The following is a 113,907-nucleotide window of genomic DNA, read 5'->3' on the forward strand; positions in this document are numbered from 1 at the left end:
GATCACGAGCTACAAGCGCGGCGCCTCCGATTTCAGCGCGCAGATCGCCAAGATGAAATCCGATGGCTGCGACCTCGTCCTGCTCGGCACCGTGCTCCGCGAGACCATAGGAGCGATGAGCGAAGCCAAGAAGCTCGGCTGGGATGTCACCTTCCTCGGCGCGACCCCCACCAACGTGATGGAGGTTCCTGCGCTGGGCAAGGACGCGGTCGAGGGCCTCTATGCCGCCAGCGGCTTCGAGATTCCCTATGAGGACACCGCCAAGGGCAAGGTGAAGGATTGGCTCGTCAACTATAAGAAGATGTTCAGCGCCGACGCCAACACGCAGGCCATCATCGGCTACAATGCGATGATGACGTTTGCGTTCTACGCGAACAGGGCCGGCAAGGATCTCACCGGTCAGAAGATGCTGGATGCGCTCGAATCGGGCGAGAAATTCCTCGACATCTTCAACTCGCCCCCGACCAAGTTCTCCAAGACCGACCATCTCGCCAACACCATCACCCAGGTCCAGCAGGTCAAGGGCGGCCGCTGGGTGCTGGTGAAGGACAATCTGATGTTTTGATGAGATGGCGCATTCACCCTCCCCTGGAGGGGGAGGGTCGATCGCGCGCAGCGCGAGCGGGGTGGGGTGATCTCTCAACACGGGCAGCACTCGATGTGGAGGGACCGCCACCCCACCCCGTCTCACATCTCGCTGCGCTCAATGTGAGCCGACCCTCCCCTTCCAGGGGAGGGTAAGAGCTCACGATCCCCCGCTCGCGTTGCCCGAATTCACCGGGGCCAGCTCGTCCTCCCGGCATCGCCAGCCGTCGGCGGCTTTCACGAAGGCGAAAGTTCGCTGAATCCTCAGGCGGCGCGTGACGTTGAAGGCTTCTGCGGAGCGCTCCTTGTTGCCGGCTCCCGGCTGCGGACGACCCGTCCTCGCGTCCCAGCAGGTGCCGGTGCAGGTGGAGGCGACCTTGCTGCACATGGTGAAGGGCATCAGCACGGCCATCTCGATCTCGCCCGTGACCTGCGCCTCCTGCTCGGTCACCTGGCTGTCGAGCGCATAGACGCGGTTGATGCGCAGGAAGTTGCCGCAGGAATTGGCCGCATGGATTCGCGCGGCGCAGAAATCGACGGCGTCGGTGTCGGGCGAGCGGGCCGCGACCTGCCGGCCGAACACTTTTCGGGGATCGCCCTTCGCCGCGCGGATTTCATCAGTCTTGCGCTTCAAATGGTCGGCGAGGCAGTCCTCCGCGGATTCCAGCTCTTGCAGCGGCACGTTCTCCTTGCCGACCAGATTGCATTTGCGGTCGCGCTCTCGCGTCCATCTTCCGTATTCGGCGAAGGCAAAGCGTGCCGCGGTCGGGTCTAATTTACCGATCAGGCCGAGCACCTGGCCGTTGAGCTCGGTTTCGGCAAGCGCCAGCGACGGGTCCGCGCAGATCAGCGCGCCCGCTGCGGTGTTGGCCGCGAGGCAGTCGAAATCAGGATCGCGCACGATGGCGGCGCGCTCCTCGGTGACCTTGAGCAGGCATCCCTTGATCCGGTCGAATTCGTCGGCGCGGATCGCGGTCTGGCCGACGATGCCGCAGCTGAGATTGCGCTGGCGGATCCAGATCGCATTCTCCTCGATTCCAGGCAGGCGATCGGGCAGGCGGGCGAGCCGCGCCTCGATCGCCGTGCTCAGCTTCTCGGCGGCGGCGGCAAGCTCGGCATCACCGCAGAATAATTGGTTGCCGGGGTCGCGAATCTGCTGGCAGTTGTTCTTGGCAAACAGCGGCAGCCTGTCGGCGATCGAGCGGTCGGACTGCGCCGACGCGGGCGCCGCCGGCAATGCCAGCAGCGCAAGCACAGACAGCACGATGAATCGCATTCCAATCGCCCCCGCATGGAAGGCGCCATGCTAGCGTCTGGGATCGCGCGGCGAAATGGGTTTGTGGTGGGGATCCGGGCTACAAGCAATCAACGCGCCTCGGCGACCGCCATCGAGACCTGCACCGGTTCGTCGACATACTTCATCACCGCCGACTGGTAGAGCACGAACAGCGGCTGATAGCTCCGGGTCGCGTCATCCCTGACCATCGCCATGCGGCGGTTGTCGAGCATCAGCCACTGGCCGTCGAGCTTTGCTGCGGCAATCGCGTGCTCCTCGCCGGCCCTGGCGTCGCGCACCACGACGATGCGGAGGTCTTCAGCGGCAACGCCGGCCAGCCGCAGCGCGGCCAGCTTGGCGATGGCATAGTCCTCGCAATCGCCGGCGCCGCGGGCGAAGGTCGCAAGCGGCGAGCTCCAGACGTCGTCGGTGCCATCATTGGCGGCGTGGATGGCGAGGTTGATGGCGCGGTTGGTCTCGCCGAGGCGCGCGCGGCCGTCGCGGGCGCGGGCCTGGTCGACGATGGCGAGCAGCTTCAGGGCCGCGGGCGAAGCGCAATTATCCCGGTCGCCGTCGCACAGCGCGAGCTGCACCATGTCGTCGTCGAGCTTGTCCTTCAGCGCGGACCATTTCTGCCGCAGGCTGCCGGACGAGATGGCGAAGGCGAACACGCCGAACGGTTCGGCGGATTTGCGCACGAGCACGCCGGCGCCCGGCGACAGCAGCGTGCCGGCGCGAAGCTCGGCGGCAGATCCGAGCAGGATCAAGCCGCACAAGACAAGGATTGCGCGCCAGGCGCGCGAGCGAACAGCGGTCTCCATCTGACATCCCCTTCCCGTGCTTCGCGAGATCCCCCTCGATCTCGACGTGCCGGGCTTTGTTGCTTTCGCGGAGATAGTGCGAGAAGGGCCGTTTTGTTCTGCTTAACGCGCCCGGCAGGGCCCCCAAAACCGGGGGACAGGCTGAAACAGACCTGCCCGAATTGCGTAAAATTTTACGATTCGGTGGCTAGGAGGGGCCTCGCTGCCGCGAAATGGAGCCAGTTGCAGGCAGAAGTTGCGAGGGTGCCGATTCTGCCTCCTATGGCTAACAGCCCGCTATTTTACGGGTTCTGTTAGTTAGGTCACAGATTTAGCTCCGTATTTGCCGCAGGATGCTGCAGGGCACCACGAAGGAAAGATGACGCAAGTATCTGTTCGACCAACTGTACGATAGATGACTTGGGTGATGGGAAATGCGTGCATCTAAGCCTGTTTCGACTTCAGAATGCTTGAAACATTACTTCGGCTTGTCTGGGAAGGCGCCGCCCCTCGGCGGCTCCTATGGCCAAGTGACGCGAAATCACACAAGCAATAGATGGTTTCGCTAAGGACTTGGTAATGCTAAGCAAGCTTAGGCAGTCGATACTTACTTAAATTTTAACCCTTTTTACGGTGCCCCGTTGAATTACGCTGGCAAATTTGACGCCGCGACCTCCTTGAACGGCGAGGGTTCCAGCGCGCCCGCCTACGTCCATACCGATTCCTTTGCGGCCAAGCCCTTCATCGCAAAGGCGCACGGTCATGTGCCTGATGGCGCGTTCGTTGTTCCCGACCCCAACCTGATCTTCAACGGCGAGTTCAAGCGCGCCGGCCTCGATCTCGTGCTGTCCCACGAAGGGCATGAGTTCGTGGTTCACGATTATTTCAGGGGCGACAAGCGCGCCGCGATCGCCTCGCCCGACGGCGCCCACCTCACCGGCGACATCGTCAACGCCCTCACCGGCCACGTCCAGGTTGCCCAGGCCGCGCCCGGCGCCGCTGCCGCTCAGGTCATCGGTCACGTCACCAAGCTCGTGGGCAGCGCGACCGCGATCCGCAACGGCGTCTCGGTCATCCTGAACAACGGCGACAATGTCGAGAAGGGCGACGTGGTCTCGACCGGCGCCGATTCGACGCTCGGTATCACCTTCATCGACGGCACCGTGTTCGGCCTGTCCTCCAATGCGCGGATGGTGCTGAACGAGATGGTCTACGACCCCAACGGGTCGAGCAACTCCTCGCTGCTCAGCCTGGTTGCGGGCACCATCACCTTCGTCGCCGGCGAGACCGCCAAGCACGGCGACATGAAGGTCGACACGCCGGTCGCGACCATGGGCATCCGCGGCACCGCGGTGCTGACCCAGATCAACTTCGTCGTTCCCGCCGGCGGCGGCGATCCGCAGCCGCAGGCGAGCTTCCAGGTGCTGGTCGAGCCGAATGGCACGACGGGCTCCTACATCCTGTTCGACAAGATCACGCTGCTGCCGATCGCCACGGTCAACCAGGCCGGCCAGATGATCCAGATCAGCGGCGGCAACGTCTCGATCTCCAATGCGCTGATGTCGCCGGAAATTCAGAAGCTGATCACGGACGTGTTCACGCTGAAGTTCACCGACAACAACACCAACACCAAGCTGACCACGAACTTCACCGACACGATCACGCCGTTCAGCCAGGACCTGGTGTTCAAGTCGGGATCCGGCCCCGTCGTCATCGCGACGTTCGTCAACCTCAATCCGCAGGGACAGGACAACCCCGGCACGTCCACGCCGGCCGCCGTCCGCATTCCCAACCAGCCGGTTGCGCAAAGCTTCGACCTCGGCGGCAATGTGAAAACGGCGTTCGCGCTGACCGAACGCGCGGACACCACCGGCGACACGCACGCTGACACGGTTTCCGGCCTGATCAGATTCGTCGATCAAAACCTCGGCGACCGGCCGTCGGTGAGCGTGAGCCTCGCCGAGGCACCGAACTATGTCTACAAGAACGCCGGCCAGCAGGACGTCACCGGCTCGCTCACCGATCTCCAGAAGCAGGATATCGCGGCGACGCAGATCCAGATCAGCGTCGTTGCCGACTCCGCCAACAACAACAACGGCTCTGCGGTCTGGACCTACACGATCCCGGACAAAGTCTTCGACTTCCTGGCAGCCGGCGAGACGCTGACGCTGACCTACATGGTCCGCGTCGACACCAATTTCACGGTGAGCCCGGAGAGCAAGTTCATCCCGATCACCATCACCATCACGGGAACGAACGACAAGCCCACTGTGGCGACCTCAGGCGGAACCGTCATCGAGAAGGTCGGGACCGGCAACGAAGCTCTGGACACCATCACGGGCACGGTCACCTTCACCGACGTCGATCTGACGGACCGGCCGATCGTGAGCGCGGCGCTGTCGTCCACCCAGCCGTTCAAATATCTCGATGCGGAAGGCAACGATATCACCGCGACGCTGACGCCGGAGCAACGCGCGGCGATCGCCGCCGTCGAGGTGCCGCTGACGGTGGTGCAGGGCGCCGGCAACGGCAACAACGGCTCGGCCACCTGGACCTACAGCGTCCCCGACCATCTGTTCGATTTCCTCGCCGAAGGCGAGACGCTGACCCTCAACTATGTGGTGCAGGTCGACGACGGACACGGCGGCGTGGTCAGCACGCCGATCACGGTGTCCATCAACGGTGCGGACGTCAATGTCGAGGGCACCAACGACGTGCCGACGGTCGTCGAAGACGACACCACCCCGGCCGGTGCGGTGACCGAGGATGCGGCGGCCACGCTCGCAGCGAACGGCACCATTGCCTTCAACGACCCTGATCTCACGGACACGCACAGCGCGAGCTTCGTCCTGAAGTCGACGACTTCGAGCGCACATCTGCCTGGCTTCGGCGACGGCACCTCGCATATCGGCACGTTCGCGCTTGAACCGGTGAGCGAGAGTCCCGGCGTCAGCTCGCGAGGGTCGGTAGTCTGGACCTTCACGCTCAACAATAACGACCCGGTGCTGCAGTCGCTGGCCAAGGGCCAGACCATCACGCAGGTCTATACCGTGACGATCGACGACCATCACGGTGGGACGGTCACCAAGGACGTCACGGTCACCATCACCGGGACCAACGATGCCCCGACCATCACGAGCGACGCAGACGCGGCCAGGGGGAGCGTCACCGAGGATGCCGGCGCGACGCTGGCGACCGGCGGCACGCTGGCGATCCAGGACCTCGACCTGATCGATACTCACACCGCGCAAGCCGTGTTCAAGTCGGCGGCGTCGAGCGCACATCTGCCGGGCTTCGACGGCAACACGCCGCTCGGGACCTTCACGATCGATCCGTCGGTGACCGAATCCAACAGCGACACCAGCAACGGTGCGACGCTGGGCTGGCACTTCACGCTCGACAACAGCAATCCGGTGCTGCAGTCGCTGGCTGAGGGCCAGAGCATCACGCAGGTCTATACCGTCACTTTCACCGACAATAACGGTGCGCAGGTTTCCCAGGACGTCACGGTCATCATCATCGGCACCAACGACGCGCCCATGATCACCAGCGACGCAGACGCGGCCGCGGGGAGCGTCACTGAGGATATCTGCGCCACGCTGTCGATCGACGGCACGCTGGCGATCCAGGATCTCGACCTGATCGACACCCACACTGCGCAGGCCGTGTTCAAGTCGGCGACCTCGAGTGCGCATCTGCCGGGCTTCGACGACGACACCCCGCTCGGCACTTTCACGATTGATCCGTCGGTGCACGAATTCAACACCGACACCGACAATGGTGCGACACTGGGCTGGCACTTCAGCCTCGACAATGGCAATGCGGTGCTGCAATCGCTGGCCGAGGGCCAGATCATCACCCAGGTCTACACCGTCACCTTCACCGACGATCACGGCGCGCAGGTCTCGCAGGACGTCACCGTCACGATCAACGGCGCCAATGACGCGCCGACGATCACGAGTGATGCGGCCGATGCCGCTGGAGCGGTGACCGAGGATGCCTGCGCCACGCTGTCGATCGACGGCACGCTGGCGATCCAGGATCTCGACCTGATCGACACCCACACGGCGCAGGCCGTGTTCAAGTCGTCGACATCGAGCGCGCATCTGCCGGGTTTCGACGACGGCACGCCGCTCGGCACTTTCACGATCGATCCGTCGGTGCACGAATTCAACACCGACACCGACAATGGTGCGACGCTGGGCTGGCACTTCAGCCTCGACAACGGCAATGCGGTGCTGCAATCGCTGGCCGAGGGCCAGACCATCACCCAGGTCTACACCGTCACCTTCACCGACGATCACGGCGCGCAGGTCTCGCAGGAGGTCACCGTCACGATCAACGGCGCCAACGACGCGCCGACGATCACGAGCGACGCCGACGCGGCGACGGGCGCGGTCACCGAGGACGAGGGCGCGTCGCTGACGACCGGCGGCACGCTGGCGATCCAGGACCTCGACCTGATCGACACCCACACGGCGGAGTGGTCGTTCAAGTCGTCGTCCGTCAGCACGGATCTGCCGGGCTTCGGGACCGGTTCGCATATCGGCACCTTCACGATCGACCCGGTGACCGAATCCGGCAGCGACACCAGCAACCGCGCGACACTGGGCTGGCATTTCACCTTGGACAATGACGATCCCGTGCTGCAGTCGCTGGCGGAAGGGCAGACCATCACCCAGGTCTACACCGTCACGTTCGACGACCACCATGGCGGCAAGGTCAGCCAGGACGTCACCGTCACGATCACCGGCACCAACGATGCGCCGGCGGTTTCCTATGTGACGTCGGACTACATGAATTTCGACGGCCAGACGATCGCCGTCGGCGAGGTGCCGACGGTGGCCACCGATGACGTGACGCTGGACGGCTGGGTCAACTGGAACGGCGCGGCAGAGGCCGGCCACGGCCAGATCCTGTTCTACAACGGCAACACCTCGACCACCGGCTTCGGTCTCCTCGGCACCGTCAACACTGATGGCACGATGGAGCTGCAAATTCTCGCGGGCGGCCGCCAGATCGCCGATACCGGCGTGGCACTCACGGCGTCGCAGTGGCACAACATTGCGCTGACGCGCGAGAACGACACCTTCAAGCTCTATCTCGACGGGCACCTCGAATATTCGCACTCATGGACGGTCAACCCGATCGACGGCAGTCCGTCGAATCCGTCGGCGTCCTACATGATGATTGGCGCCGCGAGCGACCCGGGCGCGGCGAGTTTCGGGGAGGAAGGCTTCCATGGCGCGATCGCCGATGTCAGCGTCTGGACCACCGCGCTCACGCAGGCGCAGATCCAGTCGATCGATTTCACCGGCCTCACCGGCAGCGAAGCCAACCTTGCCGCCTATTATCAGCTGAGCGACGGCAGCGGGAACTCCGCCTCCAATGCGGTCAATCCCGCCAAGAGCCTCGCGATCGAGGGCGATGCGGACTGGGCCAGCGGCACCTCCGGGCCCGGCGGCGCCGTTGCCGATCTGATGGAGACCAATGCCGGCCAGCTTGCGCACGGCGTGCTGGCGGTCTCCGACGTCGACGCGATCGATCACGTCACGGTGTCGGTCAGCCAGCTGCAGGTGTCTCTCGGCGGCGTGGCGCAAACCGGCAATGTCGGCGGGCTGTCGCATGAGGCCCTGTTGAACTATCTCACCGTCCCGTCCGGCGACATCCTGAACGGCACCGCCACCCATACGCAGTTCACCTGGGCCTTCAACTCGCAGGGACAGGCCTTTGACTTCCTCGCCGCCGGCCAGACGCTGTCACTGCAATACACGATCGTGCCGTCGGATGCTGATGGCGCTGGCACGGGTGGGGTCGTCACCATCAACATCGCAGGCAGCAACGACGCGCCGACGCTCGATGACGCGACGCTGGCTTCCGTCGCCAGCAATGACAGTGATCCGAGCGGAGCTGCGATCAGCAGCCTGTTCACGGACAAGTTCCACGACGCCGATACCGGCGCGACGTTCAAGGCCGTCGCGGTGACGTCCGACGCCGCCACCGCCGGGCAGGGCGTCTGGCAGTACGCGCTCGCCGGCACGGATCAATGGGCCGATATCGGGCCGGTCAGCGACACGACCGCGCTGGTGCTGAGCCCCGATACGCTGATCCGGTTCGTGCCCGCCAATGGCTTTTCCGGGACGCCGGGCGCCCTGGGGGTCCACGCACTCGACGACACCTATACCGGCGCCATCACGACCGATCTGTCGATCGCGACGATCGATCTTTCGGTCACCGGCACCGGCGGCAAAACTCCGGTCTCGCAGGATCTCACCACCATCGGCACGGAAGTGACTGCTCCCGCCGACGGCCCGGTCATCAATACCGAAAGCTTCCAGGTCGAGCACATCATCGAGAACAGCAACGACATCATCACCGATCTTGTCGTCGTCGACACCGATGCAGGCGCAGCCGCGGATACGTTCACCGTCACGCTGTCGACTGCACATCCGGACGTCAGCACCGTCTATTTCGCTCCGATGACGGGTTCGCTTGACGCAATCAACGCGGGCCTCGCGAGCGGCGGCACTGGCGTCATCTACGATCCGACAGGCGCGAGCACCGATGATTACCCGCAGCCGCCGGCGACCGACCAGATCACGCTGACGGTTACCGACTCGGCCGGCCACTACGACAGTGTCCACTTCATCTTCAACGAGGCCGGCGACACCTTCCAGGGCGTCACCCTGGAAGGCACCAGTGGCAAGGACGTCATCTTCGCGACCGATACGAACGACACGCTGACCGGCGGCGGTGCCAAGGATCAGTTCGTGTTCGCGCCGGGCTTGTTGTATGACGACAACGGACAGCCGATCACCGATTTCTCCCACACCATCACCGATTTCACGGTGGGCCTCGACAAGATCGACCTGCGGCAGTTCTCGGACGTGAGCTCAATGGGCAACCTCGCCATCACCCAGCAACAGAATGGCGACACCCTGATCACCTGGAATCAGGAGATCACGCTGCAATCCGGGCCGATACAGGAACACGAGTCGCTTCTGCTCAAGAACGTGATTGCCGCAAATCTTCAAACCAGCGATTTCATCTTCGGCACGCATGTCACGTGACGACGTCCGGCTCCTTCGGCCAATCGGCACGTAGCCCGACCGCGGCAAAAAATTCATAATCCACCACCGTCAGGGAATAGCCAATCGCGCGCCGACGCTCCATGATCGGTGCGCCCGGCGTGGTGCAGGGCAGGAAGTCCAGCTGGCATGAAACGTCTGAAGATCCTGCGGCGGTGGTTTGCGCGGAAGCTCGGCTTTGCGCGGCTGATGTGCCTTGCGCTGCTGGTTCTGTTTGCCGGCGCGCGCCTCTGGGATCCGCCGCCGATCCAGGAATTGCGGCTGCGCACCTTCGACATGTTCCAGCTGATCGATCCGCGGCACAAGACGGCACGGCCGGTGACCATCGTCGATATCGACGACAAGAGCCTCGCCAAGCTTGGCCAGTGGCCGTGGCCGCGGACGCGGATCGCCGATATGATCCAGAACCTCACCAACAACGGCGCGGTGGCGATCGGCTTCGACGTGGTGTTTTCGGAGCCCGACCGGCTCAATCCGGATCTGGTCGCAGGCCAGATGCGTTATCTCGACGATGCCACGCGTGCCAAGCTGCGCGAGCTGCCGACCAACGACCAGACCCTTGCCGAGGCGATCAAGCGCTCGCGCGTGGTGCTGGGCGAGACCGGGCAGCGGGCGATCTCGTCCGAGATCGACAAGTCGCTGCCTTTCACCGGCGTCGCGACGGTTGGCGAGGAGAATGCCGAACGCTTCCTGTTCGAATTCCCGGGCCTGCTCCGCAACGTGCCCGTCATCGAGAAGGTCGCGGCCGGCCGCGGCCTGTTCACCATCAAGACCGAGCGCGACGGCCTGATCCGCCGCGTGCCGATGGTGATGCGCGCCCAGGGCAACATCATGCCCTCGCTCAGCCTCGAGATTTTGCGCGTCGCCACGGGCACGCCGACGCTGCTGATCCGGACCGACAAGACCGGCGTGCGCGCCGTTCGCCTCAAGGGCGTGGAGATTCCGACCGACAAGAACGGTCAGCTCTGGGTACATTATGCGCGCCAGGATCCTTCGATCTACGTCTCGGCGGCCGACGTGCTCGACAACACCGTGCCGCCCGCCAAGCTCGCCGGCAAGCTGGTGCTGGTCGGCACCTCCGCGGTCGGGCTCAACGACATCAAGACGACGCCGGTGTCCTCGACCATGCCCGGGGTCGAGATCCATGCCCAGGTGCTGGAGAGTGTGCTGAGCGGAGCGGTGATTTCCCAGCCGAACTACGCGCTCGGCGTCGAGCTGCTCGCCGCGCTCGTGATCGGCCTGCTCGTCATCATCTTCACGCCGAATCTCGGTCCCGTGCGCCTCGTGCTCGCCGGTGCGATGTTCGCCGCGATCCTGGTCGGCACGTCCTGGTTCTTCTACGCGCAGTACCGCTACCTCATCGATTTCACCTATCCGCTGCTCTCGACCACGGCGGTCTATCTGACGCTGATCTTCGCCAGCTTCGTGCGCGAGCAGCGTCAGCGCGTGCAGATCCGCGGCATGTTCGCGCAATACATGTCGCCGGTGCTGGTCGAGCAGTTGGCGCAGTCGCCGGAAAAGCTCGTGCTCGGCGGCGAGGAGCGCGAGATGACGATCATGTTCTCCGACGTACGCGGCTTCACCACGATCTCGGAGAGCTACAAGCAGGATCCGCAAGGGCTGATCGCGCTGATGAACCGCTTCCTGACGCCGCTGACCGACGTGATTATCGAGCGCAAGGGCTATATCGACAAGTACATGGGGGACGCCATCATGGCGTTCTGGAACGCGCCGCTCGACGATGCCGAGCACGAGATCAACGCCTGCGAAGCCGCGATCCAGATGCTTGAGCAGATCGACGCCGTCAACAAGGAGCGCGAGCAGGAAGCGGCCGACGGCGGCCACGTCTACATCCCGCTCAATGTCGGCATCGGTCTCAACACCGGCATCGGCGTGGTCGGCAACATGGGGTCCGACCTGAAGAAGAACTATTCGGTGCTCGGCGACAGCGTGAACCTCGCCTCGCGCCTGGAAGGGCAGTCGAAGGAGTACGGCTTTCCCATCATCATCGGCTCCAGGACCGCACTCGCAGCCAAGGAGAAGTTCGCGATCCTCGAGCTCGACTTCATCATGGTCAAGGGCAAGACCGAGCCGGAAGTCATCTACGCCATCGCGGGCCGCGACGACGTGATGCATTCGGCCGCGTTCCAGCGCCTGCGCAACATCACCATCGAGATGCTCGGCTGCTATCGCGGCCGCAACTGGCAGGGCGCACTCGACGCGATCGAGCGCGGCCGCAAAAGCGAGGACGCCGACACGCTGGAGAAGCTGTTCAGGCTCTATGAGGTGCGAATCAAGGATTTCCAGCTCAATCCGCCGCCGGAGGGTTGGACCGGCGCGTATGCGCTGCTGACGAAGTAGCCGTCACACACTCGCCGTCGTCCCGGACAAGCGCGCCTGAAGCGCGCGCCGATCCGGGATCCATAACCCCAGGGAGGAGTGCGGCGCGAGACGGCAACCGCGAGTCTTCGCCAAATCACTCCCTGTGGCTATGGGTCCCGGGTCTGCGCCGACGCTTGCCTGGGACGACAGCGGTGTTTGACGCGGCAGATTGCCCTCACTCCACCCCGATCGTCGTCAGATCCTGGAACCAGTGCTGCGCCTGCACGAACTGCTTGATCTTCGGCGACAGCGCGTGCGGGTTGGTGTCGTGGACGACCCACACCAGCGTGGCATCGTCCACGATCAGCGCATGCGCCTGCGCCAGCAATTCGTCCTGCTTGGCGCTGTCGAAAGTCTGCTTGGCCTCGTCGATCAGCGCATCGACCTTCGGGTTCTTGTAGCCGCCCCAATTGACGCCGACAGGCGCGATCTGGCCGGAATGGAAGAAGCGGACGATGGCGTAGAGCGGGTCGGAGGTGACATAGGCGATGTTGTTGGCGGTGATGCCGGCGTTCATCTCGTCGGCCGCGCCCTTGCGCCAATGCGTATAGAGCGTCTCGAGCTCGACCACCTTGAAGTCGATGTCGATGCCGATCTCCTTGAAGCTCTGCTGCAGGAATTCGTTCATCGGCAGCGACAGCATTTGGCCGGTGCCGCCTTGCGCGATGATGAAGGTGGTCTTGAGCGGCTTTGCCTTGGAGTAGCCGGCCTCCTCGACCAGCTTCTTCGCTGCAGCCAGGTCATATTTCAGTTCGAAGCTCGGCTTGCCGAACCACGGGCTCGACGGGTCGACCTGACCCTTGGCCGGCTTGGCCAGACCGTTCATCAGCCCGACCACCGCCTCGCGATCGATTGCGAGGTTGAGCGCCTTGCGCAGGCGGATGTCGGTCCAGGGCGAGCCCGGCAACACGCTGAGGTGATAGTTCCAGACATGCGGCGTGACGTTGTCGACGAGCTTCATGCCGGCCGCCTTCAGCTGCGGCACGGCATCCGGCGCCGGTGTCTCGATCAGGTCGACTTGCCCTGCGAGCAGCGCATTGGTGCGCGTCAGCGCTTCCGGCATCGGCACCAGCACGATCTTATCGGCCTTGGGAATCCGCTTCGTGTTCCAGTAGTCCGGATTCTTGGTGAGCTCGGCGAGCTCGCGCGGCACCAGTTTCGTCAGCTTGAATGGACCAGTGCCGGAGGGCTGGCTGGCGAACTTGTCCCAATCCTTGCCGAGCTTGTCATATTGCGCCGGGCTCGACACCAGGAACCACAGCATCTGATAGGGAAAGAAGGAATCGACCGTCTTGGTGGTGATCTCCACCGTGAAGTCGTCGATCTTGGCGTAGCTCGCGACGGAGGGCAGGCGGGTCTTCACCTGCGCGCTCTGCCGCTTGTCGAATTGCGGCGCCTTGTCGTTGAGCACCTTGTCCAGATTCCAGATCACCGCATCGGCGTTGAACTCGCTGCCGTCGTGAAACTTCACGCCCTTGCGAAGGGTAAAGCGCCATTTGGTTTTGTCGGCATCGTCGACCTTCCATTCGGTGGCGAGGCCCGGCACCAGCTTGCCGGGTCGATCGGCAACGTCCATCTCCCAGGCGACCAGGGGATCGTAGATCGTGTAGGCCGTGAACTGATAGGCGCCGGCGCCGCGATCGGGCTGGCCGGTGGTCAGCGGAATATCGGCCATCGAGATGCCATAGCGCACCACCGTTTCGGCGCGCGCCGAGATTGCGGACAACGCCAGCGCAAGCACGGCGAGACAGGTCGACAGACGAATACGCATGGCCCAAGCTCCCAGGGAAGAGTTGGGGCCAAACTTGCAATCTTGATGCCAGAATAGGCAACGCGCCGGTTTTGCCCGTGCGTCATCACAAGGACTTGTCGTCGCGGAGGCAATTTGCAGAATAAGTTTCTCCTTGGCATAGCCATTGCATACGATTGCATCAAAATTAATCATCGAAAGCCGAAGAAGGATCGAGGCGATGCTTATCAAGAACAAGAAGACACGGGCGGCGCTGATCGCGCTTTTGGCGCTTGGCAGTGCGGCCGCATGGCCGCGTGTGGCAGCTGCGGAAACTGTGCTGCGGATCGGCATGACCGCTGCCGATATTCCGCGCACGCTGGGCCAGCCCGATCAGGGTTTTGAAGGCAATCGCTTCACCGGCCTCACCATGTATGACGCGCTGACCGGCTGGGACCTGTCCTCTGCCGACAAGGCGAGCGTGGTGATTCCGGGTCTTGCCACCGAGTGGAAGGTCGACGATGCCGACAAGACCAAATGGGTGTTCAAGCTGCGCCCCGGCGTGACCTTCCACGACGGCTCGCCGTTCAACGCCGATGCCGTGGTGTGGAACGTCGAGAAGGTGCTGAAGCAGGATGCGCCGCAATTCGACGCCAGCCAGGTCGGCGTCACCGCCTCGCGCATGCCGACGCTGGCGTCTGCGAAGAAGATCGACGACATGACGGTCGAGCTCACCACCAAGGAGCCAGACAGCTTCCTGCCGATCAACCTCACCAATCTCTTCATGGCGAGCCCGGCGAAGTGGCAGGCCTTCTATGACAAGGCCGAAGGCACTGATGCCAAGGCGAAGTCGCAAACCGCCTGGACCGCCTTCGCCAAAGACGCTTCGGGCACCGGCCCGTGGAAGATGGCGAGCTTCACGCCGCGCGAACGGCTCGAGCTGGTCAAGAATGCGGCCTATTGGGACAAGGGACGTGTGCCGAAGATCGACAAGATGGTGCTCTTGCCAATGCCGGAAGCGAACGCGCGCACCGCGGCGCTGCTCTCGGGGCAGGTCGATTGGGTCGAGGCGCCGGCGCCGGACGCGCTGCCCGAGCTGAAGCAGCGCGGCTTCAAGCTCTACGCCAACGAGCAACCGCATGTCTGGCCGTGGCAGTTCTCGCGCGTCGAAGGCTCGCCGTGGAACGACATCCGTGTGCGCAAGGCTGCGAACCTCTGCGTCGATCGCGAGGGCCTCAAGGACGGCCTGCTCGCCGGCCTGATGGTGCCCGCGACCGGCACCTTCGAGCCCGGCCATCCCTGGCGCGGCAAGCCGACTTTTGAGATCAAGTACGACAAGGCGGCCGCACAAAAGCTGATGCAGGAGGCCGGCTTCGGCCCCAACAAGAAGCTGACGGTCAAGACCCAGACTTCCGCTTCGGGGTCGGGCCAGATGCAGCCCTTGCCGATGAACGAGTATCTCCAGCAGGCGCTTGCGGAATGCTATTTCGATGTGCAGCTCGACGTCATCGAATGGAATACGCTGTTCACCAACTGGCGCCGCGGCGCCAAGGATCCCAGCGCCAACGGCTCGCACGCGACCAACGTGACCTATGCGGCGATGGACCCGTTCTTCGCGCTGGTGCGCTTCCTGCAATCGGGCATGGCGCCGCCGGTCTCGAACAATTGGGGCTTCATCAACAACCCCAAGTTTGACGAGCTGGTGAAGAAGGCGCGGCAGACCTTCGATCCCGCCGCACGTGACGCCGCACTGGCCGAATTGCACGCGGCCTCCGTCGACGACGCGGCCTTCCTTTACGTCGCCCACGACGTCGGCCCGCGCGCCATGAGCCCGAAGGTGACAGGCGTCGTGCAACCGAAGAGCTGGTTCATCGACTTCTCGCCGGTGTCGATGAAGTAGTTCGCGCCGCACGCACAGTGCACCCTCTCCCCTTGTGGGAGAGGGTGGCTTCGCGACAGCGAAGCCGGGTGAGGGGTCTCTCTCCGCGGTTATCGCTTTCGCGTTCGTAACGACTGTATCCGGGGTTGGAACCCCCTCATCCGGCGCTTCGCGCCACCTTCTCCCACAAGGGGAGAAGGGAAGAAAAGAACCAAACGTGCTCGCCTATATTGCCAGACGTATCGTCTACGTCGTCCCGATCGTCATCAGCGTGGCGCTCGTGTGCTTCCTGCTCGTGCACATCACGCCGGGCGATCCGCTGGTCGCGGTGCTGCCGGCCGATGCCTCGCAGGAGCTCGCGGCGCAGCTGCGCGCCGCCTATGGCTTTGATCGTCCTTTGCCGGTGCAGTTCGGGCTTTGGCTGCTGCGCGCCTTGCATGGCGATCTCGGCAATTCCATCGCTACCGGACGCCCCGTGCTCGCCGAGGTCATGCGCGCGGTCGGCAACACCGTCACGCTGGCGATCGCCGCGGCGATCATCGGCTTCACCATGGGCATCCTGCTCGGCCTGATCGCCGGCTATTTCCGCGAGACCTGGATCGACAAGGTTGCCACCTCCTTTGCCATCGCCGGCGTCTCGGTGCCGCACTACTGGCTCGGCATGCTGCTCGTCATCATCTTCTCGGTCCAGCTGAACTGGCTGCCCGCGGTCGGCGCCGGGCCCAGCGGCTCCAACTCCTGGGCCTGGGACTGGGCGCACCTGAAATATCTGGTGCTGCCGGCGATCACGACCTCGGTGATCCCCATGGGCATCGTCACCCGTACGGTGCGTGCCCTCACCGGTGATATCCTCAGCCAGGACTTTGTCGAAGCTTTGCGGGCAAAGGGCTTGCGTGAAACCGGCGTGTTCCGCCACGTCATCAAGAACGCCGCGCCCACCGCGCTCGCGGTGATGGGTCTTCAACTCGGCTACATGCTCGGCGGCTCGATCCTGATCGAGACCGTGTTCTCCTGGCCGGGCTCGGGCTTCCTGCTCAATTCGGCGATCTTCCAGCGCGACCTGCCACTGCTGCAGGGCACGATCCTGATCCTGGCGCTGTTCTTCGTCTTCCTCAATCTGCTGGTCGACATCGCCCAAGCCGCGATCGACCCGCGCATCAAGCGGGGCTAGCCGGATGAGCGAGCTTCCGTTGTCTGCCACCGCCGACGCCGCGCTGCAGGCCGCGCCCGCCACCAAGGCGCGCGGTTATTGGGCGACGGTCGGCCGCCGCATCATGCGCGACAAGGTCAGCACGGCCTGCGCGCTGGTGCTGCTGCTGATCTTCCTTTCCGCGATCCTCGCGCCGTGGCTCGGACTTGAAGACCCGTACAAAGGTTCGATGATTCGCCGCCTGCGCCATATCGGGACGACGGGCTACCCGCTCGGCACCGACGAGCTCGGCCGCGATATGCTGGCGCGGCTGGTCTATGGCGGGCGGCTGTCGCTGGTCATCGGCATCTTGCCCGTGATCCTCGCCTTCTGCTTTGGCACGTCGCTCGGCATCATTGCCGGCTATGTCGGCGGCAAGCTCAACACTGCGATCATGCGCACGGTCGACGTGTTCTACGCCTTTCCTTCCGTGCTGCTGGCGATTGCGATCTCCGGTGCGCTCGGAGCGGGCATCCTCAATTCCATCGTGTCGTTGACCGTCGTGTTCGTGCCGCAGATCACCCGCGTCGCCGAGAGCGTCACCACCGGCGTTCGCAACATGGACTTTGTCGAAGCGGCGCGCGCCTCCGGCGCCGGGCCTTTCACCATCATGCGCGTGCACATCCTGGGCAACGTGCTCGGCGCGATCTTCGTCTATGCCACTAGCCTGATCTCGGTCTCGATGATCCTGGCCGCCGGCCTCTCCTTCCTCGGCCTCGGCACCAAGCCGCCGGAGCCGGAATGGGGCCTGATGCTGAACACCTTGCGCACCGCGATCTACGTCAATCCCTGGGTCGCAGCCTTGCCGGGCGCGATGATCTTCGCGGTCTCGATCTGCTTCAATCTTCTCTCGGACGGCCTGCGCAGCGCCATGGACATCAGGAACTAGGCGATGATGAGAGAGACGCAATTATCTGCGGCGTTGGTGGTGCTACACCTCTCCCGAAGGGAGAGGCGTAGGCCGCCTTTGGCGGCCGTTCCTAAGAACGCCGAAGCGAAGCTTCGGCTATGTTGCATCGCAAGGTGCAATCCGGGTGAGGGGTTACGCTCCACCGAGTTTGCCGCGCCCCCTCACCCGGCGCTTCGCGCCGACCTCTCCCCGACGGGGAGAGAAGGAGCGCGGCCATGACGACGACTGAAACGATCGCCATGCTGGAGCAAGTCGAGGACCGCGGCGGCGTCGCGCAGCCGCTGTTGCAGGTCAACGGCCTGACCAAGCACTTTCCGGTGCGCGGCGGGCTGTTCGCCGCCAAGCGTACCGTGCGTGCGGTCGACAATGTCTCCTTCTCCGTCGCCAAGGGCGAGACGGTCGGCATCGTCGGGGAGTCCGGCTGCGGCAAGTCGACCACTGCGCGGCTGTTGATGCACCTGATGCCGCGCGATGACGGCGATATCATCTATGACGGCATGACTGTCGGCCAGTCGCTGAGCCTGCGTGAGCTGCGCCGCGGCATGCAGATGGTGTTCCAGGACTCCTACGCCTCGCTCAATCCGCGCCTGACGATCGAGGAATCCATCGCCTTCGGCCCCAAGGTCCACGGCATGGCAGACGGCGCGGCACGCAATCTGGCGCGCGAGCTGCTCGGCAAGGTCGGCTTGCGTCCGGAAACCTTCGCCAACCGCTATCCGCACGAGATTTCGGGCGGCCAGCGCCAGCGCGTCAACATCGCCCGTGCGCTTGCTCTCTCGCCGCGGCTGGTGATCCTGGATGAGGCCGTCTCCGCGCTCGACAAATCCGTCGAGGCCCAGGTGCTCAATCTGCTCGCCGACCTCAAGCGGGAGTTCGGCCTGACCTATCTCTTCATCAGCCACGACCTCAACGTCGTCCGCTACATCTCGGACCGCGTGCTGGTGATGTATCTCGGCGAGGTCGTCGAGCTCGGTCCGGTCGACCAGGTCTGGGACGCGCCGGCGCACCCCTACACGCGCGCCCTTCTCGCGGCGATGCCGTCATCGGACCCCGACAAGCGCACCGAGACGCCGCCAATATCAGGCGACCCGCCCAATCCGATCGATCCGCCCTCGGGCTGTCGCTTCCACACCCGTTGTCCGTTTGCGGAGCCGCTCTGCGCAAATGCGACACCAAAGCTCACCGCGCTCGATAGAATGGGCCACGAGGCCGCGTGCTACATGGCGATACCGGGTTCAGGCCACAGCCGCGCGCCCAGGGAGAAAACCGCATGACCAGACCGACGCCGAAAGAGATCAAGCCGATCGCGCAAATTGCCGGCGTGCCCGTGGACGACGAGATCGCAACCCGCATCTCCAATGCCATCGGACCTGCCTTCGAAGGCTTCGCCGCCATCGCCGGCACGCTGCCATTCGATCTCGAGCCCGCCGGCTATGTGCTCGCGCAGACCCAGAAGGTGTCGAAATGAGCCGTGAGCCCGCCTTGATGACGCTCACCGAGGTCGCGCGTGCGATCGCGATGAAGCAGCTGTCCTCGCAAGAGGTGACGCGTGCGCTGCTGCACCGCATCGGGCAATGGCAGCCGCACCTCAACGCGTTCATGTCGCTCGAAGCGGAGGCCGCGCTGAAGGCGGCCGAGGCCGCCGATTCCGAGCTCGCCAAGGGCAATATTCGCGGGCCGCTGCATGGCGTGCCGCTCGCGCACAAGGACATGTATTACGACGCCGGCCACGTCACGACCTGCGGCTCGCTGATCCGCCGCGATTTCGTGCCGACCGTCACGTCGACGGCCTTGCAACGGCTGAAGGACGCCGGCCAGGTCCGCCTCGGCACGCTGCATCTGGCCGAGTTCGCCTATGGCCCAACCGGTCACAACGCCCACTATGGCCCGGTGCGCAATCCCTGGAACGTCGCCCACATCACCGGCGGCTCCTCATCCGGCTCCGGCTCCGCGGTCGCCGCGCGGCTGACCTATGCCGCGCTCGGCTCGGACACCGGCGGCTCGATCCGCATGCCCGCGCATTTCTGCGGCGTCACCGGCCTCAAGACCACCGTGGGCCGCGTCAGCCGCGCCGGCGCAATGCCGCTGTCGCAATCGCTCGACACCGTCGGCCCGCTCGCCCGCACCGCCGAGGATTGCGGGCTGCTGCTGGCGCTGATGGCCGGCCCCGATCCCGCCGATTCGACCTGCAGCCACGAGCCGTTGTCGGACTACGTCGCGGCGACGAAAGGCTCGCTGAAGGGCCTCAAGATCGGCGTGCCCGCGTCCTTCTATGTCGACGATCTCGACAGCGAGGTCGCGCGCGTGCTGGACGAGACCATCGCGGTGCTCAAGCGCGAAGGTGCCGACATCGTCAAGGTCGAGCTGCCGGACCAGCGGCAATTGTCCTCGGCCAGCCAGCTCGTGCTCGCCGCGGAAGCTGCCGCCTTCCACAAGCGCTGGATGATCGAGCGTCCGCAGGATTATGGCGCGCAGGTCTTGATGCGGCTCCAGAACGGTCTCACCATTCCCGCCATCACCTATCTGGAGGCAATGCGCTGGCGCGGCCCCGCGCTTGCCGCCCACAGTGCCGCGACAGCGGGAGTCGATGCCGTGATCGCACCGGCCTCGCCGGTGCCGGCACCGACGATCGAGGAGAGCGACGTCGGCGGCGGCCCGAACGCGCCGGCGCTGTTGCAGCGGCTCACGCTGTTCACCCGCCCGGTGAATTTTTTGGGCCTGCCCTCGCTCACCGTGCCCTCGGGCTTCACCAAAAGCGGCCTGCCGGTCGGCATGCAGCTGATCGGCCGCTCCTTCGACGAAGCCACCCTGCTCACCATCGGCTCGGCCTTCCAGCGCGCCACCGACTATCACGATCGATTGCCCAAGCTGCCGTCATGACCAAACTCGTCGAGATATCAGGCCTCAACATCCGCTTCACCGGCGAGCGCACGGTCTATGCCGTGAACGACCTCAGCCTGTCGCTCGGCAACAGCGAGGTGCTGGGCCTGCTCGGCGAATCCGGTTCGGGCAAGAGCGTGACCTTGCGTGCGCTGATGCGGCTGTTGCCGAAGAAGCGCACGCAGATCTCGGGCACGGTCAACGTGATGGGACAGGACGTGCTCGCCATGAACGACGAGCAGCTGTCGTCGTTTCGCGGCCAGACCGTGTCGATGATCTTCCAGGAGCCCGCGCTCGCGCTCGATCCGGTCTATACCATCGGCGCGCAGATCGCCGAGAGCGTGGTGCGCCATGAAGGCAAGAGCTTTGCCGAAGGGCGGGCGAGGGCGCTCGAAATGCTCGAGGTCGTGCGCATTCCCTCGGCGAAACGCCGCCTCGATGCCTATCCGCACGAGATGTCCGGCGGCATGCGCCAGCGCGCGATGATCGCGCTGGCGCTCGCCTGCCGGCCAAAAATCCTGCTGGCGGACGAGCCGACCACGGCGCTCGATGCCACCGTGCAGATCCAGATCCTGTTGCTGCTGCGCGAGCTGCAGCGCGAGTTCGGCATGTCCGTCATCTTCGTCACCCACGACATCGGGGTCGCCATCGAGATTTGCGACCGCGTCGCGGTGATGTATGCCGGCCAGATCGTGGAGCAGGGCACGCTTCGCGACATCGTCCGTTCGCCGGTGCATCCCTACGCCAAGGGCCTGCTCGCCTCCACCATCCACGGCGCCAAGCGCGGGGCGCGGTTGGAAACGATCCCTGGTACCCCGCCCTCGCTGGCCGAAAGGCCCCACAACTGCTCCTTCGCCCCCCGCTGCAAGCTCGCCGAGCCGCGTTGCCTGGAGCAACTGCCTGCGAATGTGGAGGTCGGCCCGGGGCGGGCGGCGCGGTGCGTGCTGGCGGAGCCCGTCACCGCGGTGTCATAGTTTCGGACGAGTTGACCCAGGCTGCGGCAACGCGAGCCTCGTCATACCATTCACACCCCATTCATCCCGGTTCCCGTTCCATGGCTGCGTTCACGGAGAGGGACCTCACTTATGTACATTTCCAACGAAGGCCTGCTCGTCATCCTGTTCGTTGGCCTGGTCGCCGGCTGGCTTGCCGGCAAGGTGGTGCGCGGGACCGGGTTCGGCATCATCGGCGACATCGTGGTCGGCATCGCCGGCGCGCTGGTGGCGAGCTTCCTGTTTCCGAAGCTCGGCATTCGGCTCGGCACCGGCCTGGTATCCGAGATCGTTTATTCAGCGATCGGCGCGGTCATCCTGCTGCTGGTGGTGCGGCTGGTGCGCGGCGGCGGCCGGCTCTAGCCGGCCGCTCGGTTCGATCGATCGGAACTTGCCGCCTCTCCTTCGCTGGGGAGGGCGGCAGCCTCTGCACCAAAAAGCCGCAAAGACTGTGAAATACCGGACTTGCGTGTGCGGCCGTCAGGGGTAGATGTGGCCCGTCAGCGTTCTGGATGAACTCGGCTGCGTTGGACGCAGAGTGAACAGGATGTTAATCGGGGGCGAGTACCCTGAATTGCCCGTGAAATCAGGGGCTGTGGCCCCCACCTGAAAGAGATCAGACTGATGGCAGCCATCCCTGGCGTCCGCCGTTCAGAGCTCGGTGACGCCTTGCGCGCTTGTCGCACGGCATTCATCGGCGTCGGCTTGATGAGCTGCATGATCAACCTGCTCTATCTGACCGGGTCGATCTTCATGCTGGAGGTCTATGACCGGGTGCTGCCGAGCCGCAGCATTCCGACCCTGGTCGGCCTCATCATCCTCGCCAGCTTCCTCTACATGGCGCAGGGCGTGCTCGACATGATCCGCAACCGCATCCTGGGGCGGATCGGTACCGCGCTCGACGAGGCCCTCAACAAGCGCGTGTTCGACACCGTCGTGCGCCTGCCGCTCCTGGTCGGCAGCCGCAACGAGGGACTGCAGCCGCTGCGCGATCTCGACAATGTCCGCTCCTTCCTCGGCGGCATGGGCCCGAGCGCGTTCTTCGATCTGCCCTGGCTGCCGCTCTATCTCGCCATCTGCTTCGCCTTTCACGTCCTGATCGGCGTCACCGCGCTGGTCGGCGCCATCATCCTGGTCGGCTTGACGCTGGTCACCGAGTTCATGTCCCGCCAGCCGGCGAAAGAGGCGATGGGTCTTGCCGCCCAGCGCAACGATCTCGCCCAGGCCAGCCGCCGCAACGCCGAGGTCATGGTGTCCATGGGCATGGCCGGCCGGATGAACCAGCGCTGGAGCGAGGCCAACGAAAAATACCTGGCCGGCAATCAGCGGGCGAGCGACGTCGCTGGCGGTCTCGGCGCGGTCGCGAAAGTGCTGCGCATGATGCTGCAATCGGCCGTGCTCGCGGTCGGCGCCTATCTCGTCATCCACCAGGAGGCGACCGCCGGCATCATCATCGCCGGCTCGATCCTGTCCGCCCGCGCGCTCGCGCCGGTCGATCTCGCCATTGCGCACTGGAAATCCTTCGTCGCCGCGCGCCAGAGCTGGCACCGCCTCACGCGTCTATTGGAGCAGATGCCGGCGCAGACGATGCCGACCCAGTTGCAGGCGCCCACCAGCCGGCTCTCGGTCGAAGGCGTCGCCATGGTGCCGCCCGGCGATCAGCGTCTCGTGGTGCAGGACATCACCTTCACGCTCGCCGCCGGCAACGGCCTCGGCGTGATCGGCCCGAGCGGCTCCGGCAAGTCGTCATTGATCCGCGCGCTGGTCGGGGTCTGGCAGCCGGTGCGCGGCAAGGTGCGGCTCGACGGCGCGGCGCTCGATCAATGGTCCTCCGACATGCTCGGCCGCCACATCGGCTACCTGCCGCAGGACGTCGAATTGTTCGGCGGCACCATCGCGCAGAACATCAGCCGGTTCGATCCCGCGGCGACCTCTGAAGGCATCATCGCGGCTGCGAAGGAAGCCGGCGTGCACGAGATGATCATCAAGATGCGCGAGGGCTACAACACGCAAGTCGGCGAGCAGGGCGCTGCACTGTCGGCAGGCCAGGCGCAGCGCGTGGCGCTGGCACGCGCGCTCTACGGCAACCCCTTCCTGATCGTGCTCGACGAGCCCAACTCAAATCTCGACACCGAGGGCGATGAGGCGCTGACCCGCGCCATCCGCTCAGCGCGCGAGCGCGGCGCCATCGTCGTCGTGGTGGCGCACCGGCCGATCGGCGTCGAGGCGGTCGACCAGATCCTGGTGCTGCGCGACGGCCGCATGCAGACGTTCGGACCGAAAGAGCAGGTGCTCGCCCAGGTGCTGCAGCCGCGCGTGACGCCGCCGGCACCGATCAAGATCGTCAGTGAAGGCGGAGTGGCCAAATCATGAGCACAAAGTCATGAGCACGATGGCCATCGGCGGCCCGAAGCCTGCCGCGAAGAAGACCGTTCGGGACTCGATCAAGTTTCACCTGCTGCTCGGACTTGGCATCGTGCTGGTCCTGGTCGTCGGCCTCGGCGGCTGGGCGTCGACCGTCTTGATCTCGGGCGCGCTGATCGCGCCGGGCCAGATCGTGGTCGAATCCAACGTCAAGAAGGTGCAGCATCCGACCGGCGGCGTGGTCGGCGAGGTGCGCGCCCGCGACGGCGACCTGGTCAAGGCCGGCGACATCGTGGTGCGCCTCGACGACACCGTGACCAAGGCGAATCTTGCGATCGTCACCAAGAATCTCGACGCTGCGCAGGCGCGCGCGGCACGACTGCAGGCCGAGCAGCGCGGTGTCGACAAGATCGAATTCCCGCAAAGCCTCCTCGATCGCGCCAGCGATCCCGACGTCAAGCTGCTGCTCTCCGCCGAGACCAAGCTGTTCGACGTCCGCGTCAACGGCCGCACCGGACAGAAAGCCCAGCTGCGCGAGCGCATCACGCAGCTCAACGAGGAGATCGCGGGGCTCAGCGCCCAGGAGAAGGCCAAGGATCAGGAGATCGCGCTGGTGCAGAACGAGCTCACCGGCGTGCGCGAGCTCTACGACAAGCGTCTGGTGCAGCTCTCGCGCCTGACCCAGCTCGAACGCGACTCGGCCCGTCTCAACGGCGAGCGCGCGCAGTACATCGCCTCGCGCGCCCAGGCCAAGGGCAAGATCACCGAGACCGAGCTGCAGATCATCCAGGTCGACAAGGACGTCGTGAGTGAAGTCTCCAAGGACCTGCGCGAGACCAACGACAAGATCGGTGAGCTGATCGAGCGCAAGGTCGCCGCCGAAGACCAGCTCCGCCGCGTCGACATCCGCGCGCCGCAGGACGGCATGGTGCTGCAATCGACGGTGCACACGGTCGGCGGCGTCGTCACCGCCGGCGATACCCTGATGCTGATCGTGCCGCAGGCCGACGATCTCCAGGTCGAGGCCAAGGTCAATCCGGTCGACATCGACAAGCTCCAGATCGGCCAGAAGACGCTGCTGCGCCTCTCCGCGTTCAACCAGCGCACCACGCCCGAGCTCAACGGCGTCGTCAGCCGCGTCTCGCCCGACGTCACCACCGACCAGCGCACCGGCCAGGGCTACTACACCATCCGCGTCTCGATGCCGGCCGAAGAGGTCGCCCGGCTCGGCGACGTCAAGCTGATTCCCGGCATGCCCGTGGAAGCCTTCGTCCAGACCGGCGACCGCACCATGCTGTCCTATCTGATGAAGCCGCTGCACGACCAGCTGATGCGCGCCTTCCGGGAGAAGTGACGCGCGACAGCGCGTCGTCTTTCCTCGTCATTGCGAGCGTAGCGAAGCAATCCAGACTGCCTCCGCGGACAGATTTCTGGATTGCTTCGCTGCGCTCGCAATGACGACTTGGCTGTCAGTTTGCTATACTGCGACTGCAAACAGTAACCCGGCGGTCGAACCATGCAGTCCCCTCCGTCCATCGCCACCAAATCCTTCTCCGATGCGTCCGCGGCCGTCGCCCGCCTCGAAGAGATCTACGAGCGCAACACGAAATTCCTGCGCGACCGGTTCGAGGCTTACGTCAATGGCGAAGCGATCACGACGCGGGTCCGGGCCCACTATCCCTTCGTCCGTCTCACCACCGCGACGCATGCGCGACTGGATTCGCGTCTCGCTTATGGCTTCGTCGCCGGCCCCGGCGTGCACGAGACCAGCGTCACGCGGCCGGATCTGTTCCGCAGCTATCTCACCGAGCAGATCGGGCTCCTGATCCAGAACCATGGCGTTCCCGTCGAGATCGGCGAGTCCGCCGAGCCGATTCCGATCCACTTCGCCTATCGCCGCGACATCAACATCGAAGCCGCCATCACGACCAGCGAGAGCTCCGCCGTCACGCGGTCGCTGCGCGACGCGTTCGACGTGCCTGATCTCGCGACGATGGACGATTCGATTGCAGACGGCACCTTCGAGCTCCAGCCGGGGGCGCCCGAACCGCTGTCCCTGTTCCGCGCCGCCCGCGTCGATTACTCGTTGCGCCGGCTCTATCACTACACCGGCACCGACCCCGAATATTTCCAGAACTTCGTGATCTTCACCAACTACCAGTTCTATGTCGACGCCTTCGCGCAACTCTGCCAGCAGCGGCTTCAGTCCGGCGAGGCCGGCCTCGAAGCCTTTGTCGCGCCGGGCAACGTCATCACAAGCAGTGGTGGAGCAATCAGCGGCATGGCGCCCCTGCGCGCACCGCAGATGCCGGCCTTCCACCTGGTCGCACCCGGCTATCGCGGCATCACTCTGATCAACATCGGCACCGGTCCGTCCAATGCGCGCAACGTCACCGACCACGTCGCCGTGCTGCGCCCGCATGCCTGGCTGATGCTCGGCCATTGCGCGGGCCTGCGCAACACGCAGCGGCTCGGCGACTATGTGCTCGCGCACGGCTATGTCCGCGAGGACCATGTGCTCGATCGCGAGTTGCCGCTGTGGGTGCCGATCCCGGCGCTGGCCGAGATGCAGGTCGCGCTCGAGGAGGCGGTCGAGGACGTCACGGGGCTTGAAGGTTTCGAGCTCAAGCGCCTGATGCGCACCGGCACGGTGGCGAGCGTCGACAACCGCAACTGGGAGATTTCCGGGCCTGAAGTGATCCGCCGCCTGTCGCAATCGCGCGCGGTCGCGCTCGATATGGAATCGGCTGCCATCGCCGCCAACGGCTACCGCTTCCGCGTTCCCTACGGCACGCTGCTCTGCGTCTCCGACAAGCCGCTGCACGGTGAGATCAAGCTCGCCGGCATGGCCAGCGAATTCTACCGCCGCCGCGTCGGTCAGCATCTCGAGATCGGCCTGAAGGCGCTGGAGCGGCTCAAGCAGCAGGAATCGGAGCGGTTGCATTCGCGCAAGCTTCGCAGCTTTGCCGAAGTGGCGTTCCAGTAAAGGACAACAGAGCTGTCGTACGAACGCTGACGTCTCCGTGAGCGCAACGTCCCGGAATATTGTTGCAAGCGCAGGGGTTATCACCTCGTCCGGGGCCGCTCGAAGCAGTAGGAGACAGACATGATCACAGCGATGATCAGACTCGTCGCGCTGGGTACGTTTGCGGCAGCCTTGCTGAGCTTGCCGGCCTTTGCCGCCGGAGGCGGCGGTGGTGGAGGCGGTGGAGGCGGCCTCAGCTCCACGGATCCGTATGCCGGGGCCTATTCGGATCAGAAGCCGCAGCCAACCTATCCGAAGCGCCCGGACACCAAGTCCACCCACAAGGGTAAGAAGCCGAACAACCAGTCCAGCATCGACGATCCCGCATTCGCGGCCGGCTATCGTATGGCCTATGACACGATCTACCAGCGCAACGACTATGCGGCCGCGATCGCGCAATTGACGTCACTTGGCCATGACGATCATCCGAACGTCGCCAACCTGATCGGGTATTCCTATCGCAAGCTCGGCGACTACGAGCAGGCCCAGGCCTGGTACGAGCGCGCATTGAAGGCAGATCCGAACCACGTGCTGACGTGGCAATATTATGGACTGTGGCAGCTCGAGCGCGGCAATCGCGAGCAAGCGCTCTATCACCTTGGCCGAATTGCATCGATCTGCGGAACCGATTGCGAGGAGTATCGATCGCTGGCCGCGGCGCTCGATAAGCCGACCGGCACGGCGCTCGTCTACTGAAGCTGAAGAGCAGCCGGGTCATTGAGCCGCGCTGCTGATGGGCTTCGGATGATAGCCATGTCCTTTGGTTCGGATAGTGACAAGGCGTCAGATTTTCAGCATTGTCCCGTTCGGGGGGTACGAACGGGACAATTGGATGCCGCTGACGCGCGACAAGATCATCGGCCATGACCTTGAACGGCTGGCCTTTCGCTTCACCATGCTGAACGACGGCGATGTGGTGCAGTGCCAGATCAGCGACGCCGCGATGGACGAGCTCGCGGGCATGCAGGGCACCGAAAGCAGTGCGCGTCAAGCGCAATTCCTGTCGCTGCGCGAGACCATCGAGCGGATCGCGTCAGATCTCTACGACGAGGCGCCGCGATTTCCGGGCTATGTGGTGCGGATTTTCATGCGGCATTTGGGACGGTAGCTGTCGCTCCATATTCCGCCGTCATCGCTCCCCACTCTCCGCTGTCATGCCCCGGCTTGACCGGGGCATCCAGTACGCCGCGGCCCGTCGATTCAATCATAGCCGCCTCGGAGTACTGGATCGCCCGGTCAAGCCGGGCGATGACAGCAGTGTTGGTAGCGGGGCTATCCCGGCTCACTTCATCCGTGCCGCCGCTCACCCCTCCAGCTTCCTCAGCAGCAACCTTAGCGCCGTCGCCGCGAACATCTGCATGTTGGCGAGCCGGTCATTGCTATCAGTCTCCAGCGTCATCACCTCTGACGCAGGCCCCGCAATCGCCATACAGCTATGGCCGGCGGCATCGCCGTAGCGGTTGCCGGCGGGGCCGGCGGCGCCGGTCTCGGACAGGCCCCAGTCGCAATTGAAGCGGCTGCGCATCTGCTCGGCCAGCAGCTTTGCATAAGGCTCCGAGGACGACCGAAAGCCCTTCATTCCTTCGTCCGAAATATCCATCAGCACGCGCCTGGCATCGCGGGTGTAGACCACGGCGCCGCCGAGGAAATAGGCGGATGCGCCGGGCACCGCGAGCAGGCTGGCCGCGATCAGGCCGCCGGCTGATGATTCCGCAACCGCAATGGTCTGTTTGCGCGCGATCAGTTGTGCTGCAACCTGTTCCGCGATGCCGACGAGCTCTTTCATTCTGTACCCCTCATTCCTTCGCAACCGAGCTCAGCCTTCCTAGCATATGACAGCAGGCTTGGCCGAGTTGCGGGCGGCGGGCAGGCCTGCTTGAATGGCAGGTACAAGAACTGACATGCGAGGAAACGTGAGAAGGGAGACGTGATGGCGTCCCTGATCGCCTGCGGCATCGATTGCGACGTGCATCCGGCCGTGCCGCATCTGACCAGCCTGCTGCCGTTCCTGAACGACTATTGGCGCGATCAGGTGACGACGCGCGGCATGGTCGACCTCGTCTCGCAATCCTATCCGCAAAATTCGCCGATCACGGCGCGGCCGGACTGGCGGCCCGAGACCGGCAAACCCGGCGAAAGTCTGGAAGCCATGCAGCGCCATGTGCTTGATCCCTTCCAGCTCAAGCATGCCATCTGTAATCCGCTCTACGGCGTACAGATGGTGTTTTCCGAGGACATGCAGGCCGCCTTCTGCCGCGCGCTGAACGATTGGCTGGCGAAGGAGTGGCTCGATCGCGACGCGCGGCTGCGTGGCTCCATCGTGATTCCTACGCAAAGCATCGAGAAGGCCGTCGCCGAGATCGAGCGCTGCGCACAGGACAAGCGCTTCGTGCAAGTGCTCATGCTGGTGATGGGCGATACGCCGCTCGGCAAACGCGCGCTGTGGCCGATCTATGAGGCCGCGGAACGTCTGGAACTCCCGGTCGGCATCCACGCCGGTTCCGCCTATCACAATCCGCCGACCGCCGTGGGCTGGGGGTCCTATCACATCGAGGATTATGTCGGTCAGGCCCAGGCGTTCCAGGCCCAGCTCACCAGCCTGATCGTCGAGGGCGTGTTCGCCAGATATCCGCGGCTGAAGATGGTGATGCTGGAGTCCGGCGTCTCCTGGATCGCGTCCTATCTCTGGCGCCTGCACAAGTTCTGGCGCGGGGTGCGGATGGAGACACCGTGGGTCGATCGCGCGCCGCTAGAGATTGTGCGCAGCAACATCCGCTTCTCGTTACAGCCATTTGATGCGCCGCCGGAACCCGAGACATTAATTCGCCTGTTTGAGCATATGCAGTCGGACGAATTGGTCTTATTCTCCACGGACTATCCGCACTGGCAGTTCGACGCCCAGGACGCGCTGCCCGAAGGTCTGTCCCCCGATCTCGTGCGCAAGATCATGATCGACAATCCCCATGCAACCTATCCCCGCCTGACGTGAGCCCGCTGCCAAAGGAGGCAAGGCGATGAATATCCAGTTCCGCGAGAACCAAGAAGCCGCTTCCCCACTGACCGTCAAAACCGCAATCGCGGACTGCGACATCCATCCGGCACGCGCCACCCGCACCGAGCTCTATCCCTACCTCGCCAAGCGCTGGCAGCATCACCTCGAAGTCTACGGCGTCCATGCCTATCAGGGCATGATGGAAGGACCGCCCTATCCGAAGGCCCAGCCCAATGCCTCGCGCCGCGATGCCTATCCGCCGGAAGGCGGCCCGCAAGGCTCCTCGCTCGCTTTCATGCAGAAGCAGCTGCTCGATCCCAACAACGTGCAGTTAGGCGTGCTCAATCCGCTCAACACCGGGCAGGGCATCCGCAATCACGAGCTCTCGGCCGCGTTATGCTCGGCGATCAACGACTGGCAGATCGACAAATGGACCAGCAAGGACAAGCGGCTGAAGGCGTCCATCGTCGTTGGCAATGAGGACGGGCTGTCGGCCGCCGCCGAGATCCGCGAGCGCGCCGGCGACAAGAACTTCGTGCAGGTGCTGCTGCTCAGCCGCAACGTCGAGCCGCTCGGCCAGCGTCGCTATTGGCCGATCTACCAGGCCGCCGAAGAGGCGGATCTTCCCGTCGGCGTGCACGCCTTCGGCTTCGGCGGCAACCCGATCACGCCCTCGGGCTGGCCATCCTATTACATCGAGGAGATGGTCGGGCACTCGCAGTGCCAGCAATCGGCGCTGGCGAGCCTCGTGCTCGAAGGCGTGTTCGAGCGCTTCCCGAAACTGAAGATGGTGATGATCGAGGCCGGCTTCGGCTGGGCGTCGTCGCTGTGCTGGCGGCTCGACAAGGCCTGGCAGCGGCTGCGCAGCGAGGTCCCGCATGTCAAACGGCCGCCCTCTGAGTATATCCGCGAGCAGGTGTGGTGGACCACGCAGCCGATGGAGGATCCGGAGCGGCGCGAGGATCTGTTCGACGTCATCAAATGGATCGGCTGGGACCGGCTCCTGTTCGCGACCGACTATCCGCATTGGGACTATGACGAGCCGTCGCGCGTGCTGCCGGCGGGCGTCAGCGAGGCCAATCGCGAGGCGTTCTATCTCGGCAACGCTAAGAAGCTGTACGGAATAAATTGATGGCGCGGCATGTGATTGCCGCGGTCCACGAGCTTCCGCCCGGCACGCGAAAATTCCTGGAGATCGACGGACGGCCGATCGCGGTCTTCAACATCAAGGGCGAATATTTCGGCCTGATGAACCGCTGCCCGCATCAGGGCGCGGCGCTATGCGAGGGGCCGTTGATCGGTCTCGCACAGTCGAGCAATCCCGGCGAGATCGAATACACCAAGTTAGGTGAGATCATTCGCTGCCCCTGGCACGGCTGGGAGTTCGACATCCGCACCGGCCAATCCTATTGCGACCCCCGCCGCTTCCGCGTGAAGGCGTATCCAGCCCATGTCGAGCCGGGCGCCAGCGTGGTGAAGGGGCCGTATGTCGCGGAGACCATTCCAGTGAAGGTCGAGAGCGATTACGTGGTGGTGGAATTGTAGCTCTCGCCTCTTTACCCTCCCCTGGAGGGGGAGGGTCGATCGCGCGAAGCGCGAGCGGGGTGGGGTGATCTCTCCCCACGGGCAGTGCTTGATGCGGAGGGACCTTCACCCCACCCCGTCTCACAATATCGCTGCGCTCAATGTGAACCGACCCTCCCCCTCCAGGGGAGGGTAAGAGGCGGCGTGAATGAAGTAACCATCAATGCCCCGCCACCTATGTCGGCATGATCTTCAGGCTTTATTCTGCGCCGCCGCGAGCACCCATTGCCGGAATGCGGCAAGTTTCGGCGCCTCGCGGCGGCCCGCTGGTGCGACCAGGTAGAACCCGGCATCGGCCGGCAGCGCGATCTTGAAGGGGACCACCAGCCGGCCCTTGGCGATGTCGTCCTGGACGTAGGAGGTCCGCCCCATCGCGACGCCGATGCCGTCGATCGCGGCCTGGATGGTCATGAAGATCATGTCGAAGGTGATGCCGGGTTGCCTTGCGATGTCGGCCGGCAGGCCCGCCGCGGTCAGCCACAGTCGCCAATCGTCGCTATTGGCGTTGGAGGTGTGCAGCAGCGGATGATTGCGCAGATCCTCGGGCCGACGCAGCGGCTTGTCGCCGCGAATGAGCGAAGGGCTGCACACCGGAAACAGCTCGTCCGCCATCAGCCAGTCGGCGCGCACGCCCGGCCATTGGCCGCGGCCATAGCGGATCGCGGCATCGACATTGTCGCGTTGGAAGTCGACGAGGCTGGCCGAGGTGGTGATGCGGACGTCGATGCCGGGATGCTGCTCCTGGAAATCGGTCAGGCGCGGCAGCAGCCATTTGGCTGCGAGCGAGGCCAGCGTCGACACCGTCAGCACCTTGTCGTCCTCTTTCCGCAGCAGGCGGTCGGTCGCAAGGCGGAGGTCGTTGAAGGCGGCGCGGACGCCCGGGAGGTAGTCGCGCGCCTCCGGCGTCAGCGCCAGCGCGCGGTTCTGCCGGATGAACAGGCGGATGCCGAGCTCCTCCTCCAGCCTGCGGATCTGATGGCTGATCGCGGTCTGGGTCACGTTCAGCTCGCTGGCTGCCAGCGTGAAGCTGAGATGGCGCGCGGCGGCCTCGAACGCCCGCAATCCGTTCAGGGACGGCAATCTGGCAGTCATTTGGCAGCAGGATACATGACGTTATTTCATGCGAAAAGGTACAAATTGTCGTTTGTCGCAGCGCAGCAGGAAGCAGATATTAGCGGCCAACTTAGCTCCAGGAGCTGAAGATGTCTACTTTGACTGACAATTCGATGACAAATCATCATGTGCCAGGCCTGATCCAGCAGATCGGCGAGACGCTTCATGTCTGGCACGAGCGCTACCGCACCAGGCGCGAGCTGACCAACTGGACCGCGCGAGATCTCCAGGACGTTGGACTGTCCTGGAGCGACATCGCCTATGAGGCCGACAAACCCTTCTGGCGGGCCTGATTGGCCGCCAGGCCGGCGCCGCCTGATGACAGGGGCGCCGGCGGTCCCTCTTCGCTTGGGCATGTGTCATGAGCACCCTCCGCCTCGAAGACCTCAGGCAATATTCGGACACGCTGCGCACCCGGCAAGGCGAAGCGCTCAATGTCCGCTTCGTCGAGCCGCGCGACACCGACGAGCTCCAGCACTATTTCCGCTCGCTCTCGACCCGCTCTCGCTACAACCGCTTCTTCGGGGCGATCAGTGAGTTGCCGAAGGGGCTGCTGCACGATTTCCTTCAGGTCGGCGAACGCGAGCGCTTCACGATCGTGGCGACGATGATGGTCGACGGCTTCGAGACCATCGTGGCCGAAGCGCGCTATGCCTTCCATGCCGAGACCGCGACGCTCGAGTTCGGTCTCTCGGTCGATGACCGCTGGCACGGCCACGGCATCGCCACTGCGCTGCTCAAAAATCTGGAATGCCGCGCGGCCGCGCTCGGCGCCGAGCACATCTTCGGCGACACGCTGCGCTCCAACGAGACCATGGTCTCGCTCGCGCGCAAGTCCGGCTTCGCCTTCGTCAACCATCCAGACGACTGGAAGCTGGTGCGCTTCGACAAGGAGATCACGGTCGCGCCGAAAAACATTCCCTGCGCGAGCTGGCGCCTCGCCGCCCTTTCCCGTCAGGCCGACAGCCCCTCAGCCTCGGCCTGACACCACTGCAAGCCCGGCCTGGCTAAGCCAGAGCCGGGTATTTTTTGCCTCCGGTCTCCTTCCAGCGTCATTCCGGGGCGCGCGTAGCGCGAACCCGGAATCCATTTCACCGCGCGTCTTGTCGCCAAATGGATTCCGGGTTCGATGCTTCGGACCGCGCCTTGCGCGGTCCCGTCGCATCGCCCCGGAATGACGGAAAAATTCGATCTAGGACGACTACTTCCCCGTGAACACCGCTTTCCGCTTCTCGATGAAGGCCTGCACCGCTTCCTTGTGATCGGCGGTCGTGGGGAGGCGGATCAAGCGCTCGGCTTCGTGGTCGCGGGCGGTTTCGAAGTCGAACAGCAGGGCTTCGTCGAGATTGTCCTTCATGTAGCGGAGCGCGAGGCGCGGGCCTTCGGCGGGCGGTTTGGCCAGCGCGAACGCCTCAGTTTGCAATTTGTCGCCGGGCACGACGCGGTTGACGAGGCCGATGGCCTCGCAGCGCGCCGCGTCGACGCGATCGCCGGTGAACATCAATTCGCGCGCCCGCGCGGTGCCGACGAGGCGGGTGAGCAGCCAGGCGATGCCGTAATCGCCGCTGAGGGCGATGCGGGCATAGCCGGTAGCGACGAAGGCGGATTGCGCGGCGATGCGGATGTCGCAGGCCATGGCGATGGCGAGCCCGGCGCCGACCGCGGGGCCGGGCAGGGCGGCGATAGTCGGCTTGCGCACCGAGACCAGCGCGCCGGTGAGCAGCCGCTGCCGTTCCTGGAGATCGGCGACCTTGTCGTCAAAGGACATGTCGAGCTTTGCCTTGTCGCGATGCGCGCCCATGCCCTTGACGTTGCCGCCGGCGCAAAACGCTTCGCCCGCGCCGGTGATCAGCAGCGCGCCGACATCGGGGTTCTCGCCGCAACTCCGGATCATCGTGCGCAACGCCGGCGTCAGCGCATCAGAGAGGGAATTGCGCGCCTCCGGCCGGTTCAGCGTGATGATGGCGACGCGGTCGCGGATGACGCAGAGCAGCTCATTGGTGCCGGTGTCGATGGTGGTTTCCGTGGTCATGTCGCCTCCCCATTTTTGTCGTCATTCCGGGATGGTTCGAAGGACCAGACCCGGAATCTCAAGATTCTCAGGTGCGCAAGTGCGCACCATAGTTCGATGCTTCGCATCGTCCCGGAATGACTCACCAACTCAAAACTTCTCCACCCAGGGCCGCAGCTCCAGCTCCCAGCTCCAGGCGCTGCGCGGCTGCTGAAGCACGTTCCAATAGCTCTGCGCGATCGCATCGGGATCGAGCATCGAGTCCGGCTTGTCCGCGGCTTCCGTCCGCGCGGTGCTCTTGATGCCACCGTCGATCACGAAATGCGCGACATGGATGCCCTGCGGCGACAATTCGCGCGCCAGGCTCTGCGCAAGGCCGCGGAGCGCGAACTTGCCCATCGCGAATGGGGCAGACTGCGCATAACCCTTGACGCTGGCCGAAGCGCCGGTGAACAGGATGGCGCCATGCTGGTTCGGCAGCATGCGCTTGGCTGCCTGCTGCGCCACCAGGAAGCCGCCATAGGCGCTGACCGCGATCGCCTGCGCGACATCGGTCGGGACCAGATCGACGAACGGCCCGCGCGTGCGGCCGGAGGCATTGTAGATGACGAGGTCGGGGGTGCCGATCTCGCGCTCGACGAGGCCGAACAGCCGCTCCACCTCGTCAGGCTCGGTGGCGTTGCAGGCATAGGCCTTCGCACCGGTCTCGCTGCAGAGCGCGCCAAGCTTTTCGATCTTGCGCGCGGCGAGCGCGACGCGGATGCTCTGTGCTGCAAGCAGGCGCGCCAGCGATGCGCTCAGGCCTTCGCCGGCACCAACGATGAGGGCGATCTTGTATTTCGGATGTTCCATGGCGTGATCTCGCAGACAGGGAGCCGTTGATCTATGCATGGTCCGCGCGGACAACCAGCCGGCGCGGTCACAATTCCGCAGGGCGAATTGCTCCCTCGCGGCGATCATGCCGCCCTGACAATTTGCGGCTTTATCGCTGTCCGCGACTGGAGCATGATCGACATCATTCGAAGCGGCAAGCGCAAAGAATTGCCGTCGGACGGAAACGAAGAGGACGATCATGCACAAGCCGGTCACAGCGCAGCCACAAGATGTCGCGGCCGCACCATCCGGCCTGCTGGCGCCCGACACCACTGGCATGAATTTCTACCGCGCCGATCCGGCGCTGGCGGACCTTTTGCGCATCCATCTGCCCGAGCCACTGTTCCGCCACATCGAGCCGCACCTCGATCGCCTCGGCGAGCTCGCTGGCGGCCATCTCGACGAATGCGCGCGGCTTGCCGACCGGCACACGCCTATTCTGCACCAGCGCGACAAGTTCGGCCGCGACGTGCAATGGATCGAATATCACCCGGCCTATCGCGAATTGGAGAACGCTGCATTCGGTCAGTTCGGCATCCACGCCCTCTCGATCCGCAAGGGCATCATGGGTTGGCCGGACAAATATCCTGTGGTCGCCAAGCACGCCTTCACCTTCCTGTTCAACCAGACCGAATTCGGCATGGGCTGCCCGATCAACGTCACCGATGGCTGCGCCAAGCTGCTGGCGAATTTCGGCAGCGAGGACCTGAAGGCGAAATATCTGGACGGCCTGACCTCGACCGACATGAGCAAGCTGACGCAAGGCGGCCAGTTCATGACCGAGAAAGAGGGCGGCTCCGACGTCGGCACGCTGACCACGCGCGCGGTGCGGGAGGGCGACCATTGGCGTCTGTACGGCGAGAAGTGGTTCTGCTCGAATGCCGACGCGAAAGTCGTGATGCTGCTGGCGCGCCCCGAAGGCGCCGGCCCCGGCACGCGCGGCGTCGGCCTGTTCCTGATGCCGCGCTTCCTCGATGGCGGCGCACAGAACCACTACCGGATCGTGCGTCTCAAGGACAAGCTCGGCACGCGCTCGATGGCCTCGGGCGAGATCAAGCTCGAAGGCGCGGTCGCGTACGCGGTCGGCAAGCTCGACCGCGGCTTTGTGCAGATGGCCGAGATGGTGAACTCGTCGCGGCTCTCCAACGGCGTCAAGTCGACCGCGCTGATGCGCCGCGCCTATCATGACGCGATGACCGTGGCGACGAACCGCGTCGTGTTCGGCAGCCGCATCATCGACCTGCCGCTGGGACGGCGGCAGATGCTGAAGATCATGCTGCCGGTCGAGCAGGCGCTGTCGATGAGCTTTCTCACTGCGGACGCGCTCGATCGCGCGGAAGCCGGCAGCCAGGATGCCGCGGCGCTGCTGCGCATCCTCACCCCGACGCTGAAATTCCGCGCCACGCGCGATGCGCGCAAGGTTTGCGGTGATGCGCTCGAGATGCGCGGCGGCATCGGCTACATCGAGGAATTCGCCACCGCCCGCCTGCTGCGCGATGCCCATCTCGGCTCGGTCTGGGAAGGCACCGGCAACATCGTCGCCATCGATGCACTGCGGCGCGCAGTAGGCCGTCACGGCGCGGAGTCCGCGCTCGCCGCCGATCTGCACGCGCGGCTCGACGACAGCGCCTCTGTGCCGCAGGCCTGGCGCGACCATCTGCGCGGCCTCACCGATCGCGCCGTCGGCTTCGCACGTGAGGTCGCGGCCAAGTCGGAGAACGAGGCGGATGCGCGCCGCGCGACGAGCCTGCTCTATCATGTCGCCAGTGCCGTGGCGCTGGCATGGGAGGCGCACCGCATCCATGCCATGCGCGGCGATGCACGCCGGCTGCTGCTGTCGCGCCTCGTGATCGACCATCGCGTGACGCCGAGCGATCCGTTCCGGCTGACGGAAAATGCCGCGCAGGCGAAGATCGCCGCGCTGCTGCTCGGTGATCGCGCCGCCGGCATGAGCGAGGTTGGCGAACTGGTTCTGGCAGCGTAGGCTCTCTCTTCACCTCTCCCCATGGGAGAGGTGAAGTCCCCCATACTCAACGATAATCATAACAACGAGGAAACACCGATGAAGGCCGCCGTCCTCCATGAAGTCAACCAGCCGCTCGTCATCGAGGACATCAGCCTGCCGAAGCCGGGCCCGCGCGAGGTGTTGATCCGCACCGCGGTCGCCGGCCTCTGCCACTCCGATCTGCACTTCATGGAAGGGCTCTATCCGCATCCGCTGCCCGCGGTGCTCGGTCACGAATCCGCCGGCGTGGTCGAGCAGGTCGGCTCCGATGTCACCTACGTCAAGCCGGGCGACCATGTCGTCACTTGCCTGTCCGTGTTTTGCGGCACCTGCGACAACTGCACCACGGGCCGGACCGTGCTCTGCACCGACACCACGGTGAAGATGATGCCGGGCGTCTCCAATCGGATGCAGTGGTCGAAGCCGGAAAAGCTGCACCAGTTCCTCAATCTCTCCTCCTTCGCCGAGCAGATGCTGGTGCATGAGAACGCCATCGTGAAGATTCGCAAGGAGATGCCGCTCGATCTCGCCGCGCTGATCGGCTGCGGCGTCATCACCGGCTACGGCGCGGTGGTGAACACGGCGAAAGTGACGGCCGGTGAGACCGTCGCCGTGATCGGCTGCGGCGGTGTCGGCATGGCCGCGATCAACGGCGCGCAGATCGCCGGCGCCGGCCGCATCATCGCCATCGACACCAATCCTGCGAAACTCCAGCTCGCGACCAAGCTGGGCGCGACCGACATCATCAATCCCGCCGACGGCGACGTCGTGAAGCAGGTGCGCGACCTCACCAATGGCGGCGTGCATCATTCCTTCGAGGTGCTCGGCCGCAAGGAGACCGCGGAGCAGGCGTTCGCCATGCTCGCTTCCGGCGGCACCGCCACCATCGTCGGCATGATCCCGTTCGGGCAGAAGATCGAGCTTCACGGCTTCGACTTCCTGCGCGAGCGCAAGATCCAGGGCTCATCGATGGGCTCGAACCATTTCCGCGTCGACATGCCGCGCCTGGTCGATTTCTACCTGCGCGGCCGGCTGCATCTGGAAGACTGGATCTCGGCCAAGCTGAAGCTGAACGAGATCAACGAGGGCTTTGCCAACATGAAGGCCGGCAAGACGCTGCGCAGCGTGATCGCGTTTGATAGTTGATATGAGCTCTGGCGCCAGCCGGCGTCGCTACAGAAAAGGTGTCATCGCCCGGCTTGTCCGGGCGATCCAGTACTCCGCGGCGGAGATTGCGTGAACCAATGACGGCCGCGGAGCCCTGGATGCCCCGGTCAAGCCGGGGCATGACAGCGGAGGGTGGGTAGCAACGTGCACGCCTCACCGCGTCATGATCTCGCTGCCGCCATGACTCGCCTCACCGCGACACGTGCGCCGACACGGTCAGCCATGTCCCATCGATCTTCGCCCAGCAATCGGTGTACCGCCCCGTCGCCTGCTGGCCATCACCCGTGGTGTAGCTGGTCGCGGCATGGATGATGGCGAAGTCGCCCATGATGCGGATGATGACGTCGTGCGCGTGCAGATTGCGGATCGCGATCGGCCGCGCCGTCTGCTCCAGGAAAGCGGCGCGGTCGACCAGCGTCTTGTCGGGATTGGAGCAGTAGAATTCCGGGGCCAGGATCTCGCCGAAGCGCTTGACGTCGCAGTTCTGCACGGAAGCGACATAGTCGCGGTTGAGCGCGGTGAGTTGTTCGAGGTCGTTGCTCATTGTGTTTCCTCCTCCCTGTCATTCCGGGGCGCGCGAAGCGCGAACCCGGAATCACGAAATTGTTTTGCTCCGTCATTGCGAGCGGAGCGAAGCAATCCAGAAATGTCTCCGCGGATGCAACCTGGATTGCTTCGCTCCGCTCGCAATGACGAGAAGGCTAATCACTGAATAATGGCGGCGGCACGAATCCGCCGAACTCCCGCTCGATCAGCTCGGCCAGCTTGAGCGGTGTGCGGTCCTCGAGGAAGGGCCCAACGATCTGCACGCCGACCGGCAGGCCGTCCTTCGACAGGCCGAGAGGAACGGCCGTTGCCGGCAGGCCCGGCAACGTCGCAATGCCCGGCCAGGCGAGCTGGTCGGAATAAGGATAGTCCTTGCCGTCGATGCTGATCGTTCGCAGGCGCTGCTCCGGCGAATGGTCATGCGGAAAGGCCGGCGTCGGCATGATCGGGCAAATCACCGCGTCGAAGCTCTTGAACAGCGCGCGCCATTGCGCACGCAGGCCGGCGCGGGCGCCGGCGTCGAGCACCCAGGCGCGGTGGCTCTCAGTGATGCCGCGCAATCGCTCCGCACCGAGGCTGCGATCCTCAGGCGAAAGCTGGCTCGCTCTGGCTTGCGCATCCGCAAGCTCGTCCGGCAGGAAGAACGCGCCGAGGAAGCCCAGCAGCATGCGCATGTAAAGCCGCGACGTCGCCGCAAAGTCCGGGAGCTGGCCGCTCTCGCGCGCGATCGTCACGCCGGCCTTCGGCAGATCGGTCGCGAGCTTGTCGATCGCGCCGCGGACGTCCCGGTCGGTCGGCAGCAGCGGATGGCTGTCGATCACCAGGACGCGAAAATCCCGCAGCGACTGATGCCGCGCAGCAGGCAAATCGAGCTTGTAGGCGACGCCGGCATCGAGCGGATCCGGTCCGGCCATGACGTCGAGCAGCAAGGAGAGATCCGCAGCGGTGCGTGCCATCGGGCCGATGACGGCGAGGTCGCCCTCGCGAGGAATGGCTGGAAACGGCGGCGGGGTCTCGCCACGCGCCGCGCAGAGATTGATGGTCGGCTTGTGGGCGAAGATGCCGCAATGAAAGGCCGGCACCCGCAGGGAGCCTCCGATGTCGGAGCCGGTGGCGAGCGCGCAATAGCCCGCGGCGAGGGCTGCCGACGATCCTCCGGAGGATCCACCCGGTGTGCGGCCGAGATCATAGGGGTTGTTGGTAGTGCCGTAGATGTCGTTGTAGCTCTGCCAGTCGCCGAGGCCGACCGGCACGTTGGTCTTGCCGAGGATCACGCCGCCGGCCTGCTTGATGCGGGCCACCGCCAGCGCGTCCTCCACAGGCTTGAAATCCTTCTGCGGCACGAACCCCCAGGTCGTCGGCAGGCCGGCGATGTTGAAGGATTCCTTGATCGTCGTGGGCAGGCCGAGCAGCGGCTTGCGCTCACCGCGCGCCAATGCAGCATCCGCCTCGCGCGCGGCGCCGAGCGCGCGATCGAAATCCCGGACGCAGATCGCGTTGATCTTGCCGTCGTGACGCTCGATACGGGCGATCGCGTCCTGCGCGAGCTCGACCGCGGAGACCTTCTTCGCGTTCAATGCGGCCGCCAGCTCGACCGCACTCTTGAAACTCCATTCCGATTTGGCCACGGCGCGTCTCCCGCTCTGGTTGTCGGAGGATGATGCGCAGTTTGGCCGAATGCTGCAACCGCTGTTTGATCGCGATTGCCATGCCTGGCTGCTGGTCATCGGGGAGATCCAACAACAAAGCCGGTGCATCGCCCGGCTTGACCGGGCGATCCAGTACTCCGTGACAGCAGTGATAGAGCCGATGGGCCGCGGCGTACTGGATCGCCCGCCTTCGCGGGCGATGACAGCGGAATGTGACGCGGCCTACGCCGCCCCAATCACGATTCCCACCGCCAGCACGATGGCGCCGCCGAGCACGATCTGGAACACGGCCTGGAGGAACGGCGTGTCCATGTATCGCGCGCGGATGAAGGCAATCGCCCACAATTCGAAGAACACGACGACGCAGGCGATTCCCGTCGCGATCCAGAACGCGTTCGCCCATGTGTCGGGCACGAGATACGGCGCGGTGTGGCCGAGCCCGCCGAGCGTCGTCATTGCGCCGCAGGTGATGCCGCGCAGCCAGGGCGAGCCGCGTCCCGTGAGCGAGCCGTCGTCGGATAGGGCTTCCGCAAACCCCATGCTGATGCCGGCGCCGATCGAGGCGGCGAGGCCGACGAGAAAGGTTTGCCAGTTCTGGTGCGTGGCGAAGGCCGCCGCGAACAGCGGCGCCAACGTCGAGACCGAGCCGTCCATCAGGCCGGCGAGGCCCGGCTGCACATATTGCAGCACGAACATCCGCCGCCGCGTGCGGTCTTCCTCCGCGCGCACGTCAGGCTTGAGGATCTCGTCGGTCAATCTGGCGGCGGTATGCTCGTGGCTCTTCTCGGCTTCGGCGAGGTCGCCGAGCAGCCGGCGCACGCTGACGTCCTCGGCCTGCTCGGCGGCCTTCGCATAGAAGCGCTCGGCCTCGAGCTCCATGGTCTCGACTTCTCTTCGGATGGTGTCGAGCGGCAGGTTCTTGGTCAGCCAGATCGGCCGGCGGCGCAGGAAGCCTTTGACGTCCTCGCGGCGGATCGGCGGCAGATGCTGGCCGAAGCGCTGCTCGTACGTCTCCAGCAGCATGTGACGATGGCCGCGCTCCTCCTCGGCCATCTGCTCGAACAGCTTGGCCGAGTCGGGATAGCGCTCCTTCAGGTCCTCGGCGAAGGTCATGTAGATGCGGCTGTCCTCCTCCTCGGAGGAGATCGCGACCGCCAGCACCTCGCGCTCGGTCAGATCGGCAAAATTCTTCACGACGGCCCTGTCATTAGTTTAGAACTATTCTAAACTATATAGAGCGCGGCCGTTTCCGGGTCAAATCAGGCCGTGCCAGCCTCTGCGAGGAAATCCAGTAGCAACCGGCTCACCTCAGCCGGCTGTTCCTGCTGCACCCAATGGCCGGCGCCGTCGACGAGATGGCAGCCGAGCATCTTCGTGCATGCGCGCGCCTGCATCGTCTCGAACACGCCCGGACGCTGATAAGTGCCCCAATCCTGCTTGCCCGAGATGAAGCAGGAGGGCACGTCGATGCTGCGGCCGGCAAACAATTGCAGCTCGTTGTTGAAAGCGCCCGAGGTGCCGCAACGATACCATTGCAGCCCGCCCTGGAATCCGGTGCGGCCATATTCGGCACTGTAGTAAGCGAGCTCGCGCTCCGGCAGCCACTGATTGGCGGCGACTACGGCCGGCGACGGCATTTCCTTCGCAACCGTCTCGGCCATGGTCTCGTTCAGGTCCATCACGTAATAGGTCGGCAGCTTCGCCAGCTCGCCCGCCGACCACGATTCGAGCGGATACGGCTTGTTCCCGGTCCAGTCCGCGCTCTTGTGATGATAATAGGCGCGCAGGAAATCATGCAGGCCCTGTGGCGCACGGTGCATGTCGGCGTTCGCCTCGCGCGTCGCGTAGTACCATTGATAGTGTTTTCGCGGCCGCGGTAGCGCGGCGAGCTCGCGATGAACAGGATCTTCGGCCGGCGGCTTTGCCGGCCCATCGACGGTGCCAAACGGCAGCGGCGGCGGTCCGCCGAACGGCGCGCTCATCATCGTCACCGAACGAAACACGTCAGGCCGGATCAAGGCGCACCAGGCCGCAACCGGGCTACCGAAATCGTGCCCGACCACATCGGCCTGCCTGTAGCCGAACGCCGACACCAGGCCGAGCGCATCACGCACGAGATTGAACAGCGAGAAGGGCCCGAGATCACCGTCATACTCCGCACGCCATCCCGTCGTGCGTCCATAGCCGCGCTGGTCCGGCGCGATCACGTGATAGCCGGCCGCGGCGAGCGCCGGCATCACCTTGCGCCAGGAGAACGCCAGCTCCGGAAAACCGTGCAGCAAGAGGATGCAGGGCCGGCCCCTGGTCTCGAAGCCGGCCTCCAGCACATGCATGCGCAGACCGTTGATGCCGTCGACATAGCGCGAACGGATTCCGGCGGGCAGCGGGATGTCGGGGAGCGCGGTCATCATTTCCTCCGTGGGCGTCTCTTACCCTCCCCTGGAGGGGGAGGGTCGATCGCGCGAAGCGCGAGCGGGGTGGGGTGATCTCTCAACACTGGCAGTTTCAACGAGGAGAGACCGTCACCCCACCTCGGTTCGCATTCCGCTGCGCTGCATGCGAACCGATCCTCCCCCTCCAGGGGAGGATGGGAGTTCGCGGCGCGAGCCGCACTAGACTAAACCATCTCACACACGAATCCGTTGCCCTTGCGCCGGATCTTCCCCACCGACGGCGAGGGAAAATGCGCGGTGCAGCACAGTGTGTCGGTGTCGCAATAGCGGTCCAGGAAGCTGCGGCGCGTCGCGGCTGCCTTGGCCGGGTCGATGTCGAATTTGATCGACAGCTCCGGATAGAGCGTCTGCAACGGCGAATGCATGAGGTCGCCGGAGAATACCGCATCGTCCTTGCCGCGGCCCATCGTGATGGCGATATGACCCGGCGTGTGGCCCGGTGTCGGCAGGATGCGGACGTGATCGCCGATTGCATGGTCGTTGCCGACGAGCTCATGGCGCCCCGCCTCGACCACCGGCAGCACGCTATCGGCGAAAGGCGGGATCTCCGCCTTCGCATTCTGTGCGGTCCAATGGTCGAATTCCTGCTTGGCGAAGATGTAACGCGCCTTCGGGAAGGTCGGGACCCAGCGGCCGTTCTCCAGCCGGGTGTTCCAGCCGACGTGGTCGACATGCAGATGCGTGCACATCACGAAATCGATGTCATCGACCGAGAACCCCGCGGCGCTGAGACCGCGCAAATAAGTGTCGTCGGTCTTCATGTTCCATTTCGGCCGATTGGGGCGCGGCTTGTCGTTGCCGATGCAGCTGTCGACCAGGATGGTATGGTGCGGCGTCTTCACCACGTAGGACTGGAAGCACAGCAGCAGCACGTCGTCATCGTCGAGTGCGTTGGCCTGCCGCATCCACGCCCGGTTCTCGGCCAGCACTTCCGCCGTCAGTCCCGGCAGCATCTCCAGCGCCGGCACGAACGAGGTTTCCTGCTCGATGACGCGATGGATGGTGAGATCGCCGACCGAGAGTTTCAGGCTCATGGACGCTCCTTGCGGGTTACGCCGCCGGCGGCACCGAGATCTTCACCGAGGGCCGCTCCAGCATCTTCTGGTGGAAGGCATCGAGCTTCGGATAGGCCTTGCGCCAGCCGCAATCGGCGAAGCGGAAGTCGGCATAGCCGAGCACGCAAACGAGCCCGATCTGCGAGATGTCGAACGGGCCGTTCAGCACCTCCGGCATGTTCTCGAAGCGCGCCATGCCGGTCCAGGCCCGGTTCCAGTGGTCGTCCGACCAGGCCTGCCATTGCAGCCCCTGCGGCCGCACCATCTTCTCGTAGCGGCACAGCAGCATGGAATCGAGCATGCCGTTGATCAGCGAGTGGTTGGTCTTGGCCTTCCAGCGCCGCGGACCATAGTCCGGGATCAGGCCGCCGCCGGCCATCTCGTTGAGATATTCGACGATGACGTAGGAGTCCAAAATCACGTCGCCGTCATTGGTGATCAGCACCGGCAGCTTCTTCAGCGGCGTGATCTTCGAATAGTCCTCGTTGGCCGTGCCCGGCGCGACGGTTGCGGGCACGAGCTCGATCTTGTCGATCAGCCCGAGCTCGATCGCGGCGATGCGCACCTTGCGGGCGAAGGGCGAGGCGGGGGAGAAGGTGAGCTTCATCGAAATAACCTCTATCCAGACACACAGTCCTCATCCTGAGGAGCGCGCCGCTTGGCGCGTCTCGAAGGATGGACAACGAGGGATGGTCTCTCGTTACCCGGCGCGAACGCCGGGTAACTGTGCTTGTGGCGCATCCTTCGAGATGCGCGCGTTGCGCGCTCCTCAGGATGAGGGCGGAGGGCGCAGCTTACGCCGCGACGATCTCCTGGCGCTGCTCGCCGAGACCTTCGATGCCGAGCGTGACGACATCGCCGACATTGAGGAAGGTCGGCGGCTTCATGCCCATGCCGACGCCGGGCGGGGTGCCCGTGGTGACGACGTCGCCGGGCAGCAGCGTCATGAATTGCGAGACGTAGGAGATGCACTTGGCCATGGTGAAGATCATGGTCGCGGTCGAGCCGGTCTGGCGGCGCTGGCCATTGACGTCGAGCCACATCGACAGATTCTGCACGTCCTTGATCTCGTCCTTGGTGGCGAGCCACGGCCCGAGTGGGCCGAACGTGTCGTGCGACTTGCCCTTGGTCCACTGGCCCAGGCGCTCGATCTGGAAATTGCGCTCGGAGACGTCGTTGCAGACGCAGTAGCCGGCGACGTGGTTGAGCGCGTCGGCTTCCGAGACGTATTTCGCACGAGTGCCGATGATCGCGGCAATCTCGACCTCCCAGTCGAGCTTGGTCGAGCCGCGCGGCTTCTCGACCGGATCATTCGGGCCGCAGAGCGCCGTGTTCGCCTTGAGGAAGAAGATCGGCTCGGCCGGAATCGGGTTGCCCGTCTCCTTGGCATGGTCGCTGTAGTTGAGGCCGATCGCCACGAATTTCGAGATGCCGGTGACGGGCGCACCGAACCGCGGCTTGCCGGAGACGGCGGGCAGCGAGGCAGGATCGAGCGCCGCCAGCTTCTTCAGGGACTCAGGCGAATAGGCCTCGCCGGTGAGGTCCTTCAGATGCGCCGACAGGTCGCGCAACTGGCCGGATCTGTCGATCAGGCCGGGCTTTTCCGCACCCTTCTCGCCGTAACGAACAAGCTTCATTCTCGTCTCTCCCTGGAGATTGGACCGATCGGTTAATAGCTTCATGGAACAGGGCGGCAGGAAATTCAACCGCTCAAAACAGAGATCACCCCAGCGCTACAAACCTGAACGCGTTCCCGTCCCGCCTGATATGTCCCGCCGAAAAGTGCCCGCCGATCACCAGCGTCGGCGTGTCGGCAAACCGGCCGAACAGCGCTGCCCGCGTCGCGGCCGATTGCGCCTGGTCGGAATCGGCGGTCGAGGACCAGTCGAGATGCGCCATCTGGCAGGGATGATGGGCGACGTCGCCGGTGAGCAGGCCCTGTTCGCCGTCAGACTGGATGAGGATGCTCATATGGCCGGGGCTGTGGCCCGGGGTCGGGATCATGCTGATTTCCTCGCAGAGCCGGTGGTCGCTGGGAATCAAATCGGCCCTGCCGGCATCGACGATCGGCTGCACCGAATCATTGAACACCGCCGCCTTGTCCGGCTCCGTCGAATGGTCGCGCCAGTGCTCGTATTCGGTCCTGCCGAAAGCGTAGCGCGCCTTCGGAAAGGTCGGCATCCATTTGCCATCGACCAGCTTCGTGTTCCAGCCGACATGATCGACATGGAGATGCGTGCACAGCACGGTGTCGATGCTGTCGGGCGGAAAGCCGGCCGCCGTCATGGTCTCCAGAAATGGCGTGCTGCGGTTGTTCCAGGTCGGGACGCTGCGGCCCTGCTTGTCGTTGCCAAGGCCGGTATCGACCACGATGCGCTTGCCTTGCGTCTCCACCACCAGCGAATGGATCGACATTTTCAGCCGGCCTTCTTCAGTGGCGTAATGCGGGATGAGCCAGGGCAGCTTGCGGATTTCCTCGTTGGTCGCGAGCGGCAGGATGAAACGGGTCGAGCCGACCGTCTCCAATTCCACCACCTTTGTGATTTTGACCCTGCCCACCTTCCAATGCATCCGGCACCTTCCCATGTCTTTTTGGCGCCAAAACATGCGTTCTTCCGCCGTCAAGCGCAATGGATCATCTGACGCGATGCGGCGTTATCGCGGGAACCCAGGACAAGACCGAAAAGACAAACCCGAAGAGAGAGCCAATGCCGGAGCTTACGATTTCCGCTGATAAGGTCGCCTTCATCATCGAGAAGGCGCGCGAATTCGACGTCAAGGAGGCGGGCTCCGATCCGGATTCCGGCTCCAACCCGAGCGATGACGATGCGGTCGATGTCCTCGACGACGATGGCTCCGACCCTGTCGTCCAAGAGCTCGGAAGCTTCATGATCGCCTTGAACGAGGACGAGCAGCTCGATCTCGTCGCGTTGACCTGGCTCGGTCGCGGTGACGGCACGATCGAGGATTGGGACGATTTGCGGGCCCGCGCCGTGGAGGCGCGAGGTGAGTATCGCAGCCCGCGGCGCGAAACGGTGCACTATCTGCTTGGCGAGCCGATGCTGGGCGACCTGCTCGCCAATGGGCTCGCCGAATTCGGCGTCGACTGGACCGGCGAGCGCCTCACCGCCGATTCCTCCGATCCCAGCGAACGGGACGAGGACGAAGCGACGAAGCAGCGGTGAGATGTTCTCACCTCTGCTCCACGCTCTCCGCCGTCATGCCCCGGCTTGACCGGGGCATCCTGGGCGCCCGATCAAGTCGGGCGATGACAGTTGTGCGTGTGGCAGCTGATCCCGATCTACAGCGTGCCCGGGAACGCACCACCATCCAGCAGAATGTTCTGTCCGGTGATGAAGCCGGCCTTGGCACCGCACAGGAAGGCGCAGGCGTAGCCGAACTCGTCGGGCTGGCCGAAGCGGCCGGCCGGGTTGAGCTTGGCGCGCTCGGCCAGGATCTGCTCTGGGCTGACGCCGCGCTTGTCGGCTTCGGCCTTTGCGGTGCCGGTGAGACGATCGGTCTCGAACGGGCCCGGCAGCAGGCCGTTGATGGTGACGTTGTTGATCACCGTCTTGCGCGAGAGGCCGGCGATGAAGCCGGTGAGGCCGGCGCGCGCGCCGTTGGAGAGGCCGAGGATGTCGATCGGCGCCTTCACCGCGGCCGAGGTGATGTTGACGATGCGGCCGAACTTGCGCGCCATCATGCCGTCCACCGTCGCCTTGATCAGCTCGATCGGGGTGAGCATGTTGGCGTCGATCGCCTTGATCCAGTCGTCGCGGGTCCAGTTGCGGAAATCGCCGGGGGGCGGGCCGCCGGCATTGTTGATCAGGATGTCGGGATCGGGGCAGGCCTTCAGCACCGCCTCGCGGCCGGCAGGCGTTGTGATGTCGCCGACGATCTCGGTGACCGTCACATCGGGATAGGCCTTACGGATCTCATCGGCCGTCTTCTTCAGGGCCTCGGCGCCGCGCGCGGTCAGAGTGACATGAACGCCGGCCTCCGCCAGCGAGATGGCGCAGGCGCGCCCGAGGCCCTTGCTGGATGCGCAGACGATGGCGCGGCGACCTTTGATCCCAAGATCCACTGTTTCACTCCCGAAAATAGCAGGCAGGTTTTGAACGGCGACCACTTTAGCCAACATCAGTGCCGCTGATAAGGGACGGGCTCGCACCAAAATGCATGCGCGCTGGCGCTGCGATGCAAATGCGCCAGATCAGATGCGCCGTTCCTGCTTGAGGCGGTCGATCGCGGAGGCGACCTCGGGCGGCCGCGATCTGAAGCCCATCTGGCCAGCCCGGTCCTGAAACCGAGGCCGACCGCGGCGTAAAGCTGCTCATGAGCACAACCCTGGCTTGACGAGACGAATGAACGCCGAACCGATCATTCCGGTTTCAGATCGCTAAAATCGACTGTATTGGTGACTCCAAATTGGTGGCTCCAAATTGGCGGCTCCAAGACTCGCGCCCGGCTATATCGACACCGAAATGAACCACGCGTTCTGGTCGACGCTGAACTAACGACCGCTGTCGTCCCGGATAAGCGCGTTTTACTCAACTGTCGTCCCAGCGGGGAATGAGGCTGTGGCTCTCTCTCTCATAGCGGAGAATGACGCGGCAGCATCGCCTAACTCGCTCGCATCTCCGCACCTATCATATCCGCCGCCTTCTCCCCGATCATGATCGTCGGCGCATTGGTGTTGCCGCCGATCAGCGTCGGCATGATCGAGGCGTCGACGACGCGGAGCGCCTCGAGTCCGTGCACCTTCAACGCCGGATCGACCACGGCAAGCGCATCCGCGCCCATCTTGCAGGTGCCGACGGGATGATAGACGGTGTCGACGCGCTCGCGCAGAATGCTGCGGATGTCGTCGTCGCTGCGCACGTTGGCGGTGAACATGTCCCTGGTCTGCAGCGCGCGCAGCGCCGGCGTCTCCATCAGGCGGCGCGTGGTCTTGAAGCCCGCCACCATCGCATCGAGATCCTCATCCTCGCCCAAGAAATTCGGATCGATCAGCGGCGCCTGCATCGCATCATTGCTCGCGAGTGAAACGCTGCCGCGGCTTTTCGGGCGGAGCAGGCAGACATGGCAGGAGAAGCCGGTGCCGCCATGGCGCTTGCGGCCGTGGTCGTCGACCATGGCCATGCCGAAATGCAATTGAATGTCGGGAATGTCGAGATCGGGCCGCGTCTTCAGGAAGCCGCCGCATTCGGCGAAATTGGAGGTGAGGGGACCACGGCGCTCGCGCCTGTATTGCAGGATGGCGCGGATCAGCCGCGGCATGCCCTTGAGCGAGATGCCGGCGAAATAAGGACTGTCGGACATGTAGCCGAAGATGAAGTCGGGATGGTCCTGCAGGTTCTGGCCGACGCCCGGCAGATGATGCCGGCTTTCGATGCCATGCTGCTTCAGCGCGATGGCATCGCCGATGCCCGACAGCATCAAAAGCTGCGGCGACTGAAACGCACCGGCGGCCAGGATCACCTCACGCCGCGCGCGCAGCTGTTTCAACTCCTTGCCCTGCCGGTATTCGACACCAACCGCGCGCCTGCCTTCGAACAAAATGCGCGTGGCATGCGCCTGCATCACGACCTGCAAGTTCGCGCGCTTGCCCATGTGCGGATGGACATACGCCCGCGCCGCGCTCCAGCGCTCGCCGTTCTTCTGCGTCACCTGGTAGAGACCGAGCCCTTCATGATCGTCGGTGTTGAAATCCTCGCGGATGCGGAATTGCCCCTCCTGCGCCGCTTGCAGGAAGATCTGCTGCACCGGATTGCCGGAGCGCAATTTGTTGACGAACAGCGGCCCGCCCTTGCCGTGATACTCGCCGTCGAAATCGGCGTTGTTCTCCGCGCGCTTGAAATAGGGCAGCACGTCCGTATAGGCCCAGCCGCTGTTGCCGAGCGAAGCCCAGTGGTCGTAATCGGCGCGGTGGCCGCGGATATAGACCATGGCGTTGATCGCGGAGGAGCCGCCGAGGCCCTTGCCGCGCGGTTGATAGCCGATGCGGCCGTTCAGCCCCTTCTGCGGCACGGTGTTGAAGGCCCAGTTGTTGACGTTGCCGGCGACCATCAGCACCAGCGCGCCCGGCGTGGTCACGACCCAGTTGTCGCAAGGCCCGCCGGCGTCGAGCAGCGCGACCGACGTCGCCGCATCCTCCGACAGCCGCCCCGCGACAGTGCAGCCGCCCGAGCCCGCGCCCACGACGACGAAATCGAATGTGTCGGTCACTTGGTTTCCCCCTTTTCGTCATTCCGGGGCGATGCGGAGCATCGAACTATGGTGCGCAATTGCGCACCATAGTTCGCTTCGCGCCCCGGAACGACGAGCCCCTACGACATGAACCGCATCAACTTCTCCAGCCGCGCGATCTTGCCGCCATAGGGCGGATAGAGATCGGCGAGGCGGTTGAACTTGGAGCGATAGAACACCGGCTTCAGCTTGCTGAACGTCTTGAATCCCCATTCGCCGTGATAGGCGCCGGTGCCGGATGCGCCGACACCGCCCATCGGCTGATTGATTTGCGTGAAGTGAAACAGGCAGTCGTTGATGGTGACCCCGCCGGAGACGGTGCGCGCCAGCACCTCGTCGCGCGCGCTGCCATCCTTGCCGAACCAGTACAGCGCCAGCGGCCGGTCGCGGGCGTTGACGAAGGTGATCGCCTCCGCCGCATCGCGCGTGCCGAGCACCGGCAGCACCGGGCCAAAGATCTCCTCCTGCATCACCGCCATCGCCTCGGTCGCACCCACGATCAGCGTCGGCGGGAATTTGCGGTGCGCCTTCCAGTTCGGATCGTCCGCCTTCGCCGGTTGCAGGATGTTGGCGCCACGCTGCGCCGCATCCGCGACCAGGCCTTCGAGCCGGGCATAATGCCGCTCGGAGATGATGGAGGTGTAGTCCTTGTTCGAGGGATCGGTGCCGAACATGCGCCACATCTGCGCGCGCACCTTCTCGGCGAAGGCCTGCACTGAATTCTCCGGCACCAGCACGTAATCCGGCGCGATGCAGGTCTGCCCGGCATTGAGCAGCTTGCCGTAGGCGATGCGCTCGGCCGCCTCGTCGAGATCGGCCGAGGCGTCGATGATCGCGGGCGACTTGCCGCCGAGCTCGAGCGTGACAGGCGTCAGATTGCGCCCTGCGGCCTCGGCGACCAGCCGGCCGACCCGCGTCGAGCCGGTGAACACGAGGTGATCGAACGGCAGGCTCGCAAAGCCCGTGGCGATCTCGTCCTCGACGCCGGTGACCAGCACCTCCGCGGCGTCGAATCGCTGCGCGACCGTCTCCTTCAGCAGCGCCGCGAAGTGCGGGACCAGCTCGCTCGGCTTGATGATGACGCGGTTGCCCGCCGCGATGGCGCCGATCGCGGGCGCGAGCGTGAGCTGGAGCGGGTAATTCCAGGGCGCGATGATGCCGACGACGCCGAGCGGCTGCGGCATCAGCCGGTTGCGCGCGGGCAGGAATTGCAGCGCGGTGGCGACGCGCTGCGGCGTCATCCAGGTCTTGAGGTGCCTTGTGGCATGCCGGATCTCGGAGAGCACCAGCATGGTCTCGGCGATGGTGGTCTCGACCGCGCAGCGGTGGCCGAAGTCGGCCGAGATCGCCTGCCGGAAGCGCTCTTCGTTGTCGGCGACAACGCTGCGCAGCCGCGCCAGCCGGTCGAGCCGCTGGGCAAGATCAGGCGCCGGCTCGTCCCGCGATCGGGCGCGCATGGCGTGGAAGGCCTCTTCGAGGGCCCGCAGCGGGGCGCTCGTCAGGGATTTGTCCATGGCGTTCCTCCCTCGAACCGGCGTTTCAGCCTTAATCTTGTTGCCGCAAGCTGGCCCTTTGTGGAACTTCTGGCAAGAGCGCGCGGAACGGAGCGCAAATTCGTCCATCCCCCTGTCATAAAGTCGAAAAAAACGTTCCCGCAGCCCTTTCCAAAGGCACCCCGCCTTGATACATACGCCCCGCACCCGACGGGCTTTGCCCGGGGTTGCCTTCCAAGGAAGCCTTTGGGACGGAAGAGAAAAGCCACGCGAACAGCGCCGGCCTCAACCAACCGTCCCCGGCCTTTTGGCGAAGGCGCGCAAGTGTTTAACGCGGGGTGGAGCAGCCCGGTAGCTCGTCAGGCTCATAACCTGAAGGTCATAGGTTCAAATCCTATCCCCGCAACCAAATTCGGATTGACCGGATCCGACGCAGAATGGCCCGCTTCACGCGGGCCATTTTTGTTGTTGGATAGTCGTTGAGTTGCCTTGAACCCTCGGGACATTACTGTCGCGCCCATGCAGGTGAGCGACTGAAAACTGCCGATTAAGCTAGCTTGGCGAGCGGTGATCTCGTCGCCAGTCAATTGTGTGCACTGGACTGCACCGTCACCGCGATTTGCGTGTACCGACGCGGAGCCTGATCCGGCTCACCAGGGTGAGGAGCGCACTATATTGGCATTGGGCGAAGGCATGGGCACAGCGGTCGCGGGCCTTGTCGACCACGTCGACCGGAAGAGATCGACGGAATGCGACGAAGCACTTCCAGTACTCCGGATTGTGGCCATACGCCCAAAGACCATCGAGAAGCCTCGCGCAGTGGTCGGGGTCCCATACCGGCGACTTCCGATAGGCTGCCGCCTGACCGACGAGGTTATTTAGCTGGGAGAAGCCATCCATGGCCGAGAGAAGCACATGGCGGTCGCTCCCCGCGCCGATATCAAGCCTTACTCCAAAATCGCTCGCTGCCTGGTGTATGAGATGCAATTCTTGCCAACGGCCACGTGAATAAAGGAAATCGGCGGCCTTTTGGAGTCTTGGTATGTCGAGAGTGTGCGTCAGGACCGGATACAGGAATTTCCCGAGCGGTGGAAAGGCGGCTGGTATCCGTTTTCGCATGAGGAGATACAAGTACGTCTCGTGGGAAATTGCGAGCGATTCGTCGAAGACAATGCTGTCGCGCTCTAATGAAGTTATTTCGCGTCGAAACGCTGCGAAAGCCCGGGCGGCGCCACCAAGATATCCAGCCGTGTAGCACCGGCCAGCCTCGACGACGAACGTTTCCAGCCAATCGTCGGGCTGCTTTGTACGATCGAGGGCGTTGCGCCACCGAACGACTTCGGAGATAGAATCTCGATAGCACCCCGAACGTTCCAGCGAGTCCGATCGCAAACGGATGAAGCGCGGCTCGGATTGCGTACGAACATCTAGCGTGCCGAGGATGGCATCTGTGCCGATGCGACATGAAATTGCATTCAGGAGACTAGCGCGCCAATGCGCAAATTCCTCGGGGTGCTGGCGTTCCTTCTCAAATAGCCGCGAAACGATTTCGCCGCTGTCCTTGGTGGGGTGAAACGCATCACGCATGTCAAAGAATGCATCGAAGCCACCGAGTGCGGCGCGAACGCGCGGGAAACGATCGAGATTGCCGAAGACATGCTGCGCATTCTGGCTCTGCGATTTCAACTGTTGCCCGAGGTCCGTGCCCGGAAAGAGCCATGTGAGGCTCTTGTATTCGGAATTCAGCAAGATCGGACAAATATCAAAATCGCGACCGGAATAGCCAAGGAGAGCGACGTCGCGTCCTCGGACAAGGGCCGCAAGATATTCGCGTTTCCAGGTGGGCAGTGCGCCCTCGTCCTTCAATCGGTAAATGATTGAGGATGGGAGGCTTGCGCAGCCGTGAAGCTTAAAAAGACAAACGGCATTGGTGCTGGTTGGCGCCTTCGTGATGTGTTCTTGCTCGATGACGAGATCGAACGCCCTTAAGGACTGCTCCAGGCAGGTGTCGTAGTTGGTCGTGACGATTGCTGCAATTTTCTTCTTGTCGACGGCATCGGCAAGCGCCGCATGGAATTTGTTTGGTTTTCCACGGCGGAAGGTGTCGGCGAAAATCTCCCGCGCGTCGGCATCGAAGGGATAAGAATTGAAAAGCTGTTCGAATGGTGTGTCGCGTGCAAAGGTTCGAATGGTCTTGATCCGCTCATCCGTTATGTGAAATTTCGCGGGCAATGCATCAAGTTTCTCCAGGATTTTCTCAAGAACAGCGTCTCCGATGCGGAGGCCATTTGGCAGTCCCGTATCTTGGTCGGCGGACAACATGCTGCCGACGAAGACGACTGCGCCATCGAGATTGCTAAGCCTAAGCTCACATTGGCTCAAATCGCGATCCTTTAAGGATGGTCGTTGCGCTGCTCTCTTGCGTGCTACAAGAATGGAATGTATGTATGCGCTATTGCAATTATAAGTTTCACGCAGTGACTTTGGGGTGAAAGAATGAACGGGAAGGAAATCGTCAGAGCGACTGCTCAATCGATCGTAAAGGGCAACCAGGCCGGAAAACAGGTTGCGGCAAGGTATGCGGACAGGTCGGTCGCTGAACGTGCTGCGCGTGGTGCACTTGCGGGAGGCAAGGAGGGGGCCAAAATCGGCGGTGCGCTGCTTTTGAGAACGCTGCTTTCGATGTTTTTCCGAAGGTAAGCCCCGTTGCCTTGAAAGAGTAAATCGTCCGCCTCGCGCGGCCAGTTTTGCGTCGAAGCATTGCTCGGGGTCAAAACCCCTTAATCGCCTTCCCATCCGCATCCACCAGCGCCGATGGCGCCTCGCCGAACACCAGCCCCTCCGGCTGAAACTTGATCGTCTTGCCACCCTCGACGAACTCCGCAAAGTTCCTTGGCGTCGCCGCGTGCACGCCGTTGGCGAGAAAGTCGCCGGTTTCGTAGCAGGTGTCGGGCTTGCCGCCGGAGCCTTCGTGCAAGAACTTCTGGAAGTTCTGGCTCGTCACCTTGGCCTTCTTGCGCGCCGACCAGTTGGTGTAGCGGCGGTAGAGTTTTGGCGGGATCACCGGGCCCTTGTCGGTCGCGAGCACGGCGATGTCGCCGGCCTTGGGCTCGCGCAGGTCGAAGTCGAAGGGGCCGATCGTTTTGGCGAGATGCTTCCAGACCGGCAGCTTCCTGGTGCGCGCGGTCTTGGCCAGCGCGAGGAAAGCCCTGATCTCGTCCTCGTTCATCGAGGAGTAGAAGGTCGGATAGGCAACGCCCTGCGCGACCAGCCAGTGGTTGATGTCGACCTTGTGTCCGCCGACGGTCACCTCGATGTCGCCGACCAGCCGCCCATAGGTGTCGAACACCTCGTTCGGCGTATCGACATGGGTGAACACCCGGCAGGCCAATGTGGCTTCGCCGCTGCTGCTGAGGAAATCATGCAGCGCCTTGCTCGCAGTTGCGCCGAGGAATTGCCGGTAGGAATGGGTGACCTCGTGATAGGCCTGCTTCCTGGCATCGGTCAGCCCCTTCTTCTCGGCGGTCGAGAGCGGCGACGGCATATAGTGCAGCTCCGGTGCGTCGATGCCCTGGAGGCGAACGGTGAGCTTGCCGTTCTTGATTGGCGCCGTCGACGTGCGGCCCTTGACCTTGGCGCCCTCGAACACATGGGTCGGCTGGAACGGTGCGGTGTCGCTCTTGCGGAAGCGGATCGCGTCGGGCGCGATGGTCACCACCACCTTGGTCGTGTCGGCGTCCGACCGGCCCGCCGGCCAGAACTGTTTGACATCGATGGTGCCTTCGACCTCCAGCAATCCAATGGGCATCGACCGCTCCTGTCAAATGCGCGACGCTGTCCGGCGACTCGCGCGCATAGCTGGCGGTAGCGGATCATCTTCGTGCGACAGGCCCGTGACCGTATGTGAGACGGGTGAGACCACGTCACGGCGCTGACGAACAAAACGCCCGCGCGTCTGGAGCGCGCGGGCGACGATGATTTTCGTCTACAGAGTAGAATCTTTCCAATCAGGCTCGGTACGGACAGACCATCGTCAGATAGAGCAGCGTCGGCTTGTCCGAGCCCTTCTTGTATTCCCACTCCAACCGGATCTCGTGCCGATGGGCATAGGCGTCGCTCGCGGCGTGGGTGATGATGTTGGTTTTCATCGGGATCGGCGGTTCGGAGTTGAAGCACTTCCGGACGCAGGCATCGAGCAGGTCGCACCGTGTTAGAGGAATGACTCCCGGCTCGTCCCTGGACAGGGGCACCGTGTTCGGCTGGGTGCTGAGGTCGACGCGGGCCCGGCCCTTCTCCTTGTGCCAGTACTTGGCGCTGCCTTGCGGCCATCTCGACGGCGGGTTCAAGATCAGGTGGTACTGGCCGTATTCCAAAGTCGCCAGATCGATGTCGTCCGAGGCCTTGAGCTTGGCCACGCTCTTCTTCATGTTGGCCAGCGGATAGTAATTGCTGTTCATCAGGTCTTTAAACGGCTTACCTGTATAGACTAACATGCCCATTTGTTTTGCCCCTCAATGAGTGCTTGGCTTCCCCGGGAAATATGCAGCTTGGCAACGGCTTGAACACGAGCCTGGCGGTTCGTTTTTCGCAGCCTCTTTTTCGCGCAGCTTCTTACAAGCTACCACCTGGAACTGTGAATCGTCCAGATCGCCCACCGGTTGGGGGACGCTATGCCCAAGATGAATTGCATGCACCGTTGCTAAGCAGGTTTCCTTAAGCGATCTTATCGCCATCGTTCGCAGAGGCCGACCGACCACGCCGCTGCAAGGTCTTGAGAGCACGGAATGCTTTGCACGGTGTGTCAGTCGACGATCGACCCAGGCGACAGCCGCTGCCCCAGTTGCGGTGCGGGCGTGCGCCGCCCTGACCCCGACAGCGAACGCCGGTTTGTCACAATTCTTCGGGCCGATGTCATCGATTCCACCGGGCTCGTTGCGGAGCTTGATCCAGAAGAGGCGGTCTCGCGCCTGGAGCCGGCGTTGGCGGCCATGAGAGGGGCGGTTCGGCAGTTCGGGGGCATCGTCAGCAAGGAGCTGGGCGATGGGCTTGCTGCGGTGTTCGGTGCCCCCATTGCGGACGACAATCATGCGCCCATGGCCTGTCACGCAGCGATTGAACTCGTGCGGCGCGTCGCAAGCCTGGGTGACCCCGGACTTCAAGTGAGAGTCGGCCTCCACTCCGGGCATGTCGTGGCATACATGGTCGCCAGCGAGTTCTCCAAGGTCTACGAGATCGGTGGTGCCGCCCAGCATCTGGCCGCGCGGCTGGAAGCGGCGGCCGAGGCGAACCAGATCTACGCCTCGGAAGCCTGTCAGAAGCTCGCCGAGGGACATGTCCGATTCGAATCGCTGGGCGGCAAGTCGCTGCGCGGCTTCAGCCAGCCCGTGCCAGTCTACCGGATCGTAGGCGCGAGCGACCTGTCGAGCTGGCGGGTGCGACGGGCGCGCAGCGTCTCTCGGTTCGTCGATCGCACGACCGAGCGGGCTCTGCTGGAGCGTACCGCCGGCAACGCCGGGGCGACCCGGCAGACCGTTCTGCTGCTTGGCGATGCAGGTATCGGCAAATCGCGGCTCGCGCACGAGTTTGTCCAGGATCTGAAGGCCGACGGCTGGCGGTTGATCGATGCCGAGTCCAGCCCGAACCTCCAGGGTGCGCCCTTCAGCACGCTGAAACGGATTCTGCTGTCGGCATTGGATGCGGCAGCGAAGGACCCGGGCAGCCCGCGGGATCCTCGGCGAGACCTGTCCGTGATCCAGCAAGCCGCGCTCGACGCGGTGCTCGATCTGCCGATATCGAATCCGCACTGGGACGAGCTGGAGCCTCATGCACGGGGACGAGCGATCTCCGATGCAAGCTGTGCGATCGTCAGAAGCCTGGCCGATCGCCAGCGGATGGTGGTTCTGCTCGAGGATCTGCACTGGATCGATCGGGCCAGCGACGTCGTCGTAGCCGCCATCGCGTCGCTACAGGTGGCCGGTCTTCTCGTGCTCTTTACCTCGCGACCCAATGGTATGCCGGTTTGGATTGCGCGCTGCCAAGCAGAGATCGTCGCAATGCGGCCCCTCGACGACGATTCGGGGCTGGCCATGCTGGCCGACATGCTTGGCTCATCCGAGACGAACGCTGATTTGAAGAGCCGGATCATTTCTCATACCGCCAACGTTCCTCTGTTCATCGAAGAGGTTTGCCGTGGACTGAGGGATAGCGGCACGCTGCGCGGCCAATGGGGCGATCTTGCGCTCGTGCGTCCGATTGACGAACTTGGCATCCCCACCAGCATCCAGGGCGTCATTGCCGCGCGTCTCGATCGGGTGTCAAAGCAAGAACGATCTGTTCTGCAGATCGCCGCCACTTTGGGACCGAGATCGAACGAAGCCTTGCTGCGGAAGATCGCAGCCCTATCTGAGGATGTCCTGCAGGGGTGCCTCGTAGCGCTTGATCGCGCCGAGTTGCTTGTCAGGATCGATAGCGAGCTGGAGAATTCGTTGGAATTCCGGCATGAGATGGTCCGGCAGGTCACCTACGATTCGATGGTCGAAAAGGTGCGCGAAGACATCCATGCGCGCGTTCTTTCCGCGCTGGAGGGCAGTGAAGGCGGTGCCGACGATCCCGACAAGCTCTGCTATCACGCCACGCGGGCCAAGGATTGGGACAAGTCGTTCAGCTACGCCAGGGCTTCGGCGAGAAGATGTCTGGCGCGGTCGGCATTCACCGACGCGGCTGACTATTTCGAGACCGCGATGAGATCGCTGGACATGACACCGGCCAGTCCAGCGAGGGAAGCGAGCGCCGTGGATGTTCGCATCGAGGCGCGTGCGGCGTTCATCGCGTCCGGCCAGATTGCCGAATGGCTGAACCTCGGCAAGGAGGCTGGGCGGCGTGCCGATGCGATCAACGACATCGGGCGGAAGGTCGCTGCCATGACGGTCATGGCGGCTGCACAGAATTTCTACGGGACACCGGTCGAGGCGGTCACCGTCGGTGAGGAAGTGGTGCGCCTTGCGCAGGAGTGGGGCAATCCGGGTTGGCTCAATGCTGCGCAATACGGCCTCGGCCAGGTGTATTTTCTTGCCGGACGCTATCGGGACGCCGATCGGTTTTTCGCGCGGGCCTGCGCGCAACTGTCGGGGCCGGAGGCCAGTGCTCCCTTCGGCTCCACGCCGAAATACGCGCTGTTGCTCTGCTGCATGATGAACTGCATCACCCACACCGTCATGGGTGAGCTCGACGCCGCCGAGCAGCTCCAACAACAGGCCGCGGCGATCGCCGAGGAGACCGGCCGTCCCTACGACCGCGTCGCCGCCGCCTATAGCGGCGGCTGGCTGGAGCTCGGCCGGGGCGATCCGGCGGCGGCCGCCGCCATTCTCGAAGACAGTTTTGTCCTGGCGCAGAAGCACGGCATCCGGCTGTTCGTGCCGGTGCTGGCCTGCCATCTCGGCATCGCCTATCTCGAGCAGGGGCTGTTCGACCGGGCGCGCGGCATGCTGACCGAGGCGCGCGAGGAGGCGAGGGCGGTCGGCTATACCTCGGCGGTGCTGCGCAGCTCGATCTACCTGGCGCTCGCCACCCACCGCCTCGGCGATGTCAGGGCCGCGCAGAATATGCTGCGCGAGGCGCGCAACACCGCCCGCCAGCAGGGGTTCTCAGGCCTCGAGGCCGAGGCCCTGTTCGGCGAGGCCGTCGTGACCCCGCCATCGGATGCGGCGACCAAGGCCGCCATCCTTGTCGCTCTGCGCGCTGCCATCGCAATCGCCTCCGAAAGCGGCGCGCTGCCGCTGAAGCAGAAGGCCGAGGCGATGCTGAACGACATGCTCGCCCGGGACGATCGGCTCAGCTGAGCCTGCTCCCGCTCAGGCTGGCGAGAGCGCCGGCGCGGGCACGATCTTGCCCGACGCGTCGAATAAATCCCGTAGCTAAAACAACGGGATCGCTACTGTGCATGGGGTTGTTTTCGCCCTTTTTGAAGCGGAGCCCTCGCGCGTCACGCCAGGAACGCGCGAAACCGCCGCAGCGCGATCACGAAGAAGACGCTGCCGATCACGGCGAGCGCGGCAAGCTGCGGCCACACTGCCTCCAGGCCCGCGCCACGGAACAGGATCGCCTGCGCGAGCATCACGAAATGCGTGTTGGGTGCCGCCAGCATGATGTCCTGGACGAATTGCGGCATGCTTTCCCGCGGCGTCATGCTGCCCGACAGGGTTTGCAGCGGCAGCAGGATCATGATCAAGAGCAGCCCGAACTGCGGCATCGAGCCGGCGACGGTGGCGAGAAAGATGCCCATGCTGGTGGTGGCGAACAGCTGCAGCGCCGCGCCGACCAGGAACAGCGCCAGCGAGCCGTCGATCGTCACCGCCAGCCATCCCTTGACGACGAAGGCGATCGACAGCGCCGAGGCGATCAGCACCACGGCTCCCATCGACCAGACCTTGCTCACCATGATCTCCAAGGGCGTGACCGGCATCACCAGGAGGTGCTCGATCGTGCCGTGCTCGCGCTCGCGGATCAGCGCCGCGCCGGTCAGGATGATCGAGAGCATGGTGATCGAGGTGATGATCTCGTCGATGGCGCCGAACCACGACTTCTTCAGCTCCGGGTTGAACCTTGCCCGCAGCGCCAGCTCGATCGGCGCCGTCTGCGCATTGCGCGTGCGCGCCAGGAACTCCGCGATCTCAGCGCTGACGATCTGCTCGACATAGCCGCCGCCGTTGAACGCCTGCGAGATGCGCGTCGCATCGATGTTGAGCTGGATCGTGGGCGATTTGCGCGCCAGCAGGTCGCGCTGGAAATCCGGCGGGATGTCGAGCGCGAAGGTGTCGAGGCCGGCATCCATCCTGCGGTCCATCTCGTATTGCGAGATCAGGCGCGGCGTCGAGAAATAGGGCGCGGTGAACGCCATCCCGATCCGGGTCGAGACCGGCGAATGGTCTTCGTCGACGATGGCGATCGCGGCGCGGTTCAGGGTTTCCGGCAGCGCTTTGGCGCCCGCATAAACCGCCAGCGTGAACGAATAGACGATGAGCACGAGCAGCATGGGATCACGCACCAGGCCGCGCAATTCCTTGATGCCGAGCTGAAACACGTTGTCGAAGCGCATGGTCAGCGGGCCTGTTTCTTCAGCAGCATCGCGCCGGCGATCACCAGGATGGGGACCATGATGGCGAGCACGAGGAGATCGTTGTGCAGGGTGTCGAGCGCCAGAGCCTTGGAGAACGTGCCGCGCGAGATCGTGACGAAATAGGTGGTGGGATAGATCCGCCCGATCAGGGCCCCAAGTCCCTGCAGCGACGACACCGGATCGATCAGCCCGGAATACTGGATGGCCGGGATCAGCGTGATCAGGACGGTGCCGAACAGCGCCGCGATCTGGCTGTTCATGAAGGCCGAGATCACCAGCCCCATGCCGGTCGTGGCGGTGACGTAGAGCAGCGCGGCCAGCGCGTAGGTCGGAAAGCTGCCGGTGAAAGGCACGCGGAAGACGGCGAGGGCAAAGCCGACGAGGAGGAGGAAGTTTCCGAATGCCAGCACGACATAGGGCAGTTGCGTGCCGAGCAGGAACTCCAGCCGCGTCACCGGCGTGACGTAGAAATTGACGATCGATCCGAGCTCCTTCTCGCGCACCACCGCCAGCGCGGCGAGCACTGCCGGAATCATGATCAGCAGCAGCGGGATGATGCCGGGCGCCATGGCGACCACGCTGATGACATCAGGATTGTAGCGGTAGCGCAGCTGGAGCTGGTAGGCGCCGGCGATCGCCGCCTCGCCATAGAGCTCGCGGCCTTTCGGCACGAGCCAGGTCGCGTGGATAGCCTGGGCGTAGGAGCGCAGCGTCTCCGCCCGCGTCGGGGTGGCGCCGTCGACCCAGGCGCCGATCTCGACATGGCGGCCGCGGCTGACGTCGCGGCCGAAGCCGGGCGGCAGCTCGATGGCGAGGCCGATCTCGCCGGCGCGCATGCGGCGGTCGAGATCGGCATAGTCGGTGATCGGGGGTCTCTCGGTGAAATAGCGCGAGCCCGCGATCTGAAGGCTGTAATCGCGGCTGATGGCGCTGTCGTCGCGGTCGAGCACAGCGAAGGTCAGGTTCTCGACGTCCATGCTGATGCCGTAGCCGAGCACGAACAGCAGCAGCACGCTGCCGAGGATCGCGAGCGTGGCGCGGATCGGATCGCGCCGCAGCTCGAGCGTCTCGCGTCGGGAATAGGCGAGCATGCGCGTCGGATTGAACGCGGCGCCGCGCCGACGGGCCGGCGTTGAGTTTGCGGATGCGGGCGGCGGCGCGGCAACCGCCGGCTGGCCGGCCGGCTCCGCCGTGTCCGCGATCGCCTCTTCCAGGCAGGCGATAAAGGCCTGCTCCAGCGTGGCGGTGCCGCGCGCGGCCACGATCGAGGCGGGCGTGTCCGACGTCAGCACCTTGCCGGCATGCATCAGCGAGACCCGGTCGCAGCGCTCGGCCTCGTTCATGAAATGGGTCGAGACGAAGATGGTGACGTTGTCCTTGCGGGAGAGCTCGGCCAGGATCTGCCAGAAGCGGTCGCGGGCGACCGGATCGACGCCGGAGGTCGGCTCGTCGAGGATGAGGATGTCGGGCGCATGGATCATGGCGACCGCCAGCGACAGCCGCTGCCGCAGCCCGAGCGGCAAGGCATCGGGCAGGGCGTCGACGACATCAGCAAGATCGAACCGGGCGATCATCTCGTCGATGCGCGCGGCGATGGTATCCGCCGGCAGCTCGAACAGGCGCGCATGCAGATCGAGATTTTGCGCGACCGTGAGCTCCGAATAGAGGGAGAAGCCCTGCGACATGTAACCGATGCGCCGCCGCACCGACATGTCGCCGGCATCGATGGGCTTGCCGAACAGCCGGGCGGTGCCCTCGCTCACTGGCAAGAGGCCGGTCAGCATCTTCATGGTCGTGGTCTTGCCGCAACCGTTCGAGCCGAGAAAGCCGAAGATCTCGCCCTTCCTGATGCGGAAGCTGACGTCGTCGACGGCAACGAAGCCGTTGAACCGCCGGGTCAGGTGGTCGGCTTCGATCGCGATCTCGTCATGGTCTTCGCTGCGCGGCGGGATGACGACATTGGTGTGGTTGCCGCGTTCCGCGTCGGGCAAGAGGCGGATGAAGGCGTCATCGAGCGTGTCGGCGCCGGTCTGCTGCTTGAGTTCGGCGGGCGTTCCGGTCGCCAGCACGCGGCCGGCATTCATCGCGATCAGGACATCAAACTGCGCCGCTTCTTCCATGTAGGCGGTCGAGACGATGACGCTCATGCCGGGCCGGCTGGCGCGGATCGAGGCGATCAATTCCCAGAACTGGCGCCGCGACAGCGGATCGACGCCGGTGGTCGGCTCGTCCAGGATCAAGAGCTCGGGATCGTGGATCAGCGCGCAGCACAGGCCGACCTTCTGCTTCATGCCGCCGGAGAGTTTCGCCGCCGGCCGGTCGGCGAAGGGCGTGAGCCCGGTGTCGCGCAGCAGGTCGGCGATCCGCCTGCTCCGCTCCGCCTTGTCGTGTCCGAACAGGCGACCGAAGAAATCGATGTTCTCGAACACCGACAATGTCGGATACAGATTCTTGCCGAGGCCCTGCGGCATGTAGGCGATGTCGGGACACACGTTGCGGCGATGGCGCGAACTCGCCATGTCGCCGCCGAGCACGTGGATGCGCCCCTGCTGGATCGCGCGCGCGCCCGCGATCAGGGCGAGCAGGCTCGATTTGCCGACGCCGTCCGGGCCGATCATCCCGACCATGCAGCCGGACGGCAGGTCGAGCGTGATGGCCTCGAGCGCCCGGGTCTTGCCGTAGCTCAGGCCTACGCCTTCCAGATGCACCACGCTGCCGGCGGCAGCCGGTGCTTCGGCTGCGGCTTTCGTGCTCATCTCGTCAGCTTGATCTTGAGGTTGTCGGGCCATTGCGAGGCCGGATCGAGCTGCACATAGGCCATGCCGGGCAGGCCTGTCTTCACCTGCTCGATGTGCTGGCGCAGCAGGTCGGGCGCGATATGCGCCTTGATGCGGAACATCAGCTTCTGGCGTTCTTCCTCGGTCTCGACAGTCTTGGGCGTGAATTGCGCGACGTCGGCGACGAAGGTGGCCTTGGCGGGGATCACGTACTGCGGGATGGCGTCGAGCACCAGACGGACCTCGGCGCCGATCGCGACGCGGCCGGCATCGGCCGTCGGCAGGAAGAACGTCATGTAGACGTCGCCGAGATCGACCATGTTGAGGACGCGGCCACCGGCGGCGAGCACCTCGCCGGGCTGCGATACGCGATACTGCACGCGGCCGTCGCGCGGCGCCTTCAGCACGCTGTCGTTGAGGTCGGCATTGATGCTTTCGATTGCGGCCTTAGCCGCGTCGACCGCCGCGCCAGCATCGATCACCAGGGCGCGGGCGGAGCTGATCGCGGCTTCCGATGCCGCGACCTGGGCCTGGGAGGCGGCGAGCGCCGCCTTCGCCGTGGCGTTGGCGGAGCGATCGTCGTCCAGGACCTGCTGCGACACCGCACTCGTCCTGATCAGTTGCTCGGACCGATCGAGCTTGCGGCTCGTGGTGTCGAGCTGGGCGATGCGCTGGTCGACCACGGCTTCGGCTGCCTTGCGTTCGGCCTCGCGCTGGTTCACCAGGCTCTTCGCGGTCTCGACATTGATCGTTGCGCGCTGGAGCTGCGCGTCGGCCTGGCGGCGCTGGGCCTGCAGCTGCTCGGTGTCCATGCGTGCCAGAACCTGGCCCGCGCTGACGAAATCGCCTTCGTTGACCAGGATCTCGCGGATCCGTCCCGGCGTCTTGGTGGCGATGTCGATCTCGACTGCCTCGATGCGGCCGTTGCCGCGGGCGAAACCCGGTGGCAGCGCGTTGGTATCGCGGTGCTGCCAATAGTAATATCCGCCGCCCGCGAGCAGGATGGCGAGCGCGGCGACGACGCGACCCGGTGTAAAGTTCATCTGTTCATAACGCCGTGCGGCGGCGCCCACTGTTGAGACACTCAACATTGCCGCGAATTTTGCATCGCAACTTGATGCAGATCAGACGGCGCCGCGAGGCATCATGCCTCTATTTTGGGCCTGCGCGTCTCATCACCGCTCGTCCGCCCTGATTGATCGAGCGGACGAGCAAGACTTGCTGATCGGATGACTGTCGGCCCGATCCGGGCCGTCTCACTTCACCAGCGGACAGCCGCCGTCCTTCAGCGGCCGGAACGCCTGGTCGGCAGGGACCTCGGCGAGCAGCTTGTAGTAATCCCACGGCCCCTTCGATTCCTCCGGCTTCTTCACCTGGAACAGGTACATGCTGTGCACCATGCGGCCATCCTCGCGCAGGACGCCGTTGTCGGTGAAGGCGTCGCGCACCGGCAGCTCGCGCATCTTGGCCATCACCGTCTTGGTGTCCTTCGTGCCGGCGGCCTGCACCGCCTTGAGATAGTGCAGCGTCGCGCTGTAGGTGGCGGCCTGGTTCATCGTCGGCATACGCTTGACGCGCTCGATGAAGCGTTTGCCGAAGGCGCGGGTCTTATCGTTGAGGTCCCAGTAATAGGCCTCGGTGATGATCAGGCCTTGTGCCAGCTTTAGGCCCAAGCTGTGCACGTCGGAGATGAACATCACGATCGCAGCCAGGTTCTGGCCGCCGGCGACGATGCCGAACTCGCCGGCCTGCTTGATCGCGTTGATGGTGTCGCCGCCGCCATTGGCGAGACCGATGATCTTGGCCTTGGAAGCCTGGGCCTGAAGCAGGAACGAGGAGAAATCCGCCGTGTTGAGGGGATGCTTGACGCTGCCCAGCACCTTGCCGCCGGAGGCCTTCACGACGTCGCCGGTGTCGCGCTCGACCGAATGGCCGAACAGATAGTCGGCGGTCAGGAAGAACCAGGTGTCGCCGCCGTTCTTGACGATGGCGCTGCCGACGGTGTGCGCGTTGGCGTAGGTGTCGTAGGTCCAGTGTGCGGTGTAGGGCGAGCAGGACTTTCCGGTGATGTCGGAGCTCGCCGCATCCGTCACGATCATGATCTTCTCGTACTGCTTCGACAGCTCCATCACCGCCAGCGCGGTCGCCGAGGTCGGCAGGTCGATGATCATGTCGACCCCTTCGGTCTCCCACCATTTGCGGGCGATGGTGGAGGCGACGTCGGGCTTGTTGAGCACGTCGGCGCTGACCATGTCGATCGGCTTGCCGAACATCTGACCGCCGAAATCCTCGATCGCCATTTTGGTGGCCTCGACATTCCCGCTGCCGCCAATGTCGGAATAGACGGAAGAGAAGTCGGAGAGCACCCCGATCTTGAGAGGTGCCTGCTGGGCCGAGGTGGGGGTGATCAGGGCAGCCGACAGCAAGCCGGCGGCAGACACGAGTGCCGCGATAGGTCTCATGGATACGTTTCCTCTTATGCGGGACTATTCTGTCCCTTTGTCCGACAAAGCTAGAGCCGGGTTTCGGCAGAGTCAATTTGTTGCACGTACCGCTGGAATGACGCAGTTTGACGCATTCCGCGGGTAGGCATATGGTTTGTCCGACAATCGCCAATGAGGTCTGGTTTGCCCGTCGCGCCGCTGTTTCGCCCGATCGATGTCGCGCCCGCCTATCAGAAGGTCGCCGACGCCATCGAGCGCGAGATCGTCAATGGTCGCATCAAGCCGGGCGATCCCATCGGCACCGAACATGATTTGGTCCGCCAGTTCGGCGTCAACCGCTCGACCATTCGCGAAGGCATCCGCGTGCTGGAGGAGGGCGGGCTGATCCGGCGCGATTCCTCGCGTCGCCTGCACGCCTGCCTGCCGCGCTACAGCAAGCTCGCAAGCCGTCTCAGCCGCGCGCTGGTCCTGCACGAGGTCACCTTCCGCGAGCTCTACGAGGCCTCGATGACGCTGGAGGTCGCCAGCATCGAAGGCGCGGTGGAGCGAGCGACGGAAGACAACATCGCCGAGCTCGACGACAATCTCGCGCGCAGCGAGGCCGTTGTGGGCGATCCCGCGATGCTCGCCGAATGCGACGCCGAATTCCATGTGCTGGTTGCGAAGGCCTCGCAGAACCGCGTGCTCCAGCTCGCACGCGAGCCGGCCGCGCAATTGTTCTATCCGACCACCGAGGTGATCGTGACCGGTGTCGCCGAAGGCGGCCCGCGTCTCGTCGCGGCGCACCGCCATCTCATCGACGCGATCCGCCGCCGCGACCGCGAGGCCGGCGTGCTGTGGACGCGCCGGCACTTGCAGGACTGGCGACGCGGCTTCGAGAAGATCGCTTCGCTCGATCGCTCGGTCGAGCACATGTACATGGAGCACGCGCAAGCGGCCCGGCGCAGATAGCGCAAGATTCTAGAAACAAAATCCTACAAACAAAGACACCAGACGGAGGAACACATGACCGGCGACACCGCAGCCACCATCTCGAAAGCGCGCGAGCATTCCATCGGCGATCTCCTGCGCCGCTCGGCGGGCCGCGAGCCGAACAAGCTCGCGGTGAGCTGCGGCGATGTGAGCTGGAGCTTTGCCGAGATGGACGCAATCTGCAACCGGCTCGGCCGCGGCCTGCTCGGTCTCGGCGTCAGAAAGGGCGACCGCCTCGCGGTGCTCTCGCGCAATTCGCACGCCTTCGCCGCGCTACGCTTCGCCGTGGCGCGGATCGGTGCTGTGCTGGTGCCGATCAATTTCATGCTCAATCCGGACGAGATCAATTTCATCCTGAAGAGTTCCGGCGCAAAGCTGCTCGCGACTGGACCTGATTTCGTCGAGCCTGCACGCGCGGCGAGCGCGAAGGACTGCGCGGTCGAGAAGATGATCTGGCTGCCGGGCGAGGATCCCGCCACGGCCCCGGCCGGCCTCACCACCTTCGATGATCTTCTTCATCTCGACGGCTCGTTCCTGGAGGCGTCCGTCGACAGCCGCGATCTCGCCCAGATCGTCTACACCAGCGGCACGGAATCCCTGCCCAAGGGCGCGATGCTGACCCATGAAGCCGTGATGTGGCAGTATGTCAGCTGCATCATCGACGGCGGCATGAGCGTGGAGGACAAGTTCCTGCACGCACTGCCGCTGTATCACTGCGCCCAGCTCGACGTGTTCCTGGGACCGCAGGTTTATCTCGGCGCCTCCGGCGTGATCACGGGCAAGCCGACCGCCGACAATATTTTGGCGCTGATCCAGGCGCACAAGATCACCTCGTTCTTCGCGCCGCCGACGATCTGGATCGCGATGCTGCGCTCGCCGAACTTCGACAAGACCGATCTGTCGACCTTGCAGAAGGGCTATTACGGCGCCTCGATCATGCCGGTGGAGGTGCTGCTCGAGCTCCAGCGTCGCCTGCCCAACGTCAGGTTCTGGAATTTCTACGGCCAGACCGAGATCGCACCGCTCGCCACCGTGCTGCGTCCCGAGGACCAGCTGCGCAAGGCAGGCTCCGCCGGCAAGCCCGTGCTCAATGTCGAGACGCGCGTGGTCAACACGGCGATGGAGGACGTCAAGGTCGGCGAAGTCGGCGAGATCGTGCACCGCTCGCCGCATCTGCTCTCCGGCTATTACAACGATCCCGTCAAGACCGCGGCGGCGTTCTCCGGCGGCTGGTTTCACTCCGGCGATCTCGCCACCGTCGACGAGGAAGGCCACATCACCGTGGTCGATCGCGTCAAGGACATGATCAAGACCGGCGGCGAGAACGTCGCGAGCCGGGAGGTCGAGGAGATGGTCTATCGCATTCCAGGGGTCTCCGAGGTCGCCGTGGTCGGCCTGCCCGATCCGCGCTGGATCGAGGCGGTGACTGCCATTGTCGTGGTCAAGTCCGGGGAAAAGCTCGACGAAGACACCGTCATCAAGCATTGCGCCGGCCATATGGCCCATTTCAAGGTGCCCAAGCGCGTGATCTTCGTGGATGCCTTGCCGAAGAATCCGAGCGGCAAGCTGCTCAAGCGCGAGCTGCGTCAGCGCTTCGTTGGCGGCGAGACGCTCGACAAGGCGATCCAGAAGAATTTTGGAACGTAGGGGCGGGTGCCGCCGTCGCTGAGTTTGCTAGCCGGCGCCGCCGGCGAGCTTCCTCATGTCATCGGGTGTCTGTCCGAAGCGGCGGCGAAATACGCGATGGAAGTAGGATACATCGTGGAATCCCGCGAGATGCGCGATCTCGATGATCTTGCGGCTGCGCATGGCAGGATTTCGCAGCAGTCGCTCGGCGCGCAGTAATCGTTGCTCCAGCACGAAGCCGCTATAGGTGATGCCGGCCCGCTCGAACAGCAATTGGATGCTGCGTGGGCTGATCCGGTGCGAGGCTGCAAGGTCGGACAACGACAATGCGGGGCTGTCCAGCTGCGCCAGGATGTCGGACTTGAGGGCGTCGAAACGCGCTGCCGCGAGGCCGCGCAATCGAGCCTCTTCGGCGGCATCGCCGCGTGCGCCGAGCATCAGGACGGCGAGGTCGAACAGGTGCTGCGAGACCGCGTCGAGCTCCGCCGGCGCGAGCTTGTCCGCGTGCGAATGCGCGAGGTCATAATATTGCAGGAACATCGATGTGATCGGCTTGACGCCGTCAATCGGTCGCGCAATCAGGTCCTCGGCATTCGGGCAGGCGCGCAGCAGTGCCTTGCGGGGCAACAGTGCGGTCTGGAAATTGCCGTAGGCCATCTGTGTGACTCGGGCACCTCTGATCGACGGATCTCCGATCGTGAGGTCGCCGGCGGCGATGTTCAGCGCGCGCCTGCCCATGGTCCCGCTCAGGGCCGAATTCGGTGACATGACAACCACCAATTCGTCGTTGGCGCCCATGGACACGAAGCTCATCGGCGTACCGTGGGAGGCGGACAGCCTTACGCGCGGAAGGATGGCGGGCCTGATGGTCCGGTGCACTGGGCCGTCTCCGATCGGAACGAAATCGGTCCCCATCACCTGCCGGCAGAACTGCTCGCGCCAGCCCTCATAGGACGGCCCCGTCGGATCGCCGCTGAATGAGAGCTGAGGCTGGGTCATGCAGTGGTATCTTGGTCGGTGCGCCGAGCTGCGGCAACGAGGAAAGCGTGGGATTGCGCGAAAAGCCACACGCAACTGCGCGCGTCGCCAGCGACCAGGTGCCGCAGCTCGGCATTCCGCGCCGGTGAGCCTCAATACTTCTTCACCGCCGCCCGGAAGGCGAGCCACAGCGCGATGGACGCGAGGCCAAAACCGCCGAGCAGCAGGAAGGTCGGTCCGTAGCCGATCCATTGCGCGATCCAGCCGCCGAGTGCGGGACTGAGGCTCGCGCCGACGCCCTGCACCGTGATCACGGCGCCCTGGCCGAGATTGATGCGGCCTGTGCCGTCGAGCGAGCGCGCGACCATGCCGGGGACGGCGACAGTTTGCAGCCCGGTGCCGATGCCGTCGAGCACCTGCATCGGCACGACGCCCCACCATCCCGTGACGAAGAAGGCGAGCACGCCGCGGACGGGTAGGAACATGAAAGACACCAGGATCACCGGCCAGTAGTTGCGCTTGCTCGCGGCCTTCATCGCGATCAGAGAGGTCACGATCATCACACCTTGTGCGATCACCACGGTGGTCGCGACGAAGCTCGGACCATTGGCCTGTACCTCGGCGACCGCCGCAAGCCCATAGAGCGGCACGATGGCGGCGTTGCCGAGATGGAACAGGGCGAGCGCGAGTGCAAGCACGAGCAGCGGCTTGTGCTTGAGCAGCATCGTCATCGCATCCGGCGGAGCCTTGGAGTCGTCCTCCTTGCTGCCGCGCGAAGCACGGTCATCGATCGCCTTGGCCGGAATCATCAGGACGCAGGCGATGGCGATGGCGCCGAACACGGCCGCCAGCGCGAACACGGCGACATAGCCGAACTCGTAGCCGAGATAGCCCGACAATGCGGCGCCGACCATGTTGCCGGCGTGGTTGAAGGCCTGGTTGCGGCCATTGAGCGCATTGAAGCCCTTCTGCTTGGCGATGCCGAGCGTGATGCCCGTGACCGCCGGTACGATCGCGGCGCTCGCCAGCGATTGCGCGACTTGCGAGAACGTCACCGCCCAGAAGTCCTGCGAGATCAGGATGACCGCGGACGCGAGAACGACGCAGATGCCGGGAATGACGACCCAGAGCCGCTTGTTGCGGCTGGCGTCGATGAAGCCGCCGATCGGTGTGGTGATCAGCATGCCCGCGACGTTGCCGATGGTCATGGCGGTGCCGATCAGCCCGCTGGCCCAGCCGCGCTCCTGAAGAAATACCCCGACGAACGGCCCAATGCCCGACTGCATGTCGGCCATGAAGAAGTTGAGCGCGAACAAAGGCCGGATACGGGACGAGGAGGGGGACCGCGATGCCATCGATACTCGGATACGCTCTTCGTGTGTCGTGATCCCTTTGGCCAATCGGTCTGGCGTGGGCCTGAACGTAACGGGTGCTCCGCGCGTTGGTTCCAGGCTCCGCTGCCGGTCACCGATCTTGCCGGGAGCTTGTCCGCAATGTCATCCTGCGATCTTCCCATGGAGCACGAGTCATGCCTCTCTGGACCTGCGAAACCTGCGGCGCTCAATTTCCCTCACGCGGAGCACCGCCCGACTCCTGCCCGATTTGCGAGGACGAGCGACAATTCGTGAACTGGAAAGGGCAGACCTTCCTCACGCGTGAGGAACTCGCGCGGAGGCATCGACTGGTGGGACGCGACGATCTTGGCCTCACCGGGATCGGGATGGAGCCGAGCTTTGCCATCGGCCAGCGCGCACTGCTGGTGCCTCAAGACGACGGCTGCGTGATGTGGGATTGCATTCCGCTCGCGACCGACGAGGCCATCCAATATGTCACAGCACTCGGCGGGCTCAAGGCCATCGCGATCTCGCACCCGCATTACTATGGCGCAGTCGCCGACTGGAGCGACACGTTCGGTGGCGTGCCGGTCTATCTGCACGCCGACGATCGTGCCTTCGTCACACGGCCGCATCCGGCGATCGTGCACTGGACCGGCGATCAGCATCGCATCTCCGACGACGTGCTGCTGCTGCGCACCGGCGGCCACTTCGCCGGCGCCACCGTGCTGCATCATGCGCGTGGTGCGGACGGCAGGGGCGCGCTGCTCACCGGGGACATCGCCCAGGTGACGATGGATCGGCGCTTCGTCAGCTTCATGTATTCCTATCCGAACTACATGCCGCTCAACGCCGCCGCAGTGCGGCGGATCGCTGATGCCGTCGAGCCGCTCACCTTCGATCGGATCTATGGCGCCTGGTGGGGCCGCAACATCGCGAGCGGCGCCAAGGCCGCTTTCGCGGCATCGGTGGCGCGATATATCGCGGCCATCGCCTGAGACCCGGCGCTCGATCGGATTTATCTTGCCGGCCCGCAATAAATGTACTATAAGTACAGTTATTGCGTGTGACGCAATGGCGTGTCTGCGGCTGGCATGATCGATGCATCGCCGTTTCCGCGTCGCGTCGTGGGGGCCGCGAGCGGGAGTGGGACGCACAATGGCTGAGCGCGACTATGAGATCTTCGAGGCCGGCGACGTCGTGCTCCAATCCGGCGTCGTCTTTCCGAAGCTGAAGCTCGCCTACAAGACCTACGGCACGCTGAGCCCGGCCAGAGACAACGTCATCCTCTATCCGACCTCGTTCAGCGCGCAGCACTTCGACACCGAGTGGCTGATCGGGCCTGACGGCGTGCTCGATCCCTCGCGCTATTTCATCGTCATCCCGAATCTGTTCGGTAACGGCCTGTCGTCCTCGCCGTCGAACTCCGCCGCGCCGTTCCCCGAACTCAGCTATCACGACGCGATCGCCGTTCAGCATCGCCTTCTCGCCGAGCGCTTCGGCATCACAAGGCTCGCGCTGGTTTATGGCTGGTCGATGGGCGGCATGCAGGCCTATCACTGGGCGGCGCTGCATCCCGACATGGTCGCGCGCGCCGCGGTCGTCTGCGGCAGCGCCCGTTGCGCGCCCTATAATCACGTCTTCCTCGAAAGCGTGAAGGCCGCGCTCACGGCCGATCCCGCTTTCCGGGACGGCCGTTTCGTCGAAAGGCCCGTCGCCGGCTATCGCGCCATGGGACGCGTCTATGCCGGCTGGGCGATGTCGCACGGCTTCTATCGCGACGAGCTCTGGCGCGAGGCCGGCTTCACCTCGCTCGAGGACTATCTCGCGCGCGCCTGGGATGCGACTTTCGCGCGGCGCGATGCCAACGATCTTCTGGCGCAGATCGGCATCTGGCAGCGCGGCGACATCAGCCGGTGCTCGGCCTTCGGCGGCGATCCCGATCGCGCGCTCGCCGCGATCAAGGCGCGTATGCTGCTGATGCCGGGCGCGACCGATCGCTATTTCGACGTCCGCGACAACGAGGACGAACTCGGCAAGCTGGTCAATGCAAAGTCAGCCGTGCTGCATCCGATCCCGTCGCTGCACGGCCATCGCGCCGGCAATCCCGTCAACAATCCCCGCGACCAGGCCTTCATCAAGGCCGAGATCGCCGGGCTCCTCCGCAAGTAAGACAGGCACCCGATCATGACTGACGCAACCGTTTCTGAGTCCGGCCATCGCCTGAAGCCGCTGAGCCCGGCGATGCTGCGCGAACTGTCGGCCCGCTCCAATTTCCAGGGCGCGGCGCGCAGCCTTTGCCATTACGGCGTGGTCATTCTAGTCGGGTCCTTGATCTGGAAAGTCAGCTCGAGCTATGGCGTCCTTTGGGCGCTGCCGCTGATCGTGGTACAGGGCTATTTCGTCGCCTTCCTGTTCATGGCGGTGCACGAGACCGCGCACAAGACCGCGTTCAAGAGCCGCGGCCTCAACCTCGCGGTCGGCTATCTCTCGGCCTTCATCATCGGGCAGCCTTACGAATATTACTGCTTGTTCCACTGGGACCATCATCGCTACACCCAGGATCCGGAGAAGGACCCAGAGCTGATCGTCGGTGTGAAGCCGAAATCCGACACCCAGATCGTGATCGCCTATAGCGGCTTGCTCCAGGTTGCGGGCCGCCTCCGGCTGATGCTCGGCCATGCCGTCACCGGCAAGGTCACGGTGCCCTGGATCCCCGAGAACAAGCGCGCCATTATCGTGACCGAAGCGCGCGTCTATGCCGCCCTCTATGTTATGCTGCTCGCGCTCTCACTGTGGTTCTCCTCCGCGCTGCTGCTCATGGTCTGGGTCGTTCCGCTGGTCATCGGGCAATTCTTCCTGCGGCCCTATCTCTTGGCCGAGCACACCGGTTGCGACCGTACCCGCAGCGCCTTTCAGAACACCCGCACCACCTATACCGGTGCCGTCGTCAAATGGTTCGCGTGGAACATGCCCTACCACGTCGAGCATCACGCTTATCCCTCGATTCCCTTTCACGCGCTGCCGAAGCTGAACGCGATCGTCGACGGCGAGATCGTCCATCGCGGGCGCGGCTATATCAGGACGACGCGCGAGACCTGGGCCTGGTTTCGCCGGCAGCGGCAGGCTGGTTCTTCAACGCAAAACTCCGGCCGCGATGCGACCGGAGCTTTGTCGTGAGGGCGAGATATCAGTAGATCCCGTAGCCGCAGACGTTCACGACGCGGACGCGCAGGCCGTGGCGGGTCTGGACGACGCGCTCCTGGTAGCAGTTGCTGACGCCGGTGTTGACGTAGATGCCACCATAGCCCCAGCCCGGACCCCAACCGTGACCCCAGTGATGGAAGCCGTGAGCCGAAGCGGCGGTGGGCGCGAGAGCGGCAGCGCCGAGCGAGCCGGCGGCGATCAGACCAAGAGCAAGCTTACGAAACATCTTCATTCTCCAGTTTGGCGCGAGGCCGTTGTTGTGTCCCTGCATCTCCGTCGGCACGAGCCGCGAATGCGTTCACGGCGTGGGCTGGGAATCGTGTTTCAGGATTGTTTCGTCGGCCGCGGGGAGGTGCGTCGCGGTCAGGCTTTTCGCACCGCGCGATAGCGCACGGCCATCGCCTGCGTCAGCTCGGCCATCTTGTCGCGGAGATCGGCGGGTTCCAGCACCTCGGCCTCGGGGCCGAGCCGCAGCAATTCGGCCGCGGCGTGCCATGACGTCTTGCCAGTCGGCACCCGTGCGATACGCCAGCCGTCCGCATCGGCGACATCTTCGATCTCGGTGCGCGCCTTGACGTAGGGCTGACTCAGCGCATCCAGCAGCTTGACGCCGAACGGCGACAGACGCACGACCGCGACATTGGGATGCATCTCGGCTTCGAGGCGCAGCGTCGCGGCTTGCCAGTAGGCGGCGAGATCGAAGCCGGCGGGGCGATCGAAGCGGTCGTCGAGCGCCGTGCAGTCGAGCACGCGCGCGACGCGATAGGTGCGCACGCTGCCGTCGACCTGACCTGCGAGATACCAGCTGCCGCCCTTCAGCACGAGGCCGAGTGGTGCGACGCGGCGCTGCTTCTCCGCGCGCCAGCTCTGGTAGCGGATCTTGATCAATGTCCCGCGCAGCACGGCACCGGCGATGCTGCGCAGGTGCTTTGGGTCTTCCGCCTCGCCGAACCAGCCCGGTGCGTCCAGGTGAAAACGCTCCTGCATCCGCCCGGCGTCCTCGCGCAGATTCGCGGGCAGCGCCGCCATCAGCTTGTTCTGTGCGGCGATCATCGCGGCATCGAGCCCGAGCGCCGCGGCCGGGCCCGGCAATCCCGCCAGGAACAGCGCGCCCGCCTCGCTCTGTGACAGCCCGTTCAGCCGCACGCGATAGCCGTCGAGCAGGCGATAGCCGCCATCCGCGCCGCGGTCCGCATAAACAGGGACGCCGGATGCTGCGAGTGCATCGATGTCGCGGTAGATCGTGCGCACCGAGACTTCACAGGCCTCCGCGAGCTCGGGCGCGGTGACCCGTCCCCTGGCCTGGAGGGTGGTGAGGATCGACAGCATCCGGCTCGCGCGCATGATTCCTTAAACCATACCTGACAGAAGATGTCAGGTATGGTCCGCTACAAGCTGCGCCATCGCCAGGAGGCCAGATGGAGACTGCCATGACCGATCCGAACCGCATCACGCTGTACTATTCGCCGCAGACGCGCGCCACCGGCACGCGGGTGCTGCTGGAGGAGCTGGGGGCTCCTTACGATCTCCACGTCCTCAACATGAAGGCCGGCGAGCAGCGCAACCCCGCCTATCTCGCCCTCAATCCGCTCGGCAAGGTGCCGGCGGTTCGCCACGGCGAAGCGCTGGTGACCGAGCAGGTCGCCATCACCATCTATCTCGCCGATTTGTTTCCGCAGGCGGGGCTGACGCCCGCCCTGAACGATCCGCTGCGCGGCCCTTATCTGCGCTGGATCGCCTATTACGGCTCGTCCTTCGAACCTGCGCTGATCGACAAGTTCATGCAGCGCGAGCCGGCGCCGATCACGCAATCGCCTTATGCCGATTACGACACCATGCTCGGCGCGCTGGAGACGCAATTGTCGAAGGGGCCGTATCTGCTCGGCGAGCGCATGACGGCCGCCGATGTGTTGTGGGGCGTCGCGTTCAGCTGGACCATGATGTTCGGCATCGTACCGAAGAAGGATGTCTTTGTCCGCTATGCCGAGCGCATGACCTCGCGACCAGCGTTCCAGCGCATCAACACGGCGGATGAGGAGATGGCGGCGCAGCATGCGAAGGTTGCTGGGGCCTGAGCGGGCGCCTCAATCTCCGCTGTCGTCCCGGGCAAGCGTAAGCGCAGACCCGGGACCCATAACCACAGGAAGGTGTTTTGCGAAAATTCGTGGTGATCTGTTCGCACCATAACCACGCCCTGTGGTGGGTCCCGGATCGGCGCGCGCTTTGGGCGCGCTTGTCCGGGACGACAGCGGAGTGAGGAGCTCGCCTTCTCTCTGACCGCCTCGCCCTCAAAATCTCGGCGCGCGCTTCTCCGCGAACGCCTTGATGCCTTCCTTGATTTCGTCGCCGCGCATGCTGTCCCGGTGGCGCTGGTCGGCGGCGGGTTCATCGAGCTCGCCGCGGGCGAACTCGTTGATCGCGCGCTTCATGCCGCGCATCGCCTGCGGGGCGTTGCCGGCGAGGATCGCAGCGAGCGTGTCGACTTCCTCGTCCAGGAATTCCTCCGGCACCATCGCGGTGAGATAGCCGATGCGCAGCATCTCCGGGGCGCTGATCTTTTGCGCGGTCAGGAACAGCTTCTTCGCATTGTCCACGCCGAGACGCGTCACGTAGCGTTTGATGCCGCTCGGGTAGTAATGCAGCCCAAGTCGTGCCGCCGGCATGAACATTTCCGCGGTATCGACGCCAACCCGGAAATCGCAGGCGAGCGCGAGGTCGGTCGAGCCGCCATAGACGCCGCCGTTGAGCCGGCAGATCGTCGGCACGCCGAGATCCTCGAGCCGGTTGACGACCGCCTCGAAGGCCGAGCCCGCGCTCTGCTGCTCGCTCGCGCTGACCGCGCGCTCCGCCACCGAATTGAGATCGTAGCCGGCGGAGAAGGCGCGTCCGGTGCCGGTCAGCACCAGCACGCGAATATCGCGATCGGCCTCGACCCGGTCGAACAGTCTTGTCAGCTCGTCGAGATCCTCCGCCTGGAGCCGGTTGAGATGCTTCGGCCGGTTGAGGCGGATGGTGGCGCGGGCGCCGGTGATTTCGAGCAGGGGGCCGCTGGCTGCGTCGGCTGTGTCCGACATTCTTGTCTCCATTACTTGTTTTCGAGCGCGCGCCGCTTCGCCTCGGCGTCGATGGTCTCGGCGAGATCGGGATGCCGCGCCATCAGCACGCGGAAATCGACGAGGTCGAGCACCAGAAGCCGTGACACTTTCGTGGTCGAGACGTTGGCCCCGCGCTTGTTGTTGCCGAGCAGCGCCATCTCGCCGAAGAAGGCGCCTTCACCGAGCTGCACCTTCTTGCCGGGCAGATCGACTTCGACCTCGCCGGCGGCGATGAAATACATGCAGTCGCCTTGCGCGCCTTTGCGGATGATCGTGGTGCGCGCCGGCAGCTCGATGGTGCGCAGCATGTGAGTGACATCGGCGATGGCTGCGGGTCCCAGGGTCGCGAAGAACGGCACCTTGCTGACGGATTCCCAGGTCTTGAGGAAATTGTCGCGCCGCGTCTCCGCGGCAAAGCCGGTCGCCAGGATACCGGTCCAGAGGCCGAACACGCCGAGACCAGAGATCATCACCAGGGCCGCCACCACGCGTCCCAGCGGGGTGACCGGCACGACGTCGCCATAGCCCGTCGTGGTGAGAGTTACGACGGCCCACCACAGTGCGTGCGGGACGCTGCCGAATGTCTGCGGCTGCACGTCCCGCTCCAGGAAATATTCGGCGACGGAGGCGAGGAAGACCACCATCAGGAAGATCACGAGCACGCTGACCAGCGGCCCCGATTCCAGCACCAGCACGCGGCGCAGCTGCCGCAGGCCGGGAATGCCCGGCACCACCTTCAGCACCCAGAGCACGCTGAGCAGCCAGGCCGTCTTCGGCTCGACGCCGAGGAGAAGCGCGGCCGGCACGGCCAGCGCCCCGATCGCGTCGACGATGCCGGCGGAGGAGGACATGTAGAGCGCAAGGCGTCCAGATCGCGCCATGTGGCGCAGCCGCACCAGCCATTCGAACACGAAATAGGCGAGGCAGGTCCAGAGCAGGGCATCGACCCAGCCCCGCGCCTCTCTGGCTCGGTTGTCCGTCAGCAACACCATGCTGAGCACGCCGACGATCACCGCGACATAGGCCGCCTTGGTCATGTTGCGGCCGGCCGTGGCGGCCGCGAACTGGGCCAGAGCGGAAATCAGCGGCTTGGACATGCGGGAAGGCTATTCGGTCTCGGGGCAAGTCTCGAGGCCCCGGTTGGGACGTCGGCGCCAAAGTGCCTGTCCGGGCGGAGGCCGTCAACGACGTGCAGGCCGTTTTGCCGGCGCCGCTGCGCCGGGCCGGCCTGTCCGTGTGCCGTCGCTGTCGGATTGCCTACCTGAAATGTGGCGGCTCGTCGTAGCCGCGGCGGCTGCTGAAGAACAGCAGCACCATCAGCCCGACGCCGACGATGACGGAAAACCCCGCGCCAAGCGCCAGCGCCACATAGCCTTCCGTCGGGATCGGCTCACCTTCGACCGCCATTGCGGAATAGGCGAAGTAGCCGGCCGCCGCCAGCATGACCAGAAGGAGGATGATGAGGAGTGCACGCATGCCGCGTTCTCCGGTTGTAGCTGGAAACCAACGGTTGCGGATCGCGACGGTTCCTCAGTTCCGACCGTTGATTTACCGGGATAAAAAGTCCGCCAGACCTGGGCCGAGGGGCGTCGCAACCGGCGGATCAGGCACTCTGGGCGGTCTTCACCACCACGACATTGCTCTCGTCCAGCTGGGCCGGGCCGGCATCGCGCACCGTCTTTTCAGCTTCGCTGGCATGACGTTTCAGATAGTCGCGGCGCATGCCGATCTCGTCGCGGACGAATTCGTAGCCGAGCTTGAAGGTGTCGAGCCCGTCGGTACTGATGGTGCCGTCTCTGAGGCCGATAACGGCGCCGCGCAAGATGGCCTCGAGCTCGTCCTGGAGACATTCGAGCTGATCCAGCGAGTGGGCGTGCTCGATCCGCTCGCCGATGTCGAGGATGGCGGTCGAGAGCTCGCTGGCCTTCTCGGGTGCGATGCGGGTGATCTTGGCGTAGATCGCTGCGAAGATCGAGCCGATGACGCTGAGCGCGGCGGCGCCCAGATACATCAAGTCGCTGTACTTATCCATGAACGACTTGGTGTCGTCGTTGATGTAGTCGGCGGCGCCCCGATGCGCGATCACGAAGGCGTCCTTCTCGACAGAGGCCGGCTCTATCCTGGTGGCGAAGCCGTTGTCGAGCCCGAGCGCGGACTTGTTCTCGTAGATGGTGCGCGCGAGCTCGCCTGCCGTGCTCGGGGACATCCTGGATTGTGCGACCAGGAGCCATTCGAGCCCGATCGTGTCGAGATCGTCGTCGGGAATTTGCGGCGACGTCGACAACGTGCCCGCTGTCAGCGTCTCGTCGGAGATGCCCGGGAATTTGCGCGCGAGCGCCTTGGCCTCGTCGATCGCGTTCAGCGTGAAGCCGCCGCGCCTGGCGACTTGCTCATAGGATTTGTCCCGTACTGCTCTGGAGGTGTGAACGATGGCGATCACCGCACTGAAGCCGGCAGTCGGCGCGAACAGCTTGTCGAGCGTTGCGCCCTGCGGCGCCATCTGGATCTTCGTAGCCTCGGGGCCATCGGGAACGTCGAGGATGCTGCGGACGAAAGCGAGCGAGGATTCGTTCTCGGCGACGACCGCGACCTTCTTCTTCTTCAGCTCGGCGAGCGACTTGATCTTCTTGTTGCCGGGACCAAGCAGGAGCACGAGATCGTGCTCGAGGATCGCGAGCGTGCGCGCCCGCAGCGGCACCTTGGCGTCCGTGCGCAGCACGGCGAGGTCGGCCTGCTTGCGGTCGAACTGCGCGATCGCCTTGGCATTGTCGGCGTTGTTGACGACCTTGATCCGGAAGCGGGAAGCGTTGTTCTTCAGAAGAGCGGCGAGCTTGGCCGCGAACAGCGCCTCGTCGCTGTTGGGGCTACCGACGGCAAAGGTGAGCGTTTCCGAATTGTGCACCAGCGTGCGGCCGGCCCAGACGGTGGCAAGCGACAGCAGCAGGGTCAGCACGACGTAGAGGAAAACCTGCTGCTGGTTGGTCTTGATCACCTTGGGACGCCGGGGCGGCGGCGCGGTCGGCGATGCGGTGGGGCCGTCAGTACTCATGGCAGCACTCTGGCCTTATTCTTCGGAGACGGGCGGTTCGCTGGTGCGATCGCTGCGGACGCCCTGTAATTCGTAAGCGCCTGAAAAAAGAACGATATTCTCTACCGCCGATGATAGCGTGACGGTAGCGGAATGCAAATTTCGAGCCGAAGGTAACCTTACTCGATGCGGCAGCGGCGATTGGTCATCCTATCACCAGTTAGCCACAGTTGGCGATTTTCCGGTTCCACCGGCTGCATTCCGCCGCCGGAGATGTCATAAATCACGCGTCCCGGCCATTTGACCGGTCCTAGAAGAAGTTGCGCTGAACGCTCCAATTCTTCTCGTCACGTCAATGAGGGCGTCAGCTTGTCGTTTCCACCCATGTCATCGGCGATTCCGGTTGAAGCGCTCATTGGCTGGATGTTGCTGCTCACCTTCAAGCACATCATCGCCGATTTCGTTCTTCAGACCGCCTGGATGGCGCACGGCAAGGACCAGAAACATGGCTGGGCCCTGCCGCTTCTGGTGCACTGCCTGGTCCACCTTGCCGTTGCGCTGCCCCTGATCCTGATCGTGGCGCCAAAATTCTGGTTCGTGGCCTTCATTGATTTTGTGATCCACATCACGATCGACCGCGCCAAGGGATTCGTCTCGGCCAATTTCGGCGTCGACCTCGCGCATCCCTGGTTCTGGACCCTGATCGGCGTCGACCAGGCGCTGCATCATCTGACCGGCTTCGGCCTCTCCATCTTCATGGCGGCGAACTGAGGTGGCCGCGCTCGGCTGACGGCTCGGCCTGCATGGTTCGAGACGCGCCGTAAGGCGGCGCTCCTCACCATGAGGGTTTGGCAATTCGCCGCGAACCACGACCTCATCCTGAGGGCCCGCCAAAGGCGGGCGTCTCGAAGGATGGCCGCAAGGTAGCCGCCAACCCGGTTTCAGCGCCCCACTGATTCGCGGGTCACGCGCAACCACCCCCCGGTGACTACCGGGCAGCGTGGTTAACCTTTCGTTAGAGAATTGCGCTGCATCTTCCGCACACGAGGGAGAACTGCAATGTTTTCAAGCCGCGATTCCTTTGAAAGCGATTTCTGCCCGGTCCGCGACGAGCTCCTTGGCGAGATGTATCGCGCCAGCGAGAGTGGGCTGCCGAGGCTGGTTGAGAGTGTTTCCCCTGACGCGCGCGCCAGGCTGGCGCTGTTCTGCTATCGCCGCAGCCATCTGCACTCGCTGGCGGTCGCGATCGCAGCAAGCTGCAGCGAGCGCGACCTGATCGAGAACGGCGGCCGCGTCGGCTCGACGCTCTACGCGTTGTCGCGTGAGCGCTCGACCAAATCGTCGCCGTCGCTGTCGGGTGGCCGCAAGCCGATCACGCTGTCGACCAAGCCGCTCTCGGTGCTCGCACCGCTCGATGACGAGCTCGACGACGAGATCAGCGAAGCGGTTCCCGCCTAAGCGACTGCTTGTTGGTGCGTGATCTCCGCGCAAACGCTTTGCGTTTGTCGCGCCGAAAAGCGCTGCACACTTTGCGCTAACGCGGCCCTCCGGGTCCGGATCATGCGCTAGCGATTACGGGCAGTCCAAACTTTCGCCGCGCCATCGCGCATTCGGCATCGCCCGGCATGCAGGTGCGGCACACTTCCGGCCGCACGTCATAGATGCCGCAGGCCGTCATCTTTCCGATCTCTCCCTGCAAGGCCGAGCAGCGATCACCCTCGCAGCGCATGCCGGACTGGCGCGCATTGACCAGCGTTTCGGGAATCGCGGCAAGCTCCTCGTCGCTCTCGATCGAGAAGCGCGGCCAGTTCGCCGAATAGCCGCAGCAGGCGCCGCACCCTTGACAACAGCTCGACAGGTCGATCGCTTCCATCGTCCTCACGTATCCTTTGGCGGACCCCAGACCAGGCTCTGCCGCCATCTTGCGCGCAGCACGTCGCGCCGCTCCGGATATTTCTCGTCGAGATAGGTCGCCTCGACCACGCGGTCGGTGCGGAAGCTGCGGAAGTCGCCGCGCAGCTCGCACCAGGCCGCCAGCAGCCGCACCGCTTCGAGATAGCCGACCGAGATCGGCCAGATCATGCGCTCGCTGGGGCGGCCTTGCTCGTCGCGATAGCGCAGCATGATCTTCTTGCCTTCGTGAATCTGGGTACGGGTGCGCGCCATGTCCAGGCGGTCCGGCTCCCTGTTCCAGCTCGGCCGCGCCCGGCTCGCCGGCTCCAGCACGAAGGGCCGCAGGCGCTCAGGCACGGTGTCGGCGATCTTGGCCATCAAGTCCTCGGCTGCGCGCGCCAGCGCGGAGTCGGCGTGGCCCGCGACCCATTGGGCGCCCAGCACCGCCGCCTCGATCTCGTCGGGTGTCAGCATCAGCGGCGGGAGGTCAAAACCCTTTTCCAGGATGTAACCCATGCCGGCCTCGCCGCGGATCGGCACGCGCTGGCCGATCAGGGTTGCGATGTCGCGATAGATGGTGCGCTTCGAGGTCTCGAGCTCGGCCGCGATCGCGTCCGCCGTCAGCGGCTTACGCGTGCGCCTCAGCACCTGGATGATTTGAAACAGCCGGTCGGCGCGTCTCATGACAGGTCTCTTATCGCTGCTTTTTCTCGGTGGTCTTTTTCAAAAGGCGGCGCGCGGCTGCTGACAGGATGTTGGCAGCAGGGGAGTTCTATACCGGGACAACACATCGACTGAAGAGGATTTGTCCATGATCATTCCAACCCATTTCGGCCCTGCCGGCCCGTTGTGGCGGAGCCAGCCTTTCCAGGTGCAGGCGTGGCAGGCTTGGGCATTCAGCCGCCTCGTCTCGCTTGATTTCATGGTCGTCGACCTCCGCCTTGCGCTCGCGACCGCCGTGACGCGTTCGCTGGTCCATGCCGCGGATGCGCTGGTCCGCCATGTGATGGGCCGCGCCTGGCGAGGGGCCCGCTTCGCAGAAGATATCACGGCTGCTGCCACCATGGTGGCAGCAGCCGGCCGCTAGGTTCCTTCAATTCGACAGGTTCAGGAGAGCTCGCATGATCACGCTTTACGGCTTTGGCGCCGGCTTCGGCCTGCCGGAAATCAGCCCCTTCGTCACCAAGACGGAGGTGCAGCTCAAGATGGCGGGGCTGCCTTACCGGAAGGAGCGGGCGATGCCGCCCGCTTCGCCCAAGGGGCAGCTGCCGTTCATCGACGACGGCGGCGAGGCGGTGGCCGATTCCACCTTCATCCGCGCCCATATCGAGCGCCGCTACGGCTTCGATTTCGATGCCGGCCTGTCGCTGGCCGAACGTGCGCAGGCCTGGGCGTTCGAGCGCATGATCGAGCATCACGTCTATTGGGCGCTGGTCGGCGCCCGCTGGGTGGATCCGGTGAACTTCGCCAAGGGTCCTGCGCATTTCTTCGACGGTGCGCCGGAGCACAACCGCGAAAAACTGCGCGAGGACGCGCAGTTCCGCGTCGCCGAGAACTATCTGCTCTCCGGCCTCGGCCGCCATGCGCCTGATGACGACGTCGATCTCGCCGTGCGCTCGCTGTTCGCGCTGTCGGTGCAGCTCGGCGACAAGGCGTACCTGATGGGCAACAAGCCCTGCGGCGTCGATGCGACAGCCTTCGGCGCACTCGCCGGCATTTTGACGCCGTTCTTCGAGTCAGGACTGCGGCAGCGGGCCGAGGGATTTCCGAACCTCACCGCTTATGTCGACCGCATGATGGACAATTACTATCCGGAGTTCGCCTGGACCCCGCTGCGGCAGGCGGCTTAGCAACGGCGTAGCCACGGGCTCGATGCACCTCTCCCGCTTGCGGGAGAGGTCGGCGCGCTCGCAGAGCGCGGCGGGTGAGGGTTCTCTCCTCTGGCGGATTTCCTCGGCGAAGTCGGGACAATCCCAATGCGGAGGCACCCTCTCCCCAACCCTCTCCCGCAAGCGGGAGAGGGGGCGCAGCAAGACTGCGGCCCCAGTTCGCGCCTCATTGCTCAACAAAAGAGCCGGCCCAATGGGCCGGCTCTCGTCGTCTCAAATCTTCGCTATGCCTACTTCACCAGCGAGTACTTCCCGTTCTTCACCGTGAGCAGGATGCGCGAGCGCTCGTCGAGGCCGTAGCGGTCCTTTTCTGTGAAGTTGTAGACGCCCTGGCTCGCCGCCAGCTCCTTCTCCGTCAGCAGCGCCTGGCGGATCGCCTCGCGGAATTCCGGCGTGCCGGGTTTTGCGGTCTTCAGCGCGGCCGGAATGATGCGCTTGAGGATCTCGAACGCATCGTAGGAGTGACCTGCAAACTGGCTGCGGCTGTTTGGACCGTACTTGGCTTCATAGGCCGAGTTGAGGGCGAGGCCCGGCTTCTTGGTGAGCGCGGTGTCCGGCTGGTCCTCGGGGTCCATCACGGGGCCCGAGGCCATCAGCACGCCTTCCGCCGCTTTGCCGGCGATGCGGATGAAGTCCATGCTGGCCGCGCCATGGGTCTGATAGATCAGGCCCTGATAGCCGCGCTCGCGCAGCTCGGTCTGCGGCAGCGCGGCCGCGGTGCCGGAGGCGCCGACCAGGATGGCGTCGGGATTGGCGGCGACGAGCTTCAGCACCTGTCCGGTCACCGAGGTGTCGGGGCGGGCGAAGCGCTCCTCGTCGACGATGGTCATGCCCATCGGCACAGCCTGGGCCTTGAGGTCGTTGAACCAGAGATCGCCATAGGAGTCGGAATAGCCGATATAGCCGAGGGTCTTGATGCCCTTCGACTTCATATGGTCGTACAGCACCTTGCCGACGATCGGGATCGGCTGCGGCATCGCCACCGACCACTTCATGCGCTCGGGCGTGATCGGGAAGGGCGCCAGACCAAAATGCGGAATGCCGGCTTCGTTGGCGACGTTGGAGACCGCGATGGTCGGCGGCGTCAGCGCCGAGCCCATGATGGTGTCGGCCTTGGATTCGGTCACGAAGCGGCGCGCATTGGTGGTCGCCGTGGTGGGATCGCCGCCGTCGTCGAGCACGATCACCTTCAGCGGCACGCCGCCGATCTCCTTCGGCACGAATTCCAGCGAGTTGCGCTCGGGAATGCCGAGCGCGGCACCCGGGCCGGTCGTGGTGGTGGTGATGCCGATGGTGACTTCGCTGGTCTGTGCCAGCGCGGGCAATGCCGGCAGGGCCAGTGCGGCCGCGGTGATGGCAGCGGTCAAATAAAAGCGTTTCATCTATTCCTCCCTTGACGTGTTTCCTTGAAAGCAGAAATCGGGGGGTAATTCAGCCCCCTCTTTTGGTGATGCGGCGATTTAGCTCCAGGCCTAACTCCCCGTGAATTTGGCGACCATTTCCGCCGGGAATGGCGCCGATTTCAGCTTGTCGGGGTTGTCAGGATCGCGGCCGACCAGCACGCGGGTCTCGAAACCCTCGATCGCCAGCGCCTCGCCCTTGTAGACGTTGTGCTTCACCTCGAAGCTCGAGCGCTTGATGCTCTCGATTCTGGTTTCGATGGTGATCCAGTCGCCATAGGTCGAGGGGATGTAGAACTTGGCCCGCGTGTCGACCATGGGAATGCCGACCAGGCCGTATTTGCGGACCAGGTCCTGCTTGGAGAAGCCGGCGACCTCGAACAGGGTCGAGGTCGAATCGTCGAACATCGCGAAATAGCGCGGGTAATAGACGATGTTGGCAGGGTCGCAATCACCCCATTGGATCTGGACCTCGCGCCGGTTCACGAACATGGGTGATGCATCCATTCGCGCTGTGCCACACCTCTCCCGGAGGGAGAGGTCGAATTGCGCCTTGCGATGCGGAGCATCGTCAAGAGCAATTCGGGTGAGGGAATACGGTCTCTCGATGCGGCAGAGCCCCTCACCCGGCGCTCCGCGCCGACCTCTCCCAAAGGGAGAGGTAAGGTCGAGACCGCTGCTGCGATACCGATCATCAACTTACTTCGGCGCCATGCGCAGCGAGCCGTCGAGGCGCACCACTTCGCCGTTCAAATAGGCGTTTTCCACCATGTGCAGCGCCAGCGCGGCGAACTCGTCGGCATTGCCGAGCCGGCGCGGGAAGGGGATCGCGGCGGCGAGCGAGTCCTGGGCTTCCTGCGGCAGGTTGGCGAGCAGCGGGGTGAGGAACAGGCCGGGCGCGATCGTCAGCACGCGAATGCCGAACTGCGCCAGCTCGCGCGCGATCGGCAGCGTCATGCCGACGATGCCGCCCTTGGAGGCCGAATAGGCCGACTGCCCGATCTGGCCGTCATAGGCGGCAACGGACGCCGTGTTGATGATGACGCCGCGCTCGCCGGTCGCCTGCGGCTCCAGCTTGGACATCTCGGTCGCAGCGAGGCGCAGCATGTTGAAGGTGCCGATCAGGTTGACCTTGATCACCTTGTCGAAATCGGCAAGCGCCATCGGGCCGTCACGGCCGACGACGCGCTTGGCAACGCCGATGCCGGCGCAGTTGACCAGCACGCGCGCCGGGCCATGGGCCTTGGTGGCCTGCGCGATTGCGGCTTCAGCGGAAGCGGCATCGGAGACGTCGCAGGTGATGGCAACGCCCTTGATCTCGGCGGCGATGGTTTCCGCCAGCTTGGCATTGAGGTCGCACACCGCGACCTTGGCGCCCTGCGCCGCCAGTTTTCGCGCAGTCGCTGCGCCCAGCCCTGATGCGCCGCCGGTGACGATGGCTGCCTGATCCTTCAACAACATGGCGTTCTCCTTTGGCGATGATTTCTTAGCCGACCGATATCACACGGTCCGACGGATTGGCAGCGTAGAGCTCCTCGATCAGCTCTCCGCGATGCTCCAGCACCGCGCGCTGGTTGATCGAGCCCTTGTCGGTGACTTCGCCCTTGTCGATCGAGAGCGGCGTGTCCATCAGGATCGCGCGCGCGATCCGCGTCGATGAGCCGGTGGCCGAAGACAGGAAACCGGTCAGGCGCTCGCGGAATGCCTCGCGCACCAGCCGATCGCGTGTCGCGACCACGAGATCGTCGGGCGGCAGCGTCGGGTTGATTAGGCGGCAGCCGGCGGGATCGCGCACGACCAGCGCGGAGATCTCGTCGCGGTTGATGCCGGCGATGACGACGTCGCGCACCAAGGGTGCGCAGGCCGCAACGAAGCGCGCGCGCAAGGGGCCGACGCTGACCCAGGTGCCGCTCGCCAGCTTGAAATCCTCGCTGACGCGGCCGTCGAAATCGAAGCCGGCGTTGAAGTCATCGGGATCGGCGGGCTTGAGCGCGTCGCCCATCTTGTAGAATCCTTCCTCGTCGAAGGATTTTGCGGTGATGTCGGGTTGGCGCCAGTAGCCGGGCATGACGTTCGGCCCCTTGGCGCGCACCTCCAGCTTGCCGTTGTTCGGCACGAGCTTGGCGTCATTGCCTGACACGGGAAGGCCGACATGGCCGGAGCGGCTGGTGCGCGGATTGACCGACATGAAGAACGGTGCGGTCTCGGTGGCCCCAAGGCCGGTCAGCATCGGCACGCGATAGCCCTTCTCCTTCACCGCGAGCTCGTCGAGACTGTTCCAGACGAACGGTGACAGCGCCGCGCCCGAGAAGAACATCGCATGCAGCCGGTCGAAGAACTTTGCGCGCAGGCCCTGGTCGTCGCGCAAATAGGGCAGCAGCGATTCATAGCCTTTGGGCACGTTGAAATAGACGGTCGGCGAAATCTCCTGGAGATTGCGCACGGTCTCCTCGATGCCGCCCGGCACCGGCTTGCCGGCGTCCAGATACATCGAGCCGCCATTGTAGAGCGTCAGTCCGATATTGTGGTTGCCGCCAAAGGTGTGGTTCCAGGGCAGCCAGTCGATGATGACGGGCGGCTCGTCCTTGAGGAAAGCGAGCGTCTCGCGCAGCATCACCTGATTGGCGCAGATCATGCGCTGGGTGTTGATGACAGCCTTGGGATTGCCGGTCGAGCCCGACGTCAGCAGGAATTTCGCGATCGTGTCGGGGCCGATCCTGCCGTGGACATCGTCGAGATCGCCGCGGAGCGGCGTCGCCATGAGGTCGGCGAGCAGAGTGACGTCGCGGCCCGGCACGCCGCCATAGGACGCCGCGATCTCGGTGCCGAGCGAGACATTGGCCGCGAGCGCGTCGGCGAACTTGCCGGCGTCCTCGGCGAAGACGAGGCCCGGCGTCAGCAGCTTCATCAGGTAAGACAGCTTGCCGTAATCCTTCGACACCAGCGAATAGGCCGGCGACACCGGGCAGAACGGAATGCCGGCATAGAAGGCGCCGAAGGCGAGCAGGGCGTGGTCGATCGAGTTGCCGGAGAGGATCACGACCGGCCGCTCCGCCGACAGGCCGCGCTGGATCAATGCGGAGGCAATGTGCCGGCTCGCGGTGAGCAGCTCGGCATAGGTGATCTTGCGCCAGCCGCGGCCGCGTTCGCGCTCGGCCATGAAGACACGGTCGGGCGTCGTGTTCGCCCAATGATGCAGGCGGTCGGTGATGCGGACCGGATAGTCGCCGAGCGGCTGCTTGGGCCTGAGATAGATCGTGCCGTCGTCGCGGCGCTCGATGTTGACGACGGGATCGCCGAACGAAATGGGCCGCAGCGGGAAAGTGCTCACGCCGCGCTCCGTGCTGGAAGAGGACGGCTGCGCGCTCATGACTTCGGCTTTACCTTTGCGGTCTTGTGCTCGAGGAATTCGCGGATCCTGCGTTTTGCCTCTTTGTCGCTCTGTGCCACGGTGGCCATCAGTGATTCCATCAAGAGGCCAGTCTGCGGATTGGCCTCCGCGATCATCGGCAGCGCCTGGAGCACGGCGAAATTCGTCAGCGGGGCGTTGGAGGCCACCTTGGTCGCAAGCTCCAGCGCCTTGCCGAGCCCGTTGCCGGCTTCCGTCACATATTGCGCGAAGCCGTAGGAGGCGCCCTCGGTCGCGCTGTAGACGCGCCCCGTCAGCATCATGTCCATCATCCTGGCGACGCCGATCAGCCGCGGCAGGCGCACCGAGCCGCCGCCGCCGACGAAGATACCGCGCTGCCCCTCCGGCAGCGCGAAATAGGTCGAGGGTTCGGCGACGCGGATATGCGCGGCGCAGGCGAGCTCGAGGCCCCCGCCGATCACGGCGCCCCTGAGCGCTGCGATGACGGGCACCCGGCTGTACTGAATCCGGTCGAACACCCGGTGCCACATCTGGGAATGCAGGAGCCCGCCGGTGGCATCGTGCTCGGTCAGCTCGGAGAGGTCGAGACCACTGGAGAAATGGTCGCCGATGCCGTGGATGACGACCGCGCCGATGTCCTCGGGCAGGGAGGCAAAGCACTCACCGATTTCGAGGATGATGCCGTCATTGAGCGCATTGCGCTTGGCCGGCCGGTTCAGGCCCACGGTCAGAACCCGGTCCGCCCGCTCGATCCTCAAAAGCCCGGAGGCTCCCGCGTTAGCGGTCTCGGCGTTTCCCTGTGTCATTTGCGTCCTTGTCAGAATAGTTATGTTGTATAACGAATTCTGACGGAGTCAATATGGGCCTGGGTTCCGCCGCCAGCTGTGGGACGAGACCTGCGCTCGCGCCGACCCCGCCCGCTGTCGCTAACCCATCGCCACTCCGTCGCTCTTGGCCCCGTGCTCGCGCTGGTCGAGCCACAGCGTGCCGAGCGCGAACGCCAGCCAGCCGAAATCGTAGGCAAACCCCATGATCAGAACGATCCAGCCGGGAAGCGGTCCGACCGCCGCGCGATCGATAAATTCCGACATACTCGCCGCGGGCGTCGGATGGATTGCAATCTTGCCATAATAGGCGACAGCCTGGATGGCGAGGATCCAAACGTAGTTGCGACGCAGCCGCCGCCCCGCGGCGCGGACGAACGAAATGTGATGGCGAGGCGCGGTATAGTCGCGCGCCAGAATGGTCTGCCAGCCGTCGTCGTGCGCTTCGCCCGTGAACATCGGCGCGTAGAAATTCTTCTCCAGCCAGCGGGCACGGGCGCGCCAGACGTTGAAATAGCGATAGCGCCGCGCCTCCATCGCGAGAAACGCGGCAAGCAGCAACCCGACGAGCACGAGCGGTAGCGGAGATGCTTGCGGGCTCGAAAAGGTCGTCGAGAGCGCAATGCCCATCGTGACGATCGCCCAATTGGTTGTGTTGTCGAGCCGCGTTCGCCAGATCGTCGAGCGATAGACCTCGCCTCGGTAGAGATGGGCGATGGCGCCCATTTCGGCCGGATCGAAGCTGTGTCGTGGACTCGAGTCGGTGGAAGCCATTGCGGACATGGTGGCACTCCGTGGTCTGCGCAATCTTGCGCAAGCCGTATCCTGGACCAGCCCGGAGCCGCGTCAAAGGTGGATTCGGCTTCCACCGCGTAATAAGTGACCAGCAAGTCGCCCGGATGAGCAAGGCGATATCCGGGATTGGTCGTCGTTCTCCCGGATGTCGCCGCGCTCACCCGGGCTACATTCGTTGTATTGTCCCGCTCACATCACCCGATGCACATCCACGATCACGCGGTTGGCGTGGCGCGCGGCTGAGGCCACGAAGATGTGCTCCATCAGCCAGCGATACCTTTCGTGCCCGGTCTCGAATCTCGGCACGGTGCGGAAATAGATCAGCTTCGGATCGACCGGCTCGCCGCGCTTGAGCTTCTGCAAGAGCTCGACCGGACCGAAGCGCATACCCTTGTTCTCGATATAGACGACGGCGCCGTCGTCGGTCTCGAAGGCGTACTTTGCCTCTAAGTCGATCAGCTCGTTGGGGCGGATGGTCTGGAAGTCGGCGCCGAACGGCAGCACCTTGCCGGTGATCGCGCCCTTCACCTCACCGCCGATGACCGGAATGATGCGGCGAACGCCGATACCGGTCTCGCCGGCGGTGACGACGTCGCCGATGCGCACGGTGATCGTGAAGACGTATCTGGTTTCGAGCGTGGGTGTGGTCATCGGTCACTCCTGTGTATCGACGCGCGTCGCTGCTCTTCCTTCTCCCCTTGTGGGAGAAGGTGGCGCGAAGCGCCGGATGAGGGGTCTCTCTCCACGAGCGAGTATGCGGAGAGAGACCCCTCACCCGTCTCGCCGCTATCGCGGCGAGCCACCCTCTCCCACAAGGGGAGAGGGGAAGATAACTCGCCGTCGGCGCGCACCTATATACGTCTCATCAATTCGCCATCATCCGCGTCGGCAGCCACGTCGCGAGCAGCGGGAAGGCGATCAAAATCACCAGCCGCACCAAATCCGTCGCCACGAACGGGATCACGCCCTTGAAGATCGTGGAGAACGACACGTCCTTCACCACGCTTTTGATGACGAAGACGTTCATGCCGACCGGCGGATGGATCAGGCCGAGCTCGACCGTCATCACGATGATGACGCCGAACCAGATCGGGTCGAAGCCGAGATGCATGATCACGGGGAAGATGATCGGCACGGTCAGGATGATCATCGCCATGGCATCCATCAGGCAGCCGAGCACGAGATACATCACCATGATCAGCGCCAGCACGCCGTAGGGACCGAGGCCGAGGCCAGTCAAAAATTCCGTGACCTTCTGCGGCGTCTGCGTCACCGTGAGGAAATAGCCGAAGATCAGCGCGCCGATCAGCACGGTGAACACCGCGGCCGCGGTGCGCGTGGCCTGCAGCAGCGAGGCCAGTACCTTCTCGCGGTCGAGCCGGCCGGTCAGCACGCCGATGATGAAGGCGCCGGTGGCGCCGACGCCGCCGGCTTCCGTCGGCGTGAAGCGCGGCAGGAACGGCAGGCCGTAGAGGCCGCCGATCACGAAGACGAACAGCAGCACCGGCGCCCAGATCTCCTTCAACCCGGAAAAGCGCTCGCGCCACGGCAGCACCTTGCCCTTGGGCAGGAAGTCAGGGCGGAAATAACCGATCAGGAAGATCGTGATCATGTACATGGTCATCGCGAGCAAGCCCGGGATGATGCCGGCGATGAACAGCTTGCCGATGTCCTGCTCGGTGATGATGCCGTACACCGCAAGAACGGTGGATGGCGGCAGCATCGCGCCCAGCGTGCCGCCGGCCGCGATCACGCCGGTGGCAAAGGACTGCGGGTAGCCGAAGCGCCGCATCTCGGGATAGGCGACGGCGGAGAACGTCGCGGCCGTCGCGACCGATGAGCCGCAGATCGCGGCAAAGCCGCCGCAGGCACCGACGGTGGCAATGCCGAGCCCGCCGCGCAAATGTCCGACGAAACCGTTGGCGGCGCGGAACAGCTCGCGACTCATGCCGGAATTGCTGACGAAGGAGCCCATCAGCAGGAACATCGGGATGACGCCGAAGGTATAGTCGGTGACCGTGCGCATCGAGGTCTGGCCGACCAGCTTGAGCGCCGGCGTCGCACCGACCAGATAGGAGAAGCCGGAGACGCCGACGAGGCCCATGGCCATGCCGACGGGCACGCGCAGCAGCATCAGGACGAAAAGGGAAACGAAGCCGATAACGGCGACGGCATCGGTGCTCATGGTTACTCCGTCGCCTTGATCTTGGGGTCGTGCATCTCTTCGGGATGGAAAATCAGCCGATAGGTGCGGATCGCGATCAGCAGCACGGCGGAGACGTCGCCGATCCAGGCGATCGCGAAAAACGGCCAAGTCGGCATGTGCATGTCGAAGGTCTGGACGTTGTCGTTGTAGGTGCCGCGCACCTTGTCGAACAGCGTCCAGGTCTGCACGGTCACGACGAACAGCAGCACAAGGGTCGCGAACACGTCGATCCAGCGCTGGTAGCGCGGTCCGACATTGCCCCAGACGAGGTCGACCGTGATGTGGGTGCCACGATAGGAGGTCGCGGCGATGCCCCAGAAAATGAGGATGCCGAGCAGCATGCGGCCGATGTCGAAGCTGTCGGGGATCGAATAGTTCAGCGTGTTGCGTAAGAGCACCGACAGAAAGATGTCGAGTGCGACAAGGCCGACGAAGCCGGCCGCGATCCATTCGATCGAGTCGATCACGCGATCCATCCAGGCGCGCTTCATGGCGAAGGGTCCTTCCGACGAGTCCGAGGTGTGCCCGCGACGGAGCTGCGCTCCCTCCCCCGCTTGCGGGGGAGGGTTGGGGAGAGGGGGCTTCCACAATCGAGAACCCCCAAAGAGGAGAGAGCCCTCACCCGGCGCTTCGCGCCGACCTCTCCCGCAAGCGGGAGAGGTGCGGCGAATGCGCGGCGACTGCTGGGCGTCACTCCGCCAGCGCGTTGTATTTCTTCAGCGAGGCCTTCAGATCGGCCAACGCCGCATCCGGATTGGCACCGGCCTTCTTGGCGCCGTCGCCCCAGGTCTTGACCAGCGGCTCGGCGGCCTTCTTCCAGGCGGCGGTCTGTTCAGTCGTCAGCTTGTAGACCTCGTGGCCGGATTCCGCCTTCACCTTGTCGATGCCGGCGTCCTCGAACTTGCCCCAGTGCTCGCCGACCGCGCCCGCCATCTCGACCGTGCAGTTCTTGTCGATCGCGGCCTTCTGCTTGTCGGACATCGCGTTGTACTTGTCCTTGTTGATCACGAACACGAAGGTCGTGGTGTAGAGCGGCGCCTCCATGTCGTATTTGGTCACCTTGTCGATGCCGAACAGCACGAGCGAGCCCCAGGGGAAGGTGACGCCGTCGGCGACGCCGCGCTCGATGATGTCGCGCACTTCCGGCGCCGAGGACTGCACATTGGTGCCGCCGAGCGAGGTGACGAAATTCGCCATGGTGGCGTGGGCGGGACGGATCTTCATGCCCTTCACGTCCTCAGGGCTGACGATCTTCTTGGTGCGGGAATGGAACGAGGAGGGCGAATGGACGAAGGCGAGGCAGTATTTGACGTCCTTCATCTCCTTCTCGGCATATTTGCGATACCAGGCGTCCAACCCCATCGAGCCGCCCTTGGCGTCCGAGATCAGGAACGGCAATTCCCCGGCGCCGATGATCGGGAAGCGGCCGGGCTGGTAGCCGGGATTGACGTAGGTGACGTCGGCGATGCCGTCGCGCGCCATGTCGTAATGGTCGAAGGCCTTGCCGAGCTGCTGGGCCGGAAACACCTTGCCCTTGATGGTGCCGCCGGAAGCCTTCTCGACCGCGGCGGCCCAGTCCTCCAGCGATTTCTGCAGGGGATGCGAGGCCGGCACCCAGTGCGAGATCTTCAGATCGAAGGTCTTGTCCTGCGCGAGCGCTGGGCTCACGCTTGCTGCCAGCAGCAAGGCCAGACAGGCTTTCCTCATCACGCGTCTCTCCCTTTTTCGACGGCGGGCTTCGATGGCCCGGTCTCGTTAATTAACATGTTATCTAATTGGCCGGCGCGTTCAAGCCGGAACTGACGCGCGCCTTGTCGCGCCATCTACGTCAGCCATGTTGCATGGATTTGTCGCTGCTCGGGCGACGACCGCTCCCCTTTTGCGCAAACGTTATATGATATAATTATCGTCTGCGGGCCTTTGCCACAAGCAGGCCGCGACGAAAGCCTACAGCATCGCAAGGAGCAAGTATTGCGGACAAAAGTCGCAATCATCGAGGCCGGGCCGTTGAGGCGACGGCGGAGCTCGTTTCAAACACCTGCACAAATTCCGTTTAAAGCTTTGTAGGTGATGCATTCGTCGCTTCATTCGCCTCCAATGCAGCCAAGCCAATGAAGCGAGACCGCCATGACCCCCACCGACATCCCCGCCGGCTTCGAGCCGCATTTCCGCAAAGCGCCGCTCACCGATCCCTGGGAGCCGCTCTATTCGAAGAAAACCGACAAAGGCGTCACGGTGGGATTGCGGCTGGCGACGCCGCATACCAATGCGCGCGGCCTGATCCATGGCGGATTGATCGCGGCGCTGGCCGATGCCGCCATGGGCTACAGTTGCGCCCAGGCGACGGGCTGGACGACGTCCTTCGTCACGATCTCGTTGTCGGTCGATTACGTCGGCGCCGCCGAGGTCGGTCAGTGGCTTGCGGTCGAGGGCGAGGCGATCAAGACCGGCAGTACGATCTGCTTCGCGCAATGCCTGGTGAAAGCGGACGACGCCGTGATCGCGCGCGCCAGCGGCACGTTTCGCGTGGTGCCGAAGAAATAGGTCTCTCGTGCCCCGGACGCAGCGCAGCGCCCTCTTCGGCGGTGCGCTGCAGAGCCGGGGCCCATCCATCAGCAGCTTACTCTGTGGCGCTCTGGGTCCCGGCGCTGCGCCGCTTCGCGGCGCGTCCGGGACATGCACCTACCCGAACCTCCACGCCGCCGTCTCCACCACGAGATCGATGAACGCGCGCACCTTGGCCGAGAGCAGCCGTGAGGTCGGGTAGACGACGTGGATCGGCAGCGCCGGCTGCTCGTATTTTGCCAAGACTATTTTCAGGCGCCCGCGCTTCAGCCCCTCGGCGGCCTGATAGGCCAGCACCCGCGTCACGCCGCCGCCGGCTTCGGCATATTGCAGGGCGGCGTCGGCGCTGTTGCTGGTGAAGCGCGGGGACGGCGTCACCTCGATGTCGCGGCCGTCCTGCACGAAGTGCCAGCTGGCCGATGGCCCGAACTGGATGGTCTGATGCGCGGCGAGCGCCTCCGGCGTCTTCGGCTCGCCATGGCGCTTCAGATAGCCGGGCGCGGCCACAACGATCCGCCGCATGTCGCCGACCTGGCGCGCCACCAGCGAAGAATCGGCGAGATGACCGATCCGCACCGCGGCGTCGACGGCGTCTTCCACGAGGTTGACGAGGTGGTCCGACAGCCTGAGCTCGGCGGCGACCTCAGGGTAGCGCTTGAGATAGGCGGTCATGACCGGCCCGACATGCAGTCGGCCGAAGCCGACCGGTGCCGACACCACCAGCCGTCCGCTCGGCCGGGTGCGCTCCTCCCGCGCCGAGCCGTCGGCCTCCTCGACATCGGCGAGGATGCGCCGCGCGCGCTCCAGATAGCGCGTGCCGACGTCGGTCAGCGTCACCTGCCGGGTGGTCCGCTGCAGCAGCCGCGCGCCGAGATGCTCCTCCAGTGCCGCGATCATCCGCGTCACCGCCGAGGGCGACAGCCGCAGCTTGCGCGCCGCCGGCGCAAAGCCGCGCAGATCGGCGACGGTGACGAAGACGTGCATGGCTTCGAGGCGGTCCATGGGCATTATTGCATATATCGCAATGATGAAGTGTCAAGCGGCCAGATTGTTTTAGCCGCCGGAAGGTCCACCTTTGTCCTCGAAAGACGCAGAGATGCGCCGGAATCTCAGGAGATGTTCCGATGACGACAGTCCACACCTATGCCAGCGACGTCGCCTTCTCGCCGGCGGTGAAGGCGATCCAGGCCCGCAAGGGGTCGCGTGAGGCCTACGCGCGTAGCGAGCAGCGCGGCTGGCGCACCGAGGTCGACGACAACCTCGCGGCCTTCCTGGCCGATGCCAACAGCTTCTATTTCGCCACCGCGTCAGCCGACGGCCAGCCCTATATCCAGCATCGCGGTGGTCCCAAGGGCTTTCTCAAGGTGCTGGACAAGCAGACGCTGGCCTTCGCCGACTATGCCGGCAACCAGCAGTTCATCACCCAGGGCAATCTCTCGGAGAATCCCAAGGCCTACATCTTCGTGATGGATTACGCCCATCGCCGCCGGGTGAAGATCTGGGGCGAGGCGCGCGTGGTCGAGGACGACGAGGCGCTGACCACATCGCTGATGCCAAAGGGTTACCGCGCCCGGCCCGAGCAGGTGATCCTGTTCAAGATCGCAGCCTGGGACACCAACTGCCCGCAGCACATCCCGCAGAAATTCGACGCGCCGGATGTGGCGGCGGCGCTGGCGGCGAGGGATGCGAGGATCGCGGAGCTGGAGGCGGAGGTTGCGGCGTTGAAGGGGGAGAAGGCGACGGGTTGAAGTCGGCCTCTGCAGTTGCCACGCTCCGGTGTCATGCCCCGCGAAGGCGGGGCATCCAGTACGCCGCGGCCCCTCGGTTCAAGCACGGCCGTTTCTGGAATACTGGATCGTCCGCCCCTGTGCGCAATTGCGCACTAGGCGGACGATGACAGCTGAGTTTGCAGCGACGTCTCGGAGACTAAATCGCACTCGCGCCTTCATGCTGGAAGCCGAGATAGCTCGCCGCCACGCGTTCGTTCGCGGCGATGTCGCTGGCCTTGCCGCTGAGCACGAACTCGCCGAGCTCCATCACATAGGCATGGTCCGCGATCTTCAGCGCGGCCTGTGCGTTCTGCTCGACCAGCAGCACGGAGACGCCGGCGGCGCGGAGCTCGGTGACGATGCGGAAGATGTCGGCGACGATGATCGGGGCAAGGCCGAGGCTCGGCTCGTCCAGCATCAGGAGCTTCGGCTCGCCCATCAGCGCCCGGCCCATCGCCAGCATCTGCTGCTCGCCGCCGGAGAGCGTGCCGGCGAGCTGCTTGCGGCGCTCCTTCAGCCGCGGAAACAGCGCATAGACCCGCTCGATCGAGGATTTCGCCCGGCTCCTTTCGATGCGGAAGGCGCCCAGCTCGAGATTGTCCTCGACATTCATGGTCACGAACAATTCGCGGTGCTCGGGGACGAGGCCGAGGCCCATCGCGACGCGGTCCTCGATGTCGAGCCGGGCGAGATCCTGCCCGGCGAAGGCAACGCGGCCCTTCAGCGGCAGGATGCCCATGATGGCCGAGAGCAGCGTGGTCTTGCCGGCGCCGTTGGCGCCGACGATGGTGACGATCTCATTGGTGCCGACCTCGAGCGAGACCGAGCGTACGGCCTCGACCTTGCCATAGGCGACATGCGCATCGGTGACGGACAACAGCGCGCTCATGCCGCCACTCCGAGATAGGCCTTGATCACTTCGGGATTGGTCTTGATCGTGGCAGGCGTGCCCTCCGCGATCTTGGTGCCGAAATCGAGCACCACGATGCGGTCGGCGAGGTTCATGACGAAGCCCATGTCGTGCTCCACCAGCAGCACGCTCATTCCGCCGTCGCGCAGCTCGCGGAGCAGCGCGGCGAGCCGCTGCTTTTCCATGTGGCGCAGGCCCGCGGCCGGCTCGTCGAGCAGCAGCAGCATCGGATCGACGCAGAGCGCACGGGCAATCTCGACGATGCGCTGCTGGCCGAGCGAAAGGCTGCCGGCAAGCTGGTGCATCTGCTCGGTGAGGCCGACGCGCTCGATCTGCCGCGCGGCTTCCGCAAGCAGTTTTGCTTCGTCGGCGCGATCGAGCCGCAGCATCGAGGTGATCGGCCCGGAATGGCCGCGCAGATGCGCGCCGATCGCGACATTCTCCAGCACCGTCATGTCAGGGACCAGCTTGACGTGCTGAAAGGTCCTGCTGATGCCGAGCTTGACGATCTCCTGCGGCGGCGCGTTGTCGACTTTCTTGCCGAGCACCGAGATCGAGCCCGAGGTCGCCGACAGCACGCCGGTGATCAGATTGAACGTCGTGCTCTTGCCGGCGCCGTTCGGACCGATCAGCGCGACGATCTCGCGGGCCTGGACGTCGAAGGAGACGTTGTTGACCGCGACCACGCCGCCGAACTGTTTTCGCGCTTTCTCGACCTGAAGCAGGACGCCGGATTCGCCGGCCGCGCGGGCGCGATGTTCCAGCTTCAACGAGGTGTCAGGCTTCCTGCCACCGCTGCGCTCGGGCAGAAAGGATATCAGCCACGGCCACAGGCCACCGGGCGCGAGCTGCAGCAGCGCCACCAGCATGATGCCGAACACGATGGTCTCGACCTGGCCGGAGCCGGGCAGGATCAGCGGCAGATAGCTTTGCAGCACCTCCTTCAGCACCACCACGATCGCCGCGCCCAAGACACCGCCCCAGACATAGCCGGCGCCGCCGACGACTGCGATGAAGAGATATTCGATACCGGCCTGGGCGCCGAACGGCGTCGGGTTCACCGCGCGCTGGAGATGGGCGTAGAGCCAGCCCGAAAGGCCGGCGAGCACCGCGGCATGGATGAACACCAAGAGCTTTGCGCGCGGCGTGTGCACGCCGAATGCCTCGGCGGCGACATGGCCGCGGCGCAGCGCGCGAATGGCGCGGCCGGTGCGGGAGTCCAACAGGTTCATCGTCAGCAGGGCCGAGACGATCACGGCGACCCAGATCGCATAATAGATCGAGCCGGGCGAGAGCATCTTGAACGCGCCGATCGACAGTGGCGGGATCGCCGAGATGCCGTCGTTTCTCCCCAAGAATTCCAGCTTGCTGAAGAGATAGAACAGGCCGAGCCCCCAGGCGAGCGTGCCGAGCGGCAGATAATGGCCGGAGAGGCGGACCGTGATCAGCCCGAGCAGCACCGCCAGCGATCCGCTGACCAATAGCGACAGCGGCAGTGTCAGCCACGGCGACAAGCCGTAGGCCGTCGACAGCACCGCGGTGGTGTAGGCGCCGAATCCGACGAAGGCGGCTTGTCCGAACGAGGTGAGGCCGCCGACGCCGGTCAGCAGCACGAGGCCCATCGCGACCAGCGCCGCGAGGCCGATATTGTCGAGCAGCACGATCCAGAACGGCGGCATGCCGGGAAGATGCGGGATCGCCGCCATGACAAGTGCGAAGACGAGGACGGGAAGCCGGCTCTGCATCTTGGCCTCAGTCCTTCTCTTCTTCGACGGCGGGCGCGGCGAGCGAGCGCAGCAGCAGCACCGGGATCAGCAGCATGAAAACGATCACCTCCTTGTAGTTGGAGGCATAGAAGGACGAGAACGCCTCGACGATGCCGACCACCAGCGCCGCGACGGCGGTTAAGGGGTAGCTGACGAGGCCGCCGATGATCGCGGCGACGAAACCCTTCAGCCCGATCAGGAAGCCCGAGTCATAGTAGAGCGTCGTGATCGGCACGATCATGATGCCCGAGAGCGCGCCGATCACCGAGGCCAGCAGGAAGGCGATCTGCCCCGACAGCGTGGTGCGGATGCCGGCCAGCCGCGCGCCCAGCCGGTTCACGGCGGTCGCGCGCAGCGCCTTGCCGTAGAGCGTCAGGCCGAAGAACAGCCAGAGTCCCACGATGAAGGCGATGGTGATGGCGTAGACGGTGATGCTCTGGCCGGTGAAGCGCAGCGCGCCGGCGGTGAAGGCGCCGGACAGCACGGCAGGTCCGCGCTGGCCTTCGGCGCCGAAGAACAACAGGCCGAGACCCTGCAGCGCGAGGTGCACGCCGACGGATGCGATCAGCAGCACCAGCACGGAGGTGTGCGCCAGCGGCTGGAAGGCGATGCGGTAGAGATAGAGGCCGATCATGGCCACGATCACCAGCGACAGCGCGATGCAGACCGCCACCGGCGGCTTCTGCGCGGCGAAATAGATGGTCAGTGCCAGCACGATTGCCGGCAGCACGATGTTGGTGATGCAGCTGCGGACGACCAGCCGCCCGTGCAGCGCCTTGCGCGCCACGAACAGGTCGAACGCGAAGGCGCCGATGCCCAGCGCCAGCGCGAGCTTGGCCGTGCCGGGCATCTGGCCCGCGGCCAGCGAGGCGTAGGTCAACGCGCCGTAGGTGACGAATTCGCCCTGGGGAATGAGGATGACGCGGGTGACGGCGAACACCAGCACCAGTGCCAGGCCGAGCAGCGCATAGATTGCGCCATTGGTGATGCCGTCCTGCACCAGGAACAGCATGATGGTGGTATTCAAGACCGGACGCTCCCCCTAATCCGGACCGGTCCTCTCGATTGCGGTGGACGGTCCGCTCACAGCCATTGAAAAACGCTGACGATATTTGATATGGTCCATAACAATTATCAAATATAACATCAAGGGTGGCGAGCGACCCGTCCCGAATTTAGCGGGATTACGAGCACGAGGCGATGACCGTTTCCAAAACCGCTGAAAAGTCCTCCGAAAAGCCGGCCGACGCGGCCAAGGGCCGCAAGGACGCGTCCGAGCCGCAGGCTGAGGCGCTCCAGCTCGGCGAGCTTTCCGAGCAGCTCGGCTATGTCCTGAAGCGGGCCCAGCTCAAGGTGTTCGAGAACTTTCTGCGCTGCATGGCCTCGCTCCAGCTGACGCCGGCGCAGTTCTCGGTGCTGCTGCTGGTCGAGAAGAACCCCGGCCGTAACCAGACCGAGATCGCCTCCACACTCGGCATCCTCAGGCCGAACTTCGTGGCCATGCTCGACAATCTGGAGAGTCGCGACCTCTGCGCGCGGATCCGCTCCACCAACGACCGCCGCTCGCACATCCTGGTCTTGACCGACAAGGGCAAGGCCGTGCTGGCGCGCGCAAAAAAACTCGTCGCCACCAAGCACGAGGCGCGGCTGAACGATCTGCTCGGCCAGGCCAACCGCGAGGCCCTGATCGGGATGCTCGCGAAGATCGCCAACGAGTTTTGAGGCGGACGGTCATTCCTGGGTGCGTGCGAGCGCGGTGAGGCGGGACGAGCCCGGCTATGGATGGGGGAGTGCGGGGGCTAAACGGAATGATGCGCTGCATCTGGAAGATGATGCTTGAAACGTCATTTTGCGCGTCCTAAGCTTGGCAAATCAAGCGCTGTAACTGCCACGGACATTGTGCCCCGTGATCACCGCCGCGCAGCTTCGGGCCGCCCGTGCCTTGCTCAGGATCGACCAGCGCGAACTCGCGCAGCGCTGTTCGCTGTCGCTGCCGACGATCCAGCGCATGGAGGCCTCCGAAGGGGTGATCCGCGGCAATGTCGATTCCCTGGTGAAGCTGGTCGAGGCGCTGTCGATTGCCGGCATCGAGCTGATTGCCGAGGGGGCCGTGTCGAGTGCCGGGGGGCGCGGTGTGCGGCTGAAGTCTCCACCCCCGAGCGCAGGCGGCCAACAGCGATGACGCGCGCGCAAGACATGATCCGGGAGCGGCTATGATCGCCGCGGCGCTATGGTCGGTGGCGGCTCTGCTGGCGCTGGCGCCTGCGGGAGTCGTGCTGGCGACGCGCCCGCGCGGCTCGATCATCCTCTACGGCGGATGCCTGATCGCCACATCGACGCTTTGTGTCACGGCGCTGTCAGATCTGCTCTTTTTCCCTCATCTGACGCCGAGCGCGACACTGCCGATCGGCCTGCCCTGGCTCGGTGCGCATTTCCGGCTCGATGCGCTGTCCGCCTTCTTCCTCGTGGTCGTCAATCTCGGCGGCGCCGCTGCGAGCCTGTTCGCGCTCGGCTACGGCCGGCACGAGGTCTCCCCCGGCCGCGTGCTGCCGTTCTATCCTGCCTATCTCGCGGGGATGAACGTCGTCGTGCTGGCAAACGATGCCTTCAGCTTCCTGGTCGCCTGGGAATTCATGTCGCTGACCTCTTGGGCGATGGTGGTCTCGCATCACCGGGAGGCCGAGAATGTCCGCGCCGGCTATGTCTATCTCTTGATGGCAAGTTTCGGCACGCTGGCGCTGCTGCTCGCTTTCGGCCTGCTCGCGAGCGGCGCCGGCTACGATTTCGATGCGATCCGAGCCTCGCATCCTTCCGCTGCGCTGAGCAGCGTGGTGATGATCCTCATGCTGCTGGGCGCCGGCTCCAAGGCTGGCCTGGTGCCGCTGCACGCTTGGCTGCCGCTCGCCCATCCCGCCGCACCCAGCCACGTCTCCGGCCTCATGAGCGGCGTCATGACCAAGGTCGCCGTCTACGGCTTCGTGCGCATCGTCTTTGATCTTCTGCCCGAACCGGTGTGGTGGTGGAGCATGGTGGTGCTTCTGGTCGGCGGTCCGTCGGCGACGCTGGGCGTGCTCTACGCGCTGATGCAGCGCGATATCAAGCGCGTGCTCGCTTATTCAACGATCGAGAATATCGGCATCATCTTCACCGGCCTCGGGCTGGCGCTTGCTTTCAAGGCGGAAGGACTCGACTGGGTGGCGGCGCTCGCTTTCACCGCGGCGATGCTGCATGTATTCAATCATGCGCTGTTCAAGAGCCTGTTGTTCTTCGGCGCCGGCGCGGTGCTGGGAGCAACCGGCGAGCGCGACATGGAGAAGCTCGGCGGGCTGATCCATCGCATGCCGAAGACGGCATTCGCGGTGCTGGTCGGCTGCGTCGCGATCTCGGCATTGCCGCCATTCAACGGCTTCGTTTCGGAATGGCTGACCTTCCAGGCGATCCTGCTCTCACCGCAGCTGCCCTCCTGGGGCCTCAAGCTGGTTATTCCGGCGGTCGGCGGTTTGCTGGCGCTCGCCGCCGCCTTTGCCGCCGCCTGCTTCGTCAAGCTCTATGGCATCAGCTTCCTGGGCCGGCCGCGTTCGGATGTCGCGGCGTCAGCACATGAGACCGACCGCTTCTCGCTGACCGCGATGCTCGTGCTTGCCGCCTTCTGCCTCGTTGCCGGCATCCTGCCCGGGCTGTTCATCGATGCGCTGGCGCCGGTGAGCAAGGCCATGGTCGGCAACATCATGCCGCATCAGGTCGGATTGCAGTGGCTCACGATCGTGCCGATCGCGGAAGGCCGCAGCTCCTATAACGGCCTTCTGGTGTTCCTGTTCGCGGCATTCTGCGGCACGGCGGCGGCGTCAGCCATTCACCGTTTCGCCTCCGACCGCTTACGCCGCGCGCCGGCCTGGGATTGCGGCTATCCCGATCCGAACCCTCTGATCCAGTACTCAGCCTCCAGCTTCTCGCAGCCGATCCGCCGCGTGTTCGGCAGCGTCATCTTTGCCGCACGCGAGATCGGCGAGATGCCGCCGCCGTCCTCGCCGGTTCCTGCGCGGCTCCACGTCGAACTGCACGATCTGATCTGGGATGTGCTGTATGCGCCGATTGCGAAGGTCATCGGCTTTGCGACCGACCGCATCAATATCCTCCAGTTCCTCACTATCCGCCGCTACCTGACCCTGGTCTTCGTGGCGCTGATCCTGCTGCTGTTGGTGGTGGCACTATGAACGCGCTGGGCGACATCCTCTCGCAGGGCGCCCAGATGTCGCTGGTGCTGGGGCTCGCGCCGCTGCTGACGGGTTTCGTGCGGAAGGTGAAGGCGCGGCTGCTGCGCCGGCGAGGGCCGCCGCTGCTCCAACCCTATCGCGACCTCATTCGCCTGATGCGCAAGGACGTCGTGCTCGCGGACAACGCATCCTGGCTGTTCCGCGTCATTCCCTATCTGATCTTCGCGGGCACCTGGGTCGCCGCCTCGCTGGTGCCGACTTTCGGCAATGGCCTGCTGTTCTCCTGGACCGCCGATCTCATCGCGATCATTGCGCTGCTCGGCAGCGCCCGTTTCTTCCAGGCGCTCGCCGGCATGGACGTCGGCACCGCCTTCGGCGGCATCGGCTCCAGCCGCGAGGTCATGATCGCCTCCCTGGCCGAGCCCGCGATGCTGATCACAGTGTTCTCGGTTGCGATGATCGCCGGCTCGACGCAGCTCCCCAACGTGGCCGAGTTCATGGGCTCGGACGCGGTCGGTCTGCGTGTGTCCCTGGGCATGGCGTTCGTGGCACTGACCATCGTGGCGCTGGCGGAGAACGCCCGCATCCCCGTCGATAATCCCGCCACCCATCTCGAGCTCACCATGGTGCACGAGGCCATGGTGCTGGAATATTCGGGGCGGCATCTCGCGCTGATCGATCTGTCGTCGCAGCTCAAGCTCCTGCTCTATGTCTCGCTGATCGCCTGCGTGTTTCTGCCATGGGGCACCGCGGCTGCCGATGCGGGCGTTGCGAGGCTCGTCCTTGGCGCGCTGCTCTATTTCGGCAAGCTGGCGGTACTTGGCTTTTTGCTCGCCGTGTTCGAGACGTCGATCGCCAAGATGCGCGTGTTCCGGATTCCGGAGTTCCTGGGCGCGGCGCTGATGCTGGCATTGCTTGCCACCCTGTTGCGCTTCGTGTCGGGGAGCATGTGACATGAGCAGCCTGCAATTCGACATCGCCCATCTGCTCGCTGGCTCGCTCGTGCTGGCAAGCTTCATGATGCTCTACCAGGACCGGCTCTATGCGCTGCTCAACGTCTACGCGTTACATGCGACCGTGCTGGCGCTATCGGTAGCGTGGCAGGCCTATGTGCAGCAAGCGCCGCATCTCTATGTCACGGCGCTGATCGCGCTGGTCTTCAAGGCCATTATCATCCCGGTGGCGCTGCACCGGATCATCAAGCGGCTCGGTATCCACCGCGAGATCGAGAATGCGATCGGCATCGGGTTGACCATGATGGCTGGCATCGGCCTCGTCGCACTGTCGATGGTGGTGATGCTGCGGGTGACGCCGAGCGCCGATGCGCTCGCGCGCGAGGACCTCGCCTTCTCGCTGTCGGTGGTGCTGCTGGGGCTCCTGATCATGGTTACGCGACGCAACGCCGTGAGCCAGGTCGTCGGATTCATGTCGCTGGAGAATGGGCTGGTGCTGGCGGCAACCGGCGCCAAGGGCATGCCGCTGGTAGTCGAGATCAGTGTCGCCTTCTCGGTGCTGATCGCCTTCATCGTGATCGGCATCTTCCTGTTCCGCATCCGCGAGCGCTTTGACAGCGTGGACGTGCAGGAGCTTGATCGCTTTCGCGGAGAGCGGCGATGAGCATCGACGCCCTCAGCACCATCCTCTTGATTCCGGCTCTCTCGGCGGCGCTGCTAGCGATTTTGCCCGGCTACCGACTGACGGCGAAGCTGAACGTCGTGGCGGCGCTCGCGACCTTCCTCACCTCACTCTCGCTGTTCGTGGTCGAACCGGTGTCGGGGCAGTATCTGCTGATGGACGACCTCAACAAGGTCTTCATCGTGTTGACCACCTTCGTCAGCTTCACCACATCGGTGTTCAGCGCGAGCTACATCCAGCACGAGATCGAGACCGGGCGCCTGGCGCCGGCGTTCCTGCGCTTCTATCACGCGATGTATCAGACGCTGATGTTCGCGATGAACCTCGCGCTCGTCGCCAACAATATCGGCCTGATGTGGGTCGCGGTCGAGATGGCGACGCTGACGACCGTGCTGATGGTCGGCATCTACCGCACCCATGAGGCGCTGGAGGCAGCCTGGAAATATTTCATCCTCGGTAGCGTCGGCATCGCGCTTGCGCTGTTCGGCACCATCCTGGTCTATATGGCGGCGCGCCCCGTGGTGGGCGAGGGGCTGGACGGCATGGTATGGACGGTGCTGGTGAAGCACGCCGCGCAGTTCGACCCGGCGTTGCTCAACGTCGCCTTCGCCTTCCTCCTGCTCGGCTACGGCACCAAGGTCGGCCTCGCACCGCTGCATGCTTGGCTGCCGGATGCGCATGCCGAGGGTCCGACGCCGATCTCGGCGGTGCTGTCCGGCCTGTTGCTCAATGTCGCGCTCTATGCGCTCCTGCGCTTCAAGATGATGCTCGCGGTCAACTCCGCGGCGATCGCGCCGGGTCCGTTGATGGTGACCATGGGCCTGATCTCGGTGATCTTCGCCGCGCTGATGCTGTACCGGCGCCGCGACATCAAGCGGATGTTCGCCTATTCCTCGATCGAGCATATGGGCATCATCGTCTTCGCCTTCGGCATGGGCGGGCCGCTCGCGAATTTCGCAGGGCTGTTGCATATGACCATGCATTCGCTGACCAAGTCGGCGATCTTCTTCGCGGTCGGCCACATCGCGCAGGTCAAGGGCACACAGAAGATCGCCGATATCGGCGGGCTCACGGTGACCAACCCCGCGCTCGGCTGGGGCCTGATGCTCGGCGTCATCGCCATCGTCGGGCTGCCGCCGCTCGGCATCTTCATGAGCGAGTTTCTGGTCGTGAGCTCGACTTTCGCCCGCGCGCCCTGGCTGACGGTGATCCTGGTGCTCGGCATCATCATCGCGCTCGGCGGGCTTTTCCTGCGGATCGGCCCTGTGATGTTCGGCGAGCCCAAGGGCAAGACCGCGCCCGCGGAAGCCTCCTACGTGCCGATGTTCACGCATCTCGGATTGGTTCTGATGGCCGGCATCTATCTGCCGCCGGTGCTGGTCACCGGCTTCCAGAACGTCGCGAAGCTCCTGGGGTAGGCCATGGGCATCCTCGACAGCATCCCCCATGTCAATGCGGTGCCGTCGCACCGACCCTGGCCGCGCGTGGTCGTGACGGAGGCGGGCTGGCAGGCGGCGATAGATCGACTGGTCGAGGGAGGCCTCACGCTGCTCGGCTTGTGGGGCGAGCCGACCGCGGTGCATATGGCGATGCTCGATGCAGGCTCGGCCGAGATCGCCGTCGTGACCTACGAATGTACGGCCGGCGCATTTCCAAGCGTCGCCAGCCGTCATCCGCCGGCGCTTCGGCTCGAGCGGACCATCCATGATCTGTTCGGGCTTGTTCCTGCTGTCGCCGACGATCTGCGGCCATGGCTCGATCACGACGTCTGGGGCAAATCCCATCCGCTCTCGGGCCGCAACGCATCGCGCGACGTGCGGCCATACCAGTTCCTGCCGTCCGAGGGCGAGGCGTTGCACCAGGTGGCGGTCGGCCCCGTCCATGCCGGGATCATCGAGCCCGGCCATTTCCGCTTCACCGCCAATGGCGAGCATGTGGTGCGGCTGGAGCAGCGGCTCGGCTACACCCACAAGGGCATCGAGTCGCTGATGCAGGGCGCGAGCCTCGAGGCCGCGGCAAAGCTCGCCAACCGCACCTCCGGCGACAGCGCGGTGGCCTACGCTTTCGCCTTTGCCCGCGCGGCGGAAGCCGCGCTCGACATCGAGGTGCCGCGGCGCGCGACGTACTTGCGGGCGCTGATGGCGGAATTGGAGCGGCTCGCCAATCATTTCGGCGACATCGGCGCGATCTGCAACGATGCGTCGTTCGCGCTGATGCACGCCCAGACCGGCATTTTGCGCGAGCGGACCCTGCGCGCTGCGGATGCTGCGTTCGGCCACCGCCTGATGATGGACGTCGTCGTGCCCGGCGGCCTGGCGCGCGACATCGCGCCGGACGGTATCCCGGCGCTGCGAACGCTGCTTGCTGAAATCAAGAAGGTATTCCCGCTCTTGATCGAGCTTTACGACAACACCGCATCCTTGCAGGACCGCACCGTCACCACGGGCATCGTGAAGGCGGACTATGCGCGGCAGTTCGGCGCCGGCGGCTATGTCGGCCGCGCCTCGGGCCGCAATTTCGATGCACGACGCACGCTCGCTTACGCGCCCTACGATCTATTGTCGTTCGAGGTGCCGGTGCTGGAAGCCGGCGATGTCAACGCACGGGTCTGGATCCGCATCCGCGAGGTCGAGCAGAGCGTCGAGCTGATCGCGCAGATCCTCGACCTGATGGAGCCGGGCGAGATCAGGAGCGCGCCGCCGGCGGGGCGCGGTGCATGCGAAGGCCTGGCGCTGACGGAAGCCTTCCGCGGCGACGTTATGGCGTGGCTGCGGCTCGATGGTGATTTGCGCGTCGAACGCTGCCACCTGCGCGACGCGTCGTGGTTCCAGTGGCCGCTGTTGGAAACTGCGATCGAGGGCAACATCATTGCCGACTTTCCGCTCTGCAATAAGTCGTTCAACTGTTCCTATTCGGGCGCGGACCTCTAAGCCATGCGCAAGACCCTGTTCGAAAGCCTCACCCATGGTTCGCTGACGGAGCCCGCGCCGGCGCCGGACGAGTCTGCGCTGGCGGAGCTTGCAACGAAGGTCGATCGCGCCGCCCAGGCCAGGCTTGGACGTTCTCTTGCCATTCGCGAGGTCGATGCCGGGTCCTGCAACGGCTGCGAGCTGGAGATCCACGCGCTGTCCAACGCCTTCTACGACATCGAACGTTTCGGCCTGCGCTTCGTCGCCTCGCCGCGGCACGCCGACGTGCTGCTGGTCACGGGTCCGGTGACGAAGAACATGCGACAGGCGCTGGAGCGGACCTACAACGCGACGCCCGATCCGAAATGGGTCGTCGCCGTCGGCGGCTGCGCGATCGATGGCGGCATTTTCAGAGGCAGCTACGCCTGCGTTGGCGGCGTGTCCGAGACCGTTCCGGTGGATTTGCACATCACGGGCTGCCCGCCGTCGCCGACGGACTTGTTGAAGGGCCTGCTCGCGCTGCTGGAGCACGTCAGCGCCAAGGGGTGAGCTGCGCCGACGAGTTTGCGGCGCGCGCGTCCGCCTCACTCTCGGTGTCATCGCCCGCGTAGGCGGGCGATCCAGCACTCCGCGGCAGTCGTGGGATACGGAGAAGCTGCGGCGTACTGGATTCCCCGCCTGCGCGGGGAATGACACCGTCATTGGGGCAGGCGCCTCAATCCACCAAAATCACCCGGATGTCGTTCACATTCGTCAGCGTCGGGCCGGGCTGCAGCAGGTCGCCGGTCGCCTCGAAGAACGTCGTCGCGTCGTTGTTGTCGAGATAGGCCTGCGGCTGCAGCCCCTGCGCCTTCATCTTCGCGAAGGTCGCCGCGTCGATCAGCGCGCCGGCGGGGTCGGTCGGGTGGCCGGCGCCGCCGTCGGCGCCGTCGGTGTCGCCGGCGAGTGCCGAAATGTCCGGCGTGTCCCTCAACAGCGAAGCCAGCGCCAGCGCGTATTCCTGGTTCGGTCCGCCGCGCCCATTGCCGCGCACGGTGACCGTGAGCTCGCCGCCGGAGAGGATCGCGACGCGCTTGCCTTGGGCGCGTGCTTGCAGCGCCAGCCTGGCATGATCGGCGGCGACCTCGCGAGCCTCGCCCTCGAGATCGGCGCCGAGATCGATGGTCTCGTAACCGGACTCGCGCGCGAGCTTCACCGCGGCGTCCAGCGATTGCTTGGGACGCGCGATCAGCTCGAAATGCGCGCGCGCAAACGCCGCGTCACCCGGCTTGCAGCTTTCGTTATTGGGATCGTCGAGGGCGCGGCGCACGGCATCGTCGATGTCGAGCTTGTACTTGGCCACGATCGCGCGCGCGTCCGCCAGCGTCGTCGCATCGGGCACGGTGGGGCCGGAGGCGATCGCGGAAGGATCGTCATGCGGCACGTCGGAGATCGCCAGCGTGACGATCTCTGCGGCATTCCTGCCGGCGCGCGCCAGCCGGCCACCTTTGATGCGCGACAGATGTTTCCTGACCGTGTTCATCTCGCCGATCGGCGCACCCGAGCGCAGCAGCGCCTTGTTGACCGCCTGCTTCTGCGCGAAGCTGACGCCGTCCACGGGCGCGATCCAGTTCGCCGAGCCGCCACCGGTGAGCAGCACCAGCAGCAGATCGTCGGGCCCGGCCTCGCCGGCGAGCTCGAGCGTGTCGGCGGCGCCCTTCAGGCCCGCCTCGTCAGGCACGGGGTGGCCGGCCTCGACCACGCGGATGCGGCGCGTCGGCACGCCGTAGCCGTGGCGCGTGGTGGCGATGCCGACCAGCCGCTCCGGCGCGAGTTTCAGCGTGTCGAGATAGTGCCGTTCCGCCGCCGCGGCCATCGCGCCGGCACCCTTGCCGGCGGCAAGACAGATCACGCGTCCCTCGGGGGCAGGCCGCAAGTGAGGGGCCAGCACCACATTGGGATGGGCGGCGGCAACGGCGGCGTCGTAGAGCGCGCGGAGAAGTGGACGTCGGTCGGTCATTGGCGAGGCCTTCGGCGGACTGGAGTGACCGGCGAGCGCGCGATGCCGCTCGCCGCCGACCTGCCTAGCGCATCAGGCGGGAAAGCGTAAGCGGCCTTTGCCATCATTCGATTGTGCAATCGCGTGATGATAATCCGCACGAGAACCGAAAGCCCCCTGCGGCGATCTCGCAGGGGGCTCTGGATGTCAAGCTGGCAGAAGCCTAACCGCTGACGTCGGCGTTGATGATGTCGCCGAACCGTTCCCAGCTCTCACCCTTGAGGCGCATGAGCTGAAGTTGCGACAGCGGCGCAAAGTCGGTCGGGCTGGTATTGACCTTGACGCCGGGCAACAGGCCGACCGGTTCGAAATCCTTGATACCGGCCGCCTGCTTCATGATGTTCTCGCGGGTGAGATTGTCGCCGCAAGCCTTCAATACCTGCACGAGGCCTTGCGATACGATGTAGGCGTACATCACATTGAAGTCGGCTCGATTGGCGTCAGGATAATATTTGTCGAGGAACTCGTTCCAGGCCTTGATTGCGGGATCGTCTTTCCATTGCGGATCGGTAGGGTCCTTGAGGTAGATCGACGAGATGATGCCTTGCGCGTTCTCGAAGCCGGCGGGCTTTATCACGCTTCCGATCTGGGCCGAGACGTTGTTGAGGAAGTGCAGCGGCTTCCAGCCGATCTCTGCGTTCTTCTTGATCGCCTGTGCCGCGAATTTCGGTGTCGTGATGTTGAAGAACACGTCCGCACCGGTGGCCTTCAGCTTGACGATGTGGGAATCGATCGTCGGCTCCGACACTTCGTAACTTTCTTCCATGACGATCATCGACGCGGCCTTGGCGCCGAGACCATCCTTGAAACCTTTCAAATAGTCCTTGCCGTAATCGTCGTTCTGGTAAAGCACCGCGATCTTGGCATTGGGGTTATTCTTCAGAATGTATTTGGCGTAGATGATCGACTCGCTCTGGTAGTTGGGTTGCCAGCCCGTAGTCCACGGAAAATCCTTCGGATCGTTCCATTTGGTGGCACCGGTGGCGACAAAGAGCTGCGGCACCTTCTTGCTGTTCATGTATTTCTGGATCGCCGTGTTCGGCGGCGTGCCGAGAGAGTTGAAAATCAGGAGCACCTCGTCGCTCTCGACCAGCTTGCGCGCCTGCTCCACTGTCTTCGGTGGCGAGTAGCCGTCGTCATAGGAAATGAAGTTGATCTTGCGGCCGTTGATGCCGCCTTCCGCATTGATCTTGCGGAAATAGGCTTCTTCCGTCTTGCCGATCACGCCGTAGGCGGAGGCCGGTCCGCTGTAGGGCATGATGTTGCCGATCTTGATCTCGGTATCGGTCGCGCCGGTATCGTATTTCTTCTGCGCCGATGCAGTGGAGGCCGAGGCCGCAATGAGTGCAAGCGCCAGTGACGCGGCCGCAAGTTTGCCGGTGACAGCAGGCATTCCAATCTCCCTGTTTTTCTTGATGAGTGTGCGTCATTTTCTTTTTGGGCTTCTTGGCGACGCGGCGGCGATTGAATACGATTTGCGTTGCGGCATCAAGGAAAAGCCCCTGCGAGGAGGTCGCAGGGGCTGCTTCTTTAGTAGTCACGGTCGGCCATGCCGGCCTTTCAGCCGCTGACGTCGCCGCTGAGGACGTCACCGAACAGCTCCCAGCTTTCGCCCTTGAAGCGCATGAGCTGCACCTGGGACAGCGGAGCAAAGTCGGTGGGGCTGGTATTGGCCTTGATGCCCGGCAGTAGGCCGGCGGGTTCGAAGTCCTTGATGCTGGCTGCCTGCTTCATGACATTGGCGCGCGTCACATCGTCGCCACATGCCTTCAGGACGTGCTCGAGGCCCTGGGCCACGATGTAGCCGTACATCACCGCCGAATCCGTTCGGTTGGCTTCGGGATAGTACTTGTCGAGGAACGCATTCCAGGCCTTCATCGCCGGATCGTCCTTCCATTGCGGATCGGTCGGATCCTTGTAGTAGTTCGAGGAGATGATGCCTTGCGAGGCCTCGAAGCCGGCCGGCTTCATGACGCTCCCGATGGAGACCGAGACGTTGTTGAGGAAGTGCATTGGCTTCCAGCCGATCTCGTGCATCTTCTTGATCGACTGAGCCGCAAATTTCGGCGTGGTGACGTTGAAGAATACGTCGGCATCCGTCGACTTCAGCTTGACGATGCTGGAGTCGATGGTCGGCTGCGCCACCTCGTAGCTTTCCTCGACCACGATCATCGATTCTGCCTTGGCGCCGAGGCCGTCCTTCAGGCCTTTGACATAATCTTTGCCGTAGTCGTCATTCTGATAGAGGATGGCTATCTTGGCGTTCGGCTTCTCCTTCAGAATGTACTTTGCGTAGATGCGGGCTTCGGTCTGGTAGTTCGGCTGCCAGCCCATGGTCCACGGGAAATTCTTGGGATCATCCCACTTGGTGGCGCCGGTGGCGACGAAGAGCTGCGGCACCTTCTTCGAGTTCATATATTTCTGGATCGCCGAGTTCGGCGGCGTGCCGAGCGATTGGAAGATCAGCAGCACCTCGTCGCTCTCGACCAGCTTGCGCGCCTGCTCCACCGTCTTCGGCGGCGAATAGGCGTCGTCATAGGAGACGAAATTGATCTTGCGGCCGTTGATGCCGCCTTCTGCGTTGATCTTGCGGAAATAAGCCTCCTCGGTCTTGCCGATCACGCCGTAGGCGGAGGCCGGTCCGCTGTAGGGCATGATGTTGCCGATCTTGATTTCGGTGTCGGATGCACCGGTGTCGTATCTCTTCTGCGCGGACGCTGTCGTGGAAAGCGCGGCAGCCAGCACGAGGGCAGCCGAGAAGGCCCCCAATCGCACATGCATTGCAGGCATCTTGATCTCCCTGGGCAGGTTTGAATGTGTCGATTGTTCTTGTTGGGGGCGATCGTTGTCGCTCCGTCG

97 protein-coding genes, 1 tRNA gene and 1 pseudogene (1 of these 99 cut by a window edge) are annotated in these 113,907 nt (G+C 64.4%); 46 read left to right on the plus strand and 53 right to left on the minus strand.

Features of this window, described 5'->3' with window-relative positions:
• A protein-coding gene (locus tag CVM73_RS12370; RefSeq protein ID WP_100232262.1) for an ABC transporter substrate-binding protein crosses the window boundary here: on the plus strand, positions 1-565 show its end. It extends 635 nt beyond the left edge of the window; 565 of the gene's 1,200 nt are visible here — the last part of the coding sequence; its start codon lies beyond the left edge, outside the window; its stop codon occupies positions 563-565.
• A 180-nt stretch (positions 566-745) separates the two neighbouring features.
• Here the strand turns inward: CVM73_RS12370 and CVM73_RS12375 are convergent, their stop codons facing one another.
• Both CVM73_RS12375 and CVM73_RS12380 read right to left on the minus strand, forming a co-directional pair.
• Positions 746-1,861 carry a lysozyme inhibitor LprI family protein gene (locus tag CVM73_RS12375; protein ID WP_100232263.1) on the minus strand — a complete coding sequence of 372 codons (1,116 nt, stop codon included), beginning with the start codon at positions 1,859-1,861 and terminating at the stop codon, positions 746-748.
• Positions 1,862-1,950: 89 nt separating this feature from the next.
• Complete coding sequence (locus CVM73_RS12380; protein ID WP_100232264.1) at positions 1,951-2,682, minus strand: transglutaminase-like cysteine peptidase; 732 nt, start codon at positions 2,680-2,682, stop codon at positions 1,951-1,953.
• A 620-nt stretch (positions 2,683-3,302) separates the two neighbouring features.
• Between CVM73_RS12380 and CVM73_RS12385 the strand changes: the two genes are divergently transcribed.
• Complete coding sequence (locus CVM73_RS12385) at positions 3,303-9,731, plus strand: VCBS domain-containing protein (RefSeq protein ID WP_430641297.1); 6,429 nt, start codon at positions 3,303-3,305, stop codon at positions 9,729-9,731.
• A 147-nt stretch (positions 9,732-9,878) separates the two neighbouring features.
• Complete coding sequence (locus CVM73_RS12390) at positions 9,879-12,110, plus strand: CHASE2 domain-containing protein (protein ID WP_100232265.1); 2,232 nt, start codon at positions 9,879-9,881, stop codon at positions 12,108-12,110.
• 196 nt (positions 12,111-12,306) lie between these two features.
• Here CVM73_RS12390 and CVM73_RS12400 read toward each other — a convergent pair whose 3' ends face one another.
• Positions 12,307-13,902 (minus strand): ABC transporter substrate-binding protein, encoded by a 1,596-nt coding sequence (locus CVM73_RS12400; RefSeq protein WP_100232266.1) that lies wholly within the window; start codon positions 13,900-13,902, stop codon positions 12,307-12,309.
• A 199-nt stretch (positions 13,903-14,101) separates the two neighbouring features.
• Between CVM73_RS12400 and CVM73_RS12405 the strand changes: the two genes are divergently transcribed.
• The 13 genes from CVM73_RS12405 to CVM73_RS12465 all read left to right on the plus strand — a co-directional run bounded on the left by CVM73_RS12405 (position 14,102) and on the right by CVM73_RS12465 (position 28,207).
• Complete coding sequence (locus tag CVM73_RS12405; RefSeq protein WP_100232267.1) at positions 14,102-15,760, plus strand: ABC transporter substrate-binding protein; 1,659 nt, start codon at positions 14,102-14,104, stop codon at positions 15,758-15,760.
• A gap of 196 nt (positions 15,761-15,956) precedes the next feature.
• Positions 15,957-16,910, plus strand: coding sequence for an ABC transporter permease (locus tag CVM73_RS12410; protein WP_100232268.1), 954 nt, complete (start codon positions 15,957-15,959; stop codon positions 16,908-16,910).
• A gap of 4 nt (positions 16,911-16,914) precedes the next feature.
• Positions 16,915-17,817, plus strand: coding sequence for an ABC transporter permease (locus tag CVM73_RS12415; protein WP_100232269.1), 903 nt, complete (start codon positions 16,915-16,917; stop codon positions 17,815-17,817).
• A gap of 236 nt (positions 17,818-18,053) precedes the next feature.
• Entirely contained in the window at positions 18,054-19,112 is a 1,059-nt protein-coding gene (locus CVM73_RS12420; RefSeq protein ID WP_167406802.1) for an ABC transporter ATP-binding protein, read from the plus strand.
• Complete coding sequence (locus CVM73_RS12425) at positions 19,109-19,306, plus strand: hypothetical protein (RefSeq protein WP_024338962.1); 198 nt, start codon at positions 19,109-19,111, stop codon at positions 19,304-19,306. The genes CVM73_RS12420 and CVM73_RS12425 overlap by 4 nt, the downstream gene beginning before the upstream one ends.
• Complete coding sequence (locus CVM73_RS12430; protein WP_100232271.1) at positions 19,303-20,718, plus strand: amidase; 1,416 nt, start codon at positions 19,303-19,305, stop codon at positions 20,716-20,718. The genes CVM73_RS12425 and CVM73_RS12430 overlap by 4 nt, the downstream gene beginning before the upstream one ends.
• A complete protein-coding gene (locus CVM73_RS12435; RefSeq protein ID WP_100232272.1) occupies positions 20,715-21,692 on the plus strand; it encodes an ABC transporter ATP-binding protein in 978 nt (325 codons plus the stop codon). The genes CVM73_RS12430 and CVM73_RS12435 overlap by 4 nt, the downstream gene beginning before the upstream one ends.
• 111 nt (positions 21,693-21,803) lie before the next feature.
• On the plus strand, positions 21,804-22,073 hold the full coding sequence (locus CVM73_RS12440) for a GlsB/YeaQ/YmgE family stress response membrane protein (RefSeq protein WP_100232273.1): 270 nt from the start codon (positions 21,804-21,806) through the stop codon (positions 22,071-22,073).
• 261 nt (positions 22,074-22,334) lie between these two features.
• On the plus strand, positions 22,335-24,083 hold the full coding sequence (locus CVM73_RS12445) for a type I secretion system permease/ATPase (protein ID WP_100232274.1): 1,749 nt from the start codon (positions 22,335-22,337) through the stop codon (positions 24,081-24,083).
• 10 nt (positions 24,084-24,093) lie between these two features.
• On the plus strand, positions 24,094-25,428 hold the full coding sequence (locus tag CVM73_RS12450) for an HlyD family type I secretion periplasmic adaptor subunit (protein WP_167406803.1): 1,335 nt from the start codon (positions 24,094-24,096) through the stop codon (positions 25,426-25,428).
• A 162-nt stretch (positions 25,429-25,590) separates the two neighbouring features.
• Positions 25,591-27,060, plus strand: coding sequence for an AMP nucleosidase (locus CVM73_RS12455; RefSeq protein WP_100232276.1), 1,470 nt, complete (start codon positions 25,591-25,593; stop codon positions 27,058-27,060).
• A 120-nt stretch (positions 27,061-27,180) separates the two neighbouring features.
• Complete coding sequence (locus CVM73_RS12460) at positions 27,181-27,795, plus strand: tetratricopeptide repeat protein (protein WP_100232277.1); 615 nt, start codon at positions 27,181-27,183, stop codon at positions 27,793-27,795.
• 136 nt (positions 27,796-27,931) lie between these two features.
• The gene (locus CVM73_RS12465; protein WP_100232278.1) at positions 27,932-28,207 is read left to right on the plus strand and encodes a DUF1488 family protein; all 276 of its coding nucleotides are present in this window, start codon (positions 27,932-27,934) and stop codon (positions 28,205-28,207) included.
• Positions 28,208-28,402: 195 nt separating this feature from the next.
• On the opposite strand, the gene CVM73_RS12470 is transcribed toward CVM73_RS12465, so the two are convergent.
• A complete protein-coding gene (locus tag CVM73_RS12470) occupies positions 28,403-28,885 on the minus strand; it encodes a CinA family protein (protein WP_100232279.1) in 483 nt (160 codons plus the stop codon).
• A 144-nt stretch (positions 28,886-29,029) separates the two neighbouring features.
• Here CVM73_RS12470 and CVM73_RS12475 point away from each other — a divergent pair, with 144 nt between their 5' ends.
• Genes CVM73_RS12475 through CVM73_RS12485 form a run of 3 tightly spaced genes read left to right on the plus strand, consistent with a single transcriptional unit; the run spans position 29,030 to position 31,636 of the window.
• A complete protein-coding gene (locus tag CVM73_RS12475) occupies positions 29,030-30,088 on the plus strand; it encodes an amidohydrolase family protein (protein ID WP_100232280.1) in 1,059 nt (352 codons plus the stop codon).
• Between the two features lie 25 nt (positions 30,089-30,113).
• Positions 30,114-31,223, plus strand: coding sequence for an amidohydrolase family protein (locus CVM73_RS12480; protein WP_100232281.1), 1,110 nt, complete (start codon positions 30,114-30,116; stop codon positions 31,221-31,223).
• On the plus strand, positions 31,223-31,636 hold the full coding sequence (locus tag CVM73_RS12485) for a Rieske (2Fe-2S) protein (protein ID WP_100232282.1): 414 nt from the start codon (positions 31,223-31,225) through the stop codon (positions 31,634-31,636). The genes CVM73_RS12480 and CVM73_RS12485 overlap by 1 nt, the downstream gene beginning before the upstream one ends.
• A gap of 231 nt (positions 31,637-31,867) precedes the next feature.
• Here the strand turns inward: CVM73_RS12485 and CVM73_RS12490 are convergent, their stop codons facing one another.
• A complete protein-coding gene (locus tag CVM73_RS12490; RefSeq protein ID WP_100232283.1) occupies positions 31,868-32,767 on the minus strand; it encodes a transcriptional regulator GcvA in 900 nt (299 codons plus the stop codon).
• A 110-nt stretch (positions 32,768-32,877) separates the two neighbouring features.
• Here CVM73_RS12490 and CVM73_RS12495 point away from each other — a divergent pair, with 110 nt between their 5' ends.
• Both CVM73_RS12495 and CVM73_RS12500 read left to right on the plus strand, forming a co-directional pair.
• On the plus strand, positions 32,878-33,081 hold the full coding sequence (locus tag CVM73_RS12495) for a DUF1127 domain-containing protein (RefSeq protein WP_100232284.1): 204 nt from the start codon (positions 32,878-32,880) through the stop codon (positions 33,079-33,081).
• Positions 33,082-33,149: 68 nt separating this feature from the next.
• A complete protein-coding gene (locus tag CVM73_RS12500; protein ID WP_100232285.1) occupies positions 33,150-33,773 on the plus strand; it encodes a GNAT family N-acetyltransferase in 624 nt (207 codons plus the stop codon).
• 216 nt (positions 33,774-33,989) lie between these two features.
• On the opposite strand, the gene CVM73_RS12505 is transcribed toward CVM73_RS12500, so the two are convergent.
• Both CVM73_RS12505 and CVM73_RS12510 read right to left on the minus strand, forming a co-directional pair.
• The gene (locus tag CVM73_RS12505; RefSeq protein ID WP_100232286.1) at positions 33,990-34,820 is read right to left on the minus strand and encodes an enoyl-CoA hydratase; all 831 of its coding nucleotides are present in this window, start codon (positions 34,818-34,820) and stop codon (positions 33,990-33,992) included.
• Positions 34,821-34,949: 129 nt separating this feature from the next.
• Positions 34,950-35,651 (minus strand): SDR family NAD(P)-dependent oxidoreductase, encoded by a 702-nt coding sequence (locus tag CVM73_RS12510; protein WP_100232368.1) that lies wholly within the window; start codon positions 35,649-35,651, stop codon positions 34,950-34,952.
• A gap of 220 nt (positions 35,652-35,871) precedes the next feature.
• Here CVM73_RS12510 and CVM73_RS12515 point away from each other — a divergent pair, with 220 nt between their 5' ends.
• The gene (locus CVM73_RS12515) at positions 35,872-37,656 is read left to right on the plus strand and encodes an acyl-CoA dehydrogenase family protein (RefSeq protein WP_100232287.1); all 1,785 of its coding nucleotides are present in this window, start codon (positions 35,872-35,874) and stop codon (positions 37,654-37,656) included.
• 78 nt (positions 37,657-37,734) lie between these two features.
• The gene (locus tag CVM73_RS12520) at positions 37,735-38,823 is read left to right on the plus strand and encodes a Zn-dependent alcohol dehydrogenase (protein WP_100232288.1); all 1,089 of its coding nucleotides are present in this window, start codon (positions 37,735-37,737) and stop codon (positions 38,821-38,823) included.
• Positions 38,824-39,034: 211 nt separating this feature from the next.
• Here the strand turns inward: CVM73_RS12520 and CVM73_RS12530 are convergent, their stop codons facing one another.
• The 8 genes from CVM73_RS12530 to CVM73_RS12565 form a co-directional block, all read right to left on the minus strand.
• The gene (locus CVM73_RS12530) at positions 39,035-39,388 is read right to left on the minus strand and encodes a nuclear transport factor 2 family protein (RefSeq protein WP_100232290.1); all 354 of its coding nucleotides are present in this window, start codon (positions 39,386-39,388) and stop codon (positions 39,035-39,037) included.
• Between the two features lie 157 nt (positions 39,389-39,545).
• Positions 39,546-41,018, minus strand: a complete 1,473-nt coding sequence (locus CVM73_RS12535) for an amidase (protein ID WP_100232291.1) — start codon at positions 41,016-41,018, stop codon at positions 39,546-39,548.
• 243 nt (positions 41,019-41,261) lie between these two features.
• Positions 41,262-42,233: an iron exporter MbfA gene (mbfA, locus tag CVM73_RS12540; protein ID WP_100232292.1), complete on the minus strand. Its 972-nt coding sequence runs from the start codon at positions 42,231-42,233 to the stop codon at positions 41,262-41,264.
• Positions 42,234-42,298: 65 nt separating this feature from the next.
• Complete coding sequence (locus CVM73_RS12545; protein ID WP_100232369.1) at positions 42,299-43,447, minus strand: alpha/beta hydrolase; 1,149 nt, start codon at positions 43,445-43,447, stop codon at positions 42,299-42,301.
• Between the two features lie 209 nt (positions 43,448-43,656).
• Entirely contained in the window at positions 43,657-44,526 is an 870-nt protein-coding gene (locus CVM73_RS12550) for an MBL fold metallo-hydrolase (protein WP_100232293.1), read from the minus strand.
• A gap of 16 nt (positions 44,527-44,542) precedes the next feature.
• Positions 44,543-45,154, minus strand: a complete 612-nt coding sequence (locus CVM73_RS12555; RefSeq protein WP_100232294.1) for a glutathione S-transferase family protein — start codon at positions 45,152-45,154, stop codon at positions 44,543-44,545.
• Between the two features lie 187 nt (positions 45,155-45,341).
• Positions 45,342-46,184, minus strand: coding sequence for a fumarylacetoacetate hydrolase family protein (locus CVM73_RS12560; RefSeq protein ID WP_100232295.1), 843 nt, complete (start codon positions 46,182-46,184; stop codon positions 45,342-45,344).
• An 85-nt stretch (positions 46,185-46,269) separates the two neighbouring features.
• Positions 46,270-47,118, minus strand: coding sequence for an MBL fold metallo-hydrolase (locus CVM73_RS12565; RefSeq protein WP_167406804.1), 849 nt, complete (start codon positions 47,116-47,118; stop codon positions 46,270-46,272).
• A 137-nt stretch (positions 47,119-47,255) separates the two neighbouring features.
• Between CVM73_RS12565 and CVM73_RS12570 the strand changes: the two genes are divergently transcribed.
• Complete coding sequence (locus CVM73_RS12570) at positions 47,256-47,732, plus strand: DUF3775 domain-containing protein (protein ID WP_100232371.1); 477 nt, start codon at positions 47,256-47,258, stop codon at positions 47,730-47,732.
• 116 nt (positions 47,733-47,848) lie between these two features.
• Here CVM73_RS12570 and CVM73_RS12575 read toward each other — a convergent pair whose 3' ends face one another.
• The 4 genes and pseudogenes from CVM73_RS12575 to CVM73_RS12585 all read right to left on the minus strand — a co-directional run bounded on the left by CVM73_RS12575 (position 47,849) and on the right by CVM73_RS12585 (position 52,310).
• On the minus strand, positions 47,849-48,631 hold the full coding sequence (locus CVM73_RS12575) for an SDR family oxidoreductase (protein WP_100232296.1): 783 nt from the start codon (positions 48,629-48,631) through the stop codon (positions 47,849-47,851).
• A 129-nt stretch (positions 48,632-48,760) separates the two neighbouring features.
• Positions 48,761-48,862, minus strand: a pseudogene (locus CVM73_RS40920) (CvpA family protein); the annotation flags it as partial.
• A 308-nt stretch (positions 48,863-49,170) separates the two neighbouring features.
• Entirely contained in the window at positions 49,171-50,775 is a 1,605-nt protein-coding gene (locus CVM73_RS12580; protein WP_100232297.1) for a GMC family oxidoreductase, read from the minus strand.
• Positions 50,776-50,876: 101 nt separating this feature from the next.
• Positions 50,877-52,310 (minus strand): coniferyl aldehyde dehydrogenase, encoded by a 1,434-nt coding sequence (locus CVM73_RS12585; RefSeq protein ID WP_100232298.1) that lies wholly within the window; start codon positions 52,308-52,310, stop codon positions 50,877-50,879.
• Between the two features lie 311 nt (positions 52,311-52,621).
• Here CVM73_RS12585 and CVM73_RS12590 point away from each other — a divergent pair.
• Positions 52,622-52,698, plus strand: a tRNA-Met gene (locus tag CVM73_RS12590).
• A gap of 200 nt (positions 52,699-52,898) precedes the next feature.
• Here CVM73_RS12590 and CVM73_RS12595 read toward each other — a convergent pair.
• From CVM73_RS12595 to CVM73_RS12605, 3 genes are all read right to left on the minus strand, one after another.
• On the minus strand, positions 52,899-54,671 hold the full coding sequence (locus CVM73_RS12595; protein ID WP_158237569.1) for an SIR2 family protein: 1,773 nt from the start codon (positions 54,669-54,671) through the stop codon (positions 52,899-52,901).
• 388 nt (positions 54,672-55,059) lie between these two features.
• On the minus strand, positions 55,060-56,097 hold the full coding sequence (locus CVM73_RS12600) for a thermonuclease family protein (RefSeq protein WP_100232300.1): 1,038 nt from the start codon (positions 56,095-56,097) through the stop codon (positions 55,060-55,062).
• A 199-nt stretch (positions 56,098-56,296) separates the two neighbouring features.
• Positions 56,297-56,788, minus strand: a complete 492-nt coding sequence (locus CVM73_RS12605; protein WP_100232301.1) for a hypothetical protein — start codon at positions 56,786-56,788, stop codon at positions 56,297-56,299.
• Between the two features lie 285 nt (positions 56,789-57,073).
• On the opposite strand from CVM73_RS12605, the gene CVM73_RS12610 reads away from it, so the two are divergent.
• Positions 57,074-60,127 (plus strand): ATP-binding protein, encoded by a 3,054-nt coding sequence (locus CVM73_RS12610; RefSeq protein WP_100232302.1) that lies wholly within the window; start codon positions 57,074-57,076, stop codon positions 60,125-60,127.
• Between the two features lie 143 nt (positions 60,128-60,270).
• Here the strand turns inward: CVM73_RS12610 and CVM73_RS12615 are convergent, their stop codons facing one another.
• The 4 genes from CVM73_RS12615 to CVM73_RS12630 all read right to left on the minus strand — a co-directional run bounded on the left by CVM73_RS12615 (position 60,271) and on the right by CVM73_RS12630 (position 66,643).
• Positions 60,271-61,383: an ABC transporter permease gene (locus tag CVM73_RS12615; RefSeq protein ID WP_100232303.1), complete on the minus strand. Its 1,113-nt coding sequence runs from the start codon at positions 61,381-61,383 to the stop codon at positions 60,271-60,273.
• 2 nt (positions 61,384-61,385) lie between these two features.
• The gene (rbbA, locus tag CVM73_RS12620) at positions 61,386-64,160 is read right to left on the minus strand and encodes a ribosome-associated ATPase/putative transporter RbbA (protein WP_167406805.1); all 2,775 of its coding nucleotides are present in this window, start codon (positions 64,158-64,160) and stop codon (positions 61,386-61,388) included.
• Entirely contained in the window at positions 64,157-65,224 is a 1,068-nt protein-coding gene (locus CVM73_RS12625; protein WP_100232372.1) for an HlyD family secretion protein, read from the minus strand. Before CVM73_RS12625 ends, rbbA begins: the two co-directional genes overlap by 4 nt.
• A gap of 213 nt (positions 65,225-65,437) precedes the next feature.
• Positions 65,438-66,643: an ABC transporter substrate-binding protein gene (locus CVM73_RS12630; protein ID WP_100232305.1), complete on the minus strand. Its 1,206-nt coding sequence runs from the start codon at positions 66,641-66,643 to the stop codon at positions 65,438-65,440.
• A 153-nt stretch (positions 66,644-66,796) separates the two neighbouring features.
• Between CVM73_RS12630 and CVM73_RS12635 the strand changes: the two genes are divergently transcribed.
• Positions 66,797-67,576, plus strand: a complete 780-nt coding sequence (locus tag CVM73_RS12635) for a FadR/GntR family transcriptional regulator (RefSeq protein ID WP_100232306.1) — start codon at positions 66,797-66,799, stop codon at positions 67,574-67,576.
• Between the two features lie 54 nt (positions 67,577-67,630).
• On the plus strand, positions 67,631-69,244 hold the full coding sequence (locus CVM73_RS12640; RefSeq protein ID WP_100232307.1) for an acyl-CoA synthetase: 1,614 nt from the start codon (positions 67,631-67,633) through the stop codon (positions 69,242-69,244).
• Positions 69,245-69,271: 27 nt separating this feature from the next.
• Here the strand turns inward: CVM73_RS12640 and CVM73_RS12645 are convergent, their stop codons facing one another.
• Together CVM73_RS12645 and CVM73_RS12650 are read right to left on the minus strand one after the other, a co-directional pair.
• Positions 69,272-70,222, minus strand: coding sequence for an AraC family transcriptional regulator (locus CVM73_RS12645; RefSeq protein ID WP_100232308.1), 951 nt, complete (start codon positions 70,220-70,222; stop codon positions 69,272-69,274).
• Positions 70,223-70,353: 131 nt separating this feature from the next.
• Entirely contained in the window at positions 70,354-71,556 is a 1,203-nt protein-coding gene (locus CVM73_RS12650) for an MFS transporter (protein ID WP_100232309.1), read from the minus strand.
• Positions 71,557-71,729: 173 nt separating this feature from the next.
• Between CVM73_RS12650 and CVM73_RS12655 the strand changes: the two genes are divergently transcribed.
• The 3 genes from CVM73_RS12655 (at position 71,730) to CVM73_RS12665 (ending at position 74,715) form a co-directional block, all read left to right on the plus strand.
• Positions 71,730-72,533, plus strand: a complete 804-nt coding sequence (locus CVM73_RS12655; RefSeq protein ID WP_100232310.1) for an MBL fold metallo-hydrolase — start codon at positions 71,730-71,732, stop codon at positions 72,531-72,533.
• Positions 72,534-72,693: 160 nt separating this feature from the next.
• Complete coding sequence (locus CVM73_RS12660) at positions 72,694-73,707, plus strand: alpha/beta fold hydrolase (RefSeq protein WP_100232311.1); 1,014 nt, start codon at positions 72,694-72,696, stop codon at positions 73,705-73,707.
• 15 nt (positions 73,708-73,722) lie between these two features.
• Complete coding sequence (locus tag CVM73_RS12665; protein WP_100232312.1) at positions 73,723-74,715, plus strand: fatty acid desaturase; 993 nt, start codon at positions 73,723-73,725, stop codon at positions 74,713-74,715.
• Between the two features lie 10 nt (positions 74,716-74,725).
• On the opposite strand, the gene CVM73_RS12670 is transcribed toward CVM73_RS12665, so the two are convergent.
• Positions 74,726-74,968 (minus strand): hypothetical protein, encoded by a 243-nt coding sequence (locus CVM73_RS12670; RefSeq protein WP_100232373.1) that lies wholly within the window; start codon positions 74,966-74,968, stop codon positions 74,726-74,728.
• Between the two features lie 137 nt (positions 74,969-75,105).
• Positions 75,106-76,086: a helix-turn-helix transcriptional regulator gene (locus CVM73_RS12675; RefSeq protein ID WP_100232313.1), complete on the minus strand. Its 981-nt coding sequence runs from the start codon at positions 76,084-76,086 to the stop codon at positions 75,106-75,108.
• Between the two features lie 86 nt (positions 76,087-76,172).
• Here CVM73_RS12675 and CVM73_RS12680 point away from each other — a divergent pair, with 86 nt between their 5' ends.
• Positions 76,173-76,817, plus strand: coding sequence for a glutathione S-transferase family protein (locus CVM73_RS12680; RefSeq protein ID WP_100232374.1), 645 nt, complete (start codon positions 76,173-76,175; stop codon positions 76,815-76,817).
• Positions 76,818-77,030: 213 nt separating this feature from the next.
• On the opposite strand, the gene CVM73_RS12685 is transcribed toward CVM73_RS12680, so the two are convergent.
• The 4 genes from CVM73_RS12685 to CVM73_RS12700 form a co-directional block, all read right to left on the minus strand.
• Complete coding sequence (locus CVM73_RS12685) at positions 77,031-77,816, minus strand: enoyl-CoA hydratase/isomerase family protein (RefSeq protein WP_100232314.1); 786 nt, start codon at positions 77,814-77,816, stop codon at positions 77,031-77,033.
• A gap of 11 nt (positions 77,817-77,827) precedes the next feature.
• Positions 77,828-78,934: a cyclic nucleotide-gated ion channel gene (locus CVM73_RS12690; RefSeq protein ID WP_100232315.1), complete on the minus strand. Its 1,107-nt coding sequence runs from the start codon at positions 78,932-78,934 to the stop codon at positions 77,828-77,830.
• 160 nt (positions 78,935-79,094) lie between these two features.
• Positions 79,095-79,313, minus strand: a complete 219-nt coding sequence (locus CVM73_RS12695) for a hypothetical protein (protein WP_100232316.1) — start codon at positions 79,311-79,313, stop codon at positions 79,095-79,097.
• 127 nt (positions 79,314-79,440) lie between these two features.
• Complete coding sequence (locus CVM73_RS12700) at positions 79,441-80,886, minus strand: TAXI family TRAP transporter solute-binding subunit (RefSeq protein ID WP_100232317.1); 1,446 nt, start codon at positions 80,884-80,886, stop codon at positions 79,441-79,443.
• Between the two features lie 402 nt (positions 80,887-81,288).
• Between CVM73_RS12700 and CVM73_RS12705 the strand changes: the two genes are divergently transcribed.
• Positions 81,289-81,636, plus strand: a complete 348-nt coding sequence (locus CVM73_RS12705; protein WP_049820470.1) for a DUF3307 domain-containing protein — start codon at positions 81,289-81,291, stop codon at positions 81,634-81,636.
• Positions 81,637-81,924: 288 nt separating this feature from the next.
• Positions 81,925-82,323, plus strand: a complete 399-nt coding sequence (locus tag CVM73_RS40300; protein ID WP_167406807.1) for a hypothetical protein — start codon at positions 81,925-81,927, stop codon at positions 82,321-82,323.
• 100 nt (positions 82,324-82,423) lie between these two features.
• Here the strand turns inward: CVM73_RS40300 and CVM73_RS12715 are convergent, their stop codons facing one another.
• The gene (locus CVM73_RS12715; protein WP_245452292.1) at positions 82,424-82,738 is read right to left on the minus strand and encodes a YkgJ family cysteine cluster protein; all 315 of its coding nucleotides are present in this window, start codon (positions 82,736-82,738) and stop codon (positions 82,424-82,426) included.
• Between the two features lie 5 nt (positions 82,739-82,743).
• Complete coding sequence (locus CVM73_RS12720; RefSeq protein WP_025033709.1) at positions 82,744-83,442, minus strand: helix-turn-helix transcriptional regulator; 699 nt, start codon at positions 83,440-83,442, stop codon at positions 82,744-82,746.
• Positions 83,443-83,569: 127 nt separating this feature from the next.
• Here CVM73_RS12720 and CVM73_RS12725 point away from each other — a divergent pair, with 127 nt between their 5' ends.
• Both CVM73_RS12725 and CVM73_RS12730 read left to right on the plus strand, forming a co-directional pair.
• Entirely contained in the window at positions 83,570-83,845 is a 276-nt protein-coding gene (locus CVM73_RS12725; protein ID WP_100232321.1) for a hypothetical protein, read from the plus strand.
• Positions 83,846-83,879: 34 nt separating this feature from the next.
• Positions 83,880-84,608, plus strand: a complete 729-nt coding sequence (locus CVM73_RS12730; protein WP_100232322.1) for a glutathione S-transferase family protein — start codon at positions 83,880-83,882, stop codon at positions 84,606-84,608.
• A 269-nt stretch (positions 84,609-84,877) separates the two neighbouring features.
• On the opposite strand, the gene CVM73_RS12735 is transcribed toward CVM73_RS12730, so the two are convergent.
• The 10 genes from CVM73_RS12735 to CVM73_RS12780 form a co-directional block, all read right to left on the minus strand.
• Positions 84,878-86,029, minus strand: coding sequence for an ABC transporter substrate-binding protein (locus CVM73_RS12735; RefSeq protein WP_100232323.1), 1,152 nt, complete (start codon positions 86,027-86,029; stop codon positions 84,878-84,880).
• A gap of 90 nt (positions 86,030-86,119) precedes the next feature.
• A complete protein-coding gene (locus CVM73_RS12740; RefSeq protein WP_100232324.1) occupies positions 86,120-86,539 on the minus strand; it encodes an acyl-CoA thioesterase in 420 nt (139 codons plus the stop codon).
• A gap of 207 nt (positions 86,540-86,746) precedes the next feature.
• Positions 86,747-87,508 carry an SDR family NAD(P)-dependent oxidoreductase gene (locus CVM73_RS12745; RefSeq protein ID WP_100232325.1) on the minus strand — a complete coding sequence of 254 codons (762 nt, stop codon included), beginning with the start codon at positions 87,506-87,508 and terminating at the stop codon, positions 86,747-86,749.
• Positions 87,509-87,533: 25 nt separating this feature from the next.
• The gene (locus CVM73_RS12750) at positions 87,534-89,417 is read right to left on the minus strand and encodes a feruloyl-CoA synthase (RefSeq protein ID WP_100232326.1); all 1,884 of its coding nucleotides are present in this window, start codon (positions 89,415-89,417) and stop codon (positions 87,534-87,536) included.
• Positions 89,414-90,223 carry a crotonase/enoyl-CoA hydratase family protein gene (locus CVM73_RS12755; RefSeq protein WP_100232327.1) on the minus strand — a complete coding sequence of 270 codons (810 nt, stop codon included), beginning with the start codon at positions 90,221-90,223 and terminating at the stop codon, positions 89,414-89,416. Before CVM73_RS12755 ends, CVM73_RS12750 begins: the two co-directional genes overlap by 4 nt.
• Before the next feature lie 120 nt (positions 90,224-90,343).
• Entirely contained in the window at positions 90,344-91,024 is a 681-nt protein-coding gene (locus CVM73_RS12760; RefSeq protein ID WP_100232328.1) for a DUF2270 domain-containing protein, read from the minus strand.
• A gap of 201 nt (positions 91,025-91,225) precedes the next feature.
• Positions 91,226-91,687 (minus strand): DUF3237 domain-containing protein, encoded by a 462-nt coding sequence (locus CVM73_RS12765; RefSeq protein WP_100232329.1) that lies wholly within the window; start codon positions 91,685-91,687, stop codon positions 91,226-91,228.
• 214 nt (positions 91,688-91,901) lie between these two features.
• Positions 91,902-93,221: a TRAP transporter large permease gene (locus CVM73_RS12770; protein WP_100232330.1), complete on the minus strand. Its 1,320-nt coding sequence runs from the start codon at positions 93,219-93,221 to the stop codon at positions 91,902-91,904.
• Between the two features lie 2 nt (positions 93,222-93,223).
• Positions 93,224-93,733 (minus strand): TRAP transporter small permease, encoded by a 510-nt coding sequence (locus CVM73_RS12775; RefSeq protein ID WP_100232331.1) that lies wholly within the window; start codon positions 93,731-93,733, stop codon positions 93,224-93,226.
• Between the two features lie 199 nt (positions 93,734-93,932).
• A complete protein-coding gene (locus CVM73_RS12780; RefSeq protein ID WP_100232332.1) occupies positions 93,933-94,949 on the minus strand; it encodes a TRAP transporter substrate-binding protein in 1,017 nt (338 codons plus the stop codon).
• A 420-nt stretch (positions 94,950-95,369) separates the two neighbouring features.
• Between CVM73_RS12780 and CVM73_RS12785 the strand changes: the two genes are divergently transcribed.
• Complete coding sequence (locus CVM73_RS12785) at positions 95,370-95,786, plus strand: PaaI family thioesterase (protein ID WP_100232333.1); 417 nt, start codon at positions 95,370-95,372, stop codon at positions 95,784-95,786.
• A gap of 138 nt (positions 95,787-95,924) precedes the next feature.
• On the opposite strand, the gene CVM73_RS12790 is transcribed toward CVM73_RS12785, so the two are convergent.
• Complete coding sequence (locus tag CVM73_RS12790; RefSeq protein WP_100232334.1) at positions 95,925-96,809, minus strand: LysR family transcriptional regulator; 885 nt, start codon at positions 96,807-96,809, stop codon at positions 95,925-95,927.
• Positions 96,810-96,931: 122 nt separating this feature from the next.
• On the opposite strand from CVM73_RS12790, the gene CVM73_RS12795 reads away from it, so the two are divergent.
• Positions 96,932-97,555 (plus strand): pyridoxamine 5'-phosphate oxidase family protein, encoded by a 624-nt coding sequence (locus CVM73_RS12795; protein ID WP_100232335.1) that lies wholly within the window; start codon positions 96,932-96,934, stop codon positions 97,553-97,555.
• 178 nt (positions 97,556-97,733) lie between these two features.
• Here CVM73_RS12795 and CVM73_RS12800 read toward each other — a convergent pair whose 3' ends face one another.
• The 3 genes from CVM73_RS12800 to CVM73_RS12810 are packed head-to-tail and all read right to left on the minus strand — an operon-like array spanning position 97,734 to position 101,279.
• Complete coding sequence (locus tag CVM73_RS12800; protein ID WP_100232336.1) at positions 97,734-98,465, minus strand: ABC transporter ATP-binding protein; 732 nt, start codon at positions 98,463-98,465, stop codon at positions 97,734-97,736.
• Positions 98,462-100,231: a branched-chain amino acid ABC transporter ATP-binding protein/permease gene (locus CVM73_RS12805; protein ID WP_100232337.1), complete on the minus strand. Its 1,770-nt coding sequence runs from the start codon at positions 100,229-100,231 to the stop codon at positions 98,462-98,464. Before CVM73_RS12805 ends, CVM73_RS12800 begins: the two co-directional genes overlap by 4 nt.
• A 7-nt stretch (positions 100,232-100,238) precedes the next feature.
• Positions 100,239-101,279: a branched-chain amino acid ABC transporter permease gene (locus tag CVM73_RS12810; RefSeq protein WP_167406808.1), complete on the minus strand. Its 1,041-nt coding sequence runs from the start codon at positions 101,277-101,279 to the stop codon at positions 100,239-100,241.
• A 173-nt stretch (positions 101,280-101,452) separates the two neighbouring features.
• Here CVM73_RS12810 and CVM73_RS12815 point away from each other — a divergent pair, with 173 nt between their 5' ends.
• The 8 genes from CVM73_RS12815 to CVM73_RS12850 all read left to right on the plus strand — a co-directional run bounded on the left by CVM73_RS12815 (position 101,453) and on the right by CVM73_RS12850 (position 109,559).
• Positions 101,453-101,974 carry a MarR family winged helix-turn-helix transcriptional regulator gene (locus CVM73_RS12815; RefSeq protein ID WP_100232338.1) on the plus strand — a complete coding sequence of 174 codons (522 nt, stop codon included), beginning with the start codon at positions 101,453-101,455 and terminating at the stop codon, positions 101,972-101,974.
• Between the two features lie 184 nt (positions 101,975-102,158).
• Entirely contained in the window at positions 102,159-102,434 is a 276-nt protein-coding gene (locus CVM73_RS12820; protein ID WP_100232339.1) for a transcriptional regulator, read from the plus strand.
• 31 nt (positions 102,435-102,465) lie between these two features.
• Entirely contained in the window at positions 102,466-104,466 is a 2,001-nt protein-coding gene (gene hyfB / locus CVM73_RS12825; protein ID WP_100232340.1) for a hydrogenase 4 subunit B, read from the plus strand.
• Positions 104,463-105,419: a respiratory chain complex I subunit 1 family protein gene (locus CVM73_RS12830; RefSeq protein ID WP_100232341.1), complete on the plus strand. Its 957-nt coding sequence runs from the start codon at positions 104,463-104,465 to the stop codon at positions 105,417-105,419. Before hyfB ends, CVM73_RS12830 begins: the two co-directional genes overlap by 4 nt.
• A gap of 1 nt (position 105,420) precedes the next feature.
• Positions 105,421-106,083, plus strand: coding sequence for a hydrogenase-4 component E (locus CVM73_RS12835; RefSeq protein ID WP_100232342.1), 663 nt, complete (start codon positions 105,421-105,423; stop codon positions 106,081-106,083).
• Positions 106,080-107,519 carry a hydrogenase 4 subunit F gene (locus tag CVM73_RS12840; RefSeq protein ID WP_100232343.1) on the plus strand — a complete coding sequence of 480 codons (1,440 nt, stop codon included), beginning with the start codon at positions 106,080-106,082 and terminating at the stop codon, positions 107,517-107,519. Before CVM73_RS12835 ends, CVM73_RS12840 begins: the two co-directional genes overlap by 4 nt.
• Before the next feature lie 3 nt (positions 107,520-107,522).
• On the plus strand, positions 107,523-109,031 hold the full coding sequence (locus tag CVM73_RS12845) for a hydrogenase large subunit (RefSeq protein WP_100232344.1): 1,509 nt from the start codon (positions 107,523-107,525) through the stop codon (positions 109,029-109,031).
• Positions 109,032-109,034: 3 nt separating this feature from the next.
• Complete coding sequence (locus tag CVM73_RS12850; RefSeq protein WP_100232345.1) at positions 109,035-109,559, plus strand: NADH-quinone oxidoreductase subunit B family protein; 525 nt, start codon at positions 109,035-109,037, stop codon at positions 109,557-109,559.
• A gap of 166 nt (positions 109,560-109,725) precedes the next feature.
• Here CVM73_RS12850 and CVM73_RS12855 read toward each other — a convergent pair whose 3' ends face one another.
• The 3 genes from CVM73_RS12855 to CVM73_RS12865 form a co-directional block, all read right to left on the minus strand.
• Positions 109,726-111,009 carry a glycerate kinase type-2 family protein gene (locus tag CVM73_RS12855; RefSeq protein ID WP_100232346.1) on the minus strand — a complete coding sequence of 428 codons (1,284 nt, stop codon included), beginning with the start codon at positions 111,007-111,009 and terminating at the stop codon, positions 109,726-109,728.
• Between the two features lie 202 nt (positions 111,010-111,211).
• On the minus strand, positions 111,212-112,441 hold the full coding sequence (locus CVM73_RS12860; protein WP_100232347.1) for an ABC transporter substrate-binding protein: 1,230 nt from the start codon (positions 112,439-112,441) through the stop codon (positions 111,212-111,214).
• A gap of 167 nt (positions 112,442-112,608) precedes the next feature.
• On the minus strand, positions 112,609-113,838 hold the full coding sequence (locus tag CVM73_RS12865; protein ID WP_100232348.1) for an ABC transporter substrate-binding protein: 1,230 nt from the start codon (positions 113,836-113,838) through the stop codon (positions 112,609-112,611).
• Positions 113,839-113,907: the final 69 nt, after the last annotated feature.

This window comes from Bradyrhizobium forestalis, from assembly GCF_002795245.1.
GTDB classification, from domain to species: domain Bacteria; phylum Pseudomonadota; class Alphaproteobacteria; order Rhizobiales; family Xanthobacteraceae; genus Bradyrhizobium; species Bradyrhizobium forestalis.

What these genes read in the sequence shown, in the direction of transcription:
- CVM73_RS12555 (WP_100232294.1), bottom strand. Translation starts at nt 45,154, where the DNA reads ATGAAGCTCACCTTCTCCCCCGCCTCGCCCTTCGCCCGCAAGGTGCGC.
- CVM73_RS12570 (WP_100232371.1), top strand. Translation starts at nt 47,256, where the DNA reads ATGCCGGAGCTTACGATTTCCGCTGATAAGGTCGCCTTCATCATCGAG.
- CVM73_RS12775 (WP_100232331.1), bottom strand. Translation starts at nt 93,733, where the DNA reads ATGAAGCGCGCCTGGATGGATCGCGTGATCGACTCGATCGAATGGATC.
- CVM73_RS12785 (WP_100232333.1), top strand. Translation starts at nt 95,370, where the DNA reads ATGACCCCCACCGACATCCCCGCCGGCTTCGAGCCGCATTTCCGCAAA.
- CVM73_RS12795 (WP_100232335.1), top strand. Translation starts at nt 96,932, where the DNA reads ATGACGACAGTCCACACCTATGCCAGCGACGTCGCCTTCTCGCCGGCG.
- CVM73_RS12610 (WP_100232302.1), top strand. Translation starts at nt 57,074, where the DNA reads ATGCTTTGCACGGTGTGTCAGTCGACGATCGACCCAGGCGACAGCCGC.
- CVM73_RS12445 (WP_100232274.1), top strand. Translation starts at nt 22,335, where the DNA reads ATGGCAGCCATCCCTGGCGTCCGCCGTTCAGAGCTCGGTGACGCCTTG.
- CVM73_RS12375 (WP_100232263.1), bottom strand. Translation starts at nt 1,861, where the DNA reads ATGCGATTCATCGTGCTGTCTGTGCTTGCGCTGCTGGCATTGCCGGCG.
- CVM73_RS12840 (WP_100232343.1), top strand. Translation starts at nt 106,080, where the DNA reads ATGAGCATCGACGCCCTCAGCACCATCCTCTTGATTCCGGCTCTCTCG.
- CVM73_RS12805 (WP_100232337.1), bottom strand. Translation starts at nt 100,231, where the DNA reads ATGCAGAGCCGGCTTCCCGTCCTCGTCTTCGCACTTGTCATGGCGGCG.
- CVM73_RS12650 (WP_100232309.1), bottom strand. Translation starts at nt 71,556, where the DNA reads ATGGCATCGCGGTCCCCCTCCTCGTCCCGTATCCGGCCTTTGTTCGCG.
- CVM73_RS12440 (WP_100232273.1), top strand. Translation starts at nt 21,804, where the DNA reads ATGTACATTTCCAACGAAGGCCTGCTCGTCATCCTGTTCGTTGGCCTG.
- CVM73_RS12760 (WP_100232328.1), bottom strand. Translation starts at nt 91,024, where the DNA reads ATGTCCGCAATGGCTTCCACCGACTCGAGTCCACGACACAGCTTCGAT.
- CVM73_RS12790 (WP_100232334.1), bottom strand. Translation starts at nt 96,809, where the DNA reads ATGGACCGCCTCGAAGCCATGCACGTCTTCGTCACCGTCGCCGATCTG.
- CVM73_RS12420 (WP_167406802.1), top strand. Translation starts at nt 18,054, where the DNA reads ATGACGACGACTGAAACGATCGCCATGCTGGAGCAAGTCGAGGACCGC.
- CVM73_RS12750 (WP_100232326.1), bottom strand. Translation starts at nt 89,417, where the DNA reads ATGAGCGCGCAGCCGTCCTCTTCCAGCACGGAGCGCGGCGTGAGCACT.
- CVM73_RS12655 (WP_100232310.1), top strand. Translation starts at nt 71,730, where the DNA reads ATGCCTCTCTGGACCTGCGAAACCTGCGGCGCTCAATTTCCCTCACGC.
- CVM73_RS12460 (WP_100232277.1), top strand. Translation starts at nt 27,181, where the DNA reads ATGATCACAGCGATGATCAGACTCGTCGCGCTGGGTACGTTTGCGGCA.
- CVM73_RS12720 (WP_025033709.1), bottom strand. Translation starts at nt 83,442, where the DNA reads ATGAGACGCGCCGACCGGCTGTTTCAAATCATCCAGGTGCTGAGGCGC.
- CVM73_RS12715 (WP_245452292.1), bottom strand. Translation starts at nt 82,738, where the DNA reads ATGGAAGCGATCGACCTGTCGAGCTGTTGTCAAGGGTGCGGCGCCTGC.
- CVM73_RS12675 (WP_100232313.1), bottom strand. Translation starts at nt 76,086, where the DNA reads ATGCGCGCGAGCCGGATGCTGTCGATCCTCACCACCCTCCAGGCCAGG.
- CVM73_RS12480 (WP_100232281.1), top strand. Translation starts at nt 30,114, where the DNA reads ATGAATATCCAGTTCCGCGAGAACCAAGAAGCCGCTTCCCCACTGACC.
- CVM73_RS12625 (WP_100232372.1), bottom strand. Translation starts at nt 65,224, where the DNA reads ATGAACTTTACACCGGGTCGCGTCGTCGCCGCGCTCGCCATCCTGCTC.
- CVM73_RS12485 (WP_100232282.1), top strand. Translation starts at nt 31,223, where the DNA reads ATGGCGCGGCATGTGATTGCCGCGGTCCACGAGCTTCCGCCCGGCACG.
- CVM73_RS12690 (WP_100232315.1), bottom strand. Translation starts at nt 78,934, where the DNA reads ATGTCCAAGCCGCTGATTTCCGCTCTGGCCCAGTTCGCGGCCGCCACG.
- CVM73_RS12450 (WP_167406803.1), top strand. Translation starts at nt 24,094, where the DNA reads ATGAGCACGATGGCCATCGGCGGCCCGAAGCCTGCCGCGAAGAAGACC.
- CVM73_RS12430 (WP_100232271.1), top strand. Translation starts at nt 19,303, where the DNA reads ATGAGCCGTGAGCCCGCCTTGATGACGCTCACCGAGGTCGCGCGTGCG.
- CVM73_RS12725 (WP_100232321.1), top strand. Translation starts at nt 83,570, where the DNA reads ATGATCATTCCAACCCATTTCGGCCCTGCCGGCCCGTTGTGGCGGAGC.
- CVM73_RS12780 (WP_100232332.1), bottom strand. Translation starts at nt 94,949, where the DNA reads ATGAGGAAAGCCTGTCTGGCCTTGCTGCTGGCAGCAAGCGTGAGCCCA.
- CVM73_RS12550 (WP_100232293.1), bottom strand. Translation starts at nt 44,526, where the DNA reads ATGAGCCTGAAACTCTCGGTCGGCGATCTCACCATCCATCGCGTCATC.
- CVM73_RS12800 (WP_100232336.1), bottom strand. Translation starts at nt 98,465, where the DNA reads ATGAGCGCGCTGTTGTCCGTCACCGATGCGCATGTCGCCTATGGCAAG.
- CVM73_RS12755 (WP_100232327.1), bottom strand. Translation starts at nt 90,223, where the DNA reads ATGACACAGGGAAACGCCGAGACCGCTAACGCGGGAGCCTCCGGGCTT.
- CVM73_RS12530 (WP_100232290.1), bottom strand. Translation starts at nt 39,388, where the DNA reads ATGAGCAACGACCTCGAACAACTCACCGCGCTCAACCGCGACTATGTC.
- CVM73_RS12830 (WP_100232341.1), top strand. Translation starts at nt 104,463, where the DNA reads ATGAACGCGCTGGGCGACATCCTCTCGCAGGGCGCCCAGATGTCGCTG.
- CVM73_RS12605 (WP_100232301.1), bottom strand. Translation starts at nt 56,788, where the DNA reads ATGGGCATGTTAGTCTATACAGGTAAGCCGTTTAAAGACCTGATGAAC.
- CVM73_RS12415 (WP_100232269.1), top strand. Translation starts at nt 16,915, where the DNA reads ATGAGCGAGCTTCCGTTGTCTGCCACCGCCGACGCCGCGCTGCAGGCC.
- CVM73_RS12645 (WP_100232308.1), bottom strand. Translation starts at nt 70,222, where the DNA reads ATGACCCAGCCTCAGCTCTCATTCAGCGGCGATCCGACGGGGCCGTCC.
- CVM73_RS12585 (WP_100232298.1), bottom strand. Translation starts at nt 52,310, where the DNA reads ATGGACAAATCCCTGACGAGCGCCCCGCTGCGGGCCCTCGAAGAGGCC.
- CVM73_RS12615 (WP_100232303.1), bottom strand. Translation starts at nt 61,383, where the DNA reads ATGCGCTTCGACAACGTGTTTCAGCTCGGCATCAAGGAATTGCGCGGC.
- CVM73_RS40300 (WP_167406807.1), top strand. Translation starts at nt 81,925, where the DNA reads ATGTTTTCAAGCCGCGATTCCTTTGAAAGCGATTTCTGCCCGGTCCGC.
- CVM73_RS12850 (WP_100232345.1), top strand. Translation starts at nt 109,035, where the DNA reads ATGCGCAAGACCCTGTTCGAAAGCCTCACCCATGGTTCGCTGACGGAG.
- CVM73_RS12815 (WP_100232338.1), top strand. Translation starts at nt 101,453, where the DNA reads ATGACCGTTTCCAAAACCGCTGAAAAGTCCTCCGAAAAGCCGGCCGAC.
- CVM73_RS12380 (WP_100232264.1), bottom strand. Translation starts at nt 2,682, where the DNA reads ATGGAGACCGCTGTTCGCTCGCGCGCCTGGCGCGCAATCCTTGTCTTG.
- CVM73_RS12500 (WP_100232285.1), top strand. Translation starts at nt 33,150, where the DNA reads ATGAGCACCCTCCGCCTCGAAGACCTCAGGCAATATTCGGACACGCTG.
- CVM73_RS12695 (WP_100232316.1), bottom strand. Translation starts at nt 79,313, where the DNA reads ATGCGTGCACTCCTCATCATCCTCCTTCTGGTCATGCTGGCGGCGGCC.
- CVM73_RS12390 (WP_100232265.1), top strand. Translation starts at nt 9,879, where the DNA reads ATGAAACGTCTGAAGATCCTGCGGCGGTGGTTTGCGCGGAAGCTCGGC.
- CVM73_RS12745 (WP_100232325.1), bottom strand. Translation starts at nt 87,508, where the DNA reads ATGTTGTTGAAGGATCAGGCAGCCATCGTCACCGGCGGCGCATCAGGG.
- CVM73_RS12740 (WP_100232324.1), bottom strand. Translation starts at nt 86,539, where the DNA reads ATGTTCGTGAACCGGCGCGAGGTCCAGATCCAATGGGGTGATTGCGAC.
- CVM73_RS12635 (WP_100232306.1), top strand. Translation starts at nt 66,797, where the DNA reads ATGAGGTCTGGTTTGCCCGTCGCGCCGCTGTTTCGCCCGATCGATGTC.
- CVM73_RS12670 (WP_100232373.1), bottom strand. Translation starts at nt 74,968, where the DNA reads ATGTTTCGTAAGCTTGCTCTTGGTCTGATCGCCGCCGGCTCGCTCGGC.
- CVM73_RS12855 (WP_100232346.1), bottom strand. Translation starts at nt 111,009, where the DNA reads ATGACCGACCGACGTCCACTTCTCCGCGCGCTCTACGACGCCGCCGTT.
- CVM73_RS12505 (WP_100232286.1), bottom strand. Translation starts at nt 34,820, where the DNA reads ATGACCACGGAAACCACCATCGACACCGGCACCAATGAGCTGCTCTGC.
- CVM73_RS12835 (WP_100232342.1), top strand. Translation starts at nt 105,421, where the DNA reads ATGAGCAGCCTGCAATTCGACATCGCCCATCTGCTCGCTGGCTCGCTC.
- CVM73_RS12865 (WP_100232348.1), bottom strand. Translation starts at nt 113,838, where the DNA reads ATGCCTGCAATGCATGTGCGATTGGGGGCCTTCTCGGCTGCCCTCGTG.
- CVM73_RS12685 (WP_100232314.1), bottom strand. Translation starts at nt 77,816, where the DNA reads ATGTCGGACACAGCCGACGCAGCCAGCGGCCCCCTGCTCGAAATCACC.
- rbbA (WP_167406805.1), bottom strand. Translation starts at nt 64,160, where the DNA reads ATGAGCACGAAAGCCGCAGCCGAAGCACCGGCTGCCGCCGGCAGCGTG.
- CVM73_RS12700 (WP_100232317.1), bottom strand. Translation starts at nt 80,886, where the DNA reads ATGAGTACTGACGGCCCCACCGCATCGCCGACCGCGCCGCCGCCCCGG.
- CVM73_RS12475 (WP_100232280.1), top strand. Translation starts at nt 29,030, where the DNA reads ATGGCGTCCCTGATCGCCTGCGGCATCGATTGCGACGTGCATCCGGCC.
- CVM73_RS12510 (WP_100232368.1), bottom strand. Translation starts at nt 35,651, where the DNA reads ATGGAACATCCGAAATACAAGATCGCCCTCATCGTTGGTGCCGGCGAA.
- CVM73_RS12465 (WP_100232278.1), top strand. Translation starts at nt 27,932, where the DNA reads ATGCCGCTGACGCGCGACAAGATCATCGGCCATGACCTTGAACGGCTG.
- CVM73_RS12735 (WP_100232323.1), bottom strand. Translation starts at nt 86,029, where the DNA reads ATGAAACGCTTTTATTTGACCGCTGCCATCACCGCGGCCGCACTGGCC.
- CVM73_RS12640 (WP_100232307.1), top strand. Translation starts at nt 67,631, where the DNA reads ATGACCGGCGACACCGCAGCCACCATCTCGAAAGCGCGCGAGCATTCC.
- CVM73_RS12425 (WP_024338962.1), top strand. Translation starts at nt 19,109, where the DNA reads ATGACCAGACCGACGCCGAAAGAGATCAAGCCGATCGCGCAAATTGCC.
- CVM73_RS12470 (WP_100232279.1), bottom strand. Translation starts at nt 28,885, where the DNA reads ATGAAAGAGCTCGTCGGCATCGCGGAACAGGTTGCAGCACAACTGATC.
- CVM73_RS12545 (WP_100232369.1), bottom strand. Translation starts at nt 43,447, where the DNA reads ATGACCGCGCTCCCCGACATCCCGCTGCCCGCCGGAATCCGTTCGCGC.
- CVM73_RS12600 (WP_100232300.1), bottom strand. Translation starts at nt 56,097, where the DNA reads ATGCCCATTGGATTGCTGGAGGTCGAAGGCACCATCGATGTCAAACAG.
- CVM73_RS12770 (WP_100232330.1), bottom strand. Translation starts at nt 93,221, where the DNA reads ATGAGCACCGATGCCGTCGCCGTTATCGGCTTCGTTTCCCTTTTCGTC.
- CVM73_RS12660 (WP_100232311.1), top strand. Translation starts at nt 72,694, where the DNA reads ATGGCTGAGCGCGACTATGAGATCTTCGAGGCCGGCGACGTCGTGCTC.
- CVM73_RS12520 (WP_100232288.1), top strand. Translation starts at nt 37,735, where the DNA reads ATGAAGGCCGCCGTCCTCCATGAAGTCAACCAGCCGCTCGTCATCGAG.
- CVM73_RS12435 (WP_100232272.1), top strand. Translation starts at nt 20,715, where the DNA reads ATGACCAAACTCGTCGAGATATCAGGCCTCAACATCCGCTTCACCGGC.
- CVM73_RS12630 (WP_100232305.1), bottom strand. Translation starts at nt 66,643, where the DNA reads ATGAGACCTATCGCGGCACTCGTGTCTGCCGCCGGCTTGCTGTCGGCT.
- CVM73_RS12680 (WP_100232374.1), top strand. Translation starts at nt 76,173, where the DNA reads ATGACCGATCCGAACCGCATCACGCTGTACTATTCGCCGCAGACGCGC.
- CVM73_RS12405 (WP_100232267.1), top strand. Translation starts at nt 14,102, where the DNA reads ATGCTTATCAAGAACAAGAAGACACGGGCGGCGCTGATCGCGCTTTTG.
- CVM73_RS12565 (WP_167406804.1), bottom strand. Translation starts at nt 47,118, where the DNA reads ATGCATTGGAAGGTGGGCAGGGTCAAAATCACAAAGGTGGTGGAATTG.
- CVM73_RS12765 (WP_100232329.1), bottom strand. Translation starts at nt 91,687, where the DNA reads ATGACCACACCCACGCTCGAAACCAGATACGTCTTCACGATCACCGTG.
- CVM73_RS12400 (WP_100232266.1), bottom strand. Translation starts at nt 13,902, where the DNA reads ATGCGTATTCGTCTGTCGACCTGTCTCGCCGTGCTTGCGCTGGCGTTG.
- CVM73_RS12495 (WP_100232284.1), top strand. Translation starts at nt 32,878, where the DNA reads ATGTCTACTTTGACTGACAATTCGATGACAAATCATCATGTGCCAGGC.
- CVM73_RS12730 (WP_100232322.1), top strand. Translation starts at nt 83,880, where the DNA reads ATGATCACGCTTTACGGCTTTGGCGCCGGCTTCGGCCTGCCGGAAATC.
- CVM73_RS12515 (WP_100232287.1), top strand. Translation starts at nt 35,872, where the DNA reads ATGCACAAGCCGGTCACAGCGCAGCCACAAGATGTCGCGGCCGCACCA.
- CVM73_RS12455 (WP_100232276.1), top strand. Translation starts at nt 25,591, where the DNA reads ATGCAGTCCCCTCCGTCCATCGCCACCAAATCCTTCTCCGATGCGTCC.
- CVM73_RS12560 (WP_100232295.1), bottom strand. Translation starts at nt 46,184, where the DNA reads ATGAAGCTTGTTCGTTACGGCGAGAAGGGTGCGGAAAAGCCCGGCCTG.
- CVM73_RS12490 (WP_100232283.1), bottom strand. Translation starts at nt 32,767, where the DNA reads ATGACTGCCAGATTGCCGTCCCTGAACGGATTGCGGGCGTTCGAGGCC.
- CVM73_RS12860 (WP_100232347.1), bottom strand. Translation starts at nt 112,441, where the DNA reads ATGCCTGCTGTCACCGGCAAACTTGCGGCCGCGTCACTGGCGCTTGCA.
- CVM73_RS12845 (WP_100232344.1), top strand. Translation starts at nt 107,523, where the DNA reads ATGGGCATCCTCGACAGCATCCCCCATGTCAATGCGGTGCCGTCGCAC.
- hyfB (WP_100232340.1), top strand. Translation starts at nt 102,466, where the DNA reads ATGATCGCCGCGGCGCTATGGTCGGTGGCGGCTCTGCTGGCGCTGGCG.
- CVM73_RS12665 (WP_100232312.1), top strand. Translation starts at nt 73,723, where the DNA reads ATGACTGACGCAACCGTTTCTGAGTCCGGCCATCGCCTGAAGCCGCTG.
- CVM73_RS12705 (WP_049820470.1), top strand. Translation starts at nt 81,289, where the DNA reads ATGTTGCTGCTCACCTTCAAGCACATCATCGCCGATTTCGTTCTTCAG.